The 100603-nt window shown below is 70.4% G+C and carries 88 protein-coding genes and 2 pseudogenes (1 of these 90 cut by a window edge); 44 read left to right on the top strand and 46 right to left on the bottom strand.

Annotation, left to right across the window (positions count from 1 at the left end; translation table 11 throughout):
* Positions 1-162 precede the first annotated feature (162 nt).
* Positions 163-663, top strand: a complete 501-nt coding sequence (locus AB0E88_RS02165) for a hypothetical protein (RefSeq protein WP_361622275.1) — start codon at positions 163-165, stop codon at positions 661-663.
* Between the two features lie 583 nt (positions 664-1246).
* A complete protein-coding gene (locus AB0E88_RS02160; protein ID WP_361622272.1) occupies positions 1247-2887 on the top strand; it encodes an APC family permease in 1641 nt (546 codons plus the stop codon).
* Positions 2888-3053: 166 nt separating this feature from the next.
* Here the strand turns inward: AB0E88_RS02160 and AB0E88_RS02155 are convergent, their stop codons facing one another.
* From AB0E88_RS02155 to AB0E88_RS02145, 3 genes are all read right to left on the bottom strand, one after another.
* Positions 3054-4172, bottom strand: coding sequence for an NADH:flavin oxidoreductase (locus tag AB0E88_RS02155; protein WP_361622269.1), 1119 nt, complete (start codon positions 4170-4172; stop codon positions 3054-3056).
* A gap of 148 nt (positions 4173-4320) precedes the next feature.
* Positions 4321-5904: an MDR family MFS transporter gene (locus AB0E88_RS02150; RefSeq protein ID WP_361622266.1), complete on the bottom strand. Its 1584-nt coding sequence runs from the start codon at positions 5902-5904 to the stop codon at positions 4321-4323.
* A 30-nt stretch (positions 5905-5934) separates the two neighbouring features.
* On the bottom strand, positions 5935-6534 hold the full coding sequence (locus tag AB0E88_RS02145; RefSeq protein WP_361622263.1) for an NAD(P)H-dependent oxidoreductase: 600 nt from the start codon (positions 6532-6534) through the stop codon (positions 5935-5937).
* A 117-nt stretch (positions 6535-6651) separates the two neighbouring features.
* Here AB0E88_RS02145 and AB0E88_RS02140 point away from each other — a divergent pair, with 117 nt between their 5' ends.
* On the top strand, positions 6652-7389 hold the full coding sequence (locus tag AB0E88_RS02140) for a TetR/AcrR family transcriptional regulator (protein ID WP_361622260.1): 738 nt from the start codon (positions 6652-6654) through the stop codon (positions 7387-7389).
* A 112-nt stretch (positions 7390-7501) separates the two neighbouring features.
* Here the strand turns inward: AB0E88_RS02140 and AB0E88_RS02135 are convergent, their stop codons facing one another.
* From AB0E88_RS02135 to AB0E88_RS02110, 6 genes are all read right to left on the bottom strand, one after another.
* Positions 7502-7876 (bottom strand): hypothetical protein, encoded by a 375-nt coding sequence (locus AB0E88_RS02135; protein ID WP_361622257.1) that lies wholly within the window; start codon positions 7874-7876, stop codon positions 7502-7504.
* A gap of 78 nt (positions 7877-7954) precedes the next feature.
* Positions 7955-8335 carry a hypothetical protein gene (locus AB0E88_RS02130; protein WP_361622254.1) on the bottom strand — a complete coding sequence of 127 codons (381 nt, stop codon included), beginning with the start codon at positions 8333-8335 and terminating at the stop codon, positions 7955-7957.
* Between the two features lie 260 nt (positions 8336-8595).
* Positions 8596-9438 carry an RNA polymerase sigma factor SigF gene (locus AB0E88_RS02125; RefSeq protein ID WP_361622251.1) on the bottom strand — a complete coding sequence of 281 codons (843 nt, stop codon included), beginning with the start codon at positions 9436-9438 and terminating at the stop codon, positions 8596-8598.
* A gap of 99 nt (positions 9439-9537) precedes the next feature.
* Positions 9538-11301 (bottom strand): thiamine pyrophosphate-dependent enzyme, encoded by a 1764-nt coding sequence (locus AB0E88_RS02120; protein ID WP_361622248.1) that lies wholly within the window; start codon positions 11299-11301, stop codon positions 9538-9540.
* Positions 11302-11315: 14 nt separating this feature from the next.
* Entirely contained in the window at positions 11316-12899 is a 1584-nt protein-coding gene (locus AB0E88_RS02115; RefSeq protein ID WP_361622245.1) for an FMN-binding glutamate synthase family protein, read from the bottom strand.
* Positions 12900-13017: 118 nt separating this feature from the next.
* Positions 13018-13305 carry a DUF4190 domain-containing protein gene (locus AB0E88_RS02110; RefSeq protein ID WP_361622242.1) on the bottom strand — a complete coding sequence of 96 codons (288 nt, stop codon included), beginning with the start codon at positions 13303-13305 and terminating at the stop codon, positions 13018-13020.
* A 548-nt stretch (positions 13306-13853) separates the two neighbouring features.
* Between AB0E88_RS02110 and AB0E88_RS02105 the strand changes: the two genes are divergently transcribed.
* The 11 genes from AB0E88_RS02105 to AB0E88_RS02055 all read left to right on the top strand — a co-directional run bounded on the left by AB0E88_RS02105 (position 13854) and on the right by AB0E88_RS02055 (position 25336).
* Positions 13854-14975, top strand: a complete 1122-nt coding sequence (locus AB0E88_RS02105; RefSeq protein ID WP_361622239.1) for a 3-deoxy-7-phosphoheptulonate synthase — start codon at positions 13854-13856, stop codon at positions 14973-14975.
* 44 nt (positions 14976-15019) lie between these two features.
* On the top strand, positions 15020-16408 hold the full coding sequence (locus tag AB0E88_RS02100) for an aldehyde dehydrogenase family protein (protein ID WP_361622236.1): 1389 nt from the start codon (positions 15020-15022) through the stop codon (positions 16406-16408).
* Positions 16405-17730, top strand: coding sequence for a phenylacetate--CoA ligase family protein (locus tag AB0E88_RS02095; RefSeq protein WP_361622233.1), 1326 nt, complete (start codon positions 16405-16407; stop codon positions 17728-17730). The genes AB0E88_RS02100 and AB0E88_RS02095 overlap by 4 nt, the downstream gene beginning before the upstream one ends.
* Positions 17727-19457 carry a prenyltransferase/squalene oxidase repeat-containing protein gene (locus AB0E88_RS02090; protein ID WP_361622230.1) on the top strand — a complete coding sequence of 577 codons (1731 nt, stop codon included), beginning with the start codon at positions 17727-17729 and terminating at the stop codon, positions 19455-19457. Before AB0E88_RS02095 ends, AB0E88_RS02090 begins: the two co-directional genes overlap by 4 nt.
* Before the next feature lie 13 nt (positions 19458-19470).
* Positions 19471-19917 carry a hypothetical protein gene (locus AB0E88_RS02085; RefSeq protein ID WP_361622227.1) on the top strand — a complete coding sequence of 149 codons (447 nt, stop codon included), beginning with the start codon at positions 19471-19473 and terminating at the stop codon, positions 19915-19917.
* A complete protein-coding gene (locus AB0E88_RS02080; protein WP_361622224.1) occupies positions 19904-20179 on the top strand; it encodes an acyl carrier protein in 276 nt (91 codons plus the stop codon). The genes AB0E88_RS02085 and AB0E88_RS02080 overlap by 14 nt, the downstream gene beginning before the upstream one ends.
* A complete protein-coding gene (locus AB0E88_RS02075) occupies positions 20176-21216 on the top strand; it encodes a class I adenylate-forming enzyme family protein (RefSeq protein WP_361622221.1) in 1041 nt (346 codons plus the stop codon). Before AB0E88_RS02080 ends, AB0E88_RS02075 begins: the two co-directional genes overlap by 4 nt.
* A gap of 61 nt (positions 21217-21277) precedes the next feature.
* Positions 21278-22018 (top strand): SDR family oxidoreductase, encoded by a 741-nt coding sequence (locus AB0E88_RS02070; RefSeq protein ID WP_361622218.1) that lies wholly within the window; start codon positions 21278-21280, stop codon positions 22016-22018.
* Positions 22019-22097: 79 nt separating this feature from the next.
* Positions 22098-23150, top strand: a complete 1053-nt coding sequence (locus AB0E88_RS02065) for an AMP-binding protein (RefSeq protein WP_361622215.1) — start codon at positions 22098-22100, stop codon at positions 23148-23150.
* Positions 23151-23185: 35 nt separating this feature from the next.
* Positions 23186-24847: an aromatic amino acid ammonia-lyase gene (locus tag AB0E88_RS02060; protein ID WP_361622212.1), complete on the top strand. Its 1662-nt coding sequence runs from the start codon at positions 23186-23188 to the stop codon at positions 24845-24847.
* An 18-nt stretch (positions 24848-24865) separates the two neighbouring features.
* Positions 24866-25336, top strand: coding sequence for a hypothetical protein (locus tag AB0E88_RS02055; protein WP_361622209.1), 471 nt, complete (start codon positions 24866-24868; stop codon positions 25334-25336).
* Positions 25337-25359: 23 nt separating this feature from the next.
* Here the strand turns inward: AB0E88_RS02055 and AB0E88_RS02050 are convergent, their stop codons facing one another.
* Positions 25360-26232 (bottom strand): helix-turn-helix transcriptional regulator, encoded by an 873-nt coding sequence (locus AB0E88_RS02050; RefSeq protein ID WP_361622206.1) that lies wholly within the window; start codon positions 26230-26232, stop codon positions 25360-25362.
* A gap of 195 nt (positions 26233-26427) precedes the next feature.
* Between AB0E88_RS02050 and AB0E88_RS02045 the strand changes: the two genes are divergently transcribed.
* Positions 26428-27825 (top strand): MFS transporter, encoded by a 1398-nt coding sequence (locus tag AB0E88_RS02045; RefSeq protein ID WP_361622203.1) that lies wholly within the window; start codon positions 26428-26430, stop codon positions 27823-27825.
* Between the two features lie 309 nt (positions 27826-28134).
* Here AB0E88_RS02045 and aroC read toward each other — a convergent pair whose 3' ends face one another.
* Positions 28135-29319, bottom strand: a complete 1185-nt coding sequence (aroC, locus tag AB0E88_RS02040; protein WP_361622200.1) for a chorismate synthase — start codon at positions 29317-29319, stop codon at positions 28135-28137.
* Positions 29320-29755: 436 nt separating this feature from the next.
* Between aroC and AB0E88_RS02035 the strand changes: the two genes are divergently transcribed.
* Positions 29756-30802 (top strand): NAD(P)-dependent alcohol dehydrogenase, encoded by a 1047-nt coding sequence (locus AB0E88_RS02035; RefSeq protein WP_361622197.1) that lies wholly within the window; start codon positions 29756-29758, stop codon positions 30800-30802.
* Positions 30803-31191: 389 nt separating this feature from the next.
* Positions 31192-32790 carry an FAD-dependent monooxygenase gene (locus AB0E88_RS02030; RefSeq protein WP_361622194.1) on the top strand — a complete coding sequence of 533 codons (1599 nt, stop codon included), beginning with the start codon at positions 31192-31194 and terminating at the stop codon, positions 32788-32790.
* A gap of 425 nt (positions 32791-33215) precedes the next feature.
* On the opposite strand, the gene AB0E88_RS02025 is transcribed toward AB0E88_RS02030, so the two are convergent.
* A complete protein-coding gene (locus AB0E88_RS02025) occupies positions 33216-34250 on the bottom strand; it encodes a hypothetical protein (protein ID WP_361622191.1) in 1035 nt (344 codons plus the stop codon).
* 247 nt (positions 34251-34497) lie between these two features.
* Between AB0E88_RS02025 and AB0E88_RS02020 the strand changes: the two genes are divergently transcribed.
* On the top strand, positions 34498-38655 hold the full coding sequence (locus AB0E88_RS02020; protein WP_361622188.1) for a beta-ketoacyl synthase N-terminal-like domain-containing protein: 4158 nt from the start codon (positions 34498-34500) through the stop codon (positions 38653-38655).
* A 234-nt stretch (positions 38656-38889) separates the two neighbouring features.
* Positions 38890-39519 carry a TetR/AcrR family transcriptional regulator gene (locus tag AB0E88_RS02015; protein WP_361622185.1) on the top strand — a complete coding sequence of 210 codons (630 nt, stop codon included), beginning with the start codon at positions 38890-38892 and terminating at the stop codon, positions 39517-39519.
* A 129-nt stretch (positions 39520-39648) separates the two neighbouring features.
* Here AB0E88_RS02015 and AB0E88_RS02010 read toward each other — a convergent pair whose 3' ends face one another.
* Entirely contained in the window at positions 39649-40026 is a 378-nt protein-coding gene (locus AB0E88_RS02010; RefSeq protein WP_361622182.1) for a hypothetical protein, read from the bottom strand.
* A complete protein-coding gene (locus AB0E88_RS02005) occupies positions 40023-40631 on the bottom strand; it encodes a MarR family transcriptional regulator (RefSeq protein ID WP_361622179.1) in 609 nt (202 codons plus the stop codon). The genes AB0E88_RS02010 and AB0E88_RS02005 overlap by 4 nt, the downstream gene beginning before the upstream one ends.
* A gap of 351 nt (positions 40632-40982) precedes the next feature.
* Between AB0E88_RS02005 and AB0E88_RS02000 the strand changes: the two genes are divergently transcribed.
* On the top strand, positions 40983-42518 hold the full coding sequence (locus AB0E88_RS02000; RefSeq protein WP_361622176.1) for an AMP-binding protein: 1536 nt from the start codon (positions 40983-40985) through the stop codon (positions 42516-42518).
* 126 nt (positions 42519-42644) lie between these two features.
* Here the strand turns inward: AB0E88_RS02000 and AB0E88_RS01995 are convergent, their stop codons facing one another.
* Entirely contained in the window at positions 42645-43211 is a 567-nt protein-coding gene (locus tag AB0E88_RS01995; RefSeq protein ID WP_361622173.1) for a TetR family transcriptional regulator, read from the bottom strand.
* Between the two features lie 82 nt (positions 43212-43293).
* On the opposite strand from AB0E88_RS01995, the gene AB0E88_RS01990 reads away from it, so the two are divergent.
* Complete coding sequence (locus tag AB0E88_RS01990; protein ID WP_361622170.1) at positions 43294-43719, top strand: nuclear transport factor 2 family protein; 426 nt, start codon at positions 43294-43296, stop codon at positions 43717-43719.
* Between the two features lie 154 nt (positions 43720-43873).
* Here AB0E88_RS01990 and AB0E88_RS01985 read toward each other — a convergent pair whose 3' ends face one another.
* The 13 genes from AB0E88_RS01985 to AB0E88_RS01925 form a co-directional block, all read right to left on the bottom strand.
* Complete coding sequence (locus tag AB0E88_RS01985; protein WP_361622168.1) at positions 43874-46084, bottom strand: SpoIIE family protein phosphatase; 2211 nt, start codon at positions 46082-46084, stop codon at positions 43874-43876.
* 6 nt (positions 46085-46090) lie between these two features.
* Positions 46091-46531, bottom strand: a complete 441-nt coding sequence (locus AB0E88_RS01980) for an STAS domain-containing protein (RefSeq protein WP_361622165.1) — start codon at positions 46529-46531, stop codon at positions 46091-46093.
* A gap of 139 nt (positions 46532-46670) precedes the next feature.
* Positions 46671-47057 carry an STAS domain-containing protein gene (locus AB0E88_RS01975; protein ID WP_361622162.1) on the bottom strand — a complete coding sequence of 129 codons (387 nt, stop codon included), beginning with the start codon at positions 47055-47057 and terminating at the stop codon, positions 46671-46673.
* A 126-nt stretch (positions 47058-47183) separates the two neighbouring features.
* Positions 47184-47495 carry an STAS domain-containing protein gene (locus AB0E88_RS01970; RefSeq protein WP_361622159.1) on the bottom strand — a complete coding sequence of 104 codons (312 nt, stop codon included), beginning with the start codon at positions 47493-47495 and terminating at the stop codon, positions 47184-47186.
* Positions 47495-51475, bottom strand: a complete 3981-nt coding sequence (locus AB0E88_RS01965) for a SpoIIE family protein phosphatase (protein ID WP_361622323.1) — start codon at positions 51473-51475, stop codon at positions 47495-47497. The genes AB0E88_RS01970 and AB0E88_RS01965 overlap by 1 nt, the downstream gene beginning before the upstream one ends.
* A 538-nt stretch (positions 51476-52013) precedes the next feature.
* The gene (locus AB0E88_RS01960) at positions 52014-52157 is read right to left on the bottom strand and encodes a hypothetical protein (RefSeq protein WP_361622156.1); all 144 of its coding nucleotides are present in this window, start codon (positions 52155-52157) and stop codon (positions 52014-52016) included.
* Between the two features lie 66 nt (positions 52158-52223).
* Positions 52224-52610: an STAS domain-containing protein gene (locus AB0E88_RS01955; protein WP_361622153.1), complete on the bottom strand. Its 387-nt coding sequence runs from the start codon at positions 52608-52610 to the stop codon at positions 52224-52226.
* Entirely contained in the window at positions 52607-53896 is a 1290-nt protein-coding gene (locus tag AB0E88_RS01950) for a SpoIIE family protein phosphatase (protein ID WP_361622150.1), read from the bottom strand. The genes AB0E88_RS01955 and AB0E88_RS01950 overlap by 4 nt, the downstream gene beginning before the upstream one ends.
* Positions 53896-54699, bottom strand: a complete 804-nt coding sequence (locus AB0E88_RS01945; protein WP_361622147.1) for an alpha/beta hydrolase — start codon at positions 54697-54699, stop codon at positions 53896-53898. Before AB0E88_RS01945 ends, AB0E88_RS01950 begins: the two co-directional genes overlap by 1 nt.
* A gap of 418 nt (positions 54700-55117) precedes the next feature.
* Positions 55118-55456: a hypothetical protein gene (locus AB0E88_RS01940; RefSeq protein WP_361622144.1), complete on the bottom strand. Its 339-nt coding sequence runs from the start codon at positions 55454-55456 to the stop codon at positions 55118-55120.
* A gap of 495 nt (positions 55457-55951) precedes the next feature.
* On the bottom strand, positions 55952-58264 hold the full coding sequence (locus AB0E88_RS01935) for an FdhF/YdeP family oxidoreductase (protein WP_361622141.1): 2313 nt from the start codon (positions 58262-58264) through the stop codon (positions 55952-55954).
* A gap of 36 nt (positions 58265-58300) precedes the next feature.
* Positions 58301-58933, bottom strand: a complete 633-nt coding sequence (locus tag AB0E88_RS01930; RefSeq protein WP_361622320.1) for an SRPBCC family protein — start codon at positions 58931-58933, stop codon at positions 58301-58303.
* Between the two features lie 533 nt (positions 58934-59466).
* Entirely contained in the window at positions 59467-60036 is a 570-nt protein-coding gene (locus tag AB0E88_RS01925; protein WP_361622138.1) for a GNAT family N-acetyltransferase, read from the bottom strand.
* A 245-nt stretch (positions 60037-60281) separates the two neighbouring features.
* On the opposite strand from AB0E88_RS01925, the gene AB0E88_RS01920 reads away from it, so the two are divergent.
* Positions 60282-61307 carry a hypothetical protein gene (locus AB0E88_RS01920; RefSeq protein ID WP_361622135.1) on the top strand — a complete coding sequence of 342 codons (1026 nt, stop codon included), beginning with the start codon at positions 60282-60284 and terminating at the stop codon, positions 61305-61307.
* A gap of 463 nt (positions 61308-61770) precedes the next feature.
* On the opposite strand, the gene AB0E88_RS01915 is transcribed toward AB0E88_RS01920, so the two are convergent.
* Positions 61771-62304, bottom strand: a complete 534-nt coding sequence (locus AB0E88_RS01915; RefSeq protein ID WP_361622132.1) for a GNAT family N-acetyltransferase — start codon at positions 62302-62304, stop codon at positions 61771-61773.
* Positions 62305-62726: 422 nt separating this feature from the next.
* Here AB0E88_RS01915 and AB0E88_RS01910 point away from each other — a divergent pair, with 422 nt between their 5' ends.
* Entirely contained in the window at positions 62727-63695 is a 969-nt protein-coding gene (locus AB0E88_RS01910; RefSeq protein ID WP_361622129.1) for a TIGR01777 family oxidoreductase, read from the top strand.
* Between the two features lie 180 nt (positions 63696-63875).
* On the opposite strand, the gene AB0E88_RS01905 is transcribed toward AB0E88_RS01910, so the two are convergent.
* From AB0E88_RS01905 to AB0E88_RS01885, 5 genes and pseudogenes are all read right to left on the bottom strand, one after another.
* Positions 63876-64349, bottom strand: coding sequence for a hypothetical protein (locus tag AB0E88_RS01905; RefSeq protein WP_361622126.1), 474 nt, complete (start codon positions 64347-64349; stop codon positions 63876-63878).
* Positions 64350-64477: 128 nt separating this feature from the next.
* A pseudogene (locus AB0E88_RS01900) lies at positions 64478-64636 on the bottom strand (SpoIIE family protein phosphatase); the annotation flags it as partial.
* 103 nt (positions 64637-64739) lie between these two features.
* Complete coding sequence (locus tag AB0E88_RS01895) at positions 64740-65261, bottom strand: hypothetical protein (RefSeq protein ID WP_361622123.1); 522 nt, start codon at positions 65259-65261, stop codon at positions 64740-64742.
* Positions 65262-65468: 207 nt separating this feature from the next.
* Positions 65469-66725 (bottom strand): hypothetical protein, encoded by a 1257-nt coding sequence (locus AB0E88_RS01890; RefSeq protein ID WP_361622120.1) that lies wholly within the window; start codon positions 66723-66725, stop codon positions 65469-65471.
* 587 nt (positions 66726-67312) lie between these two features.
* Complete coding sequence (locus AB0E88_RS01885) at positions 67313-67645, bottom strand: helix-turn-helix domain-containing protein (RefSeq protein WP_361622117.1); 333 nt, start codon at positions 67643-67645, stop codon at positions 67313-67315.
* Between the two features lie 108 nt (positions 67646-67753).
* Here AB0E88_RS01885 and AB0E88_RS01880 point away from each other — a divergent pair, with 108 nt between their 5' ends.
* On the top strand, positions 67754-68158 hold the full coding sequence (locus AB0E88_RS01880) for an STAS domain-containing protein (RefSeq protein WP_361622114.1): 405 nt from the start codon (positions 67754-67756) through the stop codon (positions 68156-68158).
* Between the two features lie 90 nt (positions 68159-68248).
* On the opposite strand, the gene AB0E88_RS01875 is transcribed toward AB0E88_RS01880, so the two are convergent.
* Entirely contained in the window at positions 68249-68728 is a 480-nt protein-coding gene (locus tag AB0E88_RS01875) for an ATP-binding protein (protein WP_361622111.1), read from the bottom strand.
* A gap of 169 nt (positions 68729-68897) precedes the next feature.
* Between AB0E88_RS01875 and AB0E88_RS01870 the strand changes: the two genes are divergently transcribed.
* The 6 genes from AB0E88_RS01870 (at position 68898) to AB0E88_RS01845 (ending at position 72937) form a co-directional block, all read left to right on the top strand.
* Positions 68898-69275, top strand: a complete 378-nt coding sequence (locus tag AB0E88_RS01870; RefSeq protein ID WP_361622108.1) for an STAS domain-containing protein — start codon at positions 68898-68900, stop codon at positions 69273-69275.
* 261 nt (positions 69276-69536) lie between these two features.
* Positions 69537-70049 (top strand): GNAT family N-acetyltransferase, encoded by a 513-nt coding sequence (locus AB0E88_RS01865; RefSeq protein ID WP_361622105.1) that lies wholly within the window; start codon positions 69537-69539, stop codon positions 70047-70049.
* 217 nt (positions 70050-70266) lie between these two features.
* On the top strand, positions 70267-71091 hold the full coding sequence (locus AB0E88_RS01860; RefSeq protein ID WP_361622317.1) for a hypothetical protein: 825 nt from the start codon (positions 70267-70269) through the stop codon (positions 71089-71091).
* Positions 71092-71279: 188 nt separating this feature from the next.
* The gene (locus AB0E88_RS01855) at positions 71280-71699 is read left to right on the top strand and encodes a GNAT family N-acetyltransferase (RefSeq protein ID WP_361622102.1); all 420 of its coding nucleotides are present in this window, start codon (positions 71280-71282) and stop codon (positions 71697-71699) included.
* Between the two features lie 265 nt (positions 71700-71964).
* Complete coding sequence (locus AB0E88_RS01850; RefSeq protein WP_361622099.1) at positions 71965-72153, top strand: hypothetical protein; 189 nt, start codon at positions 71965-71967, stop codon at positions 72151-72153.
* A 76-nt stretch (positions 72154-72229) separates the two neighbouring features.
* Complete coding sequence (locus AB0E88_RS01845) at positions 72230-72937, top strand: hypothetical protein (protein ID WP_361622096.1); 708 nt, start codon at positions 72230-72232, stop codon at positions 72935-72937.
* A 71-nt stretch (positions 72938-73008) separates the two neighbouring features.
* On the opposite strand, the gene AB0E88_RS01840 is transcribed toward AB0E88_RS01845, so the two are convergent.
* Positions 73009-74382 carry a Fic family protein gene (locus AB0E88_RS01840; RefSeq protein WP_361622093.1) on the bottom strand — a complete coding sequence of 458 codons (1374 nt, stop codon included), beginning with the start codon at positions 74380-74382 and terminating at the stop codon, positions 73009-73011.
* 611 nt (positions 74383-74993) lie between these two features.
* On the opposite strand from AB0E88_RS01840, the gene AB0E88_RS01835 reads away from it, so the two are divergent.
* From AB0E88_RS01835 to AB0E88_RS01825, 3 genes are all read left to right on the top strand, one after another.
* The gene (locus AB0E88_RS01835) at positions 74994-76070 is read left to right on the top strand and encodes a hypothetical protein (RefSeq protein ID WP_361622090.1); all 1077 of its coding nucleotides are present in this window, start codon (positions 74994-74996) and stop codon (positions 76068-76070) included.
* A 136-nt stretch (positions 76071-76206) separates the two neighbouring features.
* On the top strand, positions 76207-77988 hold the full coding sequence (locus AB0E88_RS01830; protein ID WP_361622087.1) for an Ig-like domain-containing protein: 1782 nt from the start codon (positions 76207-76209) through the stop codon (positions 77986-77988).
* 149 nt (positions 77989-78137) lie between these two features.
* Positions 78138-78536, top strand: coding sequence for a TOBE domain-containing protein (locus AB0E88_RS01825; protein WP_361622084.1), 399 nt, complete (start codon positions 78138-78140; stop codon positions 78534-78536).
* A gap of 23 nt (positions 78537-78559) precedes the next feature.
* Here AB0E88_RS01825 and AB0E88_RS01820 read toward each other — a convergent pair whose 3' ends face one another.
* Positions 78560-80077: a helix-turn-helix domain-containing protein gene (locus AB0E88_RS01820; RefSeq protein ID WP_361622081.1), complete on the bottom strand. Its 1518-nt coding sequence runs from the start codon at positions 80075-80077 to the stop codon at positions 78560-78562.
* A 232-nt stretch (positions 80078-80309) separates the two neighbouring features.
* On the opposite strand from AB0E88_RS01820, the gene AB0E88_RS01815 reads away from it, so the two are divergent.
* From AB0E88_RS01815 to AB0E88_RS01805, 3 genes are all read left to right on the top strand, one after another.
* On the top strand, positions 80310-81134 hold the full coding sequence (locus AB0E88_RS01815) for an FAD binding domain-containing protein (RefSeq protein WP_361622078.1): 825 nt from the start codon (positions 80310-80312) through the stop codon (positions 81132-81134).
* The gene (locus AB0E88_RS01810; protein ID WP_361622075.1) at positions 81131-83923 is read left to right on the top strand and encodes a molybdopterin-dependent oxidoreductase; all 2793 of its coding nucleotides are present in this window, start codon (positions 81131-81133) and stop codon (positions 83921-83923) included. The genes AB0E88_RS01815 and AB0E88_RS01810 overlap by 4 nt, the downstream gene beginning before the upstream one ends.
* 147 nt (positions 83924-84070) lie before the next feature.
* Positions 84071-85222, top strand: coding sequence for an XdhC/CoxI family protein (locus tag AB0E88_RS01805; RefSeq protein ID WP_361622072.1), 1152 nt, complete (start codon positions 84071-84073; stop codon positions 85220-85222).
* 66 nt (positions 85223-85288) lie between these two features.
* Here the strand turns inward: AB0E88_RS01805 and AB0E88_RS01800 are convergent, their stop codons facing one another.
* On the bottom strand, positions 85289-85756 hold the full coding sequence (locus AB0E88_RS01800; protein WP_361622314.1) for a hypothetical protein: 468 nt from the start codon (positions 85754-85756) through the stop codon (positions 85289-85291).
* A gap of 90 nt (positions 85757-85846) precedes the next feature.
* On the opposite strand from AB0E88_RS01800, the gene AB0E88_RS01795 reads away from it, so the two are divergent.
* Positions 85847-86212, top strand: a complete 366-nt coding sequence (locus AB0E88_RS01795) for a MerR family transcriptional regulator (protein ID WP_361622069.1) — start codon at positions 85847-85849, stop codon at positions 86210-86212.
* Between the two features lie 97 nt (positions 86213-86309).
* Here the strand turns inward: AB0E88_RS01795 and AB0E88_RS01790 are convergent, their stop codons facing one another.
* Together AB0E88_RS01790 and AB0E88_RS01785 are read right to left on the bottom strand one after the other, a co-directional pair.
* On the bottom strand, positions 86310-86720 hold the full coding sequence (locus AB0E88_RS01790; protein WP_361622066.1) for a VOC family protein: 411 nt from the start codon (positions 86718-86720) through the stop codon (positions 86310-86312).
* Positions 86721-86868: 148 nt separating this feature from the next.
* Entirely contained in the window at positions 86869-88494 is a 1626-nt protein-coding gene (locus AB0E88_RS01785) for a multicopper oxidase family protein (protein ID WP_361622063.1), read from the bottom strand.
* Between the two features lie 828 nt (positions 88495-89322).
* Here AB0E88_RS01785 and AB0E88_RS01780 point away from each other — a divergent pair.
* The 3 genes and pseudogenes from AB0E88_RS01780 to AB0E88_RS01770 form a co-directional block, all read left to right on the top strand.
* A pseudogene (locus tag AB0E88_RS01780) lies at positions 89323-89532 on the top strand (UBP-type zinc finger domain-containing protein); the annotation flags it as partial.
* A gap of 81 nt (positions 89533-89613) precedes the next feature.
* On the top strand, positions 89614-90042 hold the full coding sequence (locus AB0E88_RS01775) for a DUF427 domain-containing protein (RefSeq protein ID WP_361622311.1): 429 nt from the start codon (positions 89614-89616) through the stop codon (positions 90040-90042).
* A gap of 374 nt (positions 90043-90416) precedes the next feature.
* Positions 90417-90824 (top strand): hypothetical protein, encoded by a 408-nt coding sequence (locus AB0E88_RS01770; protein WP_361622060.1) that lies wholly within the window; start codon positions 90417-90419, stop codon positions 90822-90824.
* A gap of 78 nt (positions 90825-90902) precedes the next feature.
* Here the strand turns inward: AB0E88_RS01770 and AB0E88_RS01765 are convergent, their stop codons facing one another.
* Positions 90903-92303: an MFS transporter gene (locus AB0E88_RS01765; protein WP_361622057.1), complete on the bottom strand. Its 1401-nt coding sequence runs from the start codon at positions 92301-92303 to the stop codon at positions 90903-90905.
* A 92-nt stretch (positions 92304-92395) separates the two neighbouring features.
* On the opposite strand from AB0E88_RS01765, the gene AB0E88_RS01760 reads away from it, so the two are divergent.
* Positions 92396-93325, top strand: coding sequence for a LysR family transcriptional regulator (locus AB0E88_RS01760; RefSeq protein ID WP_361622054.1), 930 nt, complete (start codon positions 92396-92398; stop codon positions 93323-93325).
* A gap of 271 nt (positions 93326-93596) precedes the next feature.
* On the opposite strand, the gene AB0E88_RS01755 is transcribed toward AB0E88_RS01760, so the two are convergent.
* Positions 93597-94217 carry a TetR/AcrR family transcriptional regulator gene (locus AB0E88_RS01755; RefSeq protein WP_361622051.1) on the bottom strand — a complete coding sequence of 207 codons (621 nt, stop codon included), beginning with the start codon at positions 94215-94217 and terminating at the stop codon, positions 93597-93599.
* Between the two features lie 36 nt (positions 94218-94253).
* Between AB0E88_RS01755 and AB0E88_RS01750 the strand changes: the two genes are divergently transcribed.
* Positions 94254-95054, top strand: a complete 801-nt coding sequence (locus tag AB0E88_RS01750) for an alpha/beta hydrolase (protein ID WP_361622048.1) — start codon at positions 94254-94256, stop codon at positions 95052-95054.
* Positions 95055-95232: 178 nt separating this feature from the next.
* Here the strand turns inward: AB0E88_RS01750 and AB0E88_RS01745 are convergent, their stop codons facing one another.
* The 3 genes from AB0E88_RS01745 to AB0E88_RS01735 all read right to left on the bottom strand — a co-directional run bounded on the left by AB0E88_RS01745 (position 95233) and on the right by AB0E88_RS01735 (position 98094).
* Positions 95233-95886, bottom strand: coding sequence for a fasciclin domain-containing protein (locus tag AB0E88_RS01745; RefSeq protein ID WP_361622045.1), 654 nt, complete (start codon positions 95884-95886; stop codon positions 95233-95235).
* 79 nt (positions 95887-95965) lie between these two features.
* Positions 95966-97516 (bottom strand): molybdopterin-dependent oxidoreductase, encoded by a 1551-nt coding sequence (locus tag AB0E88_RS01740; RefSeq protein WP_361622308.1) that lies wholly within the window; start codon positions 97514-97516, stop codon positions 95966-95968.
* 164 nt (positions 97517-97680) lie between these two features.
* A complete protein-coding gene (locus AB0E88_RS01735) occupies positions 97681-98094 on the bottom strand; it encodes an ATP-binding protein (RefSeq protein WP_361622042.1) in 414 nt (137 codons plus the stop codon).
* Positions 98095-98360: 266 nt separating this feature from the next.
* Between AB0E88_RS01735 and AB0E88_RS01730 the strand changes: the two genes are divergently transcribed.
* Together AB0E88_RS01730 and AB0E88_RS01725 are read left to right on the top strand one after the other, a co-directional pair.
* Positions 98361-98945 carry a sigma-70 family RNA polymerase sigma factor gene (locus AB0E88_RS01730; protein WP_361622039.1) on the top strand — a complete coding sequence of 195 codons (585 nt, stop codon included), beginning with the start codon at positions 98361-98363 and terminating at the stop codon, positions 98943-98945.
* Positions 98942-99700 (top strand): anti-sigma factor, encoded by a 759-nt coding sequence (locus tag AB0E88_RS01725; protein WP_361622036.1) that lies wholly within the window; start codon positions 98942-98944, stop codon positions 99698-99700. The genes AB0E88_RS01730 and AB0E88_RS01725 overlap by 4 nt, the downstream gene beginning before the upstream one ends.
* Positions 99701-99719: 19 nt before the next feature.
* Here the strand turns inward: AB0E88_RS01725 and AB0E88_RS01720 are convergent, their stop codons facing one another.
* On the bottom strand, positions 99720-100603 hold the 3' portion of the coding sequence (locus tag AB0E88_RS01720) for a YihY/virulence factor BrkB family protein (protein WP_361622033.1). 16 nt of this gene lie beyond the right edge of the window; only the last 884 of its 900 coding nucleotides appear in the window; its start codon lies off the right edge, out of view; its stop codon occupies positions 99720-99722.

Raw genomic sequence — 100603 nt, 5'->3', positions numbered from 1 at the left:
CCCCGAATACATCTCGTACAACCGGATCCGGCACGAGAAGATTCACCGGCGTCAGTGGCGCCACTACGGACTGGGATTCATCATCCGTTACGCGCGAGCGGGATCGAACCCCTGCCGCAACCGCTACGAGCGGCAGGCCAACCTGAGGTGGGGTGGGTACTCGTGCTGAGAGCGAAAGGCGTCCTGCTCGCCTTTCTCGTGACACCGCTCCTGGCCTTGGGGTCCGGCTGCGGCCTGATGCCGTCCGATCCCGCCGACCCGCCGGCGTTCGGTGCTCGCATCAGCGGAGGGACAATCACCGTAAAAGCGCCTCTCTGCCCCGCGGACCGCTTCGAACGGATCGACGTATCCGACGCTGACGACGTCGGCAGCGAGACACCGAAGACGCTGTGGTGGGCCTCCGGCCCACAGACACGTCAGGCCAAGGCAGGGCTCTTGCACCTCTGGTCCGGGCAGGGCTTCGCCCACCACGCACCGGCACCGGCGAGCACACCCGACAACCTGAATGTCGGCTACACCGACTCGTCAGGCGACGGCAGGGACGATGTCCTGCCGCTCCAGGAAATCGCCAAGGCGAAACTGGGGCCCGGTGACTACTGGACCCACGACGGCCCGAAGACTGCGGCCGAGATAGACGCGCAACTCTCCTGCGCCGACCGCTGATCCAGTGTGGTCGACAGGCTCGACCGAGCTTGTCGACCACACATGCACGACGCGTCGGGCTGCCCGTTGAAGGCGGCCCACGGTCGTCCAGCGGGGGGCGTCGTCGAGTGGATGCCGTAGTCCCCCGAAGCGCGGGTTCGTCGGCCGCCTCCTCAGGCTCCGGGAACGCCCGGAGGCTGAGCGCCCGCATCGCGGCGGTCCGCCGCTCCACCGCCTCCACGATCAACGGGCCGACACGGCTCGGGGTACGACGACCTGGTGCGCGGCAAACGCCTGCCGCGCACGCGCGGGTCCGGGTGCGGGACACGGGACGCGGGTCCGGAGAGGGTCATGGATCGTTGCCCGGCGATCGAATTTCCCCGTCTGCGCCGGGCGAATCTCCGTCTACTTACAATTTTCCGCTGAATGTTGACATTCACATACGCGTCTGACCTGTGACAAGGCCGTGACTGAACGTGCACTCAAGACACCTGATGCCTCGGGTCAAGATTTGGCTAACAGTCTTTGCTCACTCGGAAAGTCTCTCTAGCCTGTGGCCTTCTTGCTCGCTCCTGCGTATACGAAATCTGAGAGGCCACTTGACATGGCGAATGTCGACCTGGCTGCACCGGTAGCCACAAGCGACACCGGTGGTGGTCTGCGCCGCGACGTCGGACTCATCGGTCTGATGTGGGCGTCGGTTGGCTCCATCATCGGCTCCGGCTGGCTGTTCGGCGCCGAGAAGGCCGTTGTGGCTGCGGGCCCCGCCGCGATCATCTCGTGGGTGATCGGCGCGGTGGCCATCGTGCTGCTCGCCCTGGTGCACGCCGAACTCGGCGGCATGTTCCCCGTGGCGGGCGGCACCGCGCGCTACCCGCACTACGCCTTCGGCGGCCTGGCCGGCATGTCCTTCGGCTGGTTCTCCTGGCTGCAGGCCGCGACGGTGGCTCCGATCGAGGTCGAGGCCATGATCGGCTATGCCAAGCACTGGCACTTCGCCGACGGGCTGCAGAACGCCAACGGCACGCTGACGGCCAGCGGCATCGTCGTCGCGGTGCTCCTGATGGCCGTGTTCGTCGCGGTCAACTTCCTCGGTGTCCGCGTCCTGGCACACACCAACAGCGCCGCCACCTGGTGGAAGATCGCGGTCCCGCTCGCGGCGATCTTCATCATCGCGATCGGCAACTTCCACCCGGCCAACTTCACCTCCGAGGGCTTCGCGCCGTTCGGCGCCAAGGGCGTCCTCACCGCGATCAGCTCCAGCGGCATCATCTTCGCGCTGCTCGGCTTCGAGCAGGCGATCCAGCTGGCCGGCGAGAGCCGCAACCCGAAGCGTGACCTGCCGCGCGCGACCCTCGGTTCGGTCGCCATCGGCGCCGTGATCTACGTCCTGCTCCAGGTCGTGTTCATCGCCGCCCTGCCGCACGCCTCCTTCGCCAAGGGCTGGGCGAACCTGGCCTACGCCGGCATCAGCGGTCCCTGGGCGGGTCTCGCCTCGGTGGTCGGCCTGGGCTGGCTGGCCTGGGTGCTGTACGCCGACGCCATCATCTCCCCCGGCGGCACCGGCCTGATCTACACCACCGCCACCTCCCGCATCTCCTACGGCCTCGCCAAGAACGGCTACGCGCCGAAGGTGTTCGCCAAGACGGACAAGCGCGGTGTGCCGTGGTTCGGTCTCGCGGTCTCGTTCGTGACCGGTGTGATCTGCTTCCTGCCGTTCCCGAGCTGGCAGACGCTGGTCAGCTTCATCACCTCGGCGAGCGTGCTGATGTACGCGGGCGCCCCGCTGGCCTACGGCGTCTTCAAGGACCGTCTGCCGCACCACGAGCGTCCGTACAAGCTGCCGGCCGGCCAGATCATCGCGCCGCTGTCGTTCGTGGTCGCCAATCTGATCATCTTCTGGTCCGGCTGGGACACGCTGTGGCGTCTTGGTTTCGCGATCCTCATCGGCTACGTGCTGCTCGGCTCGTACGCCTGGTACGCGGTCCGCAAGAACCTGCCCAACGCGCCGCGGCTGGACTTCAAGGCCGCGCAGTGGCTGCTGCCCTACCTGGCGGGCATCGGCGTGATCTCCTACCTGAGCACCTTCGGCGGCAACGGTGAACTGCCGCTGTGGTGGGACATGCTGGTCGTCACGGTGTTCTCGCTCGGCATCTACTACTGGGCCAAGGCGACCGCGTCCGAGCCCGAGGCGATCGAGCGCAGCATCGAGGAGGTCGTGGTCACCGACGCCCCGGCCCACTGAGCCACTCCCCCACCAGGTGTCCCGTCAGCCGAGCCGTGGCTGACGGGACACCGTCACGCAAGCTGGGGCCTGGCTCGACCGCACCGGCTCCGGGCCAACCGGCTCACACCCAAACGCCGCGCCGAACGACCAGCCCGAGACCGCCCCTGCAACGTAGGACACGTACTCAGGCGAGGGTGCCGACGAGGCCCGCGTGGAAGGGGTTGAGCTCCTCGACTCGGCCGCTGAGTACCTTGGTCAGCCAGTCGGGATCACCGAGGAGAGCCCGGCCGACCGCCACGAGGTCGAACTCGTCGCGTTCCAGACGGGCGAGCAGGCCGTCGATGTCGGTGACGCCTGCCTGTTCGCCCTGGAACACCTGGAGGAACTCGTTGCTGAGGCCCACCGCTCCCACGGTGATGGACGGTTTGCCGGAGAGCTTCTTCGCCCAGCCCGCGAGGTTGAGGTCGGAGCCGTCGAACTCTGGCAGGTGGAACCGGCGGGTGGAGCAGTGGAAGGCGTCGGTGCCCGCCTCGGTGAGCAGGCTGAGAATGGCCTCCAGTTCCTGCGGCGTCTCGGCGATCTTCGCTTGGAAGGCGTTCATCTTCCACTGGGAGAGCCGGAAGAGGATCGGGAAGCCCTCGGACACGGACTCCCGGCAGGCCTCCACGATCTCTGCGGCGAAGCGGGTGCGGGAGGCGACATCGCCGCCGTACTCGTCGCTGCGCTTGTTGGTGTGGGCCCAGAGGAACTGGTCGATGAGGTAGCCGTGCCCGCCGTGGATCTCGATGCCGTCGAAGCCGAGCGCTTCGGCTGCCGCTGCGGCTGTGGCGTAGGCCTCGATCACGCCGTCGATGTCCGCCTGCGTCATGGCCTCCCCCGCCACGGAACCGTCCAGTGCGATGCCGGAGGGGCCGATCCGGGGGGCGTCGGGCACCGGTGGGGCTCCGGCGGCGCGTTCCATGCCCACGTGCCACAGCTGCGGCACGATTCGGCCGCCTGCGGCGTGCACCGCGTCCGCCACCGCTGACCAGCCGGCGAGCGGGCCGTCGCCGTAGAAGCGTGGGACCCGGGCGCTGCTCCCCGCCGAGTCGTGGCCGACGTACGTGCCCTCGGTGATGATCAGGCCGACGCCGCCGGCCGCCCGCCGGGCGTAGTACCGCGCCACATCCGGGCCGGGGACACCGTCGGGGGAGAACTCGCGCGTCATCGGCGCCATGACGACGCGGTTGGGAAGAGTGAGGCTTCCCAGGGAGAAGGGGCGGACCAGTAAGTCCTTGGCACGTGCGGCCGTGTTGCTGGGCATCAGTCATTCGCCTTCGATAGAGGGCCGATCGCACGGCGTGGGGGCATGGGAACCATGCGGTCGGTCCCTGGTTGGGGTGATGTGGCCCGGGCGGTCGAGGTCTGATCTCGGCCGCGGCAGGGGATCGGATCGGACTGGAGGACGGGGCTCAATCCGTGGTGGGCGTCTTGAGGGGGGCCTGTGCCGCGTCGGCGCCCGGTCGGTCCGCGGTTCCGGGGGCTTTCACGTCGGCAGCCGGCGCCACCCTTGTGAACCACGCCGTGGCGAACGCGATCGCGGACAGGACTGCGGCGCCGACCACGACACCGTGCAGACCGCTGCTGACGGCCTCTTCGACGGCGTCGCGTGCCCCGGCGGACATGTCCTTCAACAGGGCCGGGGTGAGCTCGCCCCCGGTCGTCAGTCTGCCCGCGGCTTCGGAGCCGAGCCGCTCGGCCAGCACGTCGCCCATGCGGCTGCCCTGCACGGCCCCGAGGACGGCGACCCCCAGGGAGCCGCCGAGGGTGCGCACGAGGGTGCCCGTTCCCGTGGCGGCGCCCATGTCACGCGGAGCGGCGCTGTTCATGGTGGTGAGCAGGGTGCACTGCATCAGGATGCCGACGCCGACCCCGATGACCGGAGTGAGCGCGCAGGCCACGGCCACAGGGGTGTCCGTACCGAGCAGGAGCAGCAGCAGGGCGCCGCCGGTCATGACGGCAGCGCCGGTGAGCGGCAGGACGCGTTCCAGGCCGCCGCGGTCCATCATCCGCCCGGTGGTCAGCTGGGCCGTCAGCGAGCCGAGCATCAGGGGCAGGATGAGCATGCCACTCACCGTGGACGAGACACCCTGCACGAACTGCAGGTACTGCGGAAGGTAGTTGACCACGGAGACCAGGACGGCACCGACCAGGAAGCTGAGGACCTGGGCGAGGGTGAACTCGCGGCTGCGGAACAGGCTCGGCGGTGTGATCGGTTCCGCCGCGCGCAGCTCGACCCGGGCGTACCACGCCAGGCTCACTGCGGCCAGGGCGCCGAGCCCGGCGATCCGGGGGGAGGACCAGGCGTAGGTGGTGCCCGCCCAACTGGCCAGCAGGCTGAGAGCGAGGATGCTGCTGGTGAGCAGCACCGCACCGAGGTAGTCGACCCGTGTCCTGACGCGTTCGCTGTGCAGCCGTACGCCTTTGGAGACTGCCATCAGCGCGGTGACGCCGACCGGAACGTTCACGTAGAACGTCCAGCGCCAGCCCATGCAGTCGGTGAGGAACCCGCCGAGCAGTGGTCCGCCGACGAAGGCGACGGGCAGCATCATGCCGACCATCGACTGGATGCGGCCCCGCTCCTGCGGAGGCACCAGCACCCCGATGACGGAGAGCGCCCCGACCATCAACCCGCCGGCACCGAGCCCCTGGAAGGCCCGGAAGGCGATCAGCCGGCTCATGTCCTGTGCCAGGCCGCACAGCATCGACCCGATCAGGAAGACGACCACCGCGGACATGAATGCGCCCTTGCGGCCGTGCAGGTCACCGAGTTTGCCCCAGAGCGGGGTGGATGCGGCTGTCGTGAGAAGGTACGACGTCACCGACCATGAGAAGGTGCCGAGGCCTCCGAGGTCACCCACGATCGTGGGAAGTGCGGTACTGACGATCTGTCCGTCGAGGGCGGCCAGGAAGATGCCGAGCGTCAGTCCGAAGACACCGAGGCGGGGAAGGCCGGGTCGGGCGGCTGCGGAGGCGCCGGCTGTGCGGTCGTTCATGGGTTCCCCCCGTCCATGTGACGCGCGGTGTCAGGCACCGTACGGGCGAAGGCGCTTGGCCTCACGCAGGGCGTGCCCCCACCAGCTGAGCTGGTCGAGCATGGCCTTGACGGCGACATCGCTCCCTGGGTCCGACGGCTTGCCGTCCGCGCCGAAGACCTGGCCGTAGTTGTGGAAGCTGACCGTGTTGCGGATGGTCACCGCGTGGAGCTCCGCCAGTACGACGCGGAGCTGTTCGACGGCGCGCAGTCCCCCGGCGAGACCGCCGTAGGACACGAAGCCGACCGGCTTGGCGTGCCACTGCTCGTTGTGCCAGTCGATGGCGTTCTTCAACGACGCGGGGAAGCTGTGGTTGTACTCGGGCGTGACGATGACGAAGGCGTCCGCCGCTGCCAGCCTCGGCGACACAGCGCCGAGCAGCCGCACGACTTCTTCCGTGGGCGCCTGGCCGAAAGCCGGGAACACCGTCGGCAGGGGCGTCTCGACGAGGTCGACGAGGTCCGCCGTCATGTTCTCGTGCTGCTGGATGCGGTCCTTCAGCCAGTTGGCCACGACGGGGCCGAATCGTCCGTCCCGGGTGCTGCCGACGATGACCGCGGTTCGTAGAGGACTGTCGTTCTGGTCGCCCATGGGAGACCCCTCCGTTGTGTACGCCGTATCTGTTGCGTACAACGTACACAGCGGTGTGTACGACGTCTACTCGCGATACAATGTACGCGAGTTGCTTGACAGAGGGAGACCCGATCAATGCCGGCCCAGAAACGACATGCACAAGGCGAGGACGGAGACCCGGTCTCCCTGTGGGAACGCCTCGACCGGCCGGCACCCACGCCTCGCACGGCCCTCACCGCGCGGCGGATCGCCGAGACTGCGGTCGGGATCGCCGACGCGGAGGGCCTCGACGCTGTCACCATGCGGCGCCTGGCCACCGAACTGAGCGCGGCACCCATGGCGGCGTACCGCTACGTCTCCGGCAAGGACGAACTCCTGGAGCTGATGGTCGACTTCGTCTACGGGGAGCTGGAACTCCCCGAGGAGGCGATGGACTGGCGCGAGGCCATGCGGACGCTCGCCCTGCGTATCCGTGCCGTCCTGCTCAAGCACGCGTGGGTGACCCGCGCGACCTGGTGCGCACCGACCCCGAACCAGCTGGCGCTGCCGGAGCGGGCATTGACCGCGCTCTCCGCTCTCGACCTCGACGCCGACACGGCGATGGCGGTCTTCAGCACCGTCACCGCGTACGTGCATGGAGCCGTCGACTCCGAAATCGGCCTGACCCAGATGCTGAGGGGCCGCGGCTGGTCAAGCCGCGAGGAGGCGCGCTCCGGACTGGCCTCGCACATGACCTGGCTCATGAACACCGGGCGCTACCCGAGGTACGAGCACTACCTTGGCGATGCCACACGCAAGGACGACCTGCAGTGGCAGTTCGAGACCGGCCTCGACTGCGTCCTCGACGGCATCGCGGCACGCCTGGGCGCCTGAAGCGCCCCGTACCCGCTGTGCGCCCCTCGCCCTCTCCTCCTCTTTACGTGCTGCGCGGCTTACGTGTGGCGTCCTGGCGGAGTCTGACGCCCCGGCAAAGGAGGCGACCCAACTATCCGTGGGTCAGGTCTCTCTCCTCGCGCTTGCGGTCGGCTATCGCGAAAACGAGGAAGCCTGCGGCGAACAGTACGGCGGCAGAGATCAGGAACGGTAGCGGCGCGTACTCATCGGTGCACGTCTGGCCGCCGGACGTCGCGTGGCACACGTTTCCCGGACCGCCTCGGTTCAGATAGGCGAGGTAGAACAGCGGCAGGGCGCAGCCCGCGAGACACCCGGCCACCGCGGCCCTCGGTCCCTTCCGCAGGAGGAAGGCCGCAGCGCCCACGGCCAGGACGATCAGGACCACGCCCACCGACAGCAGGGCGGCCAGTCCGGCGGCGCCGCAGCATCCCACCGCCAGCCAGGCCAGGAACCAGCCCCACCCCACGCCCCGGCCCCGTCTGCCCCCAGTCGGCTTACCGTCCACAACGCCCCCCTACAGGTAACCACTACAGCCGTTCGCGGATCACCCACACGGAGCATGGGGTGCAGGCTGCGGTAACGTCAGAATGCCATCCACCAGCTGCGCCGTCGTTGCCTCGCCCCTCAGCGCGTCAAGCCGTTCCAAAAGGGCGTAACCCTCGATCAGTGCCGTCTCGTGGCCTCCGTAGGTCTCCAGGTTGACGACGGCCGCTTCCAGGTGGCGAATCTCGGACACCAACAGTGCCACCCCACAGCCTCGAGCGACGGCCGTACCGACGCGGGGGTAGAGCAGCGACAACAGGTCGGCGCCGCTGGCGTTGCCGATCGTTTCGGCATCACTGTCCCCGGCCTCCTCCAGCTGTGTCCGGGCGTGCTCGATCACCCGGACCAGAGACCGAAAATCACTGTGGCTCAGCTCGACCACCAGGCGATCGCTCCTGAGGAGAGGAGAGGACTCGCCCTGTCTTCGCTTGGAGAACCACGCCACGACCGCCCCCTGTTGGTCACGCCACGCGAGGTGAAATCACCTGTAGACAGGTGACGGCAACAGTCTGACAGATTCAGTGGCCAACTGTTGCCTGAGGGAAACTTCCCGGCGAGCGCGGAGGCTTCGGCGGACCCCGAGGTCGTCATGACCGGTGCTGGACAGCTGCGGTCGCGTCTCGGCCTGCGCGCGGCCGGCACTCAGTCCGTGCTGAGCATGCCTTCGCGCAGGCGTGCCAGGAGCCGGGTGATCAGCCGCGAGACGTGCATCTGGGAGACGCCGAGGCGTTCGCCGATCTGGGCCTGGGTGAGTTCCTCGATGAAGCGCCAGTGGATGATCTGGCGGTCACGGTCGCCGAGTTCAGCGATCATCGGTGCCAGGGCGCGGAAGTCTTCCACCAGGGCCAGGGCGGCATCCTCGTTGCCGATGAAGTCCGCCAGCGCGGCCTCGCCGTCCTCACTGCTGGTGATCGCCGCGTCGAGGGATGTCGCGTTGTAGCCGTTGGCGGCCAGTTGGGCCTCGGCGACCTCGTTCTCCGGCAGGCTCATCAGCTCGGAGAGCTCTTTGGTCGTCGGCGTCCGGCCCAGCCGGCTGCGCAGCTCATCATTGGCTCGGGCGAGTTCCAGACGGGCTTCCTGCAAACGACGCGGGACGTGCACGGCCCAGGAGGTGTCGCGGAAGAACCGCTTGATCTCACCGACGATGTACGGGACGGCAAAGGAGGTGAACTCGACCTCGCGGGACAGGTCGAACCGGTCTATGGCCTTGATCAGCCCGATCATGCCGACCTGGACGATGTCCTCCATCTCCTCCGGCCCACGGCTGCGGAACCGGGCGGCCGCGAAGCGGACGAGAGACATGTTCAGCTCGATCAGCGTGTTGCGGGCGTACTGGAACTCGGGCGTACCCTCCTCCAGCACCGCCAACTCGTCGAAGAACAGCTTCGACAACTGCCGAGCATCCGTCGGCGCGACCTTCGAGGGGTCCGCGATCTCCGGAACCCCCGCCGCCCGCACCGCAGCACCCGTGGTCGCCGTCGTCATGGCGCGCCCTCCCCGTTCGACAAGCCCGGCTCACGCCGGGCTCATCGTCCGGCAGGCTCGCGGATACCCCCGATCACTCCTGGCATGCCTCACATCTTTTCAGTCTCCGCTCGTCTCTCCCCGGCTCAGGACGACCTCCTTCACCTTGGCGACCGCGAACCCCCAGCCCTGCTCGACTGTCGGTTTGGCCGGGACGGCGATCTCGTCGGGGTTGGTGAGGACATCCAGCAGGACAGGGCCAGGCGTGTCGAATGCGCGTCGCACGGCGTCCTCCACGTCGGACGGATCTGTCACACGGATGCCGGTGATGCCCATGGCCTCGGCCACGGCTGCGAAGTCGGGGTTGTCGAGAACCGTGCCGAACTCGGGGAGGCCGCCCTGCTCCTGTTCGAGCTTGACCATGCCCAGCCGGCGGTTGTCGAAGACGACGAGCTTGACGGGGAGGCGATAGGTCTTCAGGGTCATGAGGTCGCCGAGGAGCATGCTCAGTCCGCCGTCGCCGCAGAAGGCCACGACCTGGCGATCGCGGTCCAGGCACTGCGCGCCCAGCGCCTGGGGCATGGCGTTGGCCATCGAACCGAGGTTGTAGGACCCGATGAGGCGTCGCTCATCACGCATCTCCACGAAGCGGGAGAGCCATACCGTGGCCATTCCCGTGTCGGAGGTGAAGAGGGCGTCGTCGGCCGCGACCCGGTCGACGGCCGCGGCCAGCACCTCCGGCCGGATGTCGTGGGAACGGTTGTCGAGCGCGGAGCGGATGCGGCCCACCAGGCCCTTGTCGTGTGCCGGGTCGGCAAGCCTGGCTTGACCGGTGCGCCACTGGTCGAATTGTTCGCGGGCCCTGTCGAGGTGCGAGCGGTCGCGAGCGCCTTCGGAGCCGGCAGGGGGCGCGGCGAGATGCTCCAGAAGGTCGCGCACGGTGGCGCCGGTGTCCCCCACCAGCCCGACCTCGACCGGCACCCGGCGACCGATGTGGGTGGCTTCCGTGTCCACCTGGATCACGGTGCGGCCCTCGGGATACCAGTCGCGGTATGGGAAGTCGGTGCCGAGCAGCACGAGGGTGTCCGCGTTGTGGAGGGCCTCCGCTGCCGCGGGATTGCCGATCAACCCCGTCTGACCGACCTGGAAGGGGTTGGTGTCGCCCTCGAAGCCCGCCTTGGCCTTCAGCGTGAGCACCATCGGTGCGGCCAGGCGGTCGGCGAGTGCGAGGACGTCCTCGCGGGCGGCGCGGGCCCCCTGGCCGACGAGCAGGGTGACGCGTTCGGAGCGGTCGAGGAGTTCCGCGGCACGGCGGACGGCGGACTCCTCCGGGCGGCTCACCGGAGGGTTCAGGGAGAAGCGGGCGGGCCGGTCGGCGGTCAGTTCCTGGTCGCCCAGGTCACCCGGCACGGTGAGAACGGCCACTCCCTTGCGGCCAACCGCGTGGCGCACCGCCGTCTCCAGCATCTGCGGCAGCTGGTCGGGTGAGGTGACGGTCGCGCGGAAGACTGCCACGTCGCTGAAGAGGGCGTCGTTGTCGACCTCTTGGAAGTAGTCGCTGCCGAGTTCTGTGAGCGGTACCTGACCGGCGATGGCGAGGACCGGGGCATGGCTTTTGGCCGCGTCGTAGAGTCCGTTGAGGAGGTGGACGGAGCCGGGTCCGACGGTGCCCATGCACACGCCGAGGGTGCCGGTGAGCTGCGACTGGGCGCTCGCTGCGAAGGCCGCGGCTTCCTCGTGCCGGCAGCCCACCCATTCCACGTCGTCGGTGGTGCGGATGGCGTCGGTGAGGGGGTTGAGCGCGTCTCCCACGACGCCGAACACCTGGCGCACGCCGAGCTCGCTCAGGGCGTCGACGATGACACGGGCAACAGTACGGGCCACGTGGGTCCTCCAGTTCATGCGGTGAAGCGGTCGGGGTCGGCGGACTTCCAGTCGGTCGCCCAGGAGGTCGGCGGCTCCGCGAGCAACCGCCCTGGTTCGAGCCATTCGTACAGCTCCTCGTAGGAGCGCTCGGTGAGGGGATCGACGCGCCGGCGGAGCATGTGGGGGCGTAGTTGGGCGGGGTCCGTCACGCCCATGGACGCCATGATCTGCAGTGCGCTGGCCACGGTCGCTTCCTGGAAGCGTTGGACGCGCGCTGTCTTGTCACGCACGTCCAGAGCACGGGCGCGGCGGGGGTCCTGGGTGGTGACGCCGGTGGGGCAGGTGTTCGTATGGCACCTCTGCGCCTGGATACAGCCGACGGCGAACATCATCGCCCTGGCCGCGTTGCCGTAGTCGGCACCCTGCACCATGCGTTTGACCAGGTCGGTGCCGGTGGCGATCTTTCCGCTCGCCCCGATCTTGATCCGGTCGCGCAGGCCCGTGCCCACCAGGGCGTTGTGCACGGTGAGCAGGCCTTCGGTGAGCGGGGTGCCGACGTGGTCCGCGAACTCCAGAGGTGCGGCGCCGGTCCCTCCCTCGGCGCCGTCCACCACGATGAAGTCGGGCGTCGTGCCTTCCTCCAGCATGGCCTTGCACACGGCCAGGAACTGCCGGCGCGAGCCCACGCACAGCTTGAACCCCGTGGGCTTGCCACCCGACAGCTCGCGCATGCGCGCGATGAACTGCACGAGTTCACGCGGGGTGGAGAACACCCGGTGATACGGCGGCGACACGACCGTCCGCCCTTCGGGCACGTCGCGGACCCGGGCGATCTCGGCGTTGACCTTGGCTCCGGGCAGGACACCGCCGATGCCGGGCTTGGCCCCCTGCGAGAGCTTCAAGGACACGCACTTGACATGGTCGTGCGCGGCCTTGTCGGCGAACTCGGCGGCGTCGAAGTCACCTTCTTCGGTACGACAGCCGAAGTACCCGGTGCCTATCTCCCATATGAGGTCGCCGCCAGGACGAAGGTGATACTCGGACAGGCCGCCTTCACCGGTGTCCTGAGCGAAACCCCCCGCCGCCGCGCCCCCGTTCAGCGCGAGGACCGCGTTGGCGGACAACGAACCGAAGCTCATCGCCGAGACGTTCAGCAGAGCCATGTCGTACGGACGGCTGCAGTCCGGCCCGCCGATCCGCACGCGGGGCGGGTCCTTCGGTACGGGGCACGGCGCCATGGACGGGACCAGGAACTCGTAACCCGGCTCGTACACGTCCCGCTCGGTGCCGAACGGCTCCTCCGCGTCGGTGCCCTTGGCGCGTTCGTAGACGATGCTGCGCACGTCCCTGTCGAACGGGCGCCCGTCGTAGTTCCGCTCGATGAAGTACTGCTGCAACTCGGGGCGTATGCGCTCCATGAGGTAGCGGGCATGGCCGAGGACGGGATAGTTGCGCAGTACCGAGTGGCGACGCTGCGCAAGGTCCCAGGCACCCAGCACGCCCACGAAGGCGAGCGGAAGGGCCGCGAACCACCAAGAGGACGCGATCCCGATCGCTGCGGCCGAGGCCACGAGAGCGGTCACCAGTGTCAGGACGACGATTCCAACGCGTATCACATCCTGCGCATTGCCCGGTTGGCGCTCATCATGCGCGTGAGCTGCAGCGTTCGTCTCCCTTCTCAATACCTCGGCTTTTCATGCGACTGAAGCCGTGAGGGCTCCGATGCCCACCCGTTCAGCTGCCCAGATACGAGACGAAGTCGCCGTGGAATGCCGCCGCTGTCAATAGCACGACGTATGACAGCAGGTCCACGGCACCAAGGAACACACCCGCCTTTGCGAAGCCGAGGCCCTCGTCAGCGGACCGCTGTCGCAAGGCCACCACGCCGAGAACCATCGCAAGCGGTCCGAAGACAACGCTCAGAGCGAGAACGCCGGCGACGCCGCACACCAGGCTCGCGATGGCCAGACCATTGATCCGTGTTCCGTAGGACGCTGTCGGCGAACTGTAGTGACTTGTCATCAGGGCCTCCTGGCGCCATGCGAAATGGACTCACGCCCCGGCTGGTCGGGCGGCCGGGACGCGCTTGGAACGCACCAATGCCCCTGCGCTCGCCAAACATGCAGCCACGAGGCGTCTCCGTCCTTCCAGCAATCGCTGAGCAGAGCCGAAAGGACCCCACGCCGTCCCATCCGGTCACTGCCTCCACGAAGCGCGGAGGTATCCGCCGAGAGAGCCCCGTCGCCGCATGAGGCGATCGATTTCGCGGGGTGAACGACAGCAGGCCGCAGTACCTCGGGCGTCGCCGGGCCGCCACCGTGTCCGGCTCGGGGATCGCCTGCGTGCAGCAAGGTGCACAACAGCTTGCTGCACCCGGCACAGGTGGCGAGCGCTCTCGCGCATCGGGCACGGTGATGCGTGTGCTCCCCGGAGGATCGCGCACCCGGCGGGGTCGCCGTCACCGGCGCGGTCAGCCTTCCCGCGGCGCACCCCCGGGGGAGCCCAGGCCCGCCCGAATCATTCGCTGCCGACGCCCGTACATGCGCTGAAACGGAATGAATTGAGGAACGATGCAGAGTCTTCACCTGCCGACCAGGGAACGCACCGGCTCCTTGACGCAGCGGTTACCCCCGAACGGCGTAGGCGGGCGGCACCGCGCGCACGCGGCCAGCACCCCCCGCGAGCTGCTGCGCGCGGTGCCGTCGACCGCCGCCGCAGCGCGTTCGGTGAGCGCCGGACGCCAGATGACCCGCCGTGTACTACAGGGTGACGACGACCGTCTGCTCGTCGTCGTCGGGCCGTGCTCGATCCACGACGTGGACGCCGGTCTGGCGTACGCCAGGTCCCTGAGCGAACTGGCCGCCCGCCTCTCCGACGACCTGGCCGTCGTCATGCGGGTGTACGTCGAGAAGCCGCGCACCACCGTCGGCTGGACCGGCCTGCTGTCCGACCCCGCGCTGGACGGCAGTCTCGACCTCAACGGGGGACTGCGCACGGCACGGGCGCTCATGCTGGAGATCGCCGAGATGGGGCTGCCCATCTCCACCGAGTGGCTGAGTCCGGCGGCGCCGGCCTATCTGGCCGACCTGGTCTCCTGGGGAGCCATCGGCGCACGGACCGTGGAGAGCCAGGTGCACCGGCAACTGGCCAGTGGCCTGCCCATGCCCGTGGGGATGAAGAACGGAAGCACCGGCTCGGTGCGCGTCGCCGTCGACGCCGTCCGCTCCGCGGCGGCCCCGCACGCCTACCTCGGCATCGGCCAGGACGGCAGGCCGGTGGCCCTGCGCACGAGCGGCAACCCCGACTGCCACGTCATCCTGCGGGGCGGTTCAGGCCGGCCCAACTACCGTGCCGAGGACGTGCGCGCGGCGGTGGAGCTGCTGACGGCGGCCGCGCTGCCCACCGGGCTGATGATCGACGCCAGTCACGGCAACAGCGGCAAGGACCACGAGCGGCAGGCCGTGGTCGCCCGCGAGATAGCAGCCCAGGTGGCGGCCGGTGACGTGGACATCCGCGGCGTCATGCTGGAGGGCTTCCTGGTTCCCGGACGTCAGGAACCCGGCCTCGGCGGGCTCGTGTTCGGCCAGAGCATCACCGACGCCTGCATGGGGTGGGACACCACGGCCGAAGTGTTGCGGGATCTCGCGGCGGCCGCCCGCAGGCGCCGCACCGCGATGTCGGCCGCACGCTGATCCGCCCATCACCCCACCCCGTCACGGCTGGAAGGAACAGGAGAGTGAGCGTGCTGGACATCCCCGCGCTGGGTCCGGCCGGCCCCTACCGGACACGGAAACGCACCACCGTCGAGGACGCCTCGGGCGTTCCCGCGCTCGAACTCGCGTCGGTCCCGGCACTGGTCGTCTCCCACTGGATCGACCAGCTGCGCGCGACCGCGCCCCTGCCCGCCGCCCGGGCCGCGGCCGTGCTCGGCAAGGCGGCCGACGTCTTCGAGGACCAGGAGATCCTCGGCGACGACCTGGCGGCCCACCAGCGACGGGTGGCGGAACTGACGGGCACGCCCGTCGCCGTCGTCCGCGAGTGCGACCGGCTCATCGCAGCGGCCCTGCGCGACGCGGGGCGGACGGTGTCCTCGGCGCGGCCGTCGGGCTGCCTCCCGGCCGGCACCGCCGTGGCCGACGCACCGTCGGCGGGCGCCGTCTGGTGCCGCGTCGGCGACGTCTTCGCCGTCCACGCGGCCGGCAACAGCCCGGGTGTGCACGCCATGTGGCCCGAGGCGCTGGTGCTCGGCTACCGGGTCGTCGTCCGTCCCTCCAACCGGGACCCGCTGACCCCGCTCCGCCTGGTCGCCGCACTGAGGCGGGCCGGACTGCCGGCCGGGCAGCTCGTCCTGGCACCGTGCGACCACGCGACGGCGCAACTGATCGTCGACCGCGCCGATCGTGCCGTGGTCTACGGCGGGCAGGCGGTCGTCGACACCTACCGCAACCGCGCTGACGTACGGCCGCAGGGCCCGGGCCGCTCGAAACTGGTCGTCACCGCCGACGCGGACCGGGACACCGGGCTCGGGCTCGCCTCCGCCGGTGCCCTGTACCACGCGGGGACCGCGTGCACGGCGACCACGGGCGTCCTGGTCGAGCACGATGTCACCGCGTTCGCCGAGCAGTTGGCCGCCGACCTGGCGACGGTGGCACCCGCCCCGCCGGCGGACGACGCGGCCCGCCTGCCGTGCATGCCGCAGGCGGACGCGGAACTCCTGGTGACGGCGGTGCTGGACCGCGCGAAGGACGCGGTCGTGCACCTGGCCCCCCGGGTGGAACGGCTCGGCGGCGACGGCTCGTTGTCGGCGGTGACGCCCGCGGTCGTGGAACTGACGTCCGCGAAGGACCCGTTGCTGTCGTACGAGGTGCCCTTTCCCTGCGTGTGGGTCGCGCCCTTCGAGCGCGGCGCCCTCGACGTGCTCGACGACTCCCTGGTGCTGGCACTGCACACCCGGGACCCGGAACTGCACGCCCGGGCGCTGGAGCTGCCCTCGGTCTCCAACGTGTACGGGAGCAGGCCGACGTCATGGCTCCACCCCGACGTCCCCCACGACGGCTTCCTCGGGGAGTTCCTGATGCGCGCCAAGGGCCTGGCCCACGCCGACGAGAAGAGGAGTGACACGTGAAGATCAATTCCAGGAGCGGCCTCGACTTCATGGAGCGCATCCAGCAGGAGGTGACCGCGCGCCGCCGCGCCTCCCGCTCCGACGAGGCCTACTACACGTCCAAGCTGGACGAGGTCTGGCACCGCGCACGGCACACGTCCGCCTACGCCTCGCTCGGCGCGTTCTCGATGCGGGCGTTCCGGGACCTGCCGGCCACCTCCAAGGACGACCTCAAGGCCCGGCCCCTGGACTACCTGCGGGTGCCGGTCGGCGCGGGCCTGAAGTACTACCAGACCACGGGCACGACCGGCGTGCCCACCCCCACCCCCCGCACGGACCGGGACATGATCGCCAACACCGTCTCCGTCGCCGAGGCCTGGCGCACGATGCTGGCGGACGGCGGTCACCGCGCCCTGATCCTGCTGCCCTCGGACATCGTGCCGGTGGCCGACCTCATGGTCGGCGTCTGCGAGTTCCTCGGTGTGCCCCACGCCAAGGCATACCCGTACACCACGGGGATCTCCGACTGGGACCGCATCATCCAGCTGTGGGAGGTGTTCCGGCCGACCGTGCTGTTCGTGGCGCCCGGCGTGCTGCTGGAGTTCTCCCAGGTCCTCAAGCGGCGCGGCCTGCTGGCCCGGATGCGCGAGTCCGTCGAACTGCTCATGCTGCTCGGCGAGGTCAGCACCCCCGAGCTGCGCGCGATGGCCGGCCAGTGGTGGGACGCGCGGGCCTACGACGCGAGTTACGGCAGCACGGAGAGCGGCACGCTGGCCGCCTGCTGCGCACAGGACCGACTCCACCTGCTGCGCGGCGCCAACTACTGCGAGATCGCCGAGGAGAGCGGCATCGTTCCCGCGGAGGCGGGCCGCGAGGGCCGGCTCGTCGTCACCCCGCTCAACAACGACGCCCGGCCCCTGCTGCGCCTCGACATGGGCGACGAGGTGTCCCTGTCGGGTGGCTGCCCCTGCGGTGACGACGCGCCGGTGGTGACCGTCCACGGCCGCGGCACCGACGGAACCGAGATCAAGGGCAGCCGGGTGCGCACCCGCGACCTGGAGAGCGTCGTCTACGCGAACCGCGACGTCATGGGCTACCTGATCGAGCTCGCCGAGGACGGGACGTGGGCCAGGCTGCTGCTGGAGCGGGATCCGGGCACCGACCGGGACACCGAGCCCGCGAAGAACGACCTGATCCAGCGGCGCACGGGCGAACGCCTCGGCTTCCGCTGGGACGAGGTCCGCTTCGTCAACCGGCTGCCCGCGACGACCAAGAGCGGCGGCTCCCAGAAGAGCTGGAAGCGCTCCAACTTCCGGGTCGTCTCCGAGGTGGTGCCGGTATGACGTACGACGCGCTGCGGCAGTCGTCCGGCACCGTCTCCGGGGAGTCCGACCTGTGGTGCACCTATGCGGCCGTGCGCACCCTCGCCTGGCTCGGCCGCACCGGCGACCTGCCCGCCCCCGAGACCGTCGCCTCCTTCCTGGCTTCCCGGCAGAACGCCGACGGCGGATTCGCGTGGTCGGCGGGCATGAACTCCGACGCCTGGGCGACCTACTACTGCACGCAGGCCCTGGCCGACCTGCCCGAGGGCAGCCGCGGCACGCTCCGCGCGTCCAGCTCCGACTGGGTGCGCAGCACCGCGCACGCGGACGGCGGGTTCGCCATGACACCCGGCCAGACGTCGGACGTGTGGGCCACCTACTACGCCGTACGCACCCTGGTGGAGATCTACGGCGAGCGCCCGCCGGAGGGACTGTCCGGCTGGCTGGCGGCGCTGCAGGCCGCGGACGGCGGACTGGCCTGGAGCCCCGCCCACGCCAAGGACGGCACTTCCGACGCGCGAGCCTGCTACTACGCCGTCACCGCGTGGAGCACGGCCACGGGCGGACGCGGTCCGCTGCCGTGGGACCGTGAGCGGCTGGTGAACTGGCTCCAGGACCGGCAGAGCCCGGCCGGCGGCTTCACCTTCCAGGAGGGTGACGGGACCGACTGCCTGTGGGCGACGTTCCGGGCCGTCAGCGCCCTGAGCCGCCTCGGCGAGGCCCCGCGGGACCGCGAGGCCTGCGTCGCCTGGATCCTGGCCCGGCTGCGCCCCGGCGGGTCCTTCACCCGGTGGCCCGGCTACCCCGTGACGGACGTGTGGGCCGCGTTCTGCGCGGTCGGAGCGCTACGGGAACTCGGCGCCGCGCTCGACGGTGTCGCCGACGGGGTGGTCGGCACGCTCCTGACCTTCCGCACGGCGCACGGCGGCTTCACCTACCGCACGCCCGAACTCGCCTCCGACGTCCTCACCACCTCCGCGCACCTGCTGGCCGGCCGGCTGTCCGGCACCGCGGCCCACCAGGCCCTGGAGTGGACCGAGAGCTGCATGCTGCCCAACGAGGACGGCATCATGTACATGCCTGGGCGGGGCAGCGAGGTGCGGTGCACCCTGTGGGCCCTGTCGGCCGGGGCCTTCGCGGACGACGCCCCGGCCCGCACCAGGATCGCGCACTGGCTCACCGGCGCCATCCAGAACCCCGACGGCGGCTTCGGCTACTGGGAGGGCCGCGCCTCCGACATGGTGTCGACCTCCTCGGCCGCCGAGATCCTGCACCGCAGCGGCGGAACCGGCGTCACCTCCGCCCTGCGCGGTATAGCCGCGTACGTGGCCACCTGCGAGACGGCTCCCGGCCGGTACGCCAACGTGCCGGGCGGACGGCCCACGCTGCGGGCCACCCTGCAGGCCCTGCGGGCGCTGCGGCGGTCGGCCGGCGCCGACGCCGAGCACGTCCGTGAGGCCCTCGCCCGGCACCGGGTGCGCGGCGGCGGATACGCGGACGTGGACAACCGGGTCCCGGACCTGCTGAGCACCTACGAAGCCGTGCTGACGGCGGACACGTTCGGCATCGAGTGGGACGCCGGCCACCTGACGCGCTTCCTGGACAGCGTGCGCACGGCGGACTCCGGGTTCGCCTGGACCCCCCTGATGCCGACGAGCGGCGGCCCGCTCGCCGACTGCCTGGGACGGCGCCTGGAACTGCGCCTGGCACCCGAACGGCACCCCCTGCCGCCGCTGGCCCTCTCGTGAAAGGCACACGGCCTTGCCGACCGTCGAAGTGACCAGCAATCCGCTGACCCCCTCCACCCGTCTGAGGGCCGCGCTGCGCCTCACCCGGTTCCTGGCAGCGCGCGGTTCCGACCCCGCACACGTCGTGGTCTCCTTCCGGACCGCCGAACCCATGGCGTACTTCGCCGGCGGCATGCCGCTGACGACGTACGAGGACGACGCCGGCCCCGAACGGACCGCCCGCTGGGCGTCCGTCGTGTGCCACATCCACCGCGACCGCGACCACGACTACCGGGCCCGGCTCGCCGACGAGATCGCGCAGGCGCTCGGCGTCGACGCGGACGGCGCCCATCTGACGGTCCACTTCCGTCCCACACGGCCCGACCACGTCTTCTACCTGCACGAAGGCTCCATGACGAGCGCCGGCCCGGCACCGGCCGGCGGCGACCGGCAGAAAGGACTCCAGCATGCCCGCCCGTGACCAGACCGACATCCAGGCCCGCGTCCGCACCCTCCTCGAGAAGCGCTTCGGCGACGCCGCCCGCGCGCTGCCCGCGGACGCGGACCTGTCCGGCGCACTGCCGGGCTTCGACAGCCTGGCGGCCCTGGAGTACGTCACCGCCGTGGAAGGCGAGTTCGGCATCGAGGTCGACTTCGTGGGCGACGACGTCCGCTACTGGTTCAGCACCCTCGAACGGACCGCCGCCTACGTCCGCGAGTGCGCCGAGGACCAGGCGGCATGACACGTCCGGCGACCCGTGCCGAGGGACGGCGGGCCGCGTCCGACGAGGTGCCCTTCGACACGTCCGGCAGCACGGGAGCCGCGCGCCGCTGGTTCCGGCTGCCCCGGCAGATGGAGCGCGAGGTGGAGCTGATCGGCACCCACCTCGTCGGGCCGGTCGACCAGGTGATCACCTACGCCCCGCCGCAGCACCTCTTCGGCGCTCTGTTCGGCCACTGGCTGCCCCGTATGGCAGCCGTCCCCGTCCACCGGGCGTGGACCGATCCGCTCGCTCCCTTGTCGGTCCCCTCCGGCGCACGGGTCCTGATCGTCTGCGTCCCGATGGCCTGGAACCTGCTGCACCGCGGCTGGTCGGCACTGGAGGGCGCCCGCTCGGTCGTCGCCCTGCACAGCGCGGCGGCACCGCCGCCGGCCGCCCACCGGCTCGTCCGCCGGGCAGGCCCCCTGCTGCGGGCCTGGGAACTCCTCGGATCGACCGAGACCGGAGGCATCGCCCACCGGCCGGTCGCCCCCGAGGGAAGCGGCGCGGCCCCCTGGCAGGCGCTGCCCGACGTGACCCTGATGCGTGACCGGGGCGCACCGATGGGACACACGCAGGAACTGGTCGTGCGCAGCCCGCGGCTGGCCCGGCCGGAGGGCGGGACCCGCCCTCCGGCCCGCTGGGCCACCGGAGACCTGGTCGAGTTCACCGGCGACCGGTCCTTCCGGCTCGTCGGCCGCAGCAGCTCCTTGATCAAGGTGAACGGCGTCAAGGTCCATCTGACGCGCGTGGAGGAGCAGTTGAGGGCCCGCCTGCCGCACGCGGACTGCGTCGCGCTGCCATTGACCGGCGACCCGCTCGCCGGTGAGGGCTACGTCGTCTTCTGGTCCGGCCGGCGCAGCGGAGTGGACGAGGCGGACATCCGGGCCGCGCTGCGGGACTTCCCCGGTCCGTCACGGCTCGTGGGCCTCGCGGCCGTACCGAGGACCGCCGGCGGGAAACCGGACCGGGCCGCCCTGCTCGCGACGCTCCCGCCCTGTTCGCCGTCCCCGACCTGACCCTGATCCATCTTTCGACCACACCTCATGAGGAGGGTTCACTCTGTCCAGGCTGATCGTGGTGACCGGCGCGAGCGCCGGCATCGGCAAGGCGACGGCGAAGCGATTCGCCGAGAACGACGACAAGGTGCTCCTGATCGCCCGGCAGGAGAAGCGGCTCACCCGGACGGTGCAGGAGATCGAGGCGGACGTGCCGGGAGCCGACGTCCAGCCGCTCGCGCTCGACATGGCCGACCCCGGCTCGGCGGACGTCCTGCGCGACCACGTCACCTCGACGGGACTGCCCGTGGGCGGCCTGCTGTGCTGCGCAGGCGCGGTGCCGCCGTCGCCGGGCACGGACGGCGGCGAGGTGGAACCGGTCCTGACGGAGTGGCGTGACGCGTACCGCTCGAACGTCCTGACAGCCGTCCTCGCCGTGGAGTCACTCGTCCCCCTGATGGCCGACGGCGGCGCCATCGTCCTCTACAGCTCCGTCGCCGCCTACCGTGGATCGGGCGGAACGGGCGGGTACGGCGCCGCCAAGGCCGCCCTCCACTCCTACGTCCACCTCCTGGCGACGCGCCTGGGCCCACGGGACATCAACGTCAACGCCATCGCACCGGGCTACGTGGCCGGCACCGACCTCTTCGGCGACGGCCTCCCCGCGGCCCGCGAGGCGAAGCTGGTCCGCCAGACCGCCCTGGGCCGCGCGGGCGATCCCGCCGACATCGCGGAACTCGGCTTTTACCTCTGCGGGCAGCCCGGCGGCTACATCACCTCGCAGATCGTCCAGATCAACGGCGGTGCGCACCACGGCGTCTGAAGGCTGCGCCCCCCCGGCCCGCCACCGCCTCCCGACCCCCGACCCCGACCGACCGACCGAGAAAGCACGGTGACCCACCATGAACGCGCGCGAACAGGCCGACGCGCACGTCCGCGCCATGATGCGCTGGCACTTCGACCCGGCGACCGGCTCCCGGTACTGGCTGCAACGCCGCGACCGGCTGGGTTTCGACCCCGTCCAGGACGTGCGCTGCGTCGACGACCTGCTGAAGTTCCCCAACCTCGTGGACGACCTCCGCGACGTCCCGATCGAGGACCTGATCCCCCGCGGACTGGACGCGACCGAGAAGGTGTTCGCCGTGTACGAGAGCGGCGGCACCACGGGCGCGCCCAAGCGCTTCATGATGTTCGAGGGCTGGTTCGACCGGTACATGGAGTGGGAGAACTCCCACTACCAGGACGACGGAACGGGCCACACCCTGGCCGTCGCACCCAGCGGCCCCCACATGCTCGGCGAGTACTCCCGGCGGATCGCACAGGCCAGGGGCGGGGTCCGGTTCTCCATCGACCTGGACCCGCGCTGGGTGAAACGCCTCATGGCCGCCGGAGACACCGCCGGCGCCGCCGCCTACGTCGAGCACCTCGTCGACCAGGCCGAACTGGTCCTGAGCTCCCAGGACATCGCCTTCCTGATCACCACTCCCCCGCTGCTCGCCCGTATGGCCAAACGGCCCGCGGTCCGCGCCCTGATCCAGGAGAAGGTGCGCCTGGTGATCTGGACCGGAGCGCACATGGACCCCGACACCCTGGACTACCTGTCCACGGAGTTCTTCCCCAAGGTGCGGTTCAGGGGGTCGTACGGCAGCACCTCCGTGCTGAGCGGAACGGTCCAGCGGCCCGACCCGGAGGGCACGGGTGAGACGGTGTTCGACTCGTACGCCCCCTACGTCCTGTACCGGGTCGTGGACCCCGACACCGGCACACCGGTCCCCTACGGATCGGAAGGAGCCGTGGTGATGAACTACCTCACCGAGTACGGCCTGGTGCCCAACAGCCTGGAACGCGACCTGGCCACGCGGGTCCCCAGCCCGACGGGCGCCGGGGACTCCCTGCGGGACATCCACCCCGTCGCCGAGGTGGACGGCCAGAAGATGATCGAGGGCGTCTACTAGGGACGCCTCCCCGGCTCCGGAGAGGAACAGTACCGATGGCGCACGTGCCCACGGTCCGGCACCTCGAGATCGACGGAACGGGCCTGTCGCCCCGCACGGTCGCCGCCGTCGCGCGCGGTGACGACGGCAGGACACGCGTGCAGCTCAGCGAAGCCGCCGTCAAGCGGATGCACGCCTCCGTCGGCCTCAAGGAGACGCTGCTCGCCCAGGAGATCCCCATCTACGCCGTGACCACGGGGTTCGGGGACAGCTGCACCCGGCAGATCTCGCCGGACAAGGCCCACGAGCTCCAGCGCAACCTGGTGCTCTACCACCTCAACGGCGTGGGGCCGGCCGCCGTCCCGGCCGTCGCCCGGGCGGCGATGCTCATCCGGGCCAACGCGCTGGCCAGGGGAGTCTCGGCGATCCGGCCGGAGGCGGTGTCCACGCTCCTGGACTGCCTGCAACGGGACATCCTGCCCCTGATCCCGGAACGCGGTTCGGTCGGCGCCAGCGGCGACCTCGTACCGCTGTGCTACCTGGCCGCGGCACTGATCGGCGAAGGACGGGTACGGCACCGCGGCACCGTACGTCCGGCGCTCGAGGCCCTGCGCGAGGAGGGAATCGAGCCGCTGCGGCTCGCGCCCAAGGAGGGCATCGCGCTGGTCAACGGGACCGCCTTCGCCACCGCCTACGCCGTCCTGGCCGCCGCGGACGCCCGGGAGCTGGCCTTCACCGCCGAACTCGCGACCGCCATGACACTGGAAGCGCTGCACGGCAACGCGTCCGCGCTGCACCCCTTCATCCACGAGAACAAACCCCACCCCGGCCAGGTCCGGGCCGCCGCGACCGTCCGCACCCTGCTGTCCGGATCGCGGCTCGCCACGTCCTTCGACGACATCCTCATGCGCCGCCGCACGCTGGCCGGGCGCAGCTACCTCCAGCTCAACGAGCGCATCCAGGACAAGTACTCGGTGCGCTGCGCGCCGCAGATCATCGGGATCGCCCACGACACGCTCGACTGGGCGGAGGACTGGCTCGACACCGAGATCAACTCCGCCGGCGACAACCCGCTCTTCGACGTCGAGGAGTCGGGCCTCCACCTCGGCGGCAACTTCTACGCGGGCCACGTCGGCCAGGCCATGGACAGCCTGAAGACCGCGGTGGCCAATCTCGCCAACCTGCTCGACCGCCAACTGGCCCTCGTGGTGGACGAGAAGTTCAACGAAGGACTCCCGCCCAACCTCGTCCTCGCACGCCGTGCCGACGATCCCGAAGCGGGGTTGCACCACGGGTTCAAGGGCATGCAGATAGCGGCCTCGGCCGTCACCGCCGAGGCCCTCAAACAGACGGGGCCGGTGTCGGTGTTCTCGCGCTCGACCGAGTCGCACAACCAGGACATCGTCAGCATGGGCACGATCTCGGCGCGTGACGCGCGCACCGTCAACGGCCTGGTCCGCGAGGTGGCGGCCATCCATCTGCTCGCCCTGGCGCAGGCGATCGAACTGCGGGGCGTCGAGCAGGCGTCACCGGCCGTTCGGGCGGTGCACGCGCTGATCAGGGAGCACAGCGCCTTCGTCTCCCACGACCGCCGGCTGGACGAGGACATCGCGGCGGTGAGCCGCCTGATCGAGACGGGGGCCCTGCGGCGCGCCGCCGGGTTCGCCGACGACGACCCGGTACGAGACGACCCGAGCACCGCGTCGGGCGGTGCGTGACCTAGGAGTGTGTGTCACATGACCAAGCGCAAGTTCGCCCTCTTCGGCGCCGTCGGCACCGCCGTGCTGGCCCTGGGAGCGTCCTGTGTGCTCACCGTTCCCGCCCAGGCCACCTCCCGCACGACCATCGACCTCGCCATAGGCAACGACGGCGTCGTGCAGACCGATGTGGGCACTCACGGGCTGAGCGTCGGAGACGAGTTCGTCTACGCCGACAAGCTGTTCCGCGACGGCAAGCAGGTCGGCGAGGACGGCAGCTCCTGCCAGGTGACCAAGCTGGACGGCGCGAAGATCACCACGAACTGTGTGCTGTCCGTGCGGCTGCCGGACGGACAGCTCACCGCGCAGTCCCTGTGGACCAAGGGCAGCGACACGGTACGGATGGCCGTCACCGGCGGCACCGGCGCCTACCGCGGCGCCACCGGCGAACTGACCTGCAACGACATCCAGACCCCGCACGAGACGTACCACATCGTGCTCGACAGGTGAGCGTCATTGCGGGGCCGCCGGCGTCATCGCCCGGGCCGTTCGGAGTACGCCGCTTCCCTGGGGCTGGCCATGTCCAGCAGCAGCATGGCGTCGTGGTCCGGGGTGCCGGGCATCGCCTGATAGGTGACGAGGCGCTGGCCGTCCGTACGGGAGATCGCCATCACCTCGAAGTGCAGGCACATCGACCCGACCTCCGGATGACGGAAATGCTTCTCTCCGCCGCCGCGCGCCTGGACGTCGTACCGTTCCCACAGGCGGGCGAACTCCGGGCTCTTGACGACCAGTTCGCCCACCAGTTCGGCCAGCTCCGGCATGTCCGGGTCGGCACCCGCCATCGCGCGCAGGTGTGCGGCGCTGTGGGCCGCCATCCGCTCCCAGTCGCGGTACAGCTTGCGCCCCATGGGGTGCAGGAACATGTAGCGGGTGATGTTGCGGCGCTCCGGCGGCCAGTCCGTGATGCCGGGGAAGAGGCGCAGCCCCGGCCGGTTGGCGGCCAGCAGACCGTTGACGCGGCTGACGACGTACGCCGGTGCCGGGCGCAGCGTCTCCAGCAGCACGCGCACCGACTCGCGCACGGTGTGCGCCGGATCGGGGGACGCTGCCGGCGCCTGCCCGGCGGCGAGCGCCACCAGTTCGTGCAGCCGTTGCAGCGCGTCCCCGGACAGCCGCAGCGCCTGGCCGAGCGCGGTGACGACGGCCGGCGACGGCCGTGTCTCACGGCCACGCTCCAGTCGCGTGTAGTAGTCGACGCTGACCCCGGCCAGTGTCGCCAGCTCCTCGCGGCGCAGTCCCGGAGTGCGGCGGATGCCGGTACCGGCGGGCAGTCCGACGTCCTCCGGCCGGACCTGGCCCCGCCGAGCGCGCAGAAAGCGTCCTAACTCCGTGCCTTCACTCATGAACCCATTGTCCCAAAAGGTCCCGCCGGGAGGGGGGCCCTGTCACAGCCAGGAACACCGTTCCCCCGCACGGCCCGGTCTGCCGGGGTCCGCGCACGCCGGGAAGGCTGGTGTCCACCTGGTCTTTTCCGTCCTTTGTCGTCCGGCGCCGACCCCCTGCCCCGGCAGGGGCGGCGCAGTGAGGAGCAGTGCACGATGAGCTTGACGCGATCCGGGGAAGGCACCGGACCGACCACCGGTGAGCGGGGCCGAAACGGCCCGGACACGGCCGGTTCCACCACCGCGGCCCTCGTCGCCGCCGTCCTCGGCTTCTTCGTGATCACACTGGACGTCTCCGGCGTCAATGTGGCGCTGCCCGCCGTGGGAGACGACCTCGGCGGCTCCCTGTCGGGCCTCCAGTGGGTCGCCGACAGCTACACCCTCATGTTCGCGGCGCTGATGCTCTCCGCGGGCGCGCTGTCGGACGCCGTCGGCGCGCGCCGCGCGTACGGCTGGGGGCTCGCCCTCTTCACTCTCGCCTCGCTGGCCTGCGGGGTGGCGCCGACCCTCGGCGCGCTGACGGCGGCGCGCGTGGTGCAGGGCAGCGCGGCCGCCGTGATGGTGCCCACCTCGCTGGCGCTGATCCGCCAGGCGTACCCCGACGCGCAGGCGCGGGCGCGCGGAATCGCCCTGTGGACGGTGGGCGGCGCGGTCGCCATCGCGGCGGGACCCCTCCTGGGCGGACTGCTCACCACGGAGTGGAGCTGGCGTGCGGTGTTCTTCCTCAACGTGCCCGCCGGGCTCGCCGGCTTCCTGATCCTGCTGCGGGCCGCTCCCTCCCCGCGTCACCCCGCCGTGTTCGACCCGCCGGGGCAGCTCACGGCGGTCGTGACGCTGGCCGCGCTGACCTTCGCCGTGATCGAGGGCGGTCACGACGGGCTCACCGGCACCGTCCTGGCCGCGGCCGGGACCGCGGTGCTGGCCGGGGCGGGCTTCGTGGCGGTCGAGGCCCGGCGGCGCACCCCCATGCTGCCGCTGGAGCTGTTCCGCCAGCGCGGCGTCAGCGTGCCCGTCGTCGCGGGGTTCGCCTGCAACGCCGCCTTCTACGGCGGGGTGTTCGTGCTGAGCCTGTTCTTCCAGGAGCAGCGGGGGCAGTCGGCTTTCTCGGCCGGGTTGATGTTCGTGCCGATGGCCGTGATCACCGCCCACTTCAACTACTTCTCCCCGCGGGCCGTCGCCCGCTACGGCCCGCGCGCGGTGATCGTCGCGGGGTTGCTGGTCGGCATGGCCGGCTGCTGCGGCCTGGCCGCCGTCGGCGCCGGCACACCGTGGTGGCTGATCGCCCTGCCCATGGTGCCTCTGGGCATCGGCGGCTCGCTCGCCATGCCGGCGCTGACCTCCCTGATGCTCGACAGCGTTGCGTCCGAACGGGCCGGTACGGCGGCGGCACTGCTCAACACCAGCCGCCAGACCGGCGGAGCGCTCAGCATCGCCGTCTTCGGTGCGCTCCTCGCCGGGAACTTCATGCCCGGCATGAGGGAGAGCCTGCTGCTGGCGGCCGCTCTCCTGGCGGCCAACGCGCTCGGCGCGGCCCTGCTGCTGCCGCGTCGGTGAGCGAACGGCGGCGCGAGCGCTGCGAGCAAGCACACGGCGGTGCGCCCGCGACGAGCACGCGGTCGCATCGCCGTTCAGGTGACGTCCGGTGCCACCGGGGTGACCTCGCGGGAGGACCGGGGCGGCGAACTCGCGGCGCACCGGTAGGACCGGGGCGGCGAACTCGCGGCGCACCGGTACGACCGGGGCGGCGAACTCGCGGCGCGCGGGCCGGTGGGCCTAAGCCAGGTGTCTCGCCGCGAGGCCGCCCGGCGGGGTGCGGCCTCGCTGTTCGGTGAGGGCGACCGGTGCCTGCCGACCGCGGGGCGGTCAGCGGATCGCGATGCCGTCGAGGTAGGACCGCAGGTTGCGGCGGGTCTCGGTGACGCTGTCGCCGCCGAACTTCTCCGCCACCGCGTCCGCCAACACCAGCGCCACCATCGCCTCCGCGACGATCCCCGCGGCCGGGACCGCGGAGACATCGGAACGCTGATGATGCGCCTGGGTGGCCTCACCGGTGGTCACGTCCACCGTCTGCAGCGCCCGCGGCACCGTCGCGATCGGCTTCATCGCCGCCCGCACCCGCAGCAACTCACCCGTCGACAGACCACCCTCCGTACCACCCGCACGCCCGGACACACGGCGGATGCCCTCCGGCGTGTTCACGATCTCGTCGTGCGCCTTCGAACCCGGCACCCGCGCCAGGTCGAACCCGTCACCGACCTCCACGCCCTTGATCGCCTGGATACCCATCAGCGCACCGGCCAGCCGCGCGTCCAGCCGACGGTCCCAGTGCACATGCGAGCCAAGACCCACCGGCACCCCGTACGCCAGCACCTCGACCACACCACCCAGCGTGTCACCATCCCTGTGGGCCTGGTCGACCTCCGCCACCATCGCCTTGGACGTGTCCGCGTCCAGGCAGCGCAGCGGGTCCGCGTCCAGCCTCTCCACATCGGCCGGCGTCGGGTACACGCCCCGCGGGGCCTTCACCGAGCACAGCTCCGTCACATGGCTGACGATCTCGATCCCGGCGGTCTCCTTCAGGTACGACCGGGCCACCGCGCCCAGCGCCACCCGCGCCGCCGTCTCCCGCGCCGAGGCACGCTCCAGGATCGGCCGCGCCTCCTCGAAGCCGTACTTCTGCATGCCCGCGAGGTCGGCATGGCCGGGACGCGGCCGGGTCAGCGGCGCGTTACGGGCCTGCGCGGCCAGCTCCTGCGGATCCACCGGATCGGCCGCCATCACCTTCTCCCACTTCGGCCACTCGGTGTTGCCCACCATGACCGCCACCGGGGAACCCAGGGTCAGCCCGTGCCGGACACCACCCAGGAAGGTGACCTCGTCCCGCTCGAACTTCATGCGCGCACCGCGGCCATAGCCGAGCCGCCGCCGCGCCAGGTGATCCGCCACCATCTCCGTGGTGATCGGCACGCTGGCGGGAAGGCCCTCCAGCGTCGCGACAAGTGCGGGACCGTGGGACTCACCCGCGGTCAGCCAACGCAGCCTGCTCAACGATGCTCCTTCGTCGTGTCGGTCGTGACGGTGCCGAACGCGTGGACACGTCGCCGTGGAACGGGACGCGAAGCTCCTCGGGGGCGGCACTGCCGTACGAAGTCGTGCGTACGGTCGCGGAGCGGGTCGGCACGGGTTCGGTGCCGCCGGTCACGCTGCTGCGGCCGGGCAACGGCCGTGTCACCGAAGCGCGTTCCCGCGCGAGAGGCGGCTCCGTGACGCACCGCCGCTCATGGTAGTGCCACCCCGTCCGGGGCCCCGGTGTGCAGCAAACTGCACCACAGCTTGCTGCACTCCGCGGTGATGGCGGACGGTCCGTCCCGGCGGGCAAGCTGCTTGTCGTGCGTTCCCGCGGCGTCACCGGCTCGGCCGGGGCGTTCCGACACCGACCCGGGGCTGCCCGTAGCCCCTTCCAGCCGAGGGAAACAGGATCACCATGCCCACCGCCACCGCTCTCTGCCTGCCCGCCAAAGGAGCACCGTTCACGCTGACCGCTGTCGAACGGCGCCCGTTACGCCCCGACGACGTCCGGATCGACATCGCGTTCTGCGGTGTCTGCCACACCGATGTGCACTTCGGCCACGACGACTGGGGCGGCACGCTCTTCCCCCTCGTGCCCGGACACGAGATCACCGGAGTCGTGTCGGAGGTCGGCGACGCGGTCACCGCCTTCGCACCCGGGGACCGGGTGGGGGTGGGCTGCATGGTCGGCTCCTGCGGCAAGTGCCGCCCGTGCGTGTCCGGCGAGGAGCAGTACTGCGTCGAGGGATTCGTCGCGACGTACTCGGGCCGCGACCTCGACGGTTCGGTGACGCAGGGCGGCTACAGCCGCTCCATCGTGGTCGCGGACCGTTTCGTCCTGGCGATCCCCGACGCGCTCCCACTGGACAGCGCGGCGCCGCTGCTGTGCGCGGGCGTCACCGTCCACTCACCTCTGCGCCGACTGCGGACGGGGCCGGGCACGAGGGTCGGCGTCCTCGGCATGGGAGGCCTCGGGCACCTCGGCGTGAAGATCGCCGCGGTCATGGGTGCCGAGGTCACGGTGCTGGGCCGGTCGCCCGAGAAGAAGGACGACGCCCTGGCGTTCGGTGCCGCGCGGTTCGTGGATACGCGGGACAGTGGCCAAGTCGCGGCCCTCGGGGGCTGTTTCGACGTCCTCCTCAACACGGTGCCGGCCGCCCTCGACCTGGATGTCTGGCTCGGCCTGCTGGGCCTCGGGGGTACGCTCGTCAACGTCGGGGCCCCGGCCGATCCGGTCGCCTCGTACAACACGTTCTCGCTGCTGAGCGCCCGCCGCGGCATCGTCGGCTCCTCGATAGGCGGCATCCGCGAGACGCAGGAGATGCTCGACTTCTGCGCCCGGCACGGCATCGTGGCCGAGATCGAGCGGATCGCGGCGGCCCAGGTCGCCGACGCCTGGGAGAACCTGTCCCGGGCCCGTTACCGGTACGTCATCGACATCGCCACACTCGGCACACCCTGACCCCGCAGCGCCGGCCGCGCCGGTGGGGCCCGTAGGACCGGGGGGCCCCGTACGACCGGGGGGCCCGTACGACCGGAAGCCCGTAGCGTCTGCTGTCCTCGCGGCCCCGGCGAGGCGGCAGCTTCTCGCAACACCGGGCCTCTTCACGGCGGTTCGCCGCACACCGGTACCTCCCGTGGTCGTATCCGCGCAGGGGCACGCTTCATCGGCGCCGGCGCTCCAGCCGGGTCGTCCTCGCACGTCCTGCTCCCCGGGGCCGGTGCGCCTCACCACCCTTCGCCACGTCACCGGGGCCTCGTGCCCGTCCGGTCCGGCCGAACCGTGCCCGGCCCTTCCGCGGCCCGGCTCCCCTCCCGCTCCGCACACAGCAGTAAACGGAGGCATATCGCATGTCAGTCCAGCGCGTTCCCGTCCTTGTCGTCGGTGGTGCCTACACCGGGCTCACCACTGCCCTGAGCCTTGCCGCACGCGGTGTGCGCCCGCTCCTCGTGGAGCGGCGTCCGGGCGGCTCCACGCTGCCGAAGGCGTGGGGCCTGAACACCCGCTCGCAGGAATTGCTGCACACCCTGCCCGGTGTGCGCCGTCGTCTCGAGGCGGCCGTGGGGGACGCTCAGTGGCCCCGCATCAGCCATGGGGCGTGCCTGGCCGATCCCGAACGCCGGTTCCTGGACCCGGAGGACGGGCAGCCCGACCCGCAGGAGCTGTCCTCGGTGCCGCCGCTCGCCTGGATCTCGCAGGCCCGGGTCGAGGACATCCTGCGGGCCTGCGCCCAGGAGGCGGGCGCGGAACTGCGCCACGGTACCGAGCTGGTCGCCGTCGCCCAGGACGAGGAGAAGGTCACCGCGACGCTCCGCGACGTGGCTACGGGTGGCACGTACACCGTCGAGGCGGACTATCTGGTGGCTGCCGACGGCAACACGAGCCAGGTGCGGGACATGCTCGGCATCGCCGTCGAAGGCGGCGGGACGATCGGCCACATGTACATCATCACCTTCGAGGCCGATCTGACGCGGTACGTGGAGAAGGGCGCGGTCGAGGTCATCGGGATGCCGGGCAGTGGCTCCAGTTTCATCCTGGACGGCTCGGAGCGGCACACCCTGTGGGTCGACTACTTCCCCGAACGCGGACAGAGCCCTGAGGACTTCACGGAGGAGCGTTGCCTGGAGCGGATCCGGCGCGCCATCGGCGACCCCGACATCGACGTCGCTTTCGTCAACGCCCGCTTCTTCCCGATCAATCACAAACTGGCCGAACGTTTCCGCGACGGCCGGGTGTTCCTGGCCGGCGACGCCGCGCACGCCTGCCCGCCCAACGGGGGGCAGGGCGGCAACCTCGCCATCCAGGACGCCTACGACCTGTCCTGGCGGCTGGCCCTGGTGCTCACCGGGCAGGCGGGACCCGGTCTGCTGGACACGTACGAGACCGAGCGCCGCCCCCAGGTCACCATCACCCTGGAGCGCGAGCTCGAACTGGCGAAGATCTCCGAGGGCCGCGTGCCCGCGAGTTACAACCCGGCCGATCCTCAGGCGCCCATCCCGATGCCGAAGGAGTTCCTGGGCTTCCGGTACCACTCTTCGGCGGTCCGCACCGAGGCCGGTGACGACGGCAGTCTGCAGGAGGACCCGTGGCATCCCACCGGGCGTCCCGGTGGCCGGGCCCCGCACGTCGTCCTGACCGACGGCATACGGGAGTTGTCCACACACGACGTGTTCGGCCGCGGATTCGTGCTGCTGGCCGGTCATGAGGGCGGCGACTGGGTCGTCGCCGCGGAGAAGGCCGCGGGCACGCTCGGGGTCAACCTGGACGCCTACCGGATCGGCGAGCACCTCGCCGATCGCGACGGCACCTGGTGCGACCGCTACGGGGTCGGGCCGACGGGTGCGGTGCTGGTCCGTCCCGACGCCGTGGTGGCGTGGCGTGGTCCGCAGGCGGCGGGTGACCCGGAGGGCGAGCTGACGGCGGTACTCCAGGCGATACTCGCGCGCTGAGCGGGGCCCGGAGGCGGGCCGATCGGCCCGCGGGAGTGGCGCCCCGGCAGCCGCCGGGGCCCGCGCACAGGGGCGCGGGGTCGTTCTCCGTGGCCGCCGAGCCCGGGCGCCGGCGAAATGGCCTCCGCCGCGCGTCCGTTCGGTGCGCGCGCCGACGAGCCGGGTGGCAGTCGGCGCGCCGTACTCGGCGCCACATGCGAGTAGGGGCGCCGTGTGAGTGGGCGCGGCGTGTGCGAGTGGGCCGCGGCGTGTGCGCGTCGGCAGACCGCCGCCCGCCGCCGGGAAAGCGCCGGGGACGTGCGCAAGCCCGCGAGCGGGCCCGCGGGCGAACGGCCTTCCGGCCCGGGCGGACGGTGTGGTCCGCGCCGGGCCGGAAGGCCGTGACTCGATATCGGCACCCCCCCCCGCGGGAGCCGCCCGCTCGCTCAGTTCACCCGGGCGGTGAGGGGTTCCGCATCGTCCGCGCCGGCCAGGAGCATCTGGTCGCGCACCATCCAGCCGGCCTGGAACCGGCTCTCCGCCCCCAGTTCACCGAACAGCTCGGCGATGTACTTCCGGCACGTCCGCACCCCGATGCCCAGGCGCCTGGCCACCACCTCGTCCTTGTAGCCGGCGGCCAGCAGCCGGACGATCGCCGTCTTCGTCTCCTGGGTCAGGCACTCCGGAATCCGGTTGTTGCCGCCCGTGCGCTCGAAGGCGGCACTGCTCGCCCAGGCGCTCACCACCATGTGCACCATGAATCCCACCAGGGCCTTGTGCTGGATCATGTGCGCCCTGTCCGTGTCCTCGTCGTCGAAGAGGAAGGCCACGGAACGGTCGAACACCAGCAGCGGCGGCAGGGACGCGGCGGTGGTGCGCACCTCGCCCCCCGACGCGAAGATCCGCTCGGTGCAGTCGCGCACCTCCGCGTCGTAGCGCGACAGGTGGGGAAGGAGCACCCGCGCGCTGACCGTCGACGCCATCGCGTCGCCGTCCCGGCACACCACGTCCCGGGCGAGAGCGGCGGTTCCCCGGCCCAGTGGCTGCACCGCCAAGAGCTCCTCGGCGCAGCGTCCCGCGGCGACCGCGAGGGCGTCGCGTATGTCGGGCGCGCCCTCGATGGTGACCACAGGGGTGACGCCTTCCCCCTCTTCCTCGCCGCACAGGCCGCTGAGCGTGTCGAGCTGTGCGCGCAGTCCCTCCAGTTGGGCCTGCCAGGCGTCGATGACACCCGAAAGGGGCTTGGCGTACTGGAGTTTGACCATGTCCGGGTGGACTGCGGTCCAGTCGCTGCGGTCCTCCTCGCGGGACCGTGCCAGCTTCATCCGGCTCAGCCGGGACAGCACGCGCTCGGTCTGGCCCGCGCCCCATCCCAGGCTGCTCGCCACTCTCTCGGGCCGGGCCCCGCCGCTGGTGATCAGGAACCGGTAGGCAGCCAGTTCCTCGTCTCCCAGGCGCGGAACGATCCGGTCGACGTTCATGTCTCCCCCTCACCTGCTGCGGCAACGGTGGAAAAAGCATAAACACGAGACCACTTATGAACGCAAGTACATCTTTTAACTCACCACCTTGGCGGAAGAATGCGCTGAATGTCCGCATTGTGCGGTGCTCGAAGCGGGTTTACAGGGCGAGTTGGAGGGCATCCCAGGCCATTAATGGCCTGGAGTGTATTTTTTCGTTCTCGCCCTGACGGACCGTCTGACGCGCCTGGAGAGCTTGGAGTCACCCATGCGTACTGAGCTGTCGACGCCGACGCCCCTCGCGATCGTCGGCATGGGATGCCGGTTACCGGGCATCGAGAACCCCGACGACCTGTGGGACGTCCTCACGGCCAACGCCGACACCGTGACCCCGGTCCCACGTGAGCGTTTCGACGTCGAGCGCTGGCACGACGCCACTCCCATGACCCCCGGACGGACCGTCTCCCGGCACGGCGGCTTCCTCACCGACCCCTTCGGGTTCGACGCGGCGTTCTTCGGCGTCTCGCCCGCCGAGGCGCGCGTCATGGACCCGCAGCAGCGGCTCCTGCTGCACGTCGTATGGGAAGCCCTCGAATCGGCCGGGATACGCCCCTCCCGCCTGGCGGGCAGCCGGGGCGGCGTCTTCGTCGGGCAGGCGACCTCCGAGTACGCGGACACAGCGCCCCGCACCGACGAACCCGACGTGCACGGCATGGTCGGCAGCCGGCTGCGCGCCGTCACGGCCGGCCGGGTCTCCTACGCCCTCGACCTGCGCGGACCGAGCGTCGTCCTGGACACCGCCTGCTCCTCCTCGCTGGTCGCCGTGCACGCCGCACGGCAGAGTCTGCTCACCGGCGAGAGCGATCTGTGCATCGCCGCCGGCGTCAACCTCATCCTGTCGCCGCACGACTCCATCGCCTATTCCCAGGGAGGCATGCTCTCGCCCGCGGGCCGGTGCCGGTTCGGCGACGCCCGAGCCGACGGTTTCGTCCGCAGCGAGGGCGTCGGCGCGGTGGTGCTCAAGCGGCTCGAGGACGCGCAGCGGGACGGCGACCCCGTGCACGCGCTCCTGCTCGGCAGCGCGGTCACCAATGACGGCACCGGCAGCGGACTGCTGCTCCGTCCCTCCGTCGAGGGCCAGGCCGACATGCTGCGCGAAGCCTGCGCCGGCGCGGGCGTGAAGCCGTCGGAACTCGACTACGTCGAAGCCCACGGCACCGGAACCCACGTCGGCGACGAGGTCGAACTCAGGGCGCTCGCCGAAGCGGTGGGTCAGGGAGCGGGCGGGAGGCCGCTGCTGACCGGATCGGTCAAGACCAATATCGGACACGCCGAAGCCGCAGCCGGCATCGCCGGACTGATCAAGTCGGTGCTGATCCTCCGTCACGGGGTCATCCCGGCATCGCTGCACCTGGACGAACCGCACCCCCTGCTCACCCAGGACGGCTTCCCGGTGCGTGTGGTCACCCGCAACCAGCCGCTGGCCCCGTCCGGTCCCCGCGCCCTGCTCGGTGTCAGCAGCTTCGGCCTGTCCGGGACCAACGCCCACGTGGTCGTCGGCGCCCACACTCCCGAATCCGGCGCGGGCGCTCCCGCTTCCGGCGCCCACGTCCGCGCACCCGGAGTCCGCCCGCCCGTCGGCGCTGCCGAACCGGCCGACGCCACCGACGCCACCGACGCCACCCAGGAGATCGGCGACACCGCCACCAGCGCGGCCCCCGACGACACCGCCGGCACCGCCACCGCGGGTGACACCGCCGGAACCCACCTCCTGGTCCTCAGCGCGCGAACGGCCGGTTCCCTGCGCCGCCTTGCCGCGCACTACGCGGACTACCTCGGCCCCGGCGGGGCCGGGCGCAGGCACCGGCTGCGCGACATCTGCGCCGCCGCGGCCCTGGGCCGTGACACGCACCGCCACCGCCTGTGGGTCGTGGGAGAGGACCACGACGCCCTGTCGCGGCGGCTGCGGGCCCTGGCCGACGGCGAGACCATCCCGGACGGAGGGACGGCGGACCCGGGCCCGGCGGGCGACCGGCCGACCGTGTTCGTCTTCTCCGGGCAGGGCGCGCAGTGGGCGGGCATGGGCCGGGCACTGTACCGTTCCTCACCGGCCTTCCGGTCGGTGCTGGAGGCGTGCGACCGGGCCGTACGCGAGGAACTCGGCTGGTCGGTCGTGGACCGGCTGACGTCCGGCGCCGAACTGCCCACGGACGTCGACGTCGTCCAGCCCCTCCTGTGGGCCGTGCAGGTGGCCCTCGCCGCCGCCTGGCGTGAACGCGGCGTGCAGCCACACCGGTGCATGGGACACAGCATGGGCGAGGTCGCGGCCGCGCACATCGCGGGCGGCCTGTCGCTCGAGGACGCGGCGGCGGTGATCTGCCGGCGCAGCCGGCTGATGCAGCGCACGGCCGGTCGGGGCGCCATGCTCGTCGTCGAGCTCCCGGCAGACCGGGCCCGCAGGCGCGCCCGGCCCTACGGCGACGCGGTGTCCGTGGCTGCCGAGAACGCTCCCAGCGTCACCGTGCTCGCGGGGGACCCCGCCGCGCTCACCGCGCTGGGCACCGAACTGGAACAGGACGGCGTCCTGTGCCGCACGGTGCCGGTCAACGTGGCCTCCCACTCGCCGCAGATGGACGCGGTGTGCGAGGACCTGTCACGGGAACTGGCCGGAATCTCCCCCGTGCCCGGGACGACCCGCATGGTGTCCACCGTCGACGGCCACGAGGGCGAGGCCCCGGGGCTGACCGCCGGCTACTGGGCCGACAACCTGCGCCGCCCCGTGCGGTTCGCCGGCACCCTGCGCAAGACGGCCCACGAGACGAACGCCGTCTTCCTGGAGGTCGGCCCCCACCCCGTCCTCCTCGCCGCCATGGACGACACTCTCACCGCGGCGGGCGCCGATGCCTCAGCGGTGGCCTCGCTGCACCGCGCGTGCGACGAACCCACCGAACTCGCCCGGGCGGCCGGACGCCTCTTCGCCCACGGCGGGCACGTGGACTGGCGGCAGTGGTACGGCGACGGCCCGCGGCACGTGCCGTCCCTCCCCACCTACGCGTGGGACGCCGTGCAGTACCGGCAGGAACCGGCCGTCCCCGTGACGTCCCCCCGCCACGACGCCTTCCCTGTACGGCGGATCGACCTCGCGGAATGGGGCGCGACCGCCGACTGGGGCGACGGCGTGGCCGTCCACGGGATCGCGGCCGTGCCGCCCGTCGCCTACCTGGCGGCGATGGCGGAGACAGCACATCAGGCCGAGCCCGGCGCGCCGCTGGAACTGCGGGACGTACACCTCGGCGACGAGTGCCTGCCTCTCGACGCCGCCGGTGACACGAGGCTGCACGTCGCCCTGGAGGACGAAGCACAGGGAGGCCACGCAGTCCGCTCGGTGACCGTGCGGGCCTCGGTGCGGGACGCCGCGAGCCCTGTGCTGTGCGCCTCGGGACGGGTGGTCAGGGCGGGCGCGGACGACGGCGGTCACCTGGCCCCCGACGCCCTCGACACCGCGCTCGCCCGGTGCCGGGACTACGTGGGAGCGCGGGACTTCCTGCTGCTGGCACAACGTCACGGACACGACATCGCCGAGCCGTTCCGGGGGACGCAGCACCTGTGGCGGCGCGACGGCGAAGCCGTGGCCCGCGTGCGGCCGGCGAAGCTCCTCCCGCACGTCGGCTGGGAGACGGGGCTGCAGACCATCCTGGCGGCGCGACCCGGAGCCCTGTCCGGCCAGGACGACGCCGCCCACGTGCCGGTGTCCTTCGGCGCGGTCCGCTTCCACGCGGAACTGGAACCCGAGTTCTGGAGCCTGAGCACCGTGCGGTCTGAGGACGGCGGCGCCTCGCTCCTGGCCGACGTCGTACTGATCGCTCCGGACCACCGCGTTCTGGCACGGTTCTCGGACATCCGTCTGCGGCGCCTCACGCCCACGCCCCCCGAGGCCCTCCCCCTGGCACAGGTGCGCACGCTCCTGCTCCCCGCGGCCCGCCCGCTGGCCCACGTGCGCTCTCTCGTGCCGGCCGTCACCCGGCGGTGCGCGACACCGCTCACCCGTCTGGCCGGGAAGGTGACGGCGGCGTTCAACAGCGCCGAGAGCACGGCGCGCGCGGCTGGTCAGGGATCGGCGGGCGTACGCGGCGCCCCGGACGAGGCGGCGCCCCGCTTCTCCGTGTCCTCCTCCGGCCGTACCCGTCGGGAGGGGGCCGCGCAGGCGCTCGTGGCGCACTCGGCGGCCCTGCTGGGCCTGCGGGCATCGGACATGGACGAGCGGCTGTCTCTTCGCGACCTCGGACTCGACTCGCTCATGGCGACCCGGCTCCGGCTGTACCTGCAGCGCAGCCACGGCGCGGAGATCACCGCAGGACGCCTCCTGAGCGCCGAGAGCATTGCCGAGCTGTGCGCGGACCTGACCCGGCAGGAGGCGCAACCGTAGCCCGCACGACACGCATCACCGTGCGACGTCCGATCCCGGCCGAACCGGGAACGACCGACGCCCGACCGTTGCCCTACGACGGCGGAGCAATAAAAATGAACCGTGGTATAAAAAAAGTTCGCCACGCACGATGCTGCCCGGAGGGGGCCGACCGGACGTCGCTTCCCCCTCATCCGGGCATGCCGTCCGGACTCGGTGAGCCGGATGGGACCAGGCACGAACAGGAGGGACGGAATGGACTCGCGCGCGACAACGACGCCGCCGCCGGTCGGCCGCCGGGAACGCAACAAGCAACGGGTCAGGGAACGTCTCTTCCTGTCCGCGGTTGAGCTCTTCGTGGAGAAGGGGTACGACCACACCTCCATCGACGAGATCGCGGAACGCGCCGACGTCGCGCGCGGCACCTTCTTCAACTACTTCCAGCGCAAGGAAGACATCATCACCGCCTGGGGGGAGAGGAGGCGAGCCGCGCTGGTGACCGGACTCGACGAGGACTCCGTGCTGACGCCCGACTCGGTGGCGCGGCTCCAGCAGTGCATGGCGGTGCTGGCCCGCATCAACCAGGAGGAACCGCAGCTCACCACGGCCATGCTCACCGCCTGGGTCAAGGCGGGCCGGCCGATACTGGAAGAGCCGTACGTCGCCGAGGTGTTCGCCAGGATCGTCGACAGCGGCGTACGCCGGGGAGAGCTGAACCCGGGGGTGTCGCCCATCGTCGTCGGCAACGTCCTGCGTGACGTCTATCTGGGTGCCCTCTACCGCTGGGCCAACCGCTCCGCGGAGACGACCGGATCACTGGCGGGAGAACTCCAGCAGATCCTGCGACTCCTCCTCGACGGGATGACCGGCCCGGCCAAGCCCTGACATCCCCCACCTCCGGCGCCGCACCGCCGGAGGTCTTGCGGTGACGGACGTCGGGAACGGAAGTCGTCGGGAGCTGCGGAGCAGTCACCGAGGCCGCCTGAACTGAGCGGTGGGAGCGCCCTGTTGACGTCAGGACGGGCTGACGGCCCGCATGATCGCATGCCAGGGAGTGGCGTCGAAGATGAGGCGGATGCTGTCGATGCGGCCGTCGGTCAGGTGGAAGTGTTCGGCGGTGCATTGTGTGCCGATGGCCGGGGCCGAGGTGCGGACGTCGTAGACCAGGGTTGCTTCGGTCTCGCCGTACAGTTCGCTGACCAGATCGACGCCGGTCACGATTCCCAGGAACGCGTCCAGGCCGCTGAGGTGCCCGTGCGTGCTGTCGGAGGTCAGCAGAGGGCTTTGGAAGTGGAAGGGCTCGCTGAGCGTTCGGGCAGCGGCCGGGATGTCGCCTTGGAACCGGGCTTGGTGGTAGGCGCGGACGGTTGTGCGTGTCGTGGCCGTCGTCATGTGGAGTCGCCCCTTTCGATGGCAGCGAGATGCGTGGCGATGCGTTGCTGGTTCTGAACAAGCCGCAGGCACAGGTGGCGCAGCTGGTGCAGTTCGGTGTCGGTGAATCCGTGGAACAGTGCCTCCATGGCCCGCTGTGTCGGTGTGCGGAATTCGCTCAGCCACGCCAGGCCGGCGGGGGTGATACGGACGAGGACGGACCGGCGATCGTCTGGGTCGGGGTCGCGTCGGACGAGTCCTTCGCGTTCGAGTGTGTCGACCAGACCGGTGGCGTTGCGGGGAGTCATGCCTGCGGAACGGGCGAGCTCACCGAGACTGGCACCGGCTGCGCCGAGCGTGCGCAGGCGGATCAGGACATCGCTGGCTCCCGCGCTGAGACCACGACCTTCGGATCCGTGGGTGCGAAGCCGCTCGACGGACCTGTGCGCGGCGCGTGCCGCGGCAGCCGCCTCCAGCCGCAGGGTGTCTCCCCCCTCCATGAACTTGCCCATGTCGTGGCGGACTTGAGGGTCGTAGAGCAACCCGTCCGCACTCTGGGCGAGCCGCTCGGAATTAGTTACGTGCTTCATAATGAAGTAGTACGCGATCGGCTCGGGTGCCGTCAAGGCATCGAAGGTCCCCCGGCAGCCCTGCGCGGACGACGCAATGCAGGTCGTTTGGCGCGTCGTTGGATCATCGCGACGACCACCGCCTTGACCGAAGCCCAGGGCTGAGCCACCCCGGCAGCCGCAGCGTGATGACCGCGCCGCCACCGCAGCGGAGTTGGCACTTTGGGCATGAGGTCCTAGAGTCGATACATGGTTGGCCCAGGCAACCTTTAGCGGGGGGCCACGGCCATCTCGCATGGAGCAGGCCCGGCGTGACCGCGGTCATGCGGCGCCGGCTCCCATCCCCCCATATGTACGACCGCTACACCGGCCCGCGCCCCGCAGCGAACGGGCTCAGAAGGATCACACATGCCGAACGTCCCCCCACACTTCCGCAGCCATGTGGAGCACATCCTCGACTCCCTGCTGGAGAACCCCGACCGCGAGGCGTTGGTGTACCGGAACCGCCGTGTCAGCGCGGGCGAGTTGCGTGCGCTGGTGTTCCGGATGGCGTGGGCCATGCAGGGGCAGGGAATCGAACGTGGTCAGACAGTCACTCTGCTCAGCGGCAACCTGCCGGAGGCTCTGGCCGCGCGGTACGCGGCCAATCTGATCGGCGCCCAGGTCAACCACCTGTACAGCGAGCTCGCTTCCGATGTGCAGGCCGCCATCGTCCGCGATGTGGAGACCCGGGCTCTCGTCGTCGATCCGCGGATGACCGACCGGGCCGCCGAGATCACCGAGGCCGTGCCGGTCAAGTCGGTTCTGACACTCGGTCCGGCCGGAACGGGCGAGGATCTGCTTGGACTTGCCGCGTCCCAGTCCGCGGAACCCTTCCGCAGCCAGGCGCAGCCGGACGCCATTTGCGCCATCCGGCACACCGGCGGGACCACCGGCCATCCGAAGGGCATATGCACCACCTACCGGCAGGTGCAGGCGCAGCGCGCCGCGCGCCCGGTCGAGAAGGACGCGGGCTCCACGCATCGCCAACTCGTCGCCACCACCATCGCCCACGCGGCCGGCATGCTCACGGACGCCGTGCTCGAGGCGGGCGGCGCCGTCGTCATGCTGGACGGATTCGAGGCAGGACAGGTGCTCGAGACCATCGAGCGTGAACGCATCACCCACCTGTGGCTGCTGCCGCCCCTCCTCTACCAGTTGCTCGACCATCCCCGCATGGAGCACACCGACACCTCCTCGCTGCGCCAGGTGCTCTACGGCGGCTGCCAGGCGTCTCCGGCACGACTCGCCGACGCCGTGCGCCGCCTCGGTCCCGTGCTGATGCAGGGGTACGGGCAGAACGAGGCAGGCCTGATCAGCATCCTCTCCCCGGACGACCACGCCCGCGTCGAGCGGCTGCGCAGTGCGGGAAAGATCCTGGACGGGGTCGAGGTCGAGATCCGGGACCCTGCCGGTAACGCGCTCCCCGACGGCGAACACGGCGAGATCGTCGTACGTTCCGGCATGGTCATGCAGGGCTACTGGAAGCAACCGCAACTCACCGCCCAGGTCCTCCAGGACGGCTGGATGCACACCGGTGACATCGGATTCCGGGACGGCGACGGCTACTTGACCGTCGTGGACCGCCTCAAGGACATGATCGTCGTCGTCGGCGGCCATGTGTACACGACCGAACTGGAGGATCTGCTCAACAGCCACCCGCAGGTCCGGCAGAGCGCCGTCTACGGCGTCCGGAACGAGGACCGCATGGAGCGTGTCCACGCCGCCGTCCTGCTCGCCCCCGGGGCCACGACCAGTGCCGACGAGCTCCGTGCCTTCGTGCGCGCCGAACGCGGCGCGATGTACGAGCCGGCCTGCATCACCTTCCCCGCGGAGCTGCCCCTCACCGACGTCGGCAAACCCGACAAGAAGGAGCTGCGCCGTCGAGCCACGGCCCACACGTGATCGTGCTCCACGAACGGCCGCAGGAGTCGGCACGATCGTAAGGGGCCACCGCCATGCTCACGCGGCAGTGGTGTGTCCGGAGACCAACCGCCGAACCTGCTCATTTCGCGTGACGGGGCGTCAGGGTCACTGCGGAGGTCCCATGAGGGCCTTGACGGCGGGGCGAAGCAACGCGGCGATGTGATCCGCAGGGGCCTCACGAAGCGCGGCCAGGCCGAGCAACTGGTGACCGATGGTCACGCCCAGCAACGCGGTGACAACCAGTGCGGCGCGCAGTTCGGGATTGTCGGCAGAGGGCAGTGCGGCACCAACGCTGTCGATCTGCCGGCCGAGAGCGGCATGGACGTGATCGGCTGCAGCCCGGTCGGTGAGCATGGACCGCATCATCGCCAGCGTGGCTTCGGGAAGACCGCCGAGTTTGAGGCCCAGCGAGGCCAGCAACTGATCGACGAGCTCGTCGGTGTCAGTGGCTGTCAGCGGGGCGGGGGCCACCTGCACGGCTTGGCCGAACAGCTCCCGCTTCGAGCCGAAATACTGCATGACCAGGGCAGGATCGACGCCCGCCGCGGCGGCTACTGCGCGGACAGTGGTGCGCTCGAATCCCTTGTCGGCGAACAGCTTCCGGGCGTTGTCGAGGATGCGCGCCTCGGTTGCACGGCGTCGGTCGGCACGAGTCTGGCGAGGGGTGGACACCCACTCACTCTACAACCGTTGACCGAATTTCCCGTCGGCGTTAGGGTTGAGTCAACAAGCGTTGAGTGAAGGGAGCAGCCCCATGCCGCATCCGGACACGCCTGCTGCTCGCACCCCTCACGAGGTGCTGACCTGCTACTACCAGGCCATGCTCGACAAGTCCCCGGACGATCTCGCGGACCTCTACACCATCGACGCGGTGCACGAGTTCCCGTTCTCCTCACCCGGCTTCCCCCCGCGCTTCGAAGGGCGTGAGGCCGTGCGCGCCGGCTACAGGGCAGCCTGGTGCGCCAGCCCCGTCCTGGTGGAGGAGGTCAAGAGGGTCGCGGCCTACGAGACCGCCGATCCAGGAGTGATCGTCGCCGAGCATGTCGTGGTGGGAAAGCTCCCGACCAAGGCCACCACGTTCACCGTCCCGGGCCTCCTGATACTCGAGGTCCGCGACGGCCTGATCACACGAACCCGCGACTACATGGACGGCTTGGGCGTCGCCAACGCCAGGACATGACGGCCCGACCAGTACAGCGGCAGCCAGACCCGAAGCGGCGGATCATCTTCCGGCAACTTCTGGTCTTTCGGTTTTTGTTCACGTGCGGTCGCTCTCGCCTCCGTCGGCCTACCCGCTGCGACCCGCGTACTCCTGCGGAGGCCTACCGGACGGCTCAGGTGGCTGTCAGGACGAGAGCGGCCTGGTCGTCGTCCATGCCCATGGCGCCGGTGAACGCGTGAACGGCCCGGGTGAGAGCGCCGATGATCGCTTCAGGGCCGGTGACGCACTGGATGGCCAGCGTGTCCACGAGGCGGTCCTCACCGAACTGCTCCCCGTGCTCGTCGCGGGCCTCGATGAGGCCGTCGGTGTAGAGCAGCAGGCTCTCCGTCGGCTCAAGGTGAAGACGGTGGGTCTCCAGATGAGGGTGCGGGGTGACACCGAGGAGCAGGCCCTCGCACTGGACGGGGCGAGGGGCGCGGCCGCTGCGGATGTGGAGGGGCGAGGTGTGGCCGGCGCGCACGAGGGTGATGTCGAGGCCCCCGTCGGCGGCAGGGGTGAGGTGACCGTACACGAGAGTGACGAAGCCGGTTCCGTGGCTGTTCGGGCGGCCGAGGAGGGCCTTGTTGATCGCCTGGACGACGGCGTCCGGACCCGGCAGAAGGGGGGCCACGGCGCGGGCGGTGTGGCGGACCAGTGCGGTGGTGGTGGCGGCGGTGGCGCCGCGTCCGCAGACGTCGCCGAGCATGAACGCCCAGGTCTGGTCGGTGAGGTGGAAGACGTCGTAGAAGTCGCCGCCGATGTCGAGTCCTTCACCGGCCGGGTGGTAGTAGGTGGCGACCTGCGCTCTCGGCAGATCGGGGACCTCGGGGAGCAGCAGGCCGGCTTGCAGGTCACGGGCGAGGGTGACGCGCTGCGTGTACTGACGGGCGTTGAGGGCGGCCGAAGCGGCGCGGCGAGCGAGCTCTTCGGCGAGGGCGACGGTGTGACCGCTGAACGCGCTCTCCCCGGTGGTCAGCAGGGTCAGCGCACCGAAGGCGCGACCGCGGTCGAGCAGGGGAACGCACAGGTAGCCGGTGACCTCGAGAGCCTGCCAGGGGCCGGGGCCGGTGGGGGTGCGGCGGGCGACCTCGCTCAGTCCGGAGGCCAGGGCGCGGGCGACGGCGTCGTCGGCGGCGTCGTAGACCGGGATGTGCGAGGCCAGCAACGTGTCCGCGTCCGGGGTGGGTGCGGCGGTGGCGATACGGCGCACCCGGCCGGCTTCGACGATGTCGACCGCGCACAGCGGTGCCAGCTTGGGGGTGCACAGATCGGCCAGGCGCTGGAGGGTCTGCGTCTGGTCGAGGCCGGTGGTCAGCCGGGTGCTGGCCTCCAGCAGGAAGGCGAGGTCGTCGCGGGCGGCCTTCTCCTTGGCCTCTGCGGTCCTGCGCGCCTCGTCGGCCCGATGGCGCTCGATGGCCAGGGCGGCGGTACCCGCGAACACCCTGGCCAGAGCCAGGTCGGCTTCCTGCGGCGCACGGGGAGCGCGGTGGTACATCGCGAACGTACCGAGCAGTGAGCCGTCCCGGGCCAGGATCGGTGTGGACCAGCAGGCCGCAAGCCTCGCCCGCTGAGCGAGGTCACGGAAGTCGTCCCAGAACGGGTCGGTGGCGATGTCCGAGACGATGACCGGTGCCCGACGGTGGGCGGCGGTGCCGCAGGAGCCGACTCCTTCGCCCGTGGCGATGCCGTCGATGGCCTGGTTGTAGAAATCGGGCAGGCTCGGCGCGGCGCCGTGGCGCAGGTGGCGACCGTCGGCGTCCGCGAGGAGGACGGAGACGAGGACCTCCTCGGGGGCCAGCTCCTCGATGGCGCGGGCCATGCCGTCCAGTACCTGTTCCAGCGGTGCCTGGCGAGCGATCTGCTCCAGCAGGACGCGATGCTCGGCCGCCAACCGCTGGGCCTGCATGAGCTGCGTCGTCTCCACCCCGATGACGCGTACGCCGATCACGTTGCCGCCGACGTCCAGCCGGGGCTCGTAGGTGAAGTCGAAGTACGCCTCACGCGCGCGGGGGCCGACGCCCAGGACGACGCGGGCGTTGCGGCCGACGTGGCGCTCGCCGCTGCGGTACACCCGGTCAAGGAGGTCGAGGAAGCCCTGGTCGGCGAGTTCCGGCAGCAGCTGCCTCACAGGCAGGCCGGTACGTGCCCGTGGGTGGCCACCGATCGCGGTGAAGAAGGCGGCGTTGGCCGCCTCCACCATGTGCGCCGGACCGGCCAGAGACGCGAACACGGCAGTGGACTGGCCGAACAATGCGCGTAGATCGCGTTCGGCGTCCCCCGTGCCGGGCTCCTCGAAGCCCGCAGAGGCGGCAGGTACCGGTTCCTGTTCCGAGACGTGGCTCATCGCCCGCTACCTTTCACTGGCCGAACGCAACGACGGACGGTCCCCGTTGCCGGGCTGCTCTTCAACGGCGTTGCCGGCGCTCACAGCCTGATGCAGGGTGGCGTGTACCCCGAACGCCCGGTCCAGCTCCATGAGGGTGAACACACGCGCGACTGGGGCGGGCACTGCCGCGAGCCTCAGGCCGGCGTCCTGCGCGGAAAGCCGCGGGTGCTGCCGGCTCAGGCGGGTGATCCCAGAAGAGTCGCAGAAGGTGAGTCCAGCCCCCTCGGCCTTCACCGGCGCGGGCTGGGGTGCGCCGGCGAGAGCCCGCTCGGCGATCTCCGGCAGCTGGACGGCACTCCCGTGGTCGAACCCTCCACGCAGCGTGAACAACGACCCCTGCGCTGTCGGTCTGACATCCACCGAAAGCCCCCCGAATGCCTTCATCTCATCGCTCTGATGACCCACGTCGATGATAGAGACCGCCGAGCGAGGACTTGGGCAGGGCCTGGGGTCGGTGGCGTCCGCGAAGTACCGCACCTGCCCGCCCTGTTGCAGCCCGCGCGGACGAAGGGCAGGAGGTGAGAGGCCCGGAGCGGCCGTGCCGTCATGCGGAGGTGCCGGCGCTGTCGGCGTCCCCGTCCGCGGCGAGGGCGGCCAGCGCGTCGGCGACCGTGTCGTGGATGGGGAGCAGCGTGGAGATACCGGTCAGGGTCACCATGCGCATGAGACGGTCGGGGACGCTCGCGACGCGGAGCGAACCGCCTGCCTCCTGGGCGGCCTGCAGCAGGACGATGAGCGTGCTGAGCCCGGTCGAGTCGACGTAGTCCACCTGGGCCAGGTCCAGGACGAGGTGCGGTGTGCCTTGCTCCACGACGGTCCATGCCTGCGCGCGCAGCACGGGCGAGGTGTGCAGATCGAGATCGCCGGCGACCTGCACGACGGCTGTGCGGTCGCCGGTGTGTCGGACGGTGGTGTCGAGAGTGTCGGTCACGTGGGCATCACTCCTGGCCGGACGGCCCTGCACGGCGTGGCGAGCAGGGCGGTGGGGTGTCATGGCCGTACGAACGGCTGGGGAGGGCGGCGGGCGGGACGGTGCGGCTTCCTCCGCCGGGTCGGGTCAGCTTTGCGTCCCGTTCCGGGTCCCGGGGTTGTGGACGGTGGCCAGGTCGGCAAGGCCCGAGACGGCGAGTACGGGCTCGAGCAGCGGAGGGACGATCAGTTCCAGCCTCTCGGCGTGAGCGAACAGCACGCTCAGCCCCGCGCTGTCGAGGTACTCCACCCCGGTCAGGTCCACGACCAGGGGACCCGAGCCGCTGGCCAGGGCTTCGGCCAGATGACCGACGTTGCTCATGTCGATCTCGCCGCTGACGGCGAGACGGACGGTGCCGTCCGGACTCCGGCCTGGTATCAGCGTGAGCGGGGTGGTCATCAGGCGATCCTCATCTGCATGTCGACAGTGGTACCGGACGGGCCGGGGGCGACGGTGACCTGCTGCATCAGCGCGTGCATCAGGGACATGCCACGGCCCCGGTGAGCGTTCTTCTCGGGTTGTGGAACCTTCCACTGGCCACTGTCCGCGACCGTCACACGCAGCGTGTCGACCAGCGCCTCGGCGCGCAGCCGTACGGCTTCCCCCGGGGCGTGCCGGTGGCCGTGCTCGATCGCGTTCGCACATGCCTCCCCGGCGGCGACGAGAACGTTCTGCACCGCGTTCGGCGGCAGTTCGCACTGGTCGAGCCAGCTGCGCAGCGCCCTTCGCACCGGCGCGAGCTGGGAGGACTCGGCGGGGAAAGTCATCTCCAGCGGTGCCGGGTGGCGGTAGAGCAGGAGGGCCACGTCGTCGTCGTACCCGCCGGCCGGCGCGAGCCTGGCCATCACCGCGCTGGCGAGGTCCTCGACAGGCATGTCGCGGCCGTCCTGCACGGCGTCGCCCGCCTGCTCGATCCCCGTGTTGAGCGGGCGTCGCCGCCGCTCCACGAGCCCATCGGTGTACAGCAGCAGCGTGGCCCGTGCGGGAAGGGAGCACGCGGCCTCCGGGCGCTGTCTGCCCGGCCGTACGGCCAGCGGCAGCGCACGCCCGTCCTCCAACAGCCTTGTGGTGCCGTCGGCGTGCACGAGGATGCCCGGCGGATGCCCGGCACTGGAATAGGTGAGTTCTCCGGTGCCGGGGTCGAGTACACCGCAGAAGACGGTCGTGCACAGCGCGCCCGTGACGCTCGCGGCGAACTGGTCGAGGGCCATCAGCGTCCGGGAGGGGCTGGGATCCTGGAGCAGCAGTGCGCGGCAGGCGCTGCGCAGCTGTCCCATGACACTGGCTGCCTCCAGGCCCCGGCCGACGCAGTCGCCGACGACGATGCCGATCCGGCCGTCCGGCAGCGCAATGGTGTCGTACCAGTCACCGCCCACCTCCAGCGGACGCGTGGCGGGCTCGTACCGCACGGCGAAGCCCTCGGGCAGCCGGGCCGGCCCCAGGATGGCGCGCTGGAGCGCGATGGCCGTCTCCCGCTGCTGGTCGATCTGGTGCGCCCGGACCAGTCCCTGCGCCAGGTGCCCGGCCAGCAGCGAGAGCAGCAGCTGGTCCTCGGAGGTGAACGGCCGGTGTCCGCCCAGATCGACCCACAGGGCCATCGGGCCCTCGGGGTGCTCCAGCAGGACGCCGGCACCGCTGTCGTCTGCCTCGGCGGTGAGCGTGGGCCGCCGGCGGAGCGCGGCAAACAGTTCCTGACGCTCGGCCGGAAGGTCCTCCCACCGCAGGCTCGCGTCCGTGGCCGTGAGCGCCGGGACGTCGCCGCCTCCGAAGACGGCGGCCACCACCACGCGGGCCTGCCACAGTGACCGCAGCTCGTCCAGGGCGCCGGACAGTGCCTCGGGCAGGCTGACGGCACGGGACAACGAGGTGCTCAGCGCCGCCAGCGCCGTCTCCCGCTGGACGGCGTAGTGCTCGGCCGTGACGTCGCGGAAGGTGCCGACGGTGACCCGGCGACCTGTGTCCGGGTCCTCGGCCTTGTTGAACGTCACGGCGATCCACAGGCGACGGCCGTCTCGGTGCGTGACGGGAACGGTGTAGGAGCCCTGGGAATTCTCGATCAGGTCGGCGAAGGCGTCGCCGACCTGCCGGTGCGCGCCCGGATCAGTGGCCTCGTCCGGCCACCACGGATGGATCGGGGCGTAGGGGAGGTCATCGGGACCGTAGCCGAGGATGTCGGTGAACGCCGTGTTGATCTCCACGACGGCCCCGGACTCGTCGCAGACGAAGAACGCCTCCTGGAGGGAGTCGATGAGCGCCGTCCGCCAGCGGACATGGTGGCCGCGCAGCCGGGCCAGCTCGACGTTCGCGCGCACGCGGGCGAGCAGCTCGGCCGCGGCGAAGGGCTTCACCAGGTAGTCGTCGGCGCCTGCCCGGAGTCCCTCGATCGACGCCTCCTGTCCGGCCCTGGCCGACAGCAGCAGCACGGGCACCGAGGCCGTACGGGGGTCGCCGCGCAGTCGCGCCACCAGCTCCAGCCCGTCCAGCCGGGGCATCATCACGTCGCTGACGACAAGGTCGGGAGTGCCACGGCGGGCGGCGTCCAGTGCTTCGACGCCGTCCGAAACCGCTTCGACCTCGTACCCCGCGCCAGCCAGAATGCGGGTGAGGTACTCACGCATGTCGGCGTTGTCGTCGGCCACCAGCACCCGTGCGCTCCGGGTGGGGCCGGCGCCGGCCCCGAGCGGAACAGCCCCCACCCCTTCCGAGCGGTCCTCGGCCGCGGCTCCGGCTTCAGCCACCGGAAGCCAGCGCAGGGCTTCCTCGACATACGGGTCGGCGGTGGCCGAGGCCGCGCCGCCCCCTTCCGGCATCACGGAGTCGTCGGACAGATGCGCGGTGCCGAACGGCACCCGGAGGGTGAAGCTGGTGCCCTTTCCTTCCGTGCTCTCGGCGTGGATCGTGCCGCCGTGCAGGGTGACCAGCTCCCTCACCAGGGCCAGTCCGATACCGCTTCCCTCGTTGGAACGGGACCGGGCGTTCTCGATGCGGTGGAAGCGTTCGAACAACCGCGGCATCTCCGCCTCCGGCACACCGGTCCCGGTGTCGGCGACGGTGACCACGGCCTGGCCGCCCTCGCGGCGCACGGCCACGCGAACCGCTCCGTCGAAGGTGAACTTCAGCGCGTTGCTCAGCAGGTTCAGGACCACCTTCTCCCACATGCCGCGGTCCACGTACACCGGTTCGTCCAGCGAGGGACAGTCCACCTCGAAGGCGAGCCCGGCCCTCTCCATGGCCGAGCGGAAGACGCTGGCCAGCTCCGCCGTCACCGCGGCCAGGTCGACCGGCTCGTAGCGAGCCTGCATGCGGCCCGCCTCGATGCGGGAGAAGTCCAGCAGGGTGTTGACCAGCTTGCCCAGCCGCAGCCCGTTGCGATGGATGACGTCGAGTTCCTGACGTATCTCCTCGCCCGCGTCGGTGAGACGAGTGCGCAGTTCCTCGACCGGGCCCATGATCAGAGTCAGCGGAGTGCGGAGCTCGTGGCTGATGTTGGAGAAGAAGGTGGTCTTGGCCCGGTCCAGTTCGGCCAGTTCCTCCGCCCGCCGCTGCTGTGCCTCGTAGTTGCGGGCACTGCCGATCCCGGAGGCGATGTGCCCGGCGGTCAGCTCGATGAACCCCCGGTAGCCGTCGTCCAGGACGCGGTAGCGGTTCACAGCGGCCACGAAGAATCCGTACGGCGCACCGCCCTGCTGCCGCAGCGGGACGACGAGTGCCTCCACGGGTGGTTCGGGCCAGTCACCGCCGGGCAGGTCGTCGAAGTGTTCGCCGGTCAGCGGCACCACGCGCGCCTCGCCCTCGGCCAGCACCGCGGCGGGCCAGACGGCTTCGGGGCCCGCGACGAGGGGCAGGGTCTGCGGTGCGACGGGCAGACCGGGGGTGACACCGGTCGCCCCGGCCAACCGGGCGGTGTCGCCGTCGAACAGGTAGGTCAGAGTGAAGGGCAGGTCCTTGCGGTTGCGGTCCAGCTGCCGGTCGGCGAAGGCCAGCACCTCCTGCTCGGTGCGCATCACGCTGGGGTCCGAGCCGAGGTCCCGCAGGGTGGCCATGCGCCGCTCACCGATCACCCGCTCGGTGTCCTCGCTGACCACGCACAGCATGCCGACGACGTCGCCGGAGTCGTCCCGCAGCGGGCTGTAGGAGAACGTGTGGTACGTCTCCTCGCTGTAGCCGGACCGCTCCAGGAACAGCAGCAGGCCCTCGTCCCAGGTGGCCTCGCCGGTGCTGAGCACGGCCTCGATGCGGGGCCCGATGTCCCCCCAGATCTCCGCCCACACCTCACTCGCAGGCCGTCCCAGCGCCCACGGGTACTTGCGGCCGAGGGTGTCGCGCCGGTATGCGGCGTTGCAGAAGAACGTCAGCTCCTCGCCCCACGCCATCCACATCGGGAACCGCGATGACAGCAGGATGCTGACGGCAGTCTGCAGACTCTGCGGCCACTCCTGCGGCGGACCGAGCGGCGTGGCGGCCCAGTCGACCTCGGCAAGGTCCCTGCCCACCTCCCGGTCGGCGGCGAACACCTCCCCGTCGACCGCGGCCCGCGGCCTGCTCACTGGCCGGCCTGAACGTTCCACGCGACACCCTTCCCCTCATGCCGGCCAACGGTCTTGGCCGCCTCCATGCCCTCCCAGGCGATGCGCCCCCGCCGCCCTTCGCATGCAGGTTCCGCTACGCGGGCCACTGATCGCGGGTCCAAGAATAATGCGAGCCCCCACGGCACCCACACGCGCGGCAGCCCCAGGACGCCGGGCGACACCGCCCCGTCCGCCGCAGGCAGCGCGCGCCCGGACCCGACCGGCGCCCCGCAGGGAACCCAGGCGTGTCGCGCAGGGCAGTGGGTCGTTGTGCCGGAGCGCGTGATCTTCAAGAGCACGTGCAGGCGGGGGTCCTGTTCGTCCGGTCAGGACCCCCGCTGCCGTACCGTCACTGGAGCCGGCAGACCGCGTCGTCGGTGGTCGCGGTGACCACCAGGACTCCCCGCCGCTCGGTCTGCCGCAGCCGCTGCTTCTCCCGGTCGGCCGGCTTCCCGCGCAGGGCGGTGGCCCGTCGGCCGACCGCCCGGGACACGCCCTGGAGTCGGTGCCGACAACTCTGCTCGACGACTGAGGCGTTGGGCACAGCCCAAGGAGTGACTCAAGCGCTGACACCGCCCCTCTTCATTTCGTTCGCGTCGTGGTCGGTCCGGGTCGGGGCGGCCATCTCGCTGTCGGGGTGGATGGCGAAGACCTGGTCGAGGCCGACGATGCGCAGGGTGCGCAGGGTGTGCGCGGGTACGGCTGCCAGTGCGAAGTCGGCCTGCGCGGCTTCGGCGTGGTGGTGGGCGGCGATCAGCGCGGTGAGACCGCTGGAGTCGCAGAACTCCATCCCGCGCAGATCCAGGACGAGGCACTGGCCCGGCCGGAGGGTGATCGTGGGGATCAGGTCGCGCAGGTCACCGGCGGTGACGTAGTCGAGTTCGCCGAAGATTTCCAGAACGGGACCGGTGGCTGCGTCTCGGGTGGTGATCTTCAGTGGGCTCATTCGCTGCTTCTCGTGTGGGGGCCGGAGGGTGGGGTGCCCAGGGCGAGCAGGGCGGTGTCGTCGTCGAGGCCGTTGCCGAAGGTCTGCAGCAGACCGGTCAGTGCCGCGATCAGGGCGGGCGGGGGTTCGCCGGCGTGGTCGGCGGCGAACGCGAGCAGCGCTTCGTCCCCGAACAGGTGGGTGCGGTCCTCACCGGTGCGGGCCTCGGTGATGCCGTCGGTGTAGAGCAGGAGGGTGTCGCCGGGGGCGAGGACGGTCGTGGCGGTGGCGAAGTGCGCGGAGGGCAGGACACCGACGAGGAGGCCGCCAGGGGTGGGCAGGAAGCCGGCGGTGCCGTCGGCACGCGCGACGATGACCGGAGGGTGGCCGCCCGAAGCGAGACGAACGGCGACCTGTCCGGTATCGGGGTCCGGTTCGAGGACGCCGAAAACGGCGGTGCAGTAGCGCGGGTCCCCGCTGCCGGCGTAGCGCTCGTGGAGCACCTTGTTGAGGGTGGTCAGGGTGGAGACGGGGTCGGGGTCGTGCAGGGCGGCGGCGCGCAGGGTGTAGCGGGTCAGCGAGGTGACCGCCGCGGCCTGCGGGCCTTTGCCGCACACGTCGCCGAGGAAGAAGCCGAAGCGTTTGCCGTCGATGGGGAAGACGTCATAGAAGTCGCCGCCGAGCCGGTCGGGGTGAGCGGTGTGGTAGTAGGCGGCCGCCTCCATCCCGGGGACGGTGGGCAGGGTGTCGGGCAGCAGTGACTGCTGCAGTACGGCGAGAGCGTCCTGCAGCCGGGCCCGGTCGGCTTCGGCCTGTTGACGCGCTTCTTCGGCCGCTTTACGGCCGCGCAGGAGTTCCTCTTCGTAGGCGCGCCGGTCCCGGGCGTCGAAGACGGTGGTGCGGATCAGCAGCGGATCGCCGGTGCTGCCGTACTTGACCACGGAAGACACCAGTGCCGGCATCCGGCCGCCGCCGGCCTGCTTGATCTCCAGGGCGATGCCGCTGATCTCGCCCTGCATGCGCAGCAGCGGCGCGAAGTGCGTCTCGTGGTAGAGCTTGCCGCCCACGGTGAGCAGGTCGGGGAACCGCATCCGGCCGACCACGGCCTCACGCTCGAGGCCGAGCCAGTCCAGCAGGGTGGTGTTGATCTTCGCGATGGTGCCGTCCATCAGCGTGGACAGGTAACCGCACGGCGCGCTTTCGTACAGCTCTTCGGCGCTGTCCTCCAGGAGCGCGGCGAACGCCGCACGGGAGGTCTTCTCGCTGTCGGACTCCTGCGAGTCGGGATGCCGCCCGGTGGGGCACATCAACGCAGGTCCGTCAGAAAGCTCAGGATGGCCGCGTTGGTGACTTCGGGAGCGGACAGGTGGGGGCAGTGCCCCGTCGCGTCCAGGGTGACGAGCGTCGAGCCGGGGATCGCTGCGTGGACGAAGGCGCCGACTTCTCGGGGGGCGATGACATCCTGGGAGCACTCCAGCACCAAGGTGGGCGCGCTCACCGTCTTCAGGTCGTCCCTCGAATCGGACAGGAACGTGGTGCGGGCGAAGACGCGCGCCATGTCCGGGTCGGTGGCGCAGAAGCTGTTCTTCAGTTCCTCGCCGAGTTCGGGACGGTCCGCGTTTCCCATGATCACCGGCGCCATGGCCGCCGACCAGCCCAGGTAGTTGGACTCCAGGGACGCCAGGAGCTCGTCGATGTCGTCGGCGCTGAAGCCGCCGCGGTAGCCGTCGTCGTCGATGTAGCGCGGAGACGGAGCGACCATGACGTGGGCCCCGATCCGCTCGGGAGCCATGCCGGCGGCCAGCACGCCGACCATCGCGCTGACCGAGTGGCCGACGAACACCGCGTCGCGCAGGTCGAGCGCCTCGCACACCTCGACGACGTCCCGGGCGTAGCCGTTCAGGGAGGCGTAGCGGTCCTCGGAGAACGCGGACGCGTCCGAGCGGCCCGAGCCGACGTAGTCGAACAGCACCACCCGGTAGTCGTCGGACAGGGCAGGTACCGTCAGCCGCCACATGTTCTGATCGCAGCCGAACCCATGCGCCAGCACCACCGTCCGCCCCTGCGGGTTGCCGGTGACAGTGACGTTGTTCCTGCGAGCGATATCCATCCGGCCAGTCTTACAGTCTCCTGTCTTCTGGAGACCTCGGCAGCGGGCTCACGCCCCCGGCCCACACACCGCCTCCACGAACACCACCGCCCTGCGCCTCGCAGACCAGCGCATTTCCGGACGTTCACCGCGGGGCGAGCGGTGAGGCAACTCACTTGGCAACTGCTCCCCGGGCGGCGTCCTGTCCGCGTGGGACGTAGCGTGACGCACACGGCGGGATGCGAAGGGTAGTCACCCGGCGGACGCCCGGCCCCGTCGCCGCAGCGCCGGCCGCCGGAAGGCCGCCGGACGGCCGCCGGGTGGCCGCCGGGTGGAGCAACGCGGTAGCGGCCGCGGCGGACGTGTGCCGCATGTGGAGCTCAGATCGTGGTTCGGGGCCGGGACGGGCTGCAACCCGTCCCGGCCCCGGTAGTGCGGGTCAGCTCTCCGTGTAGTGCTGGGAGACCGCTTCCCACTCCTTGGCCCACCAGCCGGCGAGGCGGTACACCTCGGCAGCTGTGGCGTCTTGTTCCTTCACGGACCGCAGATGGTCGAGCAGACCGACGTTGTGCCGCCGAGCCGCGATCACGTAGGCGAGTACGTCATCGCCATCGATCCGCTCGTGGTCCGTGGCCCACAGGGCGTACTCGGGCCAGAGCAGTCCTACGAAGTCGTGGAACTCTCCGAGGTCCTCCTCCGAGTCCTGCCATGCCTCACTGTAGGAATCGAAGTCGTCGATGGTGGCACGTCCCTGCAGGACGTCGTCGATGAACGTCATACCTTGATCTTCCGTCCCTTCACCCTCGGCTTGTAGATGTGCCCGCCCGTTCCGAGACAGTGGCCGCCCTGCTCAACCGGCACGGTGGGTTCGTGAACGTCGACCAGCAGGTCGATCTGCGCTCGATCCGTGAGAAGCGCGGGAGGTAGCGCGGCAGTTTGCAGCGCCATGGCGGCACTCGTCCACCTGATCTGGAGACCGTCAGGCTCTCGCACAAGTGCGCTCGCAGGGCCGCTACTTGGCGGCCCCACAGCGACTGAAGTGACTCAAAGTCTAGATATGTTGCGCGAAGAAGCAGTTCATCTCGGCTGTCGCGGCTGAGGTGCGAGCAAGTTGCTTCCGCTCAGCAGTCAGGCGGGAACACCGGACCGGTCCTGCGTGCAGCGGGCCGGCCGCCGGCGCCGCGGCAGCCACGGCGGCACGGCCCACAGGGTTCGACAAGGGAATCCGCCGCCGACGCAAGGAAGTCGAGCGGCGGACCATCAACGGTCTCGGTCAGACGGATGCCGGTCGGGATCGGTCGCCCGTGGGTTCGAGGCGGACGACGATGCCCTTCGACGTGGGCTGGTTGCTCACGTCCGCGACGCTGTCGAGCGGCACCAGGACGTTCGTCTCCGGGTAGTAGGCGGCGGCCGAACCCTTGGCCGCCGGGTAGGGCACGACCTGGAAGTTCTCGGCCCGGCGCTCGGTGCCGTCCTCCCAGACGCTGACCAGGTCCACGCGATCGCCTTGCGCGAGGCCGAGTTCGGACAGGTCGGCCGGGTTGACGAGGACGACGTGGCGGCTGCCGTGGATGCCGCGGTAACGGTCGTTGTTGGTGTACGGGACGGTGTTCCACTGGTCGTGCGAGCGCAGGGTCTGCAGCAGCAGGTGCCCCTCCGGGGCCCGGGGGACCACCCGTTCGTTGCAGGTGAACCGGGCCTTGCCGGTCTCGGTCCGGAACACGCCCTCGTTGACCGGGTTGGGCAGCTGGAAGCCTCCCGGCCGGGTCACCCGGGCGTTGAAGTCGTGGAAGCCCGGCACGATCCGGGAGATGCTGTCGCGGATGGTGTTGTAGTCGCCCTCGAATTTGGCCCAGGGGATGTCCCCCTCGCCGTCGAGGCTCAGCCGGGCGAGCCGGCACAGGATGGCGACTTCGCTCAGCAGCATGTGCGAGGCCGGTTCGAGCCGTCCCCGGGAGGTGTGCACCTCGCTCATGGAGTTCTCGACGGTGACGAACTGTTCGCCGTCGGCCTGGACATCACGCTCGGTGCGCCCCAGCGTCGGCAGGATCAGGGCGGTGTCGCCGCAGACGGTGTGCGAGCGGTTGAGCTTGGTGGAGATGTGGGCGGTCAGCCGGCACGAACGCATCGCCTTCTCGGTGACCTCGCTGTCGGGTGCCGCGCGCACGAAGTTCCCGGCCAGGGCGAGGAAGACCTTGACGCGGCCCTCCAGCATCGCCTTGATCGAGTTCACCGAGTCCAAGCCGTGCGGGCGCGGCGGGTCGAAGCCGAACTCCTTCTGCAGGGCGTCCAGGAAGGTGTCCGGCATCTGCTCCCAGATGCCCATGGTCCGGTCGCCCTGGACGTTGCTGTGGCCGCGCACCGGGCAGGCGCCGGTGCCGGCACGCCCCAGATTGCCGCGCAGCATGAGGAAGTTGACGATTTCGCGGATGGTGGGCACGCCGTGCTTGTGCTGGGTGATGCCCATCGCCCAGCACACGACGACGCGTTCACTGCGCAGGACCTCGTCGAGGACCTTCTCGATCTCCTCGCGGGTCAGTCCCGTCGCCGCGCGCACGTCGTCCCAGTCGACGGTGCGGGCGTGACGGGCGAACTCCTCGAAACCGGAGGTGTGGGCGTTGATGAAGTCGTGGTCCAGGACGGTGCCGGGACGCGCGTCCTCCGCCTCGAGCAGCAGCCGGTTCAGTGCCTGGAACAGCGCGAGGTCCCCGCCCGGCTTGATGTGCAGGAAGCGGTCGGCGATCTGGGTGCCGCGCCCCACGACCCCGCGCGGCTTCTGCGGGTTCTTGAAGCGCCGCAGCCCCGCCTCGGGCAACGGGTTCACCGCCACGATGCGGCCGCCGTTGCGCTTGGCCTCCTCCAGAGCCGAAAGCTGCCGCGGGTGATTGCTGCCCGGGTTCTGCCCCACCAGGAAGATCAGGTCCGCGTGGTGGAGGTCGTCGAGACTGACCGTGCCCTTGCCGACGCCCAGCGTCTCGTTCAGGGCGGCACCGCTGGACTCGTGGCACATGTTGCTGCAGTCGGGCAGGTTGTTGGTGCCGAAGGCGCGGGCGAAGAGCTGGAAGACGAAGGCGGCTTCGTTGCTGGCCCGGCCGGAGGTGTAGAAGACGGCCTCGTCGGGCGACTCCAGCCCCCGCAGCTCCTGCGCGAGGACGCCCAGGGCGTCGTTCCAGCCGATGGGCTCGTAGTGGTCCGACCCGGGCCGCTTGATCATCGGCTCGGTGAGCCGGCCCTGCTGGTTGAGCCACATGTCGGAACGAGCGGCCAGATCGGACACGCTGTGCTCGCGAAAGAACTCCGCCGTGATCCGGCGCGTCGTGGCCTCGTCGTTGATGTGCTTGGCGCCGTTCTCGCAGTACTCGTTGCGATGGCGCCGGCCCGGGGCTGGGTCCGCCCACGCGCAGCCCGGGCAGTCGATCCCGCCCACCTGGTTCATGGTGAGCAGGTCCACGCCCGTCTTGCGCGGCGAGGTCTGCTCCAGGGAGTACTCCAGCGCGTGCACGACGGCGGGGACCCCGGCCGCCCACTTCTTCGGCGGTGTCACGGAGAGGGAGCTCTCCGGCTCCTCACCGGGCGGGTTCTGCATCGCTTCGCCTTTCTCTTGCCGTGTGCGGTACGCGGGTCAGCCGACGGGCCACTGGGCGACACGGCTCCTGGGCGGTTCCGCGGTGTCGTGCTGAACACGGCCGTTGCGGATGGTGCCGCGCCAGGCACCGCCCTCCTGGCCGAGCCCTTCGATGAAGTGCTTGAAGTTCATCAGTTCCCCGCGCACCAGCCGGGCGGTCAGCCCTGCCACCCTGCGCGAGCGGGTGAGGACCTTCGCGGTCCCCCGTGGTCGGAGGAGCATCCGCACCGTGATCGCGGTGCCACCGGACTCCGTGGGCCTGAACTCCACCTCACCCTGGTGGGTGGGGTGCTGCTCCAGACCACGCCAGGCCAGGTAGGCGTCAGGGTCCTGTTCCAGGATCTCGACCGAGAAACGATGGCGCAGGGGGCCGTAGCCGATGGTCCACTCGGTGACGGTGGGCCGCACCTGCACGACGTCGCGCACCACGGCCGAGAAGCGCGGGAACGTCTTGAACTGCGTCCACTGGTTGTAGGCCGTGCGGACCGGCACCGCGACCTCGACCGTCTCCTCGACGTGCCGCTCGCGCAGCGGACGCCGGTGCGTGGTCCCGTCGCCGTCGCCGTCGCCGTAGGTGCGCGTACCCGGCGTGTTCGGCGCGGCCTGCCCGCCGTCGTCTTCGTGCACCATCATGGTCCTTCTTCCGATGAGGGAGCCAGCCGTCCGGGCACCCCGCCTCCCCTCGTGGGTCAGGGCATCTCCTCCGGTTCCCCGATCCCGGGTTTCAAGTCACCCGACCGCTCCGGTTACGGGCTTCTCTCCGTGCCCGGCGATCATCTCCAGCTTCACCCCGGGCACGGCCACCCGCCACTCACCGTGCCCCGCAGGTGGCGGTAGATCAGCAGCCGAGTCATTGATCGCGGGTCATGCAGGGGGAATGCGCGCTTCTCGGTGTAGGCCAGCAGCATCGACCCAGGTCGAGTACATCGTCGACCAGTTCGGCCAGAACCGGGCCGGATGCCTCGGTAGCCACTCATCCGGTGGAGGCGGCAGCATCAGCTTCTGATCGGGGACGAATGCCCGGAATGTCCTCTTCATCGCCACCGCCGTCGCGGGCTCGGACGTGACCCCTGGCACCGGATTCACCCGAACAGACCAACCCCACCGACCTCCCCGGCTTTTCCTCCAGGGAGATCACGAACATCAGGCGGCGGGCGTCGAGCTCAAACGCCTGACCGGCTGCCGAGATCCGCGGACAGCGCCGCATAGATGTACTCGCTGCCCCAGCGATCCCCGTCGAGGTCGTTCTCGACCAGGTGCGCCTCGCGGCGCATCCCGAGGCGCTCACAGACCCGCACAGACCCGGTGTTCTCGACATCCAGCCGTGCGTAGAGCCGGTGCACGCCCAGTGTGTCGAAGGCAAACCCGGCCAGCGCCGCGGCCGCCTCGGTCGCATAGCCGTGCCCCTGGTGACGTGGGTCGAGAGTCCAGCCGATCTCGGCCTGTGCGGCGCGGGCATCGGCCAGGGTGAGGCTCACCTCGCCGAGTACGCCGGGCTCATCGCGTCGGCAGACGGCGAGCGCCAGTTTGTCCCCGTCGGCGCGCCAGACCGTCTGCGCCGCGCGCTCGGCGGCGACCTGCTCGCTGCGCTGACGCGTGTGCGCCGGCCGGTACAAGTAGCGCGCCACGCTCGGCAGGCTCTGGTAGGCGTACAGGTCATCGGCGTCGTCGGGAGTGAACAAGCGCAGCAACAACCGGGCCGTGGTCAAGGGCAGCAGCGAAGCGACGTCCATGCCGGCCTCCGGGACGCGGATGTGGATCAGGTTGCGGACCGATTTTCGCACCACGACAGCCCGGCAGCCGCGCCTTTTCGTGCGGGGCCGCGGGGCCGTCCTTCGACGGCATGTACTTCCGCGCCCAGCAGCAGGGCGGCCCGGCCGAGGGCGCCGTGCCGGGCGGTGTGCTCGGCGCCCACACAAGCCAGCCCGTGGGGCGGCCACAAGGGCCGTTGTCAGAGGCGATTGGCAGGATTGCGGCCATGAATGTCACTCCTGTCACTCCCCCACGGCCGATCGACGTTGCCGCGGTCTTCCTGGAACTGGCTCCGCTGGCCCGTACGGCGACCCGCCTGCACCCCCGCCCTGGGTCGCCGACGTGGCACGACAGCTCGATCGGCGGGCCGCTGCTGTGGCCCGCCGGGGAGCCGTGGCCGTACTGCGAGGAACCCCATGTGGTGGATGGCATCAACCCAGCCCGGTCCCCGGCGGATCTGCGGCTGGAACGCCGGATCTTCGCCGCCTCGCACGGCCGGGACCTGACTCCGGAGGAACGGGAGACTCTCCAGCGGATCCGGCCCCCTCGGACGTATCCGGTGAGGCCGGCGGTCCAGGCGTACGACGGCCCCATGGCGATGCTGCCTGTCGCGCAGCTGTACGTAAGGGACGTGCCCGATCTGAGCCCGCCGGAGGGCACGGACCTGCTGCAGGTTCTCTGGTGTCCCTTCGATCATCCGATCATGCCCAAGACCCGGCTCTCATGGCGTTCGGCAGCCGCCGTCACCGACATTCTCGACACGCCCCCCGAGCCGCCCGCAGTGCAGTTCGACGGCTATCTGCCGGAACCGTGCGTGCTCGAACCGGAGCAGATCACCGAGTACCCCGACCATCTGGAGCTGAGCGAAGAACTGCGGGAGCAGCTCAAGCAGTGGAGTGTGCCGCAGGCAGCAGCGGAAGAGATGGACCCGGAGACGTACTACGACTGTGTGCTGTCCAACGCACCCGGCTGGAAGGTCGGCGGCTGGCCCGCTTGGAACTCCACCGACCCCCACGCGCACCCCTGCTCCGAGTGCGGCACCCGCATGGAGGTCCTGATGACCGTCGCCACGTTCGAGGAAGGGGACGATGCCGGGAACAGCTGGTCTCCGCACCCCCACCCGGGTGCTGGGCCATACCCCGGCCACCGCGGCTACAACGCGACCGGTGTCCAGATAGGCAGCGGCTACCGGCAGCACCTGTTCGCCTGCCCGGCGGACCCCGAGCATCCGCACATCGAGTTGATGACGTAGGCCGTCCGCTGTGTGCAGCCGACGCGTCACGGGTCGGGCAGGGAGAGGATGGGGGCTTGGGCACGCTGCCCAAGCCCCCATCCCTTCCCACGTCACCCGTAAATCGGGCCCGGTGAGCCGTCGGTACTTGGATCCGTGTTCGCGCATGCCGGTCGCTCCGTGGGCCGGCTCGCTGCGGGACCGTGCCTCCCGCAGCCGCGCTGCCACGCTGGTTCAGCGAGTGGCAGCGGATCGCGTGACGTACATCAGCCAGAGGGCGGCGGCCAGGCACATCGCTGAAATGCCGCCCCGCAAGACCGGTGCGGCGCGGACGCCGGACCATTCGACGGCTTTGCCGAGCGCCGGGCCGAACGCCCTCCGTGGAGCCTGTGCCGCATCCGCCTCTGCCTGTCGACGCCAATGGGGACACCTGTCGCAAGGCGGCACTGCACGGATCCGTCCGCAAGGTCGAACGTCGGGTGTGTCAGAGCCGTCTCGTGGTGAACAAGGTGGTCCCGTGCACCGCGTCCACTTCCTTCCGATCGGTCTCGGTGAACCCGACCTTGGCCAGCACTCTGCGAGAAGCGGTGTTCCAGTCCCAGACGGTGGCCCACAGACGTTCGTACCCGGACGATCGCGCCCATTCCAGGACCGCCAACGAAGCCTCGGTCGCGTAGCCCTGACGCCAAACTCGGCGTAGCAGCTCGAATGCCAGTTCCGGTTCTCCTACCGATCCCCGTCCGCTGTCGACCAGCCCGCAATAGCCGATGACGTCACGAGACGCCTTCCGCTCAACCGCCAGCAACCCGGTCGACCACACGTCGTTGGTGCGGATCGAATCCTCGAGCTCCGCGACCGTGGGGTGTCCGTCCGCGTCGATTCGGCGGTGCGGCGGCACTCGGGGATCACGTTCGGTCCACAGTTCACGCTGGACGACAGCCTCGTCCACCCGCCACGGTCTGAGCAGCAGCCGACTCGTCTCGAGTGAGATCTCGCTGCCCGGCGCGCCAAGAGTCATGGCCGCAACCATCTCACGGGCGAACGAGCTGTCGTACGACTCGGCATGGCGCCGATCACAGGTCCGATGCCCTGGGAGCGGCGGTCGGTCATCGCCTGATTGTGCCCCGCTTCGCATCCTGCCCTTCCCGGCCCCTGGTGGGGCCCTCCCCCTGGATCTGTCGCCACCGCCTTCTTGACCGGCTCCGACACCACTGCGACGTCGCCTCTAGCACATGGACGCTGTGAGCTGGAACACCGGCGATGACCGCGTGTGCCGGGGAGTTCCAGCCACTTGGCGGGGGTGCAGCCGACGATCGTCGGATGGCCGACGGAAGGCAGGGAACCGTGTGCGCACCCGACTGGAATCGTGCATCGCACCCCAGTTTTGAACGTGTTCAACTCCTTGGTCTAGGCTCAGCCGAGACGAAGGAGGCGGAGCCGATGAAGATGGTGATTCCGGGCGGAACCGGACAGGTCGGCGCGGTCCTGAAGCGCGCATTCGAAGCCGCCGGCCACGACGTCGTGATCCTCACCAGACGCCCCAGGCACGAGGGCGAGGTTCATTGGGACGGTCGGACCCTGGGGCCGTGGACGGCGGCAGTGGACGGCAGCGATGTGGTCATCAATCTGGCCGGACGCACCGTGAGCTGCCGATACACGGAGGCCAATCTGCGGGAGATGATGGACTCCCGGGTCGACTCCACCCGGCTCGTGGGCGCCGCGATCGCGGGTGCTGCCCGACCGCCCCGGGTCTGGCTGCAGATGAGCACCGCCACGGTGTACGCGCACCGCTTCGACGCCCCCAACGACGAGACCACCGGTGTGATCGGCGGTACCGAACCGGGCGTGCCGGACTACTGGGCGTACAGCGTCGAGATCGCCAAGGCCTGGGAGCAGGCGCAGCAGCAAGCCGAAACGCCGGCCACGCGCAAGGTCGCCCTACGCTCGGCCATGGTGATGAGCCCGGACCCCGGCGGGGTCTTCGCCGTCCTGCTGGGACTGGCCCGCCTGGGTCTCGGCGGCCCGGTCGCCGGTGGAGCACAGTACGTGTCGTGGATCCACGAACACGACTTCGTGCGCGCGGTGGAGTTCCTGATCGACCGGGAAGACATCGCAGGGCCGGTGAACCTGGCGGCTCCCCATCCCCTGCCGCAGCGCGCATTCATGCGCACCCTGCGCTCCGCGTGGGGTATACCCGTGGGTCTCCCCGCGACCAAGTGGATGGCCGAGGTCGGCGCTTTCGCTCTTCGTTCCGACACCGAACTGCTGCTCAAGAGCCGCCGCGTCGTCCCGGGCCGATTGATCCAGGCAGGCTTCGACTTCCAGTACGCACAGTGGCCGCAGGCCGCGGACGAGTTGGTACGTCGGGTGCGCAAGCGGGTCGGACGCGGTTGTGCGGCACGCCGCTGAAGGGACGCCGCCCACGGTGCCGATCCGTGGACGACGTACGCTCGCATGCCGAAGCGCGTGGCGACGGCTGTGTGCGCGCCATAGGTCAGAGGCGACTGCAACAGCCCCTGCATCCTGGGTAAGCGCGCTCACGGAGCAGATCAGCAAGTGCCGGCCGTCGTGGGTGTCGCGCGCACGCGGTCAGGCTCGACGGTAGCTGTCGACCGGGCCGCCCCAGCCCCCGGCGGGCCCGTCGAAGTCGATCACGAGCGAGGAGCCGTCCGGTTTCACCTTCAGGTGACCCAGGCCGCGCCCACCGTCCTTGCCACCCTGGCAGGTGTAGGTGATGGTCGCGGATTCCTCGCCGTTCTCTTTTACGGGGACGAAGGTGCCCGTGCACGAGAGCTTGGCGCCCTCGGCTTTGGCTTTGCCGTCCTTGATGACGAGCGTGTCCAGTGTCGTGTCACCCGGGGTGGCGATGTACTTCCAGGTGCCGGCTGCCCGGTCGAGGAGCGTTCCCTGAGAGGCGGCCGCCCCCGCGGGCTTCTCCGTCGCGGCGGTGGTGGCACTTGCCTTGCCGTCCGCCGGCTTCTCACCCGCGCTCTCGCTGCTGCAACCGGCGGCCATCACGGCCACGGCGAACGTCGCGACCGCTGTCCAACGCGCCTTGCGCACAACAACACCCGTTCTCTCTTTACGCTTTTACAACGGCCGCAAACGTAACAGGTGCTGGCGAGCGAGCCGATCGGACCCTTGCGAGCACCCGGCCGTCGGGCCACACGGCTCTGTGCGCACATGTGTTGTCACTGCGGAGACCTCGCCGATGACCGAGCCAGCGCGTGTCTCTGGGGCAGGGCTTCGTTCCCGAACAGGTTGCTGCGGTCGGCGCCGGTGCTGGCGTCGGTGATGCCGTCGGTGTAGAGCAGGACGGTGTCGCCAGGGGCGAGAGCAGTCGCCGCGGTGGCGATGCACGCGTAGGGCAGGAAGTCGGCGATGCCGTCGGCACGCGCGGCCGCTACGGCAACCTCGCCATGCACTACGCAGCGACAGTGCTGGTTGCGGCTGTCAACGATTGCCTGACAGGCGCCTACGCGTCATCACGTATGCGTTCCCGATGTCGGGGTCGCCGTAGAAGAAGAACAGCTTCAACTGGTCATGCTGATCACGGTCCACGTAGAAGGACCACACGTATGTCGAGGGAGGCGGCGGAGCCGAGGCGTCGGTTGGCGCCGCGGGGGAACGCCTCTCCACCCCTATTCGGGCGGTCAGTGTGAGCCGGACGACCTGGCCGCCGTCATGGTCGGTCAGTTGCCAGGTTCCCGTACCGGAGAGGCGCCAGCCGTCCTCGAAGTCGAAGTCCTGCCCGTCGAGTCTTTCGACAAGAGCCGTTCCGGCTTTGCGAAGCACCACGTGGGTCCCCTCGACGTTTTCCCAGTCCCCGACGACTTCGGCCGTCGTGGCGTCGTGGAGTCCTGTCCCCCCGTAGTACTGAAAAGGGCCGGCGCACGCGGTCAGAACGGTCAACACCACCGCCAGGCTGCCGAGGGCTGACCACCACGCACTCAGCCCTCTCCCAGACGCCACCATGCCCTCCCACCGCCGGCCCGTATCGGCCAACCGAAAGGAACGGCCGTGGAAGACAACTTGCCAGAGATGTTGAACGCGTTCAACTCTGAGACTGGCGGGGTTTCGGTCCCTTGCGATCCGCGCGCCGACGCGGCCGCCGCGACGGCGGTCGAGGGGCTGGGTACGGCCGCGCCGGTCGCGGTGGGGTGGCCGGTTCCGGCATCCTGGTCACCGAGCCGCGGCCGGTCGCAGGTAGGCGGTCCAGCCGCCGGGTGGGATCTGGCCGACTTCCAGAGCGCGCAGTTTGGCGAGGATGGCGGGGTCTTGGGCGTCGAGCCAGTCGACGAACTGCCGGAACGACACGAGGCGTACGTCCTTCATGTCGGCGATCCGTTTCAGAGTTGCTTCGACGGCGTCCATGTAGATGCCGCCGTTCCATTCCTCGAAGTGGTTGCCGATGTACATCGGCGCGCGGTTGGTCTCATAGGCACGCTGGAAGCCGGCCAGGTAGGCCTGGGTGGCCTGCGTGCGCCAGGCCGAGTAGTGGTAGGAGGGCGCACGGGTGGAGTTGTGCGACTGGTTGGCGAGGATGTTGTAGTCCATCGACAGGACCTCGAAGCTGTGTCCGGGGAACGGGATGCCCTGCAGCGGCAGGTCCCACACGCCGTCCTTCTTCGAGGGCCAGCGCTGGACGCCGCCCGGGGAGGACGCATCGTAACGCCAGCCGAGCTCGCGGGCGACCGGCAGCAGGTTCTCCTGGCCGAGCAGACAGGGGGTACGACCGCCGATGAGTTCCTTGTCGTAGTCGAAGGGCAGCGGCGGGTGGTCGAGCCAGCCGGTGTTGGTGCGCCAGGTCTTGACGAATGTTCGGGCCTGTTCGATTTCGCTGCGCCACTGAGCGGGCGTCCAGTTGGCGACGGAGCCGGAGCCGGAGCAGAAGTGGCCGTTGAAGTGCGTGCCGATCTCGTGGCCGTCGGTCCATGCCTGGTGGACGTAGGTGAGCGTTTCCTTGAGGTGAGCGTTGGTCAGGTAGCCGATCTCTGAAGCGCCCTGGGGGTTGTTCGGCGGGTGGTAGAGCCGCTTTCGCTCTTCGGGAAGCAGGTACAGGCCCGAGAGGAAGAACGTCATGTGCGCGTCGTGCTGTCGTGCCAGTTCGAGGAAGCGCGGGAAGAGGCCGGTCCCGACCTCGCCGGCACCGTCCCAGGAGAAGATCACGAACTGTGGTGGTTGCTGACCCGCCTCGAGACGCTCAGGTGCGGCCGGCTGTCCGGGCTGCCGGCCAGTGTACGCCGTGGAGCCGTCTCCGATCAGCCGGGGCAGGGCCTGGGCACCACCCCCTGCGGCCTGCTCGGGCCGGCGGCCGGGCACCGCCGGGGTCCGGCTGGGGCGTTCCTCGCGCCCGCATCCAGCGAGCGTCGCGGCGGCGGTGCCGAGGCCGGCGCCTAGGCCGAGGCGGGCCGCGTTTCTACGGCTGAGGTCACTCATGGGCATCCCCACCCGCGCCGTGTGAGGGCGCGTTGTACGTCCCCCCACGGACAATCAAAACCATCACACCATAAGCCAGATAAGATGATTAATCTCGCATATCTGACGGCGCGTCCTGCCATGGGTTGGCCCTCCGGCGCCCGTCTGTGCGCGCCGGGGGTTGCGGCCCGAGGAGCGCGCGTAGGCAGCACGATGAGCAAATCGGGCCGCTGCCCGGCGAGGATCTGAACGTCGGTGCCCGTATTGCGCACCTCAGAGGCGGTTGCAGAAGTCTGAGCGGCGGTGCTCTGCAGGGCGCGCAGCGAGTGCGTGTTGAACTCCGCCCCGGCCCGCGCCCGCCGGCTGCTCGCCCAGCGTGTCCCTGCCTGCTCGCGGCTGAGACCTTGCCCGCAAGCTGGGCGACGTCCGGGTCCGTGAAGCCGTCACCGCCTTCGCCACCGCCCTGCAATGCGGCGACGCCGACGCCTTGGCGGTAGCGCCGGCCCGGGCAGCGGGCGAGCGGGACTGCAACGCTGTTCCGGGCGGGTTCGGCGTGCGGCGTACGGGATGTCGTGCAGAAGCTTCCCGGCCGCCCGTGTTCGGAACAGTCAGTGGCGAGCGGTGGCCGGCGTGGTGCGTTCGGTCTCGTCCTGTACGAGCAGGGAGAGCAGCGAGGCTACGGGGAGGCCGGCTTCGGCGGGGTGGCGCAGGACCTTGTCCGGCTCGATGCGGTAGGTGTTCGTGCGTCCCTCGCGGGTGTGGGAGAGGTAGCCGTCCTGCTCGAGGTCCGAGATGATCCGCGCTACGGCGCGCTCGGTCAGGCGGCAGTGGGCGGCGAGGTCGCGGATGCGGGCGTTGGGGTTGTCGGCGATGGCCGCCAGGACGCGCGCGTGGCTGGTGATGAATGTCCATCCGCTGTGTGACTCAGGAACTTCGGCCATGTCCGGCATTTTAGAGGGCTGAGGTTGCCGGAAACCATTTACATGACATAGTTTTCATGCAACGGGTGGCAGGCTCCCGTGAGGGCAAGCGGCAAGGAGGGCTCCAAAATGGTGTGGGATGAGGCCGTCGTGCCGACCGTTGCGAGCAGCACCAGCGCGACGCTGCTGCCGGAACAGACAACGGGGTCTGTCTCGCACGGGGCCGGCGTGCTCCAGTGCGACCAGCACGGCGCCTGGGTGATCGAGGCTCACGGCGACTACGACATGCAATCGATCAAGCCACTGGCCGACGCGCTGGACGCCGCCGCCAAGAAGTACCCCAAGGTGATCCTGGACGCCTCTCAGGTCACCTTCGCGGACTCGACGTTCCTGAACCTGCTCATCCTCACCCACCAAGCGACCGCCCTGCGCCTGGTCGCGCCATCCGCCCCCGTCCGGCGACTGTGCGCCATCACCGCCGTCGACACCCTCCTGGAGATCCGGGACACGATCGAGGACGCGACCGCCTCGTAACGGCCCCACTGTCGGCTGCCCGGTACGGTGACGCTCCACCGTCCACGCGGCAGACGCCCAGACGCTCCGAATGAGTTTCAGTAATCGGTTTCAGAGGGGCGGGTGGCCGCAGGAGGCGGCGTTGGGGTCGTCGGCGAGGGCGAGGCGGGCGGTGATGCGTTTGCCGACCGGTTCGCTCCGGACTTCGAAGCCCTGGGCGACGGCCATCACTATTTCCAGGCCGTGCTGGCCGACCCGGCCCGCGTCGGCGGCCTTGGCGATGGGCAGGCTCGGGTCGGAGTCCCACACCCCCACCTCGATCAGGTCACCGAGGATGCGCAGGTCCAGCAGCACGGGGCCGGGGGCGTACTTGCGGGCGTTGGTGACCAGCTCGCTGACCACCAGCTGCGTGAGCTCCATCACCCGCTGGGAGACGGGCAGGCCGTGTTCGGCCTGGACACGGGTGAGGAAACCGGCGGCGAGATGACGGGCCTGGGCGATGACCGAGCCGTCGCCGCCCAGGGCGACCGTGGCGTGCGGGACCGGCCCGCCGGGCGCGGAGCCGTCCTCGCCCATGGGCGTTGAATCCATCACAGCCGCCTTCACTCCCCCGTTCACGCCCCAGCGCCTACCCCCACCCCCGACGATCGACGCTTGCCGACACCTTGCCAGCTCCGTCTCACCTTCACCACACCAGGGTCAGCCGGTGTCTGCGAAGCAGCGAAGCGAAGTAAGAGCCTCGTGTGCCAGGATCGCTGTCATGGGTGAGGAAGAAGTGCCGAGCACCGAACACATTGCGCAGCCGGACGGGCTGTCCGTCACGGCGTCCAGTGCGGACGGCATCCGTGTGCTGACCGCGGTAGGGGAAATAGACCACCACACCGGCGGCACACTCGGTCAGGCCCTCGATGTGGCCGGCGCGCCCCTGCCCCGCGTGGTGGTGGACATGCGGCAGGTGACGTTCATGGACTCCAGCGGCATCAACATTCTGATCACCGCCCACCAGGCACTCACCCAGGCCGGCGGCTGGTTGCGCCTGGCAGGCGTCGGCCACTCCGTGATGCGTACTCTGCAGCTCGTCGGCGTCGACGCCCTCATCGACATCCGCGAAACCCCCGACCAGGCGCTCACCGACTGAACGACTGGCCCCCTTCACGCCCCGGCTCCGCCGCCCGCAGGCGCTGACCGGCAAGTACCTCGTCGCCCCGAGCCCGACCCAGGCGCTCAGCCGCGTCCACCCGTCCTTGATACGATCCCTCGACGCGCGAGACCCGCGATCACAGCTGCGGCAAGGGAGGTTGATGAATATGGCCCGCCAGGCGCTTCATCAGCATGCCCTTGTCCGGGCCGCGCGAGGGTAGCCCGCGGCCCGGTCGTCCGAAACGACCAGGAGTGTCGCGTGTCTTCTTTCTCATTGACCGGTACGGACCTGACCACTGACCGCCTCGTGCTGCGTCCATGGTCCACCGGTGAACTCGCCGCTGTCCTCAGCGACGCCCGGCTGACGCACTGGGCCGAGGACTTCCCCGCTGAAGGCGACCGCGTCATCGCCGGATTCCTCACCGAACACCCCGACGGCCTGACCAAGTACGGCCATCGCCAGATCATCGAGCGGGCCGGCGGTCTGGTGGTCGGTTCCATCGGTCTGTTCTGGCCGCCGAGCAGCGGCACCATCGAGGTCGGCTACGGCGTTGTCGCCTCCCGCCGGGGCCTCGGCTACGCCTCCGAAGCCACCCGCGCCATCGTCGAGTTCGCCTTGACCGCGCCCGAGGTGCACACCGTGTGCGCAGACGTGGAGCTGTCGAACCCGGCCTCCGTCCGCGTGCTGGAGAAGTCCGGCCTGCATCGCTGGAGCGAGGACACCACCACCGCCCGGTTCTCCACCGCGGCACCGGCCCCGTCCCAGCGGTAATCCCCATCCGGAGGCGGCAGCGGAACACACCACCGCTGCCGCCTCCGGCCGTTCCGACCTCTTCGAAGCAAAGGAATGCCAGAAGGGGATCCGGCACGCAGTCTCACCATCCGCGAGAGCAGCCACCGTAAGGACGACCTGCTCCCACTGCCGGGACTGCTCGAACAGTTTGTATGGGGTGGAACCGGTTCAGCGCGTCCCTTACGGTCGGTGCGTGATGATCGAAAAGGGCGACCCTCGTAGTCTCGGCGTCCCTGCTCCTGAGGCACGGCTGGGCTTCGGGGCGGAACTGCACGAGAACGGCGGGCCGCGGCGCCGCTTGCTGATGATCGACGACAAGCCCGCCTTCGAGCTCAGCTCCTACTGCGGAACATGCCCACTCCTGTTCCGCCGGCTGGAAGGCGCGAACGAGAAGTTGTCCCTGGAGAGCGTGCAGGAACGGCTTATGGCGGCACTGAACGACCCGGACGACGACGGCGTGATCGAGGCGTTCGGTGCGCTGCTGCCGGAGGGCGAGTACCTTCCGCTGCTCCTGGACGTGGAGCCCACGCTGGTCATCCCCGGCAAAGATGGCGACTACTTCAGCAGCGAGCAGGTCACGACGTGGGGCGTCGACCAGTTCTGGGGCCTCCCGGAGTATCCGCACACCCCGTACTACCGGACCTTCGAGACCCCCGTCGACGCGGACGCCCACCTCTACGAGTTCATCGTGCCCATGGTCCCCCCGACCTGGAACGAGAGGGATCGTGTCGAGAAGTACGTCGCGCTCATGGAGCGGGGAACGGTCCCCACGGCGGTGGCGATCTCCACGCTGGACGTGTGCCAGCCCGCCCTCGGCCTGGGCGACGACCCCTCCGTGCACTGGGGCCTGACCCACTTCCTTCTCGACGGCCACCACAAACTCGAGGCTGCCGCGACAGCCGGCCGGCCCGTGAGGCTCCTGTCGCTCCTGACCCTGGGAGAGAGCTTGGCCGAAGCGGACGACACAGCCCGCGTGCCTGCCTTGCGCGCCCAACCCCGCTCCGCCCGAGAGGCCGGATAGCAGTGCCGAAAGTATGACGGCACTCACATCCTTTACCTTCGTGCGCCATAGACGGGCTCCGTTACCACTTCGAACGGGACGGCGAGCACAACGGCCGGCCTGCCTACCGCCGAACGGACGGGAAGGTGTGGTGTGTGGGGTCCTCACGGTTTTTGCCTCGAGGGCCACCCTTCCGTACCCTGTAGCAGGTGAACGTAGACATTGACCCTTACTCATTGCGTGCTGGCTCGCCATCCGTGGAGACCTACCTCAGGCTGCGGGTGGTCTCGGGGCTGAGCGCGAAAACGGTGGAGGCCGCGGAGGCCGGCCTGCCGAACACCTGGCATGGCGTGACGGTGCTGCGAGGGGAAGAGCCGGTCGGAATGGGCCGGGTCATCGGAGACGGCGGCTGCTTTTTCCAGATCGTCGACATCTGCGTCGTGCCTGAGCACCAGGGCCGGGGCCTGGGCAAGCGGATCATGGCGGAGCTGGTGGGCGAGCTGGAACGGCGCGCCCCGGACGGTGCCTATGTCTCGTTGATCGCCGACGGCGATGCCCAGTTCCTGTATGAGAAGTTCGGCTTCCGGCAGACGGCTCCGGCATCGGTCGGCATGCACCGTACTGTGTGACGTAGCCGGCCGACCGCTCAGCCGGTGGTCCTCCTGAACCCGGTGCGGGCGGGATCCCTCCCGGATCGCCGGGAGCGTGCCCCGGCCACCCCCTCCCCCGAACTGGGCAGCACACCGGCACAGTCCGGCCGGCTCACTTGGCGTCCGCGTGGCACGCCCCCACCGAACGCGGGCACGTCCGCAACGGTCATCTCCAGGCGCAGCCGCGTGAACCGGACCCGCCAAGCTTGGGGCCGAGCGGCTGGCCGGTGCCGTCGCACTGCCCGTGGACGCGATACCGGCGGGTGAGAATCTCGCACTGAGCCTGTGGTTCCTGGAAGGCGGGGCGGAGCGGACCGCCCGGGTGCGACCCGGGCCGTGGGCCGAGGACCGGGACGCGGCCTTCTACGTGGCGCTCTACCTGCGCGCCGCCCAGTACTCCCTGCGCTACGGCTGCCCGATGACCTACTCCTGAGAACACCTGACGGAGGGACTTCCAAGCCTCGTCGGAACTTGCACGGCGGGCAGTGGCTGCGTGCGAGGATGCCGCTGTGCTGGATGAGATCGACGCGGTGGACTGGGCTTCCCTACCGGGCCATCCCGACTGGTACGAACCGGATCGTGCCGCCCGTGGTCTGCATGACCTGGCCAAGGCAGCGACCTTGGTACAGGCGGCGGAGGCCGGCTCGCGGCTCGGCGGCGGTGGGATTGTTCATGGCCACAGTGCCGCTGTGTTCCCAGCGGCTGTTGTTGCGGCTCCACTGCTTCTGGACATCGCCCAGCAGGGTCATCCGGCGGCAAGAGACACCGCGTTGGGGCTGCTTGATGAGGCTCTGTCGTGCTATCCGCATGTCGGTTACACACGAGTGGTGGCTGCAGACGGCACCGCGGTTCCCATCTGCTGTGCCATCGCCCACCATCTGCGAGCCCGCACCGATTTCCTGGTCGGGCTCGGCAAGAGGGGCAAGTCGTTGCTGACCGACGCGGCTGCGCACTGGCGCTTCGAGATCCGCGAGTGCGTGGCCGACGGCAGTGACACGTTGGCCTTCGGCGTCTTGGCCGGCTGTCTCCCCGACGGTGTGCATACGGCGGACATACAGCTCGCCGGCGCTCCTACCGTGATGAGTGAATGCACCCTCGAGTACCCGCCGGAGGAGGGTTCTGGCGAAGCATGTCTGCGAGTGTTCGCCCGGGGCCCGGGCGAACTGCCGCCAGGTGTCGTGATGTTTCCGGCGGAGTGCGGGGAGCGCGTGCACTGACTCGCTCCGGTGCTCAAGGATCTTCTGGTGCAGAGCCGAACGCGGAAGCCTCCTGCCTTCGTGCCCGACCGCTATGAGTCGAGGGAGGAGGCGCTGTTGCGTCGGGTCTCCGCGAGGTGGACGTCGAGGTACCGCGTGAGGATCAGTGCGTCCTGCGGCTCGTCGGCCTGGAAGGTGAGGCGACGCAACAGGCTGACCCCGTCCAGCGCGACGCCTTCACGGGCGAGGACGAAGACGAGGGTGAGGAAAGCGGACCGGGCGTTGCCGTCGTCGAAGGGATGGAAGAAGCACACGTCGAGATAGGCACGCGCGGCCCGGGCGGTGAGGGAAACGGGCCGGTCGATGTGGCGCGCGCTCTCAGCCAGACAGGCGTCGAGGCGGGCTCGAGTGTCCGGGCCGATGCCATAACGTTCCCGGCCCCTCTTGGCGAAGGCCGGCAGGTCGCGGAACGGCGGTGGCTGCGGTGCGCCGAGGACATGCTGCTGCCAGCGCTGGAGCAGCTCGAAGTCGAGCAGGGCACCGCGCGCCGCATCGGCCCGCAGCAGCTCCAGCGCGGCGAGCATCCCCCGTGCGCGGGCGGGATCCAAGGCGCCGTCGAATACGCGTATGTCCTCCGCCGCGCCGTCGCGCGACGGGGCCACTGGTTCGTCTCCGCCGCTGTCCGGCACCTCATGCCATGGCACGGTCTCGCGCACGGCGAGCCAGCGCTCCAGGTGATCCGGCGCGGGCCCGGCGGATGGTGCGCCGTCGTCCGGCCGGAGTGACAGCGCGAGCCGCTCCGCGACGTCATCGACCAGCACGATGTCGGGGCCGGTCCAGCTCGCGAACCGCCCGCCGATCGCCTCGTCGACCAGCTCCTGCGCCAGGTCGGGCGCGACGCCCCAGCGGCTGAGGAACCAGGTGAGCACTTGATGGCAGTGTCCGTGCCAACCGCTGCCGCAGCCGGTGCGGTCGGTCACCTGAAGGATCAGGTTCCGGGCGGCACGTTCCCACAGGATCCGCTGGTCCTCGATGCCGGCCAGGTCCAACGGGTACGCGTCGAACCACCTGGCGAGACTCTCCAGCCACTCGCGCCACTCGCACAGGGCCGCTACGACACGGGTAAGCGTCTCCTGCGGTGTGGTGATCGAGTCCCGCGGGCAGCACCAGTTCCCGACGGGTCCTCCGTCGAAGTCGCCTTCGTCGTGCGACCAGCGCCAGCCCACGGTCCAGCGGCCGTAGTGCTCGGCGAGTGCATGCGACATGGCGTCGGCCCAGGGGTGTCCCTCGCCCCAGCTCCAGGCACTCATCGCCCGGTCACCGAGGGGGATGTCGGGGCGGCTGGGCACCCTCCGGGCGGGTCCGAGCGACCGCACCACCTGCGGTGCCGACACGCTGTCGAAGGAGTGCTGGGCGGGATTCACATCGTCCCAGGTCAGGAAACTCGGGGCCAGCTCGACAATCACCGCGCAAGCCTGCCCGTCCACCGACTGTGGTTCAAGCGGATTACCGCAGGGCCTGGAGAAAGGTCTCGACGCGGCCCCACGCGCCGCGGCAGCGAGGTCATCACGGACCCGCGCTCCTGGACGCCGCGGTGGACCAGACGCCGGGCGCGGCTCACCTCCAGCCCCTCCCTGGTGTGGGTGGAGAACACCGACAACTATTACGGCGGTTCCGCGAGCGCGGCGGCGCGCAGGCCCGTCAGGTCGTCGACGCGGAGGACGGCCAGAGGGCGACCGGGACACCGCCGGTGCGCGGGCGGAGGTGGTGGCGCTGCTGTCCGAGGTGGCGTCGCCGCAGGCTCGAGGCCGAACGGCCGTCGTATGTAGCATCTGCCACCTGATCCTGTGTGATCAGCCTGTAGATGCGCTTCCGACGGACTGTTAATGTCCGCGTCTGCGAGCCGCGTTGCGTGCCGACTCGTACGGGTTCCGTCTCCCATTGCCGAAGGTTTCCCACCCGCCCCCGGACCCGTGACGGCCGCTCCCCCACGAAGCGGTCGGTTCTTCTCCTGCATGCCGTTTCTCCGCGCTGCCCTGCCCCCCGCACGGCAGTGACATCAGAGAGGAAGAGTCCGATGAAGACCACATTCCTGCCGCGCCTGCCGGCCGGCAAGGCGCTGGTGACGGGCGCCCTGCTGGCCCTGGCCGTGCCCGGGATCGCGTACGCCAACACCGTGAGCGTGACCGTGAAGACCCCTGGCGCCACCCTCGGCCCCGCCACCACCTTCTCCGAGATCTCCACCCACGCGGACTGCGGCAGCGGCCTCGTCTCCGGCGGTGGCGTCAACCAGGCCATCGGCACCGGTACGTCGTCCAACAGCAATCACGTGAACGGCACGGCGCCCAGTTCCAACGGCTCCACCGAGTACACCGGCACCGCTGGTGTCGTCGGCACCGACAACACCCACTGGCTCGGCATCGGCGGCAGTGGCGGCGCGGTGAACAGCTCTTTCTCCTCCACCCCGTACGCGGTGTGCTTCACCAGCAATCTGATCAACCACACCCAGATCGTCATGAACAAGGCCGCCGGGCCGACCACCTCGTCGACGCCCCTCGCGGTCACGGCGACCTGCCCGGCCAACACCGTCCTGCTCGGCGGCGGTGCCCGGACCACCCCGGCCGACGTCGGCAGCCTCAAGCCGATCGCGAGCTTCCCCACCTTCAACAACTCCGCGCACGATCACGGCCTGAAGGCCGCGGCCGACGGAGAGACCAACCCGGACTCCTGGACGGCGGAAGGCTTCAACGGCGGCGGTGGCGGCACCACCAACACCACATACGCCTACGCGATCTGCAGCGGCAGCGGCATCGACGTCAGTAGTGTCACCGTGAAGGTCCACCACAGCGAGGTGAACGGCCCGACCTCGGCCACCGCTGGGCAGACCGCGACCGTGGGCTGCGGCACCGACGGCAAACTGGTCGGCGGCGGCGCGGCCATCAGCGGCGGCAGCGTCACGACCACCGACTTCACCGCGCCGGGCTCGGGCGGCGACCACCTCACCGGCAGCTTCCCCAGCGACAGCGGCGGCAACCCGGTCAGCGACGGGACCACCACGGCCGCGTACTGGACGGCCTCCACCCACACCGGCGGAGCCGGCTCCCCCAACACCTACTCGGACGCCTGGGCGCTCTGCGCCGACGACGGCGTCTGATCCACCGGTTGATCCCGCTCCGCGGGCGGGCCCGGCCCGCCTGTGGAGCACCCGCTTTCCCATCCCGGTCGCCCGCAGGCCCGGAGAAACAGAGTCGACACCCATGAACGACAGCAGCCCGACCTCCCGTCGGACCGTGTTCAGATCCAGGATGACGTCGGTGGCCGCCACCACCGGCCTCGTCGCCGCCATGATCGTGCCCCTCACCGCGGTAACCGCGGCGGCGAGCGCCGTCGGGCCCTGCGGCACGGGCGGCGTCTTCACCGCCGCCCCGCAGCCCACGTGCACGTACACCTCCGTGGGCACGGACACCTTCAAAGTCCCGGACGGCGTGACCGCGGTCGACGTCGACCTGTTCGGCGCCGAGGGCGGCAGCGCGGCGGGCTTCATCGACCCGCACCCGGTGGTCTCCGGCGCGCCGGGCGGCCTCGGCGGCGAGACCCGCGCCACCCTGCCGGTGACCCCAGGCCAGACCCTCCAGGTCACCACCGGCGCGGCGGGCATCCCCGGTTCGTCCCGGCACGGTGAGTTCGCCCGTCCCGGCGGCACCGGCCACGGCCGTGGCGGTGGCGGCGCGCACGGCGGCGGCGGTTCGGGCGGTGGCGGCTCGGACGTACGGGTCGGGGCCTTCGGTGGCTCCGACCGCGTGCTGGTGGCCGGCGGCGGCGGTGGCGCGGGCAACGGCGGCCCCATGCTGCAGGGGGGCGCCGGCGGCGGTCCGGTCGGCCAGGACGGTGGCCAGAGCAACGGCCCGCTGGGTTCCGGCCTCGCCGGTGGCGGCGCTACCCAGACCGCGTCCGGCCACGGCAACCCCAACACCCTGAACGGAGGCCCCGGCACCCCCGGCATCGACCTCGACCCGATCACCAGCGAGCCCAACCCCGGCAGCGGCGGAACCGGCGGCAACGGCGGTGCCGGCGGCCCCGGTGGCGGTGGCGGCGGTGGCGGCTGGCACGGCGGTGGCGGCGGCTCCGGCGGCGGCAACCCGGGCTACTTCCCCGGCGCGGGCGGTGGCGGCGGCAGCAGCCATGCCGATCCGTCGGCCACCGACGTCGCGCTCCTCCAGGGCGTCAACCACGGCAACGGCAAGGCCGTCATCGCCTTCCGGTACGGGACGTCGGTCACGCTGAGCACGGACACCGCGACCCCGCTGTTCGGCCACGCCGTCACGGTCACCGCCACCGTGACCTCGGCCAACCCGGACGCGGGCACCCCGACCGGTCGGGTCACCTTGCGGGACGGGACGACCGAGCTGGCGACCGTACCGCTCACTGACGGAAGGGCGACCTTCACCACCGGCAAGTTCCAGCCCGGGGCGCACACGATCACCGCCATCTACGGCGGCGACGCCGCCTTCACGGCCGGCGCCACAGCCGCGCCCGCCGACCTCACCACCGGCTTCAGCCGGCCGTGCGTCACCCACCACGACGGCCGGCTGACCGTGACCGCCGGCCAGTCGCTGTGCATCGCCCCCGGCGCCACCCAGAACGGTCCCGTGGAGGTGCGGCCCGGCGGAGCACTGGCGGTGTCGAGTGCACAGATCAACGGCCCGGTGGCCTCGGACGGCGCCCTCGCTGTCATCATCTGCCACTCGACCCTCGACGGGCGGGTCACCCTCACGGACACCGGCGGCTTCGTCCTGCTGGGCGATGACGAGGGGACCGACTGCGCGGGCAACGCCTTCAAGGCCCCGCTCACCCTCGACGGCAACGCCGGCGGGCTTGAGGTTTCGTCAAACACGATGTCGGCTCCGGTGACGATCAACGACAACAGCGGGAGCGGCCTGCTGCCCGAGGACCGCGTACCGGAGTTCGAGGAAAACCAGGTCGGTGCGCCCCTGCGCTGCGCGGGCAACTCACCCACCCTGCAGCAGTCGGGCAACACCGTGACCGGGCCGCACACCGGCCAGTGCGCGTGAGCTGAGCCCAGAGCCCTGTCCGGCCGATCCCGCCGGGCAGGGCATCGTGGTCTTCCTTCGTGCGCCAGGGGGCGTAGACGATCCGCACCTGCCCATGACGGAAAACCGTGCCGGCGGTCGGCGCCGGGGCGTGACCTAGAGTGCGGTCTGTGCCGTCGTACAGCATTGGGCAGGCCGCGAGGCTGCTGGGCGTGAGTTCGGAGACGGTCCGGAGGTGGGCGGATTCCGGACGGCTGCGCATGGACCGGGAAGGGCTGAGGAACCGCGCGATCGACGGCGTGAGCCTCGCCGCGTTCGCGAGGGAACGAGCAGCCGGGATGCACCCGCTGCGGGAAGGCCCCGCGGTCACATCCGTACGCAACGCGTTCCCGGGGATCGTGACGCGCGTGACGCTCGACGACGTCGCCGCACAGGTCGAGGTCCAGTCGGGACCGCACCGCATCGTCTCGCTCGTGACGCGGGAGTCGGTCGAGGAACTCGGCATCGAGGTCGGTGCCACGGTCACGGCGCGCGTGAAGTCCACCGACGTGCACATCGACACTGCGTGAGCCGGCGCTCGCCCGCCGGTGGCTCACCGGCACAGGAGCGCGGCGTGCAGGTCGAGTTTGTGATCCAGGCGGGAGAGGTCCCGCCCGGTGAGTGCCTGCACGCGTTCGATGCGGTAGTGGACCGTGTTGATGTGTACGTGCAGGGCTTGGGCGGTGCGGGCCCAGGAGCAGTTGTGGGCGAGGAAGACCTCCAGGGTCCGCAGAAGCGTCCGGTGCGACGCCGTCTCGCTGCGGGCGAGCGGGCCGAGTGCCGTGCCGCTGAAGGCACTTCGCACGTCCGCGGGGATGCCTGCCAGGAGTGATTCCAGGGAGGCGAGTTCGTCGATCAGGGTCACCTGGCCGGTCGTCGGGGAGCCGTGCCGCGCGGCCGCGAGGGCGTAGCGGGCCTGGGTGAGGGCGGCATGGAGTCCGGTGGGCTCCGCGGCGGGGCCGCTGACCCCGGCGTACAGCGGGGTCCGCGGTCGGCAGCCGTTGAGCAGCGACCAGGGCTCGTCGAGCCGGAGGGTGTCCTCGCTCCTCACGCGTACGACAGCGACGGCTTCGGCGTCCATCGTGGTACCCGCCGCGAAGACCGTGGCGGGAAGGTGTTCGAGCGCCTCGTGGAGCGCTTCCGTGGCGCCACTGTCCGCATGCCGCCCGCCGGTGGTCGTGACCACGACCCGCCAGGGTCCCTCGGCGAGCGGCCCGCAGGACGCGAGCGCGTCCGCCAGCGCTCCGGCGCCGGCGTCGCCCAGGGCGACGAGGGCGATCAGCTCCTGCCCGGCCCGCCGCCGGGCCGCGTGCTTGCGATCGTGATGGTGCCGGTACTGGCCGATCACCTCGGCTATCTCGTGCAACGCTCGGGGAGGCGCGCCGCCCGCCTGGGGCGCATGGAGATACCACGCGTCGTACGGGGTGCTCTCCGCCTGGACGCGCAGCGTCTCCCCGGTGAGGCCGCGCAGGCTCTCCACCGCCCGCACCGCCGGCAGTGGGGGTGCCGAAGCGGTGCGGGAGATCGTGCGTCCGGTGCTGGTGAGTACGTAGCAGGGCGGCGCACCGAACGGAGCGAGCGCGCGGCTCAGGAGTGTGTCGGCGTCGGTGTCCTGATGAACGAGGCGGCCGAGGTCGCTGCGTATGTTCTCGGGCAGGGCGAAGTGGTCGGCGGGGCGGCGGCTCAGGTCGCCCCACTGGCGCCGGTACACGGCTTCCGTGATGGCCCGGAAGCTGGTGTGCGCCGGCACGGCCAGGAGCGCGATGCCGTGTGCTCGGCAGGCGTCGACGATGCCGACGGGGACGCTGCTGTGCGTCTCCTCGCCGGCGAGGAGTGCCGTGGCTCCGACCTGTGCCAGTGCGGAGAGGAACCGCTCGGTCCTGGCCGGGCCGTCCGCCTCGTTCCACCAGACCAGGCCGCTGAGCACGATCTCGCCGGGCTGGACGTACCGTGCGGGGTCCTCCAGGTCGGTCGCGGTCACTCCGCTGATCGTCCGACCGAGCAGATTCTCGCCACCCCACAGGTGGGTGAGATCGAGCCCCTCGATCTGGAGGAGGTCTCCGACGCGCATGGTGCTGACTCCTTGTGCGGCAGCCGGTGGTCATCCCGGCTTCTCACATTCACCAGGTATGTATGGGTCGAGTCATCGTAGATGCAAGGTCCAGGCAGGGAAATGCCTCTTGGATGATTCACCAGGCGATGGACGTTCCGGCCGGACATTTCCCGTGCGGCGGACCAGTCGTTTTCGGCCTGCGGCGCGGCTTCACTGAGCAGGCAAGCAGTGGACCGACGGAGGTGGGGACATGGATCTGAACACGGTGCTCGACATACGTGACGCGAGCCGTCACGAGCCCTGGCGACCGGGCGACGCCTGGCTCGGCGGCGGCACGTACCTCTTCTCCGAGCCGCAGCCGCATCTGCGCCGGCTGGTCGATCTGAGCCGGATGGGCTGGGAGCCGGTTCAGGCCCTGCCGGACGGTTCGCTGGAGATCGCGGCCACCTGCACGATCGCGCAGCTGTCCCGGTTCGGGCGGACGCTCGACGCTCGGGCCGCGCCGCTCATCGAGCAGTGCTGCCGGGCCTTCCTCGCCTCGTTCAAGATCTGGAACATGGCGACCGTCGGCGGAAACCTCTGCAACGGCCTGCCCGCCGGACCGATGATCTCCCTCACCGCGGCCCTCGACGGCGAGTGCCTGCTCCAGGCCCAGGACGGCTCGCTTCGGCGGGTGAAGGTGGCCGACTTCGTCACCGGAGCCGGCCGCAAGGATCTCGCCGAGGGCGAACTGCTGCGCTCGGTCACCATTCCGGCCCGCTCACTGCGCTGCCGTACGGCTTTCATGCAGGTGTCGCTCTACGGCCTCGGGCGCTCCGGCGCCCTCGTCATCGGGACGCTGGACCCGGCGGACGGATCGCTGGCCGTGACCGTCACGGCCGCGACCACCCGGCCGTTCCGTCTCTGGTTCGCCCTGCCGCCGGACCGGGCCGCACTGCGCACGGCGATCGCCTCGGCCGTGGGCGACGGCGACTGGTTCGACGACATCCACGGGCTGCCCGAGTGGCGGCGGCACATGGCCTTCCACCTCGCCGAGCAGGTCCGCCGGGAACTCACCCCGGACGGTGCGCGATGAGCTTCCACATCCAGGTCAACGACCAGCCCTTCGACGCCGAGCCCCGCGCCGGGCAGTGTCTGCGCACCTATCTGCGTGAGCGCGGCTGGTTCGGGGTGAAGAAGGGGTGCGACGCCGGGGACTGCGGGGCCTGCACGGTTCACGTGGACGGCGAGCCGGTGCACAGCTGCCTCTATCCCGCCGTACGCGCGCAGGGCCGGTCGGTGACCACCGTGGAGGGTCTGGCCGCACCGGACGGTGAACTCCACCCGGTGCAGCAGAAGTTCCTGGATGCCCAGGGCTTCCAGTGCGGATTCTGCACCGCCGGGTTCGTGATGACCACGGCCGCCCTCGAAGCGGAGCAGGGCTCCGACCACGACGACGGCAAGCTCGACGACCTGCCGCGGGCCTTCAAGGGCAACATCTGCCGCTGCACGGGATACCGCGCCGTCGAGGACGCCGTCCGCGGCGTCAAGCACACCGAACGACCCTGCGCCGGCCAGGCGGTCGGCAAGAGCCTCGGCGCCCCGGCCGGACCCCAGGTCGTGACGGGCACCGCCCGCTACACCTTCGACGTCGAGGTGCCCGGGCTGCTGCACATGAAGCTGCTGCGCTCCCCCCACCCGCACGCCCGCATCCTCGCCGTCGACACGTCCGCCGCCCTGCGGGTCCCCGGCGTGCGGGCCGTCCTCACCCACGAGGACGCCCCGGCCACGCTCTATTCCAGCGCCCGGCACGAGCACCCCACCGAGGACCCCGACGACACCCGCGTCCTGGACGACGTCGTCCGCTTCGTCGGCCAGCGCGTGGCCGCCGTCGTCGCGGACAGTGAGCAGGCCGCCGAGGAGGGCTGCCGGCGGATCGAGGTGACGTACGAGCAACTCCCCTACGTCACCGATCCCGAGGAGGCCATGCGCTCCGGGGCACCCGTCATCCACGCCGGCAAGGGCCCGCGGGAGCGGATCGCCCGCGTCGAGAACAACGTGGCCGGTGAGGTGCACGGCGAGATCGGCTGCGTGGCCGACGGATTCGCCGAGGCGGCGGTCGTCTACGAGGAGACCTTCCGGACCCAGCGCGTGCAGCACGCCAACCTCGAAACCCACGGCTGCGTCGCCTACTTCGAGCCGAAGGAGGACGGCGGCGGGGAGCGGCTGACCGTGCGTTCCAGCACCCAGACCCCGTTCCTGACCCGCCGTGCGCTGTGCGCCCTCTACGACCTCCCGGAAGACGACGTCCGGGTGGTCGCGGGCCGGGTGGGCGGCGGCTTCGGCGGCAAGCAGGAGATGCTGACCGAGGACATCGCCGTCCTGGCCGCACTCAAGCTGCACCGCCCGGTCAAGCTCGAGTTCACCCGGGCCGAGCAGTTCTACGGCGCGACCACCCGCCACCCGTTCACCATCCGCATCAAGCTCGGCGCCCGCGCCGACGGCACGCTCACCGCCGTCCAGATGCGGGTGGTCTCCAACACCGGCGCGTACGGCAACCACGGCCCGGGTGTCATGTTCCACAGCGTCGGCGAGTCCTTCGCCGTCTACCGGGCCCCGCACAAGAAGGTCGACGCCTACGCCGTCTACACCAACACCGTCCCCTCGGGCGCCTTCCGGGGCTACGGACTCGGGCAGGTCACCTTCGCCGTCGAGTCCGCCATGGACGAGGTCGCCCGACGCCTGGGCATGGACCCGTTGGCCTTCCGGGAGAAGAACATCATCGGCCCCGGCGACCACATGATCACTCCGATCGGCCACGACGAGGACCTCTACATCGCCTCGTACGGACTCGACCAGTGCCTGGGCATCGTCCGCGAAGCCATCGCCGAGGACCGCAGCACCGAAGAGGTGCCGGAGGGCTGGCTCACCGGTCAGGGCGCCGCCCTGGCGATGATCGCCACCGCCCCGCCGAACGGACACTACGCGGACGCCACCGTGACCCTCCTTGCCGACGGCACCTACGACCTCGCCGTGGGCACCGCCGAGTTCGGCAACGGCACCACCACGGTTCACCGGCAGATCACCGCGGGCGCCCTCCACACCACCGTGGACCGGATCGCCGTCCGCCAGTCCGACACCGACGTCGTCCGCCACGACACCGGCGCCTTCGGGTCCGCCGGCACCGTCGTGGCGGGCAAAGCGGTGATGCTCGCCGCCGACTCCCTGTCCGGACGGCTGAAGACCTTCGTGGCCCGGTACACCGGAGTGCCCCGCCACCTGTGCACGCTCGGTGCGGAGGCGTTCGACTGCGCGGGCCGCGCGGTCACGCTGAAGGAGCTGTACGAGGCGGCCCACGCTCAGGGCGCGCAGGCCGAACTCACCGCGGACGGCTACTGGGGCGGCAGCCCGCGCTCCGTGGCCTTCAACGCGCAATGGTTCCGCATCGCGGTCGACCCTCGGACGGGCGAGATGAGGATCCTGCGCAGTGTGCACGCCGCCGACGCGGGAAAGGTCATGAATCCCCTGCAGTGCCGGGGCCAGGTCGAGGGCGGGGTCGCCCAGGCGCTGGGTGCGACGCTCTTCGAGACCGTACGGCTCGACGAGCGCGGCAAGGTGACGACCGCGGCCTTCCGCCAGTACCGCCTCCCGCAGTACGCCGACGTGCCGCGCACCGAGGTCCACTTCATGGAGACGTCCGACTCGACCGGCCCGCTCGGAGCCAAGTCGATGAGCGAGAGCCCCTTCAACCCGGTGGCCCCCGCCTTCGCCAACGCCTTGTGCGACGCCACGGGCATCCGCTTCACCGAGACGCCCGTGACCCGCGACCGCGTCTGGCTGGCGATCAACCAGCAGAAGGCACGACGGGGCGAGTCCTCACTCTGACCCCGGTCTTCACCGCTCACTTCGCCCCGCACCCCGTGCGAGAGCCGGCTCGGCGCGGGGAAGCCGCTCCGCACGGCCGGTCACACCCTCCCCCTCGCCCCCTCACACCCCTGATTCTCTGAACTCCCAGCGAAGGAGACCACCACCATGCTGGACATCGCCGAAGAGCTCGACCGGTGGATGCGGCAGGGACGCGAGTTCGCCGTCGCCACGCTCGTGGCCACGAACGGAAGCTCGCCCCGGCAGCCCGGTGCGGCCCTCGCCGTCGACAGTGACGGCACGGCCATCGGGTCGGTCTCCGGCGGATGTGTGGAAGGCGCGGTCTACGAACTGTGCCGAGAGGCCCTGACCGACGGCCGGAACACCCTGGAGAGCTTCGGCCATAGCGACGAGGACGCCTTCGCCGTCGGTCTGACCTGCGGCGGCGTCATCGACATACTCGTCACACCGGTCCTGGCCCACTCACCCGCCCGCGCTGTGCTCGCCGCAGCCTGCGCCGACGCCGCACAGGGGTCGGCGGCGGCACTCGTCCGCGTCACCGAAGGGCCGCCCGCACTGCTCGGCCGCGCCCTCCTGGTACGCCCCGACGGCAGCTACGAGGGCGGGCTCGGCGGCCACCCCGGCCTGGACCGGTCGGCAGCCGGCGAGGCCCACGCCATGCTGGACGCCGGTCGGACCGGCTCCGTCGTCGTCGGCGGGGACGGCTCGCGGTGCGGGCAGCCGCTGACGCTCCTCGTCGAGTCCAGCGTGCCCGCCCCCCGCATGATCGTTTTCGGGGCGATCGACTTCGCGTCGGCGCTCGTCAGGATCGGGAAATTCCTCGGCTACCACGTGACGGTGTGCGACGCCCGCCCCGTCTTCGCGACGAAGGAACGCTTCCCCGAAGCGGACGAGATCGTCGTCGACTGGCCGCACCGCTACCTGGAGGCGACCCGGCTCGACTCGCGGGCGGTGCTCTGCGTCCTCACCCACGACGCCAAGTTCGACATACCCCTGCTCAAGAGGGCGCTCAAGCTGCCCGTGGCATACATCGGCGCGATGGGTTCACGCCGCACCCACCTGGAACGCAACGAGCGGCTACGGGAGGCCGGCGTCACCGAACTGGAACTGGCGCGGCTGCGGTCGCCCATCGGGCTCGACCTGGGCGCACGGACACCGGAGGAGACGGCGCTGTCGATCACGGCGGAGATCGTGGCCGTCCGGCGCGGCGGCTCCGGTGTGTCGCTGAAAGGAGCCCACACACCGATCCACCACGACGGGGCGAGGAGCCCGGAACGAGGGATCGGTGAGGTCGCCTAGAGGGCGCCGTCGAGTGCGGGCCTGGCTCGCGGCCAACCGGGGGACCACGAAACCTGGTCGTCCGTGTCACCGGCCCGCCTCGCCGAGCCGTTGGCCGGCAGCGGGGGCCATGAGGTCGGTGCGCCGAGCCCGCCACCACGGCACAAGCTGGACGACGCCGAACGCCACCTCGGCGACGAAGAACAGCCACAGCCAGCGCGGGGCACCGTGGGCCAGCGCATACGCCTGCCACGCGGCGAAAAGCGCGCGTGCGATGCCGTCGAACAGCCCGTGCACCGGGAGCGGCTCGGTGATCCGGAGGAGCGCCCAGACGACCACCACCGAACCCATCAGATTCGCGTAAAGGATCTCTATCGGGTCGAGGGCGGGCAGGGTGCCCAGCCCGGTCGCGTCACCGAGCGTCGACAGCGCGTCGTGCACCAGGGCGTAGGTCCACGGCGTGGCGAATCCGGCTGTGACCACGAGGTCGTACCAAGCGCTTGTGCGTACGACGCGCAGACGGGCGGGGCGGGAAGGGGCGAAAGGACGGATCACGGCGAGGCTCCTGCTGGTCTCCTGCACGGACGCCACGACGGTAAACAGTGGAGTACTGTCCAAGGTCAAGTCCGCAGTTCAGGGGGAGCCGTGCGTATCGGGGAACTGGCCGCGCAAGCGGGACTGACCAGGGACACCATCCGCTTCTACGAGAAGATCGGTCTCGTCACGGGGCGGCGTCTGGCCAACGGTTACCGCGACTTCCCGCCGGAGACAGTGCCCTGGCTGCAGTACATCCGCACCGCACAGACGCTCGGCTTCTCGCTGGCCGAGATCGCACAGACCGGTGAGGAACTGCGGAACGCGCCCGACACCGCGGTGGCGTTGTCCGCGCTGTTCGAGGAGAAGATCAAGGTCATCGACGCGCGTATGGCGCAGCTTGCCGCGCTGCGGGCCGAGCTCGACGCACGTGTGGGCACCGGATGCCCGCTGCGGGCGGCCGGCCGAGCCGGGTGAGCCTCGACGAGGCCGGAGGACGCCCAACGACGGCCGACGCCGACAACCACCGACAGCCAAGTGGTCCGTGATGGTGGGTGAGGATGCGGGCCGCCGATCAGTCGCGCTCGGGCCAGACGGGGCCCTGGTCGGTCCAGATGACGCCCTTGTTTCGGCACAGGCAGAAGGGGTGACCGACCGGGTCGGTGTAGACCTGCCAGCCGTAGCCGTTGGGGCCGATGAAGTCCTGCCTCAGCGTCGCGCCGAGGGCGAGGACGCGGCGCTGCTCGGGCTCGATCTCGTCCACTTCGAAGTCGAGGTGGAACTGCTTGGGGTGCTCGCTGTCGGGCCACTGCGGAGCGCGGTAGTCGTCCACCCGGATGAACGCCAGCTCGATCTCGCCGAACCGGATGCCGGCCCAGTCCTCGGAGCTGTCTTCCTTGACCGGACGGCCCGTCACCTCGGAGTAGAAGGACGCCAGCTTCATCGTGTCCGGGCAGTCGATGATGAAATCGGTGAGTCGCAGCATCCCGCGATCTTCGCACAACTCACGCCGGCTTGACTCGGCGGTCGAGCCTCCGCCGACCGCGACCAGGAGCCCTTCTCCGACGGCTGGAGCTTCTCCGGGCTGAAGGAAGAGGCAGTGGTCACCGCCTCTTCCTTCCTTTGCCCCGGAACTAGTCGACGACGTTGATGAAGCTCATCATGCCGTTGTCTTCGTGGGCCGCGATGTGGCAGTGGAACATGACCTTGCCGGTGAAGTCGGAGAAGGGGACGCGGATGACCACCTTGCCGGGCACGCCGTTGACCGCGTGGGGCACCGGCACGATGTCCTGGCGGCCGACGAAGGACTGGGGTACGCCGTTGATCGAGACGACCTGGAAGGAGTTGGTGTGGATGTGGAAGGGGTGGTCCTCGCCGGCCTCGTTGGTGATGGTCCACTCCTCCACGGTGTTCAGCTTCGCGGGGGTGTCGAACACCGAGGCGTCCATGCCGAACTGCCGGCCGTTGATGAGGAAGCCGTCCGAGTCGTCTCCGCTCAGTGTCACGCTGCGCTTCTGCGCGATGGGGGCGTTGGACAAGTCGGTGAGCGAGTGGGGCAGCGCGCCGGAGACGGTGGGAAGCGCGGGCTGTGAGCGACCGGCGACATTGACCTTGAACAGCGCGGTGTCGGGGTAACTGTCACCGTCGGGCCCGTTGCCGAAAGCAAGGCTGCGCAGGGTGGTTCCGCCGGGTCGGCTACCGGCGGTGACCAGCACGTCGTAGCGCTTACCGGGGGGCAGCAGCAGGGTGTCCGCCGTGGTCACCTTGGCGGCCGGAACGCCGTCCTGGCCGATGACCGTGAACCGGTATCCGTCGAGCTTGAGGTGGTACCAGATGTCAGCTCCCACGTTGCCCAGGCGCCACAGCTGAGTCTCACCGGGCTTGATGGTGAGCACGGGGAGCAGCTGCCCGTTGACCAGACGTACCGTCGGGGCGTCGGAGTCGATCGACGTGGTGGCGGTGTTCTGGACGATGTGACCCGTCTTGTCGAGCTGAACGTCCTTCAGGTTCACGGTGTGCGTGGTGATGTTCCGCAGGGCGGACGGGAGCAGGGCCCGGTCGTCTCCGACGACCATGGCACCGGAGAGCCCGGCGAAGATCTGGTTCTCCACGTCGCCGGGGGAGAAACCGGCGCCGGACGACGGCGGCATCTCCATGCCCGCCATGCTGGAGCTGTCCGAGGGGCAGGTCGTGCCCATGGAGTGACTGTGGTACCAGTACGTGCCGACCGGGTGATCGGCGGGCAGGTCCAGGTGGTAGTGGAACGTGGTGCCCGGAGCGATGCAGAGGAACGAATCGTCCGAGTCGTTCGACGGAGAGACGTGCAGGCCGTGGAAGTGCAGGTTGGTCGCTACCGAAAGGTTGTTGACCAGGGTGATCGTGGCACGTTCACCCGGCACGAGGTGCAGGGTGGGGGCAATGAACGAGCCGTTGTAGGACTGGCCCCACACCTGCTTTCCCGCCACCTCGAAGCGCGTGTCGTGCGCGTTGAGGGTGATCGTCATGTTCGGGCTGGTGACGGTGTCGAGGACCGGCGGGTCGGCGAAGGGCTGTCCGGAGGTCATGCCCGCCTGCTGCTGGGCCGTCGACAGCGGCGGCTCCGTCGCGGACGCCGCCGTCGGGGCGGCCGATGCCCCTCGGGTGTACACGACCGCGGCGGCAATGACCAGAAGTGCGGCTGCCAGCGCCTGGACGGCTATGAGGTGCCGTCCTGGCCGGCGGCGGTTGGCTTCCGGCACGTTGCCGGCTGAGTTGGACATCGGTTCCCCTGTTGGTGTGGTCCTGCGGTGCAGTGGGTCTGTCACCGAACGCCGCACCCGGGCATGGACGTTGACCTGTCAGGGGCGCAGCGCACGCAGAGCGGTCGCGTTGGGTGGTTGTCGTCGGACGAGTCCGGACGTCGTCAGAAGTCCGGCTTCACTGTGGCAGTGGCTGGTATCACTGCAGTCTCGTCGGCGTCTTGTGCCGCTCCGGCCGCCGACACCGCCGTGCCGTGCCGGGCCGGGCCGTGCCGGGCCGTGCTGTGCTCTGCTGTGCGGGATCGCTGGCTGTCGGCGTGTCCGGACGTCTGCGCAAAAGGCGTGGCCTCGGTTGTCGGCTGCTCGGTACGGTCGCGGTCGCGGCCATGGGGATCGTGCGGGTACCGGGACGGGTGGTTCGACGTGCGGGCACGGGCGGGTAGCAGGGTCCGTGCGGCATGCGCGACGGACGCCGGCCCGGCTTCACCCTGCTCGGCGGCCGCCTTCGGCCTGCGTACCACCAAGCCCGCCCGCAGGCGGAAGAGCCCCGCACCCGCGGCCCAAGGCAGCGCGGCACCCCCGGCCCACGACAGGACCGACGACGGCGTTCCGAGGTGAGCGCCTTCTCCTGAACCGCGCGCCGCTGTCGGCGGAATTCCCGCTGCCTGCATCTCCCGCGGGGCTCCACGAGGAAGCAGACATGAAGAACGAGAACGTCAGGGGAGAGATCGTGACCCATACGGAGGCCGGCCGACGCGCAGGCAGGCACCGATGACGAGGTGGACGCCCCGCCCGGACGGCGGTCGGCCGACGGGCACACCCTGCCGTCACACCTGGACGGCCGACCCGATTCCGCTGAGCGACACGTGCCCGTCATGCGCGGCGCGCGGACGCGCACCGGGCGACCTGCTGGTATGCCTGACCTGCGGTCACGTGGGCTGCAACGACAGCTCCCCCGGCGCTCACGCCACGGCCCACTTCGATTCCAGCGGGCACCCGGTCGCCCGGTCTCTGGCAGGCGACCACGGATGGGCCTGGTGCTACGAGGACGAGGTGTATCTGGATCCGCCGGCCGAGTACCTGCCGCCTTCCGCACCGAGGCCGCCCGAATCCGTCTGGGACTACCCGCGGCCACCCGTCATGAGGGAGGACGACCGCCTCGTACGCATCGAGTGCGGCGGCCAAGTGGTGGCCGAGACCCGCAGAGCGATCCGGGTGCTGGAGACCAGCCATCCCCCCGTGTTCTACCTTCCTGCCCAGGACGTCCGTACCGCGCTCCTGGTCCCGGCGGGCGGCGGCCGGACCTGGTGTGAATGGAAGGGGTCGGCCCGCTACTGGGACGTGGTCGCGGGAGACGTCGTCCGCCCTCGCGCCGCGTGGAGCTACCCCCGTCCCGAGCCCGCATACGCAGCCCTCGTCGGCTTCTTCGCCTTTTACCCGAGCCGTATGGATCGCTGCACGGTCGCCGGGGAAGAGGTGATCGCTCAGGAGGGCGACTTCTACGGCGGCTGGATCACCGCGGAGGTGCGGGGGCCGTTCAAGGGTGCGCCGGGTACCCAGCTGTGGTGAGAGGGGGGAGCGGTTACGGGCACGGGATGCCGGAGACCTGTTGGCGGCCCCGAGCGGCGGACTGAGCTGTCGGGGGCCAGGGCGGTGCCGCGGCAGTAACGCCACCGCGACGGGAATCGTGGGGGGAACGCGCAGTAGGCCGCACAACCCAGGAGGCCGCACTGGCCGCGAACGAGACCGGCAGCATCAAGGGCGGTCGGTGCGCCGACATCGGTCGCCGCCGAGCCGGCTTTCAGCACATCCCGGTGGCCTGTTCGTCGCTGAAAGCGCGGTGAGGCCGTCGTGAAACCCGGACGGCGCAAGCTCTTCTCCAGAACGAAGCCGACACGGACCCCGGCCCCCGGGGACGCGAAGATTCCAAGGAGCACACCACCATGGCCCTCTCCCTCACCGCCCAGGACAAGAACACCCTGCGCACCGCCGCCTACGGCGCCGTCTCCCTCCTCGCCGCCGCCGACGCCGCCGGCTCGCCCCACAAGGTCGCCACCCACGGCAGCATCGCCCTGGCCTCCGCGACCGGTCCGATCGGACACGTGCTCGCCGAGAAGTCGAAGATCAAGAACCTGAACGGCAGGTCCGTGGCCGAACTCGCCGATCACGTGCTGCCCGCCCTCACCGCGGCCATGGACCTGCTCAAGAAGCAGAACCCGGCCGAGGCCGAGAACTTCCGCAGCACCCTCGACATCGCCCTCGAAGCCGGCGTTCGGGCCCGCAAGGGCGAGCCCGGCCCCGCCCTGGCCGACATGCAGCGCAAGATCACCGGAGCCCTCGACGCCGCCTGACCCGTGACCGGTGTCCGGCATGACAGCACGGTCCGACACCTCCGCCGACGGCGGGTCGGGTGGGCCTGTGACCACGCGTCAAGCGCTGGGCCTGGGCGTCGCCCCGGCCACCAGCAGCACGGCCGGCAGGCCGATGCCGATCAGTACGTAGCCTGAGGTGGTGAGCGCGCCGAGGGTGCCGAGCACCGCGACGCCCAGCGCCGAGCCCGCCTGCCGGATGCCGTTGAGGGCGCCCTGGCTGGTGGCTGCGTACTCGGGCGGCGCCGAGACGGCCATCGCGGCGGCGGCGCCCGGGATGGACAGGGTGCCGGTGGCGGCGAGCGCCAGTTCGGCGGCGATGATCAGCAGCAGCGGCGGGTGGTGGCCGCCGCAGCAAGCCAAGAGGCCACCGGAGACGACGGAGGCGGACATGCCGGTCAGCAGGACCGGGCGGGGGCCGTAGCGGGCCACGAGCCGGCCGGTGAAGAAGGGCATGACGCACACGGGGAAGGCGATCGGCAGGGACGCCAGACCGGCCCTGAACGGGCTCAGGTCGTAGGTGTGCTGGAGCCACATGGCGAACATGTACATCCCGCCGAAGTAGGCGAAGCAGGACACCGCGGCCGCGACCATGGCCGCCCGTACCTTGGGCAGGGCGAGCAGTGCCGGCGGCAGGACCGGGGAGGCCACCCGGCGCTCCACCACGGCCACGGCGAAGAAGCAGAGAAGCGCGGCCACGATGGGCACCAGGGCACGCGGCGAGCCCCAGCCCTCGATGCCGGCCTCGACCAGACCGAAGGTGAGCAGACCGAGACCGGCGGTGGACAGGGCCAGGCCCGGACGGTCCAGGGCCCGGGCGGCCCGTACGGGCGGCACGGGCAGCCGGCGGGCGAGGAGCAGCGCGGCCAGCGCGATGGGCGGGTTGACGAGGAACACCAGGCGCCAGCCGCCGAGTTCGACCAGGGCGCCGCCGAGCACGGGTCCGGCAGCGGCTCCCAGGCCGCTGAGCGCGGTCCAGGCGCCGATGGCGCGGGTACGGCGTGCCGGGTCGGGGTTCAGGTGGATCAGCAGCGCCAGGGAGGCGGGCACCAGACCGGCGCCGGCGGCACCCAGCAGCGCACGGCCCGCGATCAGGGAGCCGACATCGGGCGCAAGGGCGCACATCACGGACAGTGCGGCGAACAGGCCGAGCGCGGAGGCGTAGACCCGCCGGGCTCCCCAACGGTCGGCGATGACGCCGCCGGCCAGCAGCAGCCCGGCGAAGACGACCGTGTAGGCGTCGACGGCCCAGGGCAGTGCGGCGGCGGCCGGGTGCAGCGACTTCTGCACGTCGGGCACCGCGACGTTGAGGATCGAGGTGTCGAGCAGGACGAGCAGGTTTCCGGTGGCGATGCCGGCGAAGGTCAGCTTGGAGCGCAGCGTGGAAGGGGCCGGCTCTTCCGGGGGCGCGGCGGGCGCGGCGACGCCGGAGGTGCGGGACACGGGGTCGGCTGTAGTCATGGCTGCAGCGTGTCTCGACAAGGCCGTGACCTGCGACGCCGCAATTCCGATACCCCCATCGGAAAGTCCGATGGGGCGGCTAGGCTGCTGCCGTGGACTCTCGCCATCTGCGCGCTTTCGTCGCGGTCGCCGACCGCGGCGGCATCTCTGCCGCCGCGCAGGCCCTGGGGTACGCACAGTCCAGCGTCAGCGCCCAGCTCAAGCGGCTGGAGGCGGATCTGGGGGTGACCGTGCTGGTGCGCGCGGGCACGGGGGCGGTGCTCACGGAGGCCGGCGCCCGGTTGCTGCCGTACGCGCGTGAGGCCCTGGAGCTGGAGGAGCGGATGCGGCGCGCGGCCGGAGGTGACCGGCCGCGACTGCGGATCGGCGCGCAGGAATCACTGGCGCACGTGTGGATGCCCGATGTGCTGGCGGCTCTGGAGTACGGCGCGGGCGGCCCGGACACCTCGGCAGACGTGGAGCTGACGGTGGCCAACCGCAAGACGCTGGAGCAGGCGTTCGGCACGGGCGAGTTGGACGTGGTCTTCCAGTACGACAACGGCATCCGTGCGCTCGGGCCGCACGCGGTCGTCGGGCACGACCGGACGGTTCTGGTGGCGGCGCCCAGCCATCCGCTGGCCCGGCAGGAGATGGTGACGCCCGAGCAGATGCTCCAGTACGACTTCCTGGTGGCCGAGCCCGGTTGCACCTCGGAGATGCTGGTGGACCGCTTCGGCCGGGATCTGCTGGCGGGGGCCCAACTGACCATGCTCCAGGGGTCCTTGTCGGCGCTGCTGCGGCTCACCGGGCACGGTCACGGGGTCTCGCTGCTGCCGGAGCTGGCGGTCACCCGGGAGCTGCAGGAGGGCGAGCTGGTCGAGCTGCGGCTGGCCGAACGGATCCGCCCGGTCAGCATCGCGGCCCAGTGGCGTCCGCGGCTGGGGCCGGGCGAGCGCACGCTGCACGCCCTGCTCGACGTGGCGCGCCGCGCCGACCCGCTGCCCGAGGTGACCCGAGCGGCACGCACGGCGCCGGCTTCCTGACCCTGCCGCGGGAGGCGCGCGGCACCGGGTTCGAGGTCGAGCAGGGGCTGGGGTTGACCGCCCGGGCGGTCCGTCGGCGCCCCCGGAGCAGTACCTGCCGCAGGCCCGGTACGAGCGAATTCCGTAGCCGGTGCGCACCGGTCGCGGCGCCACGCAATTTCTCCTGCCGTCGACGTCGTGGGCACCGTGCCGGCCGTGCTCAGCCGGGTCCGTCGATCACCAACAGCGGTCAGGCGGGCAGCTGTTGGCGGCGCCCCATCGCTGTTGCGCGTCAGGGCGTAGGTGACGTGAGTTGTCGGCAGATCAGCTGGTGGGCAAGTCGCGCCGTCGCGAGCAGGTCCTCGCGAGGCGTGTCGACGTTGGATCGCACCGACAATCCGTGCCAGACGGATTGGATGAGCCCGGTCAGGGCCGCCGCGTCGGTGCCCTCGACCAGTTCTCCGTCCTTGATCGCTCGTTCGATGCGCACGCGGAGGGCCTGCTCGTTCGAGCTGTGCAGCTCGGCGACGTAGGCGCTGGTATCGAGCGTGCTCGTGCTGTCGGTCATCACGGCGCTGCTGATGAGACATCCGGGGTGCGTGTCGCTCGGCTGGGTGAACTCGTGGACCGAGTCGGTGAGGATGCGTTCGACGACCATCTCGATGTCGTTCTCGGCCACCGCCTGCTGGTAGATCTCGCGGTACCGCTCGGCGTAGGTCCGCACCGCTTCCTCGAACAGTCCGGCCTTGCTGCCGAAGGCGGCGTAGAGACTGGAGGTGGAAAGCCCGAGGGTCGCGGCCAGGGCGCGGGTCGAGGTCCCGGAGTAGCCGCGACGCCAGAAGAGGCGAGCGGCGTCGAGGACCGCACGGTCGCGGTCGAAGGCTCGGGGGCGTCCACGGGTGCGTTCAGTCACGTTTGCATGGTAGATCGTTCGCTCCATAATACATTTATGGAGCGAACGATTCAGAAGAAGCTGCCGGTCGGCGGGGACAGTTGGGTCACGGTCGATGTGTACGGGGAGCCGTACACGCCGGGCCTCGTCGTCGTCCCGGGCGTGATGAGCGATGCGGATGCATGGCGTGATGTGGCGGGCGCCGTCGACGCCTGGCCCTCAGTGGTGGTCGTGAACCGTCGCGGCCGTGCCCCCTCGGGGCCGTTGACCGACACGTACTCGTTGCGGACAGAGGTTGAGGATCTCGGCATGGTCCTGAACGAGTTCGACAGTGCGAGGGCTCTCTTCGGTTGGAGCTACGGCGGCATGATCACCTTGCTGGCCGCCGACGAGCGCCCGATCCACCAGGTGATCGCCTACGAGCCGGTGATGCGGCCGTTCGGACGCCATGCGCTGCCCGACCTGAAGGTGGCAACGCAGACCGCGGACTGGGATCGCTGCGTCGAGATCGTCAATCGGCGGATCTCCGGCTTCTCCGCGGCGTATGTCGATGACCTCCGGGCCGATCCTCACACTTGGGCGATACTGCGCCGCTTGAGCGGACCGCTGTACGCCGAACTCGACGCGCTCAACGCGGCGTCATCGCCTTCGGACGGGATGGCACAGCGGGCGGAGCAAGTCGACTTGATCATCGGCGGGCGCAATCGCGAAACGGCCCCCTACGGAACGTCGTTCGACCTCGTACGGCAGCACGTGGAGCATGCCGAAGTCCATGAACTTCCCGGGCAGGGACACCTCGTCCACATTGAGGCGCCGGAGCAGCTGGGGCGCCTGCTCGACGACCTGGCCGCGACCTGATGGGTTCCCATGCCGGCGCGCCACTCCCCATGGAGGGCCACTGGCCACTGGCCACTGGCCACTGGTCGAGCAATGCCCGTCATTCCGTCGGGGTGCCGATCCGGAGCGGCGAACGTTGCCTGATGCGGGCCCGCCGGGCGCACGACGGCTTGTTCGTGCGCCCGGCCGCCTGCGTGGATCAGCTGGTGGGCATCAGGACGGAGTCGATGATGTACACGGTGGCGTTGGCGGTCTGAACGTTGCCGCACACGACCTTGGCGGAGTCGTTGACGGTGTACGTCTCACCCGAGCCGGAGGTGGTCAGCTTGGACTTCTCCAGCGTGTCGAAGGAGCCGTTGGCCAGGTCCTTGGGCGCCAGACGCTTGCCGACGACGTGGTAGGTGAGGATCTTCGTCAGCTGGGCCTTGTCGTTGAGGACCTTGTCGAGGGTCGCCTTCGGGATCTTGGCGAAGGCGTCGTTGGTCGGGGCGAACACGGTGATGTCCTGTGCGTTGTTGAGGGTGTCGACCAGGCCGGCCTTCGTGACCGCGGTGACCAGAGTGGACAGGGCCGGGTTGTGGGAGGCGGCGGTGGCCACCGGATCCTTGGCCATGCCGTCGAAGGAGCCCGCGCCGTTCTTCGGCACGGCGGAGCACGCCGGGCCGAAGGGCTGGTTGGCCATCGACGTCTCACCGACGCCGGTCATGTTGTCGTCGGAGGCCGAAGCCGGAGCGGAGGCGGAGGACTTGGCGGACGAGTCGGAGGAGCCGCTGTCGGAACAGGCCGTGAGGGCGACGGGCAGGGCGACGGCGGCCGTGACGAGGGCGGCGATACGGCTCATACGGGGGTTCATCGATCTGTTCTCCTGGAGTTGACGCGGCGGATGCCGCACGGGTCTGTTGAAAGGGATGGCTGGTTTCAGGGCGCCTGGGTCATTCGACGGTGACGACGACGGAGTGCCGGCCGCCGGCGCCGTCGGGGATGGTCCGGGTGCGTCTGCCGGTCTGCACACGACCGGTGCGGTCGGTGGCGCGGACGGTCAGGGTGTGACCGCCTTTGGTCGCCTGCCAGGGAAAGGACCACTGGCGCCAGGTGTCGCGGGTGTCCTCGGCGGCGAGGGTGGCCTCGTGCCAGGGGCCGTCGTCGACGCGGACCTCGACCTTGTCGATGCCGCGATGCTGGGCCCAGGCGACACCGGCCACCATGACCGTTCCGGCTCCGGGTCGGGCGAGAGGCTTGGGGGTGTCGATGCGGGACTGGGTCTTGATCGGCGCCTTGCGGGCCCAGCCCCGCTTCACCCAGTAGGAGTCATAGGCGTCGAACGTGGTGAGCTCGATGTCGGTGATCCACTTGCAGGCGGAGACATAGCCGTAGAGGCCCGGCACCAGCATCCGCACGGGGAAACCGTGCTCGAAGGGCAGCGGTTGGCCGTTCATACCGACGGCCAGCAGCGCGTCACGGCCGTCCATGACGTCCTCGACCGGGGTGCCGATGGTCATGCCGTCCACCGAACGGGCCACCAATTGGTCGGCCGTCCCGCCTCGGGACGGTGCTTTCACGCCGGCCTCCGCGAGGAGGTCGGCGAGGCGAACGCCGATCCAGCGGGCGTTGCCGACGTAGGGGCCGCCCACCTCGTTGGAGACACAGGTCAGCGTGATGTCGCGTTCGACGAGCTCCCGGCGCAGCAGGTCGTCGAGGGACACCGTCATCGGGCGCCGGACACCCCGGCCGTGGATGCGCAGCCGCCAGACCGACGCGTCGACCTTCGGCACCACGAGCGCGGTGTCCACCCGGTAGAAGGCGCCGTTCGGGGTGATGAACGGGCTGACGCCGGCGACGCGTACCTGCGCGCCCTTGGGGACCGGGGCGGCCGGCGAACCGGGCGCGGGCAGCACGAGGGACTTGCGGGAGGCGGCTGCGCTGCTGCCGCGTGCCGTGCTCAGGGAGCGCCCCAGGGCGCCGGCACCCGCCGACGCGGCGGCGGCAGCACTCGCCGCGATGACGAACTGACGGCGGTCCCAATCCCTCGCTGAAGCAGATCCTTCCCGTGTGGCGCCGGTGTTCGCCGGGCGTCGCAGGAGCCCGATCAGGACGTACAGCACCAGCGCGCCGACGAGGGCACCGGCGAGGGACGGCAGCGCGTCGGCCGGGCCGGATGAGTCGGGCCGGCCGGTGGCGGCGACCGCACCCACGACACCGAGGAGGAGAACTCCCGCGGCACCCGCCCGCCGGTAACGCGGTGCGGACACGCCCAGCACGAGTGCGAACAGGGCCAGAACGGCGAGGATGCCGAGCTGGAGCACGAGTTTGTCGTTGGTTCCGAAGTGGCGGATCGCCCAGTCCTTCACGGCGGCCGGGGTGCGGTCGACGGCCGCACCGCCGACCGCGACGACGGGGCCGGCCTGTGGGCGTACCCACGCCGACACCAGCTCCGCGACCGCGAGCGCTGCGCCGCAGGCCACCAGGCCGCTGACCGCACCCAGCGCACCGAGCGAGAGCCGGTGCCCTCGGCCCGCATCGGCGGGGTTCGTCTTCTCGTCCGTCACGGGGGTAATCCGAGCCCTGCAGGGGGGCGGATTGGTCGTTCCACCGTTCTGATGAATCTTCGTCTCCCGCCAATCCGGCCGGGAAGCGGCTACGTATTCCTTCAGTCCGGGAGGGGCAGCTCGGCCCAGACGGTGTGGCCGTGAGCCGTCGGCCGGTCGCCCCACGCACGGCAGAGGGCGTCCACCAGACACAGGCCCCGGCCCGTCTCCGTCAGATCGAACGAGGGATGCCGCCATCGTGCGCGCACCGCACTGGTGTCGATCACTGCACCGCCGTCGGACACCTCGATGCGGAGACGGCGCGGGCCCTGCCTCTGCCACTGCAACGTCACGGTGGCCCGCACAGGTGGCCGGCCGTAGCGGTGGGCGTTGGCCACCAGCTCGGAGACGACGAGACAGGCGTCATCGACGAGGCCGTCCACACCCCAGACGATCAGCTGGTCACGCACGCCGGCGCGCAGATCGGACAGGTGACAGGATGCCTCACGGCTGTATCGGCCGGATGCACCGTTCATGGTTGCTCCCTGGACCGGCTTTCACTCCCCTGTGTGATCCGTTGCCCTCCTGACCGCGGATGGGTCGGTGCCGCGGGCCCCCGGTGCTGTTCCCGAGCGTCCGGCAGCGCGCCGCTCAGGATCCGTGGGGTGCTGTGCCATCGTGCTGGTCGGCCTGCCCGGACGCGGCTCGTGGCCGTCCGTACAAATTGCGCGGACGGACCAATCCGCCCGTCGCTCGGCGTCGGATTCCCCCAGAGCATCGTGTACACCGCGGGAGGAGCCTCGTGAAAGAACCCGTCCACATCGGCAGGAGCCCCTCCCCCGAGCCGGACCTGCAACAGCTGATGGGCAGCGTCGCGCTCGGTGATCAGGAGGCGTTCGCGGCGGTGTACGACGCGGTCGCGGGCCCTGTTCTCGGCGTGGTGCGCAGCGTGCTGCGGGACAGGGCGCAGTCGGAGGAGGTCATGCAGGAGGTGCTGGTGGAGGTGTGGCGTACCGCTGCCCGCTTCCGGCCCGACCGGGGCACGGCGATCAACTGGATCCTCACCCTCGCCCACCGGCGCGCAGTGGACCGCGTCCGCTCCGTCGAGGCCTCCGCGGTGCGTGAGCACAAGGCCGCCCTGCTCGATCAGCTGCCGGAGTACGACGAGGTGACCGAGCAGGTCCAGACCCGGCTGGAGCGCGAGCAGGTGCGGCGTTGCCTGCGCACCCTGACGGAGTTGCAGCGCCAGGCCGTGACGTTGGCCTACTACCGGGGCCTGACCTACCGCCAGGTCGCCGAAGCACTGGCCCTGCCTCTGGGCACGGTCAAGACACGCCTGCGTGACGGCTTGATCCGGCTGCGCGACTGCCTGGGGGTGACCGCGTGAACACCAGCGAAGACCTGCACACGCTGACCGGCGCGTACGCACTGCACGCCCTCGGTGAGGACGAGCGCGCCGCCTTCCGCCGGCATCTGGAGCACTGCGCCTCCTGCACCCAGGAGGTCGAGGAGTTCTCCGCCACGGCCGCCCGGCTCGGCCTGGCCGTTGCCGACACGCCCCGTTCCGTGCTGCGCGGACAGGTGCTGCACCGCATCACTGCTGTGCGGCAGGAGCCGCCCGGCAGCGCCGGACCGGCACCCGCGCGGTGGGCGGGCGCGCTGCGCAGGCGACGCATCTCCCAGTGGGCGCTCGCCGCCTGCGTCGCCGGGGCAGCGGCCCTGGGCGGCGTCGCCGTATGGCAGCACGACCAGGCCGAGCAGGCACGAACCCAGGCCCAGCAGGCTGAACAGCGGGTGGCCGGCATCAGCGCCGTGCTGACCGCTCCCGACGCCCGCACCACCACAGCCCGGCTGGAGGACGGCGCCAGGGGCACGGTCGTCGTCTCCCGCAGCCGCAACCAGGCGGTGTTCGTCGCCACCGGGATGAACCGGCCGCCCAGCGGCAAGGTCTACCAGCTGTGGCTGAACGACCACGGCACCATGCGCCCGGCCGGACTGATGAACCCCGACCGCACGAGCGAAGCGGTCCTGCTGCGCGGCGACGTCGTAGCGGCATCCGGCATGGGCATCACGGTGGAGCCGGCCGGCGGATCGCAACAGCCCACCTCCGCGCCGATCGCGCAGATGGCGTTCCCCGCATGACGAACGGGCCCGGCGACGATCAGGGGGAATCCGGTGTTGTCGGTGACGCGGAGACAGTGCGCGCTGTCGACCGACGCGGAGCGAGTTTCGCCAGCTCCACGTTGAACTGAGCGCCGAACAAGAGGGCCAGGTTCGACAGCCACAGCCAGATGAGGAAGACCACCACGCCCGCCAACGAACCGTACAGACGGTAGTAGGTGCTGACGTGGGAGGCGTAGACGGTGAAGCCCAGGGAGACGGTCAGCAGGATGACGATGGCCAGACCGCCGCCCGGTGCCATTCTCCGCAGGGGGCGCGAAGGGGCGGGACCCGAGCGGTAGAGCACCAGGACAAGGGCGACCGCCATCGCTGCCAGAACGGGCCAGCGCAGCGCGTCCCACGCGGTCTGGGGCACGCCACCCAGGTCGAGTGCCTGGCCCAGGCGTCTGGCCAGGCTGCCGCTGACCAACAAGGTGAGCGTCGTGGTGACCAACAGGGTGATCAGAGTGATCGCGGTGATGATGATGCGCGGGGCGGTGCGCCACACCGGCCGGTGTGCACTGGTCCGGTGTATCGCGTGCAAGGCCCTGCGGAAGACACTCAGGTAGCTGCAGCCGGACCACAGTGCCCCTGCGACGCCGAAGGAGAGCAACAGCCATGCGGCGGACGATTGCGCGGCCATCTCCTGGAGAGCGCTGTGCAGGAGCCCACGAGAGGCGGCCGGCACGACTCCCGTCAGCCGGTTGATCACATCCGGGGTCGTCGTGGGCATGGTCAGCCCCAGCACCGAAAGGATCACCAGCAGCACGGGGAACAGGGCGAGGACGGCGTAGTAGGTCAGAGCGGCGGCCCAGTCCGTGACGTCATCGTTCCAGATGGCCACCGGCGTGCGGCGAAACGCCGTCCACCACCCGTGCCCGCGGT

Source organism: Streptomyces sp. NPDC028635, from assembly GCF_040637635.1.
Classification (GTDB): domain Bacteria; phylum Actinomycetota; class Actinomycetes; order Streptomycetales; family Streptomycetaceae; genus Streptomyces.
The sequence above is the reverse complement of the archived record's forward strand: the minus strand, read 5'-3'. Positions and strand labels throughout refer to the sequence as shown.

What these genes read in the sequence shown, in the direction of transcription:
- AB0E88_RS01925 (WP_361622138.1), bottom strand. Translation starts at nt 60,036, where the DNA reads ATGGACGTCGCTTCGCTGCTGCCCTTGACCACGGCCCGGTTGTTGCTG.
- AB0E88_RS02030 (WP_361622194.1), top strand. Translation starts at nt 31,192, where the DNA reads ATGTCAGTCCAGCGCGTTCCCGTCCTTGTCGTCGGTGGTGCCTACACC.
- AB0E88_RS02025 (WP_361622191.1), bottom strand. Translation starts at nt 34,250, where the DNA reads ATGAACGTCGACCGGATCGTTCCGCGCCTGGGAGACGAGGAACTGGCT.
- AB0E88_RS02145 (WP_361622263.1), bottom strand. Translation starts at nt 6,534, where the DNA reads ATGGGCGACCAGAACGACAGTCCTCTACGAACCGCGGTCATCGTCGGC.
- AB0E88_RS02160 (WP_361622272.1), top strand. Translation starts at nt 1,247, where the DNA reads ATGGCGAATGTCGACCTGGCTGCACCGGTAGCCACAAGCGACACCGGT.
- AB0E88_RS01970 (WP_361622159.1), bottom strand. Translation starts at nt 47,495, where the DNA reads ATGACCACCCCGCTCACGCTGATACCAGGCCGGAGTCCGGACGGCACC.
- AB0E88_RS02080 (WP_361622224.1), top strand. Translation starts at nt 19,904, where the DNA reads ATGCCCGCCCGTGACCAGACCGACATCCAGGCCCGCGTCCGCACCCTC.
- AB0E88_RS02075 (WP_361622221.1), top strand. Translation starts at nt 20,176, where the DNA reads ATGACACGTCCGGCGACCCGTGCCGAGGGACGGCGGGCCGCGTCCGAC.
- AB0E88_RS02050 (WP_361622206.1), bottom strand. Translation starts at nt 26,232, where the DNA reads ATGAGTGAAGGCACGGAGTTAGGACGCTTTCTGCGCGCTCGGCGGGGC.
- AB0E88_RS02125 (WP_361622251.1), bottom strand. Translation starts at nt 9,438, where the DNA reads ATGACGACGGCGACCACGGGTGCTGCGGTGCGGGCGGCGGGGGTTCCG.
- AB0E88_RS01910 (WP_361622129.1), top strand. Translation starts at nt 62,727, where the DNA reads ATGAAGATGGTGATTCCGGGCGGAACCGGACAGGTCGGCGCGGTCCTG.
- AB0E88_RS01915 (WP_361622132.1), bottom strand. Translation starts at nt 62,304, where the DNA reads ATGACTCTTGGCGCGCCGGGCAGCGAGATCTCACTCGAGACGAGTCGG.
- AB0E88_RS01765 (WP_361622057.1), bottom strand. Translation starts at nt 92,303, where the DNA reads ATGACTACAGCCGACCCCGTGTCCCGCACCTCCGGCGTCGCCGCGCCC.
- AB0E88_RS01990 (WP_361622170.1), top strand. Translation starts at nt 43,294, where the DNA reads ATGCCGCATCCGGACACGCCTGCTGCTCGCACCCCTCACGAGGTGCTG.
- AB0E88_RS01785 (WP_361622063.1), bottom strand. Translation starts at nt 88,494, where the DNA reads ATGTCCAACTCAGCCGGCAACGTGCCGGAAGCCAACCGCCGCCGGCCA.
- AB0E88_RS01940 (WP_361622144.1), bottom strand. Translation starts at nt 55,456, where the DNA reads ATGACGTTCATCGACGACGTCCTGCAGGGACGTGCCACCATCGACGAC.
- AB0E88_RS02035 (WP_361622197.1), top strand. Translation starts at nt 29,756, where the DNA reads ATGCCCACCGCCACCGCTCTCTGCCTGCCCGCCAAAGGAGCACCGTTC.
- AB0E88_RS01870 (WP_361622108.1), top strand. Translation starts at nt 68,898, where the DNA reads ATGGGTGAGGAAGAAGTGCCGAGCACCGAACACATTGCGCAGCCGGAC.
- AB0E88_RS01890 (WP_361622120.1), bottom strand. Translation starts at nt 66,725, where the DNA reads ATGAGTGACCTCAGCCGTAGAAACGCGGCCCGCCTCGGCCTAGGCGCC.
- AB0E88_RS02110 (WP_361622242.1), bottom strand. Translation starts at nt 13,305, where the DNA reads ATGACAAGTCACTACAGTTCGCCGACAGCGTCCTACGGAACACGGATC.
- AB0E88_RS01935 (WP_361622141.1), bottom strand. Translation starts at nt 58,264, where the DNA reads ATGCAGAACCCGCCCGGTGAGGAGCCGGAGAGCTCCCTCTCCGTGACA.
- AB0E88_RS01920 (WP_361622135.1), top strand. Translation starts at nt 60,282, where the DNA reads ATGAATGTCACTCCTGTCACTCCCCCACGGCCGATCGACGTTGCCGCG.
- AB0E88_RS01885 (WP_361622117.1), bottom strand. Translation starts at nt 67,645, where the DNA reads ATGGCCGAAGTTCCTGAGTCACACAGCGGATGGACATTCATCACCAGC.
- AB0E88_RS02065 (WP_361622215.1), top strand. Translation starts at nt 22,098, where the DNA reads ATGAACGCGCGCGAACAGGCCGACGCGCACGTCCGCGCCATGATGCGC.
- AB0E88_RS01790 (WP_361622066.1), bottom strand. Translation starts at nt 86,720, where the DNA reads ATGCTGCGACTCACCGATTTCATCATCGACTGCCCGGACACGATGAAG.
- AB0E88_RS01965 (WP_361622323.1), bottom strand. Translation starts at nt 51,475, where the DNA reads ATGTGGATGGCGTGGGGCGAGGAGCTGACGTTCTTCTGCAACGCCGCA.
- AB0E88_RS01810 (WP_361622075.1), top strand. Translation starts at nt 81,131, where the DNA reads ATGAGCTTCCACATCCAGGTCAACGACCAGCCCTTCGACGCCGAGCCC.
- AB0E88_RS01860 (WP_361622317.1), top strand. Translation starts at nt 70,267, where the DNA reads ATGATCGAAAAGGGCGACCCTCGTAGTCTCGGCGTCCCTGCTCCTGAG.
- AB0E88_RS01930 (WP_361622320.1), bottom strand. Translation starts at nt 58,933, where the DNA reads ATGGTGCACGAAGACGACGGCGGGCAGGCCGCGCCGAACACGCCGGGT.
- AB0E88_RS01880 (WP_361622114.1), top strand. Translation starts at nt 67,754, where the DNA reads ATGGTGTGGGATGAGGCCGTCGTGCCGACCGTTGCGAGCAGCACCAGC.
- AB0E88_RS02015 (WP_361622185.1), top strand. Translation starts at nt 38,890, where the DNA reads ATGGACTCGCGCGCGACAACGACGCCGCCGCCGGTCGGCCGCCGGGAA.
- AB0E88_RS01945 (WP_361622147.1), bottom strand. Translation starts at nt 54,699, where the DNA reads ATGGATATCGCTCGCAGGAACAACGTCACTGTCACCGGCAACCCGCAG.
- AB0E88_RS02060 (WP_361622212.1), top strand. Translation starts at nt 23,186, where the DNA reads ATGGCGCACGTGCCCACGGTCCGGCACCTCGAGATCGACGGAACGGGC.
- AB0E88_RS01805 (WP_361622072.1), top strand. Translation starts at nt 84,071, where the DNA reads ATGCTGGACATCGCCGAAGAGCTCGACCGGTGGATGCGGCAGGGACGC.
- AB0E88_RS01955 (WP_361622153.1), bottom strand. Translation starts at nt 52,610, where the DNA reads ATGAGCCCACTGAAGATCACCACCCGAGACGCAGCCACCGGTCCCGTT.
- AB0E88_RS01770 (WP_361622060.1), top strand. Translation starts at nt 90,417, where the DNA reads ATGGCCCTCTCCCTCACCGCCCAGGACAAGAACACCCTGCGCACCGCC.
- AB0E88_RS01750 (WP_361622048.1), top strand. Translation starts at nt 94,254, where the DNA reads ATGGAGCGAACGATTCAGAAGAAGCTGCCGGTCGGCGGGGACAGTTGG.
- AB0E88_RS01895 (WP_361622123.1), bottom strand. Translation starts at nt 65,261, where the DNA reads ATGGTGGCGTCTGGGAGAGGGCTGAGTGCGTGGTGGTCAGCCCTCGGC.
- AB0E88_RS02000 (WP_361622176.1), top strand. Translation starts at nt 40,983, where the DNA reads ATGCCGAACGTCCCCCCACACTTCCGCAGCCATGTGGAGCACATCCTC.
- AB0E88_RS02105 (WP_361622239.1), top strand. Translation starts at nt 13,854, where the DNA reads ATGCAGAGTCTTCACCTGCCGACCAGGGAACGCACCGGCTCCTTGACG.
- AB0E88_RS01985 (WP_361622168.1), bottom strand. Translation starts at nt 46,084, where the DNA reads ATGAGCCACGTCTCGGAACAGGAACCGGTACCTGCCGCCTCTGCGGGC.
- AB0E88_RS01735 (WP_361622042.1), bottom strand. Translation starts at nt 98,094, where the DNA reads ATGAACGGTGCATCCGGCCGATACAGCCGTGAGGCATCCTGTCACCTG.
- AB0E88_RS02055 (WP_361622209.1), top strand. Translation starts at nt 24,866, where the DNA reads ATGACCAAGCGCAAGTTCGCCCTCTTCGGCGCCGTCGGCACCGCCGTG.
- AB0E88_RS01835 (WP_361622090.1), top strand. Translation starts at nt 74,994, where the DNA reads ATGAAGACCACATTCCTGCCGCGCCTGCCGGCCGGCAAGGCGCTGGTG.
- AB0E88_RS01745 (WP_361622045.1), bottom strand. Translation starts at nt 95,886, where the DNA reads ATGAACCCCCGTATGAGCCGTATCGCCGCCCTCGTCACGGCCGCCGTC.
- AB0E88_RS02010 (WP_361622182.1), bottom strand. Translation starts at nt 40,026, where the DNA reads ATGACGACGGCCACGACACGCACAACCGTCCGCGCCTACCACCAAGCC.
- AB0E88_RS01820 (WP_361622081.1), bottom strand. Translation starts at nt 80,077, where the DNA reads ATGCGCGTCGGAGACCTCCTCCAGATCGAGGGGCTCGATCTCACCCAC.
- AB0E88_RS01950 (WP_361622150.1), bottom strand. Translation starts at nt 53,896, where the DNA reads ATGTGCCCCACCGGGCGGCATCCCGACTCGCAGGAGTCCGACAGCGAG.
- AB0E88_RS02155 (WP_361622269.1), bottom strand. Translation starts at nt 4,172, where the DNA reads ATGCCCAGCAACACGGCCGCACGTGCCAAGGACTTACTGGTCCGCCCC.
- AB0E88_RS02045 (WP_361622203.1), top strand. Translation starts at nt 26,428, where the DNA reads ATGAGCTTGACGCGATCCGGGGAAGGCACCGGACCGACCACCGGTGAG.
- AB0E88_RS02150 (WP_361622266.1), bottom strand. Translation starts at nt 5,904, where the DNA reads ATGAACGACCGCACAGCCGGCGCCTCCGCAGCCGCCCGACCCGGCCTT.
- AB0E88_RS01775 (WP_361622311.1), top strand. Translation starts at nt 89,614, where the DNA reads ATGAGGGAGGACGACCGCCTCGTACGCATCGAGTGCGGCGGCCAAGTG.
- AB0E88_RS02020 (WP_361622188.1), top strand. Translation starts at nt 34,498, where the DNA reads ATGCGTACTGAGCTGTCGACGCCGACGCCCCTCGCGATCGTCGGCATG.
- AB0E88_RS02140 (WP_361622260.1), top strand. Translation starts at nt 6,652, where the DNA reads ATGCCGGCCCAGAAACGACATGCACAAGGCGAGGACGGAGACCCGGTC.
- AB0E88_RS01815 (WP_361622078.1), top strand. Translation starts at nt 80,310, where the DNA reads ATGGATCTGAACACGGTGCTCGACATACGTGACGCGAGCCGTCACGAG.
- AB0E88_RS02090 (WP_361622230.1), top strand. Translation starts at nt 17,727, where the DNA reads ATGACGTACGACGCGCTGCGGCAGTCGTCCGGCACCGTCTCCGGGGAG.
- AB0E88_RS01875 (WP_361622111.1), bottom strand. Translation starts at nt 68,728, where the DNA reads ATGGATTCAACGCCCATGGGCGAGGACGGCTCCGCGCCCGGCGGGCCG.